This window comes from Ancylobacter sonchi (genome assembly GCF_018390695.1).
GTDB classification, from domain to species: Bacteria; Pseudomonadota; Alphaproteobacteria; order Rhizobiales; family Xanthobacteraceae; genus Ancylobacter; species Ancylobacter sonchi.
In genome coordinates this window covers 1-110125 of record NZ_JAHBGF010000036.1, presented here as the reverse complement: position 1 = coordinate 110125, position 110125 = coordinate 1, and the positions used below count along the sequence as shown (strand labels likewise).

The following is a 110125-nucleotide window of genomic DNA, read 5'->3' as shown; positions in this document are numbered from 1 at the left end:
ACCGGAATCTGCTCGAGCGCGCCGGGAGTGGCGACATAGCCGCGCTGCTGTTCGCTGACGAAGCTGGAGGGCGTGCGGGCGAGGCCCATATTGGAGGTCGCCATCGGCATATCGGCACAGGCGGCAAGGCCGGAGCAGATGACGGCGACGCCGCCGACCCCGGCGAGGCGCGCGGGCCATTGCCCGATGCGTCCGGCCCGATCGTTCGCCTGCCGTCTCTCAATCCGCACTGCCATTCGTCCTACTCCTGTGCACGACCCCCGCACATAGTCCCGCGCAAAAAGCACAGGCTGCCGCCGTGAGGCAACGGGAAATCCCCGTCCAGGCCGGGCCGCGGGCTTGCCAGCGGTCCACACCCGCGCTAACCCGCCCAGATGCGGCGCCATGCGCGGCGGCAACGAGGCAGAGGCAACGAGGCAGGGACCCGCCATGATCCTGCGATTCTTCCGCCGGGACGACGGACGCGAGACCATCCAGCGGCTCTATGGCGCGATCGTGGCACATTCGCGTGATCCGGCCTATTACACAGACTATGGCGTCGCCGACAGCATTCCCGGCCGCTTCGAGATGGTCCTGATCCACGCCTTCCTGCTGTTCCACCGCCTCAAGGACGAGGGCGAGGCCGGCCAGGCGCTCGGCCAGAAGGTGTTCGACGCCTTCTGCCGCGACATGGACGCCAATCTGCGCGAGATGGGCGTCGGCGACCTCACGGTGCCGAAGAAGATGAAGAAGGTCGCCTCGGCTTTCTATGGCCGCGCCGGCGTCTATGATGCGGCGTTGGCTGCACCGGATGGCGCGCTCGCCGAGGCGCTGCTGCGCAACGTCTACGCTTCAGTGCCGGAGCGCCAGGCCGAGGCCGTTGCGCTGGCGGCGCGGCTGCGCCAACTGACGGTGGCGCTCAAGGCGACGCCGTTCGAGACCTTCGCGCGCGGCGAGCTGCCCCTGCCGGCCGCCGGCGCGTCCCCCTTCGTGGAGAACACAACATCATGAGCGATGCGGCCCCCCTGACCCATCCTGTCCTCGTCGCGACCATCCCCGACGCCGGCACGACGGTGAAGCTCGCGCCGGACGAGGCGACGCGCGCGGCGCTGGCCAAGGATTTCGGCATTGTCGGCATTCCCCGGCTCACCGCCACGGTGACGCTGATCCCGCAGCGCGGCGGCGTGCGGGTCGAGGGCCATCTCGACGCGGTGGTGCGGCAGAACTGCGTTGTTACGCTCGAGGATTTCGACGCCCCGGTGAGCGAGGACATCGAGATGAGCTTCGTCCCGGCCGACAAGCTGCCGGAGGTCCGGCCCGGCCAGGAGGTCGAGGTGAGCGAGCAGGACATGCCCGATCCGATCGTCGACGGCGTCATCGATGTCGGCGCGGTAGTGGCGGAATTCCTGGCGCTGGGGCTCGATCCCTATCCGCGCAAGCCGGGGGTGGCGTTCGAGACGCCGGCCGAGCCGGGGCCGGAGGAAATCTCGCCCTTCGCCGCGCTCGCCCGGCTGAAGAAGACCGAGGGCAGCGGCGACATCTGAGCCGAAAGTTGCTCCACGGCGGCGAGCCGCTATTGTCACGCGCCCGCAACTGGGGCATGCCCTCATGTCCCGGCGGCGGGCCATGCCCGACCCGTACCGACCCTGAACGAACGAGACCAGTAGCCGCTTCATGTCATCGCCCGTAAGAATCGCGCTCGACGTCATGGGGGGAGACCACGGCGCCGACGTCGTGCTTCCCGGTGCCGCCGTCGCGCTGACGCGGCACCCGGACATCCGCTATCTGCTGTTCGGCGACGAGGCGAAGATCCGTGCGATCCTCGCCCAGCATCCCAAGCTCGCCGCCGCGAGCAGCATTGTCCACACCGACGTCGTCGTCACCATGGAGGACAAGCCGAGCCAGGCGCTCCGGCGCGGCCGCAAGGTCTCCTCCATGTGGAAGGCTATCGACGCGGTGCGGCTCGGCGAGGCCGATTGCGCGGTCTCGGCCGGCAATACCGGCGCGCTGATGGCGATGGCCAAGGTCAACCTCAAGACCATGGCCGGTATTTCCCGCCCCGCCATCGCCTGCCTGTGGCCGACGCTGCGCGGCGAGAGCGTGGTGCTCGACGTCGGCGCCTCGATCGGTGCCACCGCCCAGCACCTCGTCGACATGGCGGTGATGGGCGCGGCGATGGCGCGCATCGTCTTCGACATGGAGACGCCGAAGGTCGGGCTGCTCAATGTCGGCGTCGAGGAGATCAAGGGCGTCGAGGAGGTCAAGGAGGCCGGGGCGACGCTCAAGGCCGCCGAGCATCCCGGGCTCGACTATCGCGGCTTCGTCGAGGGCGACGACATCGGCCGTGGCGTGGTCGACGTGGTGGTGACCGAGGGCTTCTCCGGCAACATCGCGTTGAAGACCGCCGAGGGCACCGCCAAGCAGTTCGCCGAGCTGCTGCGCGGGGTGATGCGCTCCAGCCTGATGGCGAAGATCGGCTATCTGTTCGCTCGCGGCGCCTTCGCGCTGCTGCGGGAGAAGCTCGACCCGCGCAAGTCGAATGGCGGCGTGTTCCTCGGGCTCAACGGCGTGGTGATCAAGAGCCACGGCGGCACCGACGCCGAGGGCTTCGCCTCGGCCATCGACATCGGCTACGACATGGTGCGCTACCAGTTGCTGTCGCGCATCGAGGCGGGCCTCAAGAGCCGGCCGAGCGCGGCCGGGGCCTCGCCGGAAGCGGACGGGGCGAAGGCAGCGGAATTGCAGGTTTCATCGTGAGCAGCTTGACTTCAGTGGTGCGTGGCGTCGGCGCCTATCTGCCGGCGCGGACCCTCACCAATGCCGACCTCGCCCAGATGGTCGACACCTCCGACGAATGGATCGTCCAGCGCACCGGCATCCGCGAGCGGCATATCGCCGCCGAGGACGAGGTGACGAGCGACCTCGCCATCAAGGCGGCGCGGGCGGCGCTCGACGATGCCGGCCTGACGCCGGACGACATCGACCTCATCGTGCTCGCCACCTCGACGCCGGACAACACCTTCCCCGCCTCGGCGGTGACGGTGCAGGCCGGGCTCGGCATCACCCGCGGCGCCGCCTTCGACGTGCAGGCGGTGTGCTCGGGCTTCGTCTACGCGCTGGCGACCGCCGACAATTTCCTGAAGAGCGGCAGCTTCCGCCGCGCGCTGGTCATCGGCGCCGAGACCTTCTCGCGCATCCTCGACTGGTCGGACCGCACCACCTGCGTGCTGTTCGGCGACGGCGCCGGCGCGCTGGTGCTGGAGGCGGTGCCGGCGAGCGGCGCGCCCGACGAGCGCGGCGTGCTCACCACGCATCTGCGCTCGGACGGACGCCACAAGCACAAGCTCTATGTCGATGGCGGCGTCTCCTCGACCAAGACCACCGGCTTCCTGCGCATGGAGGGCCGCGAGGTGTTCCGCCACGCGGTCGGCATGATCACCGACGTCATCACCGACGCCTACAACGCCACCGGCATCGATTCGTCGACCATCGACTGGTTCGTGCCGCACCAGGCCAATCGCCGCATCATCGACGCCAGCGCGGTGAAGCTCGGCATCGCGCCGGAGAAGGTGGTGCTCACCGTCGACGTGCACGGCAACACCTCGGCCGCCTCGATCCCGCTGGCGCTTGCCACGGCGGTGCGGGACGGGCGGATCAAGGCCGGCGACGTGGTGCTGCTGGAGGCGATGGGCGGCGGCTTCACCTGGGCCTCGGCGCTGGTGCGCTGGTAGGTTCGCGCTTCGACCGGTGACTGCGTGCGCGCGCCCCGTTGACCAGTGCGGGCGACGGCGCCTAGGTTGACGCAGGGCAGCGCCACAACATGAAGAAGGCGGAGACGGGGCAATGGCAGGTCGGACGATCACGCGCGCGGATCTTTGCGAGGCGGTGTATCAGCGTGTGGGGCTGTCGCGGACCGAATCCGCCGCTCTGGTCGAGACGGTACTGTCCGAGATCGCCGATTGCGTGGCCAAGGGCGAGACGGTGAAGCTGTCCTCCTTCGGCTCCTTCGTGGTGCGCCAGAAGGGCGAGCGCGTCGGCCGCAACCCGAAGACCGGCGAGGAAGTGCCGATCGCGCCCCGCCGCGTCATGGTGTTCAAGCCGTCCAACATCCTCAAGCAGCAGATCAACGGCGAAGACGTCACCGAAGAGTGAGTCGCGCCGCGTCGTCCGTGTGAGCTGAAGGGAGGGAACCCTCGCCGTGGAGAAGAGCCCGGACGCCTTCCGCACCATCAGCGAGGTCGCCGACGAGCTCGATCTGCCTCAGCACGTGCTGCGTTTCTGGGAGACCAAGTTCCCCCAGATCCGCCCGCTGAAGCGCGGCGGCGGCCGGCGCTACTACCGGCCTGACGACGTCGAGCTTCTGCGCGGCATCCAGCACCTGCTGTATGGCGAGGGCTACACGATCCGTGGCGTGCAGCGCATCCTCAAGGAGGAAGGGCCGCGTTACGTGCAGGCGGTGCTGCGCGAGGCGATGGAAGGCGGGCAGGGCGCGCGCGCCGTTGCCGCGCCGGCCGGCGGGGACGACGAGAACGACGAGGGCGAGGCGCATGAGGGCAAGGCTGCTGCCGGCCGGTCCTCGCTGAGCGGGTTCTTCGGCCTGCTGCCGGGACGTCGCGGCGGCGCACCGCGTGATGATGAGCCGGAGCGGGCGGCGGCACGCAAGCCGGCGCGGCGCCGACCCTCCGACGACGAGCCGAATTTCCTAGACATGCCGCTGCTGCCGGATATCGAGCCGCATCAGGGCGGGCCGCGTCATGCGGAGCCGCGGCATAGCGAGCCAAGGCATGGCGAGCCGCGCCATATCGAGCCGCGCTTCGATGCGCCGCGCACGGAACCGTCCCCCCTGCATCCGCGCGAGGCGGAGCCGCGTTTCGACGACGAGGACGAGGATGACGGGCCGTCCTTTCCGTTCCGCGGCGTCGGCGGCGAGCCGGAGCCGCCCTTTGCCGGACCGCGTCATGCCGAGCGGTACCCTGCCGAGCCGCCGGAGCCGTTCCCGGTGCCGCCGCTGCCCGCCTACGTGCCGCCGGCCCCGGTGCGCGAGGAGGCGCCGTCGCGGCTGACCTCGTTCCGCCCGCTGGAGGGGCCGGAGGACGGTCTGTCCGACGAGCAGGTCCGCGAGCTCAAGGCGGCGCTCGCCGATCTGCAGGAATGCTATCGCCTGTTGATGGAAGCCCGCCGGGGCGAGGTCTGAGCGCGTTTCGCACGCGGCTCAGGAACCATCGCCCCGGCCAGGCGTTCTCATAAGAGCGTCACGCCACGGCCTTCAGTTGACCACGGCGAGATCGACACGGGCGACCCCGCGCGAGCGGAAGCCGAGGCTGTCCGCGGCGGCGGTCGAGACGTCGATGATGCGGCCACGGATGAAGGGGCCGCGATCGTTGATGCGCACGACGACCGACCGGCCATTGGCCGTGTTGGTCACTCGCACCTTGGTGCCGAAAGGCAGGGTGCGATGCGCGGCGGTGAGGGCCTGGGCGTTGTGGCGCTCACCGTTGGCGGTACGTCCGCCATAGCCGTAATAGGACGCCATCCCACTGGTGGCGGCCGGTCGTTTCATGCTTGCCGAGTTTGCTGAAGCAGCATTGCCGCTGGCGGCGAAGATGATCGCGGCGGTCAGTGTCGCGCCAGCGATCCGTCCCATTCCCCAAGCCGTCAATACCTCTGTCCTTCTCCTGTTGCATCCACGGGATTCGGATGCAAAAGGAGTGCGGCACGAGGACAGCTATTTCGTGTCTGGAATGTGATTTCGCGAATCTGTCCATGGATCATTTCATGGATAATTCGTCGGCGAACAGGGACATCCTGACAGTGTTCGTGACCTATTGTCGAGGCTGTTCGTGAGCTCGATATGGGTTATACGCAGGGAAGGTGCAAGACATCATCGTCGCGAATTCTTATCCTGCCGCAAAGTGAAAATGGCGGATTTTTCTTCGTCGCGCCGCACCCCCCGCGCCCCGCATCGCCGCTAACCTGCCGCTGGGGCAGGCTTTCCGGCTCATCCTCCCGCAGCATGGATTTGTGCCGCCGAGCGGTGCTATGCACGCGGCCAATCCAGGCGTGCCGGATCGCGGCCCGCCAGTGGCGCTTGCGAGGAGCATGATCATGACGGCGAAAATCAACGCAGCCCTCGGCCCGGTCGCCGGCGAGGTGGCGGACCTGCTCGGCTCGCTCGGCGTCGACCCGGCGCTGTGGCAGGACGGCGGCCGCGCGGTGCGCTCGCCGGTCACCGGCGAGGTGGTGGCGCATGTCGCCGAGGCGAGCCCGGCCGATGTCGGCGCGGCGGTGGAGCGTGCGGTGGCCGCCTTCCACGCCTGGCGTACCGTGCCGGCGCCGCGCCGCGGCGAACTGGTGCGGCTACTCGGCGAGGAACTGCGCGCCCACAAGGTGGCGCTCGGCCGCCTCGTCACGCTGGAGGCCGGCAAGATCGTCTCCGAGGGCCTCGGCGAGGTGCAGGAGATGATCGATATCTGCGACTTCGCCGTCGGCCTGTCGCGCCAGCTCTACGGCCTCACCATCGCCTCCGAGCGCCCCGGCCACCGGATGATGGAGACCTGGCACCCGGTCGGCCCGGTCGGCATCGTCACCGCCTTCAACTTCCCGGTCGCGGTGTGGTCGTGGAACGCGGCGCTGGCGCTGGTCTGCGGCGACAGCCTGCTGTGGAAGCCCTCCGAGAAGACCCCGCTCACCGCGCTCGCCGTGCAGGCGCTGTTCGAGCGCGCCGCTGCCGCCTTTGGCGACGCGCCGGAAGGCCTGTCGCAGGTGCTGGTCGGCGGCGGCGAGATCGGCTCGTCGCTGGTCGACGACGCCCGCGTGCCGGTGATCTCCGCCACCGGCTCCACCCGCATGGGCCGTATCGTCGGCGAGCGGGTGGCCAAGCGCTTCGGCCGTTCGATCCTGGAACTCGGCGGCAACAACGCCGCCATCGTCTGCCCCTCGGCCGATCTCGACCTCGCCCTGCGCGGCATCGCCTTCGCCGCCATGGGCACCGCTGGCCAGCGCTGCACCTCGCTGCGCCGCCTCATCGTCAATGAGGGCGTTTATGAGGAACTGGTGCCGCGCCTGGCGAAGGCGTACGGCTCCGTCACCATCGGCGATCCCCGCGCGAACGGCACGCTAATCGGCCCGCTGATCGACAAGGCGGCCTATGACGGCATGCAGGCGGCGCTCGACAAGGCCCGCGCCGCCGGCGCTACCGTGCATGGCGGCGAACGCGTGGCGGTGGCCGGCGCGGACGACGCCTATTACGTCCGGCCGGCGCTGGTGGAGATCGACGAACAGGTCGACGTGGTGAAGCACGAGACCTTCGCGCCGATCCTCTATGTGCTGCGGGTCGGCGGCCTCACCGAGGCGATCGCGCTGCAGAACGGCGTGCCGCAGGGCCTGTCCTCGTCGATCTTCACCAACGACATGCGCGAGGCCGAGACCTTCATGTCGGCGGAAGGCTCGGATTGCGGCATCGCCAATGTGAATATCGGCCCGTCCGGCGCCGAGATCGGCGGCGCCTTCGGCGGCGAGAAGGAGACCGGCGGCGGCCGCGAGGCGGGCTCCGACGCCTGGAAGGCCTATATGCGGCGGGCCACCAACACCATCAACTACTCGCGCACCCTGCCGCTGGCGCAGGGCGTCTCCTTCGACGTCGAGGGTTGATCGCGCGGGCTTAGGGGCCGGGCCTCATCGGCTCGGTCTCACGCCGGGCTTACGCCTCCTCCGGCTGCCAGCGGCTGACGACGCCGGCGGCGTCCGGGCGCGGCCGGTCCGGGCTGTCGACCGTCGGCCGGCCGATATGGATGAAGCCGGCGACTGTCTCACCGGCCTCGACGCCGGCGAGCGCCGCCGCCTCGCGGTCGCGACCCGGCCATTTCAAGAGCCATTGCGAGGCGAGGCCGAGCGCGCTCGCCGCCACGGTCAGCGCCATGCCGGCGGCGCCGGCGGAGAGCTGCTGGTTCCATTCCGGCACCTTGGCGGCCGGATCGGGCCGGCTCACCACCACCACGGTGAGCGGCGCACGCATCAGGTACAGCGTCCACATATCGGCCTTGGCGGCCGGCAGGTCCGGGTTCTGCCGCGCATAGAGCGCGTCGAGCCGGGCGCCGAGCGCGGCGCGCGCCTCGCCCTCGATGACGATGAAGCGCCAGGGCACCAGCCGGCCGTGATCGGGCACACGCAGCGCCAGCCGGAACAGCAGGTCCATCTCCTCCTCGCTCGGCGCCGGCCCGCCAAGGCTGCGCAGCGGCGCCGAGCGGCGCGCGGCGAGCCGCTCGATCATCGGCTCCAGCGCCGGCGGCGGCACGAAACCGGGATCGCGGACGAGCTCGGCGGTCGCGTGTTCATGGGCCATGGCGGGTCTCCGGTCGGTGGCGGCGGCGCGACTATACACGAGGCGCGGCGGGCAGGGTGGCGGGACGCGGTACTTGAAGACCCGGCGAGGCGCGCTAGTTGGCCAGGGGTCAACGGAGCCCCTCCCCATGAGCTTTCTCATCCGTGCCGTCTTCGCCGTCGCCGCCTGCGCCCTGATGGCGGTGGCGGCGGTGCTGCTGGTCTACGCCCCCTATACGGCGCTGCGCGAGGGGCTCGGCGGCGACACGCTGGTGCATGAGGCGCTGCTCAACATCGTCGGCTATCTCATCGTCGCCATCGCGCTGTTCGACGTCGCCAAATATTTCTTCGAGGAGGAAGTACCGGCCGGGCGGGAGAAGCGCACCGCCGCCGACGCGCGGCGCGGGCTGACCAAGTTTCTCTCCACCATCATCATCGCCATCTTCCTCGAGGCGCTGGTGCTGCTGTTCGAAACGGCGCGCGAGGAGGTCTCGCAGGTGATCTACCCGGCGCTGCTGGTGGGGATCGGCTGCGTGGCACTGGTGTCGCTCGGCCTGTTCCAGCGCTTCAGCGCCTCGGTGGAGCGGCAGGTCGGGCCGGAACGGGGTGCGTCGGCGCAGGAGGGCGCAGAGATATCCCATGCCGAGATCCCGGCGCCGCTTGCATCGCCGGGATCAAATCGCTAGAGAGACAACGCCTCACGGCGTCGGAGCGTAGCGCAGCCTGGTTAGCGCACTAGTCTGGGGGACTAGGGGTCGGAGGTTCAAATCCTCTCGCTCCGACCATTATTTCCTTGATCCCGTTGCCTGATTTGCCGCGTCTCGCTGCGAGGCGCAGGCTGGCGGCGCGGCGGGAAATCCAGAGATCGCCGCTCCGGCGGTCGGAAAGTCCCGAAACAAGCCCCGAAATGTTCCGCCGGATTCGGCGCCGCGCATTCATGTACGCCGCCGTTCGGACGTCTCGGTCTTTGCGGGCTGGCGAGCGCTGTTCGCCTGCTCCCCGATCGCCTGCCCCTGCAGTAACGGCAAGCGAGCATGGCGCTTCCCGCGCTTTCTCCGTGCCACGCGGCCGCATCGCTTCCGGGCCGAGGCAGGGATAGGATGGCGCGCCGATCCCGGAACGCCTGTGGAGCCGATCGCCATGCGCCGTTTCTCCCTGCTGCTGTTCGCCGCCGGCCTGCTGGCGGTGCAATCCCATTCCTCGGTTGCCGAATCTCCCTCCCGCGCGACGGTCGCGGTGGTGGAATTCCAGTACATCGACACCTCGGGAGAGGCGCGCGACCAGACGGCCGACCACCGGGCCCGCCTGAGCACCTTCATGAACGCCCTGCGGCAGGATATTGCCGGCAGCGAGACATTCCGCGTGGTCGCCCTGCCGTGCCAGAATTGCGCGCTCACGGACGCCAACGCGTCGGAGTTCCGGGCTGCGGCCCAGCGGGCCGGCGCCGACCTCCTGCTCGTCGGCGGTATCCAGAAGATGAGCACCCTCGTGCAATGGGCCAAGGTGGCGCTGGTCGATGTCCGGACGGACCAGAAGATCCTCGAGCGCCTCTATACGTTTCGCGGCGACACGGACGAGGCGTGGCGCAATGCGGAGAGCTTCATCGCCGCGCAGATCACGTCGCTATATCCGCGCGTCGGCGAGAAATGATCCGTCTCGGCGAGGGCGGTTCCCCCGCATGGCGGCTGAGCGATGTGCCGAGATGCCCGAAGGGAAGAGCGCCCGCTGGACTGTGAAACATACCCATGAGACGCTTCGGGCGTCGGGAGCGAGACGATGAAACCAGCGGGCTTTTCACGGCTATTGGTCGGTGTCGGGGTGATGCTGGGCAGCGGCGGCGCTTTCGCCGAGCCGACGCCGCAAACCACGCTCGATCCGCAGATCTCCGCGACGCTGGCCCGGATGATCCGCTCGTTTCAGTTCAACTGCCCGGCCGCGAAGACCGCATCGGAAGAAAAGAAAGGCCAATATGGCCGGGTGCTGCACGTCTTTTGCGGTCCGGCCGGGAAGAACGGCGTGTACAACAATGCCGGCTTCCGCGTGACGTTTCGCGACGACGACCGGTTTACCGTCGAGCCCTGGCGGTAGGGCTGCCGACGCACCTATCCGCGGGCGTTCGGCCTGAAGCGACGGGATCGGCGTCACGAGGCGCGGCCGCGGGGCATCGTCGTCGCGGGCGATCGAACGGACGAGCCCCTGCCTTTCCGACAACCTGGATTTGTGAGTTCCAAGCTTCAACAGCTCTATGTGGTAATCGGATCGCCAATCGCGGGGGGTGAACTTCGCGATATCGTCATGCCTCATCGAGCCATGCCGATCATGCGCCAGCCATCCCGTGCCGGCCCGCACGGCAGGAGGGATGGGCACTCGCTCGCGGTGCCGGAATGCCGTGGGGCGGGATGTCCCGAACGCCCGCCATGCCGATCGAGGGCATATCCCGGCGAACATCTTCCTCCATCCTGCCGGCATGGCGCGTAATAGCGTGGTTGAAAAGAAGTTCGGTTCAAAATTACGCCCACATCCGTTGCGGAATACCGCTTTGAAACGTGGTGTCCGGCTAATAATTGAACGATAGGCGGAAATAAAAATCGCCAATAAATTAGGAGGAAATTATGCCGAATCTCACTCTGGACAGTCCTGTCAAGGTGTTGACCGTTCGCGAGGGCGACCTCAACGCCACTCTGGCGGAGGCCCTGGAAATGATTGACGAAAATCCCGCGTGGCATGTGGAGATACCCGCCGATTTCGTGCCGCATGGGGGAGATGTACTTGGGCCCAATCAGGTGAAGCAGCTGGCCAGGGATTTGCGGCGGAACTAGTCTGGAGCGACCCGGCAGCCCGGAGGTGAAAGGCCGCTTCCGGGCGGTTCGCTGGCCGATGTCCTTATGTACGTCGAGGTGGAAGCCGTAGGCGCGCAGGCCGTCGAGGTGGACGCGTCTTGCTTTCCGCATCGTCAGGAACCGCATCCCGATCCTTGCGTTCAACCTGTGTCGAGCAGAGGAGAAATGCAGATGGATGAGGTCTTTCTGACGACGACCGAGACGCCGGGCGGCATGCAGGAGCGCGGCACGGTCCGCCCTGAGCGGCGCGCGGACCACGACATCTATGAGATCGTCGGTACGGAAAATGCCTGGCACGTGGTCTATGGCGGCGCGGCCGGAATGGCTTATGTCTCCAAGGAGGCGGCCTTCGAAGCGGCCGTCGTCGCGGCGACGAACGCGTTGAGGGATGGCAACGAGGTGACTCTCCATGTCCCCGCACGGGTGCCCGAGTCGGGGATACCCGGTGAGGTCGTGGCCGGCCGTCCCGCGAACTAGATCGCCCGCAGTGAACACGGATGCCCCGGCCGTCTCGGCCGGGGCATTTGCATGTCGTCCGTGCCGATGGCTTCGGACGGGGGCGGCACGATCCGTCGCCACATCGCCTATCCGACGCTTTATTGGCAGCTGGCCCGAGGTGCCGCGTGACCGCGCAGGGTCGGGGCGGGCGCCCGAGGCCCGACGCGTGCGGCCATGGTGAGCGAAAAGAGCGGGCACCCGAAAAATGGTATTTCCGCCGCGATTCCCCGTAGATGCGGTCCGCTACCAGGTCGTTTTCACAAAGTAATCGCTACGACGTCGCTGTCGTCGCGCGGCGGTGCAGCATGCAATTACCTTGCGTGCGTGGGAACCGGGGCGCAACCTGCCGCAGTCTGATCAATTCGGCTGGGGATTCTCAATGGAACAGCTTCTGATCAACCTCGTCGCCGGTGCCCTGGGCGGCAATGCCATCGGGAAGGCGGCACCCACCTTCGATCTCGGCACGCTCGGCAACACCATCGCCGGACTGGTCGGCGGCGGCGTGCTCGGCCAGCTGGTGCCGCTGGTGCTGCCGGCGATCCAGGCATCGATGGCGAGCGGCGAATTCAACATCGGCAGCGTGATCGCCAATGTGGTCTCCGGTGGTGCCGGCGGCGCGATCCTCACGGCGATCATCGGCGCGATCAAGAACAGGTCGGCCTGACGGCGCCGTCGCGACATGGGGGAGGGGTAGGACAACGTCGCCGTCGGTGGCGGTGCCGTGCCCTGCACCGGATGGAGCGCCGCCGCCGGATCGTGACCGGCGATGTCCGCCCGGCATGCCGCGCCGGTTGGCGGGCTCACATGAGGTTGAGCACGATGGCGGCCAGCACCAGATAGCGGCCGAGCTTGGCGAGCGTCACCAGCGCGAGGAATATCGGGAAGGGTTCGCGCATCACTCCGGCGACCAAAGTGAGCGGGTCGCCGACCACCGGCGCCCAGCTCAGCAGCAGCGACCATTTTCCGTAGCGACGATACCAGTCCTGCGCGCGGGCGAGCTTGTCGGGGCTGGCGGGAAACCACGGGCGATCGGCGAAGCGCTCGATGAAGCGGCCGAGCCACCAGTTCACTACCGAGCCGAGGATGTTGCCGACGCTGGCGACGGCGATCAGCAGAGCCACCGGCTGCGCGCCGGCGACGAGGAGGCCGGCGAGCACCGCTTCCGACTGCATCGGCAGGATGGTGGCGGCGACGAGGGCGGAGAGGAACAGTCCGGCATAGGCAGCGAGATCGATCATCGGCGCCTTATAGCCAATCCGCCGCGCCTGTCGCCAAATTCAGGCGGTCATTCCCGGACATCGCGGCCTGCCGTGGCGGAGCCGGGCGCCCCGTTCTGGCCCGTCGCGTGCACGGCGCTCGGAGGATGGCTGCCATGCTCATCCCGCTGATGCGGGTTCCATGGCATCCACTGGGGTAATTGCTCTGCGCCAAATGCATTGCTGGGGCGCGGGATTTTCGCTTCTGTCATGCTGCGTCGCACACTATGTTCCTCGCATCCCTGCTGCTGTGCAGCATAGGGCAAAGAGGAGAACAACATCATGCAGATCGAAAAGATCGGCATCGCCTTGCGGACGGCCTTTGCGCGTCGCCGCCAGTATCGCCAGACGCAGCGCGAGCTTGAGGCCTATAGCGACCGTGAGCTCGGCGAGCTCGGCTTCAGCCGCGCCGACATCCACGATATCGCCATGCAGTCCGCCGCGAACGTTCCGCAGGAAGCGCTGCAGCGTCGTCTGCGCCTTGTTACGGCTATCTGAGTACCGCTTTTTAGCGTTTCAGCTCCGCGCAATGCGCATGGCTAAGATCGAGGTTGCCGCGGCGTTGCCGGCGGCGACGCAAATTCGGTCTCGCGCTCGATCCTGAGTACGTCCGCTGGCCGGGCGAAGGGTTCGGGTGCCGGCTGGTCCGGTCGTCGCGGGCGGCCGACGCGCCGGAAGACGTCTTCCAGGCCGTTCGGCACGATCAGCCAGGTGAAGACGAGATTCTCGTCGCCCTCGTTGACGAACAGATGGCGACGGTGGCGGCCGAGGAAGAAGGCCGATCCCGGTCGCATCGGGTGCTCGACCCCGTCGATCACCGCGCGCCCACGCCCGTGCAGCACGAAGATGATTTCTTCGCTGCGGTCATGGGCGTAGTCGCGCACATGGCCGCCCGGCGGCACCGTCTGGGTGCCGAAGCCGAGCGGCTGCTCCATCGCCACCAGATCCGGGGCGAACATCACTTCGACATGGCCGTTGGCCGGCATGGGCTGCCAGTAGCTGGCGGCCTCGCCGGGCTGGCAGACCCTCACCGCGCCCGCCCGCATCTCGCCGGCTTCGGGCTCCGCGAGCCCCTCGCGCGCGTCGCGCCTGTGCTCCGACATGGTCCAGCTCCCGCCGTCGCGCCGAAGATGAACCCTGCCGTCCATGTAGGAACGGCCGGCGCGGAGCGGAAGGCGCCCCCACCGTCATCCGGCGATCAGTCGCGGAAATAGGCGGGCCAGCGGGCGCGCAGGTCGGGAGTGAAGGCGAGCGATTTCGACAGATGGGTGCGCAGCGCCGCCTGCGCCGCGCCGACATCGCCGGCGGCAATTCCGGCGACGATGGCGCGATGATCGGCGATCACCTGCTCGGCCTTGCCGGGAATCGGCAGGTGCAGCCGACGGATGCGGTCGATATGGCCGGCATGCCGGCGCGCCAGAACCCACAGGTCAGGCACCCCCACAGCCTCGAAGAACAGCCGATGGAAGTCGCGGTCGGCGACATGGAAGGCCTCGAGGTCGCCCCGACCGAGCAGCGTCGCCTGGATGTCGATGGCGGTTTCCAGCCGTTCGGCCACCGGCCGGCGCTCGGCGTCCGGCAGCGAGGCAAGCGTGCGCACCGCCTCCTGCTCGATGGAGCGGCGCAGGAACTGCGCCTGCCGGGCGAGCTTCAGGTCGATGGGGCTCACCACGGTGGCGTGCTGCGGGAAGATCTCGACCAGCGATTCCTCCTGCAGCCGCAGCAGCGCATCGCGTACCGGCGTCGAGGAGAAGCCGAACAGCTCCTGCAACTCGGCGCGCGAGATCACCGTGCCGGGAGGCAGCTGGAGACTGACGATCCGTTCGCGCAGATAGTCGAATACCTGCGGCGCGGCATGGCGATGGGGATCGCGGGAGGGGCGTGGAATCGCGGTCACGTTCATGGGCGCCAGCCTACACCAGCCTTGGCTTGACTTCACTGATGCATTAGCGCTTTAGTGCCTTCACGCTTAAGCAGCCCATCCCGCACAGACGGGAGTTCGAGGGGAGGCACGAGGCCGCGCCAACGGTCCGCCTCCACCCGGTCCAATCGGACGATCAGGAGGAAACATGTCCCACGCGCTTCTTTCCCGCTTGCTGTCCCGCCGCACCGCGCTCGCGGCGCTGTCGGCGCTCGCCGCCGGCCCGCTGATGCTGCCGGCGCAGGCCTATCCCGACCGCCCGATCACCGTCGTGGTGCCGTTCCCGCCTGGCGGCGCCTCGGATTCCACCGCCCGCCTCATCGCGGCGAAGATGCCGGAGACGCTCGGCCAATCGGTGGTGATCGACAACCGGCCGGGCGCCAACGGCGCCACCGGCGCGCAGCATGTGAAGAATTCGCCGGCCGACGGCTACACGCTGCTCGTTGGCTCGATCGGCGTGTTCGCCATCAACCCGGCGCTCAATCCGGCCCTTGGCTACGACCCGAAGACCGATTTCGACCTCATTACCGTGGCGGTGCGCACCCCCAATGTGCTGGTGGCGACGCCTTCCTTCCCGGCCAATTCGGTGAAGGAACTGGTCGACTACCTGAAGAAGAACCCGGACAAGGTGACCTTCGCCTCGTCGGGCGTCGGCTCCTCCGACCATCTGACGGCGGCGCTGTTCTGGCAGAAGACCGGCACCTCCGGCATCCACGTGCCCTACAAGGGCGGCGGGCCGGCCATCGGCGACCTCATCGCCGGCCATGCCGACGTGTCGTTCCAGAATCTCGGCTCTGTCGCCAACCACATCAAGGCTGGCAAGCTGAAGGTGCTGGGCGTCACCGCCGCCGCCCGCAACCCGGTGCTGCCGGACGTGCCGACCATGAAGGAGGCCGGCGTCGACGGGCTCGACGTCTATTCCTGGCAGGCCGCCGCCGCGCCGAAGGGGCTTCCCGCCGACGTGAAGGCGAAGGTGGTGAAGGCGTATGCCGCCGGCCTCGCCGCGCCCGACGTCAAGGCGAAGTTCAACGAGATGGGCTTCGAGGTGGTCGCCAATACGCCGGAGGAATTCGCCGCCTTCCAGAAGGCGGAGGAGGCCCGCTGGCGCGAGGTGGTGAAGGCAGGCAACATCGTCACCCAGTGAGCCCGCGCCCCGTGGTCCGTTCCCCGGAGGGCGCGCCGCGCCCTCCGGTTCCTCCGACAGGTGCCTCATGAACGCGCATCCGAAGAACCATTCTGCCAAGACACCTGCCGCCAAGACACCCGACCAGCTGCGCAGCGCCCGCTATTTCGCCCATGACGATCTGCGCAGCTTCGGCCATCGCTCGCGGCTGCGGCAGATGGGCTACGCGCCGGAGGACTGGGTCGGCAAGCCGGTGATCGGCATCCTCAACACCTGGTCGGACTTCAACCCTTGCCACGGCCATTTCAAGGACCGGGTGGAGGACGTGAAGCGCGGCGTGTTCCAGGCCGGCGGCTTCCCGCTGGAGCTGCCGGTGCATTCGGCCTCCGAGACCTTCCTCAAGCCGACCTCGATGCTCTACCGCAACATGGCGGCGATGGAGGTGGAGGAGGGCATCCGCGCCCATCCCATCGACGGCGTGGTGTTGATGGGCGGTTGCGACAAGTCGACCCCCGCTCTGCTTATGGGCGCCACCAGTGCCGGGGTGCCGGCGATCTACCTGCCGGCCGGGCCGATGCTGCGCGGCAACTGGAAGGGCAAGACCCTTGGTTCCGGCTCGGATGCCTGGAAGTTCTGGGACGAGCGCCGCGCCGGCAATATCGACGAGAAGGCTTGGGGCGAGATCGAGGGCGGCATCGCCCGCTCCTTCGGTCATTGCATGACCATGGGCACCGCCTCGACCATGACCGCCATCGCGGAATCGGTCGGCATGACGCTGTCCGGTGCCTCCTCCGTGCCGGCGGCGGATGTCGGGCACAATCGCATGTCGGCGGCCTGCGGCCGGCGCATCGTCGAGATGGTGTGGGAGGACCTCACCCCCGCCCGCATCCTCACCCGCCCGGCCTTTGAGAACGCCATCACCGTGGCGATGGCGATGGGCTGCTCGACCAACGCCATCATCCATCTGATTGCGCAGGCGCGCCGCGCCGGGGTGGACATCGGCCTCGACGATTTCGACAAGGCGAGCCGCAGCGTGCCGGTGATCGCCAATGTGCGCCCGAGCGGCGATGCGTATCTCATGGAAGATTTCTACTTCGCCGGCGGCCTGCGCGCGCTGATGACGCGGCTGACGGAGTTCCTGCATCTCGACGCGCTGACCGTCACCGGCCGGACGCTCGGCGAGAACATCGCCGGGGCGGAGGTCTATAATGACGACGTCATCCGCACGGTGGACAACCCGATCTATGCCGAGGGTGCGCTGGCGGTGCTGCGCGGCAATCTGGCGCCGGATGGCTGCGTCATCAAGCCGAGCGCCTGCGCGCCGCATCTGCGGGTGCATACCGGGCCGGCGCTGGTGTTCGACGACTATCCGAGCATGAAGGCCGCCATCGACGACGAGGATCTCGACGTCACGCCGGACCATGTGCTGGTGCTGCGCAATGCCGGGCCGCTCGGCGGGCCGGGCATGCCGGAATGGGGCATGCTGCCGATCCCGAAGAAGCTCATCAAGCAGGGCGTGCGCGACATGCTGCGCCTGTCGGATTCGCGCATGAGCGGTACCAGCTACGGCGCGTGCATCCTGCATGTGGCACCGGAGAGCTATGTCGGCGGCCCGCTCGCCCTGCTGCGCACCGGCGACCTCGTCAGCGTCGACGTGCCGAACCGGCGCATCGACATGCAGGTGGACGAGGCCGAGCTCGCCGCCCGCCGCGCCGCGCTGGTGCCGCCGCCACCGCATTACGAGCGCGGCTATGGCTGGATGTTCTCCCGCCACATCAAGCAGGCGCATGAAGGCTGCGATTTCGACTTCCTGGAAACCTCGTTCGGCGCGCCCGTCGGCGAACCCTCGATCTATTGAGAAGGATTTCTTCCGTGGAACTGCCCGCCAACCACTTCAAGCGCGGCCTCTATGCCGGTGAGCAGCAGATCGGCCTGTGGTGCAGCCTTGCCAGCCATGTGAGCGTCGAGATCCTCGCCGGCTCCGGCTATGACTGGCTGCTGATCGATACCGAGCACTCGGCCAACGAGCTGCCGATGGTGCTGTGCCAGCTGCAGGCGTGCATGGAGAACCGGGTGCAGCCGATCGTGCGCCCGCCGGTGAACGATCCGGTGTGGATCAAGCGCTTCCTCGATGCCGGCGTGCAGAGCTTCCTGCTGCCGATGGTGGAGACGGCCGAGGACGCGGCGGCGGCGGTGGCGGCCACCCGCTACCCGCCGGAGGGCATTCGCGGCTTCGCGGCGAGCGCCCGCTCATCCCGCTTCGGCCGGGTGAAGGACTATTACGCCCGCGCCCAGGAGGAGATCTGCGTGCTGGTGCAGATCGAATCCAAGCGCGGCATGGAGAATCTGGAGGCGATCGCCGCGGTGCCGGGCGTCGACGGCGTGTTCATCGGGCCGGGCGATCTGTCCGCCGCCATCGGCTATCTCGGCGACCAGGGCAATGCCTATGTCGTCGATCTCATCGTCCAGCTCATCGGCCGCATCGGTCAGGCCGGCAACCGCGCCGGTATCCTCACCGGCGACGAGACGCTGGCCAAGCGCTACATCGAGGCCGGGTGCCTGTTCACCGCCGTCGGCTCCGATGTCGGCCTGCTGGCGCGCGGCTCGGAAGCCTTGAAGAAGCGCTTCAAGCTGTGAGCGGCATCGGTTCGCCGCCGATCAGTTTACCGCATCGTCCATGATGTTGAGAATCAACACGTTCTTGGCGATGTCGTTGATCGAGGGCGAGGCCTTGGAATCGAGATTGATGCCGGGATATTTCGCCTGCAGCGCGCGGGCGAGCCGGTTCGCGGCGTCGCCGACGCCGGGGTGGTAGGACAGCGCGTTGCGCAGCGGCTGGAACACCTCCGCCGCCGAGACGTCGACATTGAACCCCGCCGCCTTGGCGACATTGGCGAAGCGCTCCAGCTTCGCCTTGTCGATGGAGGCGGTGGCGAAGATCCGCACCGTATAGGTGACGGCGGGTGGCGGTGCCGGTTCTGCCGCCGCGGGCTCGGGGGCCGGTGCTTCCGCCGTGGCCGGTGCCGGCGGCGCGGCGGCCGGTTCGGAATTCGGGGTCGTGTCAGTGGCTTGCGCAGCGGGTGCCGCGTCCGGCGCCGCCGCAGCCGGTGGTTCCGCCGCCGGAGCCTGGGCGATCTGCGGCGAGGCGGCGGACGCCGCCTCGGTCGTCGTGGTAGGCGCGGCCAGCTGTGCCGTCCGCAGCCGCGCCACCTCCTCGCGCAGCGGCACCAGCGTCATCACCACATAGATGAGCAGGCCGGCAATGGCGGCGATCAGCGCCAGCGTGACATAGGCGAGCAGGTGCGAGGCCGGCTCGGTCGCCGTCTGCAGATGCTGCTGCTCCAGTTCGAGCCGTTTCAGCTCCACCTTGAGCTTCTCGATCTCGATCCAGCGCTGGAACGCCGCCGGATCCTCCGGCGGGGTGCGGCCGGCCTTGGGCGGCGCCGGGCGTGGCGGGGAGGGCGGCGAAGCCGCTGCGGGGCGTGCCGCCTCCGCCGGTGCAGGGCGTGGCGCTTCGGTCGGCGCGGGGCCATTGCCGTTGCTGGTATCGAAGGAGGGCTCGCGTTTGTCTGTCATTCTCCAGTCTCCCGTGAGCGGAGCGGCCCGGTTGGGGCCGGCCGGTCTTGCACCAGCCTTTCCTGCATGTAGCCGAATTGACGGTGCGGGGTAAGCGCTACTGCCGCATGGGAGGGATCGACGAGTATGGCGCACGCGCCGGTGCGATTGCCGGGCCGGCCTCTGGCATATAGGACGAACCGGTTGCGTCCCGACGTCCGCGCGACGAACCGACATCCGCTTCGAGGAGCTTCCATGCCCGATCCGTGGCGGCCGAGCCTGTATCTTGCCGGTCCCGAGGTGTTCCGGCCCGACGCGCTGGCGGAGGGCGAGCGGCTGAAGACGGTCTGCGCCGGCCACGGCGCCACCGGGCTCTATCCGTTGCAGGAAGGCGAGGCGCCGGCAAGCGCCGACGACATCCGGGATCACTGCATCGCGCTGATCCGCCGCGCCGACGCGGTGGTGGCCAATATCAGCCCGTTTCGCGGCGCGCATATGGATCCCGGCACCGCCTTCGAGATCGGCTATGCCGAGGCGCTGAGCCTGCCGGTGTTCCTGTGGTCGGAGGATGGCCGCGACCTCGCCCGGCGGATCGTCGCCGATCCCAGCCAAGGCGCGGGGCGCGATGCCGCGGGCTATCTCATCGAGGACTTCGCCAAGCCGGAGAACCTGATGATCGTCCGCGACGGGCAGAAGGTGTTAGCCTCGCCGCAGGAGGCGATCGCGGCCGCCACAGTGGCGCTGGCGGCCTCAGTGGGCGCCCGGCGGGACGAGGCGCGCCACCGGGCGATTCACCGCGATACCCGTATCATGGTAATGGTGGCGCTGGCGGTGAGCTTCGCCGCGGCGCTGGCCGCCGGCTGGCTCGTCGACTGGCTGGCCGGCCGCTGAAGGGGGCGGATGCAGGCTTCGCGGACCAAAGAGTTGCGTCTGGCCTTGCGGCAGCGCGGCGGATGGTCTTGACGGAGGGCGCCGCAGGTTCCTTGATGCCGGCTGATAGGCGGCAGCTTCGCGCCAATCTGGAGACCATGATGACCAGGCATGCAGGCATTCCCCCCGAGACCCTTTCGCATGAGGAGCGGCTCGACCGGCTCGGGCGGGTGGCGGTCGAGGTCGGCCTCGGCCTGAAGCCGGGGCAGGAACTGGTGATCACCGCCTCGCTCGACGCGCTGCCGCTGGTGCGACGCATCACGGAGCACGCCTACAAGGCGGGTGCGACGCTGGTGACGACGCTGTTCTCCGACGAGGAGGCGACGCTGATGCGCTTCCGCAACGCGTCGGATTCCAGTTTCGACACCGCCTCCGGCTGGCTCTACGAGGGCATGGCCAATGCCTTCAAGGGTGGGGCCGCCCGCCTCGCCATCGCCGGCGAGAACCCGTCGCTGCTGGCGCATGAGGACGCCGAGAAGGTGTCCCGCGCCAACCGCGCCCGTTCCAAGGCCTATATGCCGGCGCTGTCACTGATCGCCGGCTTCGACATCAACTGGACCATCGTCTCCTATGCCTCTCCCGCCTGGGCCAAGGCGATGTTCCCGGACGACCCGGAGGACATCGCGGTCGCCAAGCTGTGGCACGCCATCTTCGCCGCCTCGCGGGTCGACACGCCCGACCCGGTCGCCGCCTGGGAGGCGCACAACGAAGAGCTGAACAAGCGGACCGCGCTGCTGAACGACAAGCGCTACGCGGCGCTGCGCTTTCGCGGGCCGGGCACCGATCTTACCGTCGGGCTCGCCGACGAGCATGAATGGGCCGGCGGGGCGTCGGTCGCCAAGAACGGCGTGGTCTGCAACGCCAACATCCCGACCGAGGAAGTCTTCACCACTCCCCACAAGCTGCGTGTCAGCGGCCATGTGGCGAGCACCAAGCCGCTCTCCTATCAGGGCACGCTGATCAAGGACATCCGGGTGCGCTTCGAGGAAGGGCGGATCGTCGAGGCGCAGGCCGCCAGCGGGCTCGATGTCCTCTCCAAGGTGCTCGACACCGACGAGGGCTCGCGCCGGCTCGGCGAGGTGGCGCTGGTGCCGCATTCCTCGCCGATCTCCAAGAGCGGTCTTCTGTTCTTCAACACGCTCTATGACGAGAACGCCGCCAGCCACATCGCGCTCGGCCAGTCCTATTCCAAGTGCTTCGTCAACGGCGCCGACCTGTCGCCCGAACAGCTGGCGGCGCGTGGCGCCAATTCGAGCCTCATCCACATTGACTGGATGATCGGTTCGGGCGAGGTCGACGTCGACGGCATCGCCGCCGACGGTTCCGCCGAGCCGGTGATGCGGCAGGGCGAATGGGCATGAGCGCCGTCCGTGTGCCGGTCGGCGTGCGCCGTCGCCGGAGTGCGGCTTCCTGATGTCGACGAACTGTGCTGAAGTCGTGCGGCGCGGGGGCTATAGGGGGAACTCGCGCGGATCGGGAGACGTATCGTGAGGTGTCGCTGGCTTGCCTGGTGGAAGGGCTTGCCCGCCCTGGCGCTGCTTATCGTGGCGGCGGTGGTGTTTGCGCGCGCTCCCGCCGAGCAGGACCTGACGCAACGGGCCGAGGCGCTGCTGGTCAATATCGGTGAATCCTGGGCGCATGCGAGCTTCGACGGCCGCGACGCCAAGCTGGAAGGCGAGGCGCTCTCCGAGGAGGCGCGGGTCAAGGTCCGTACCGAGCTGGCCGCGTTGTCCGGCGTGCGCAGCATCGAGGACCGTACCACGCTGCTGCCGGAGCGCCGGCCCTTCACCTTCTCGGTGGTGCGCGACGGCTCCAAGCTGCATCTCTCCGGCTATGTACCCTCGCGCTGGGCGCGCAAACGCATCGTCGAGGCGGCGGCGCAAATGGCGCCCGGCGTGGTGGTCACCGGCGACAAGGAGCTGACGCGGGCGCGCGGCGTGCCGGCAGGCGACTTCGCCGGGGTGGTGATCTTCGGCATCCAGCAGCTGGCGAAAATGCCGTCCGGCCGGGTGACGATCGCCGACAATTCCTTCTCCATCGAGGGGCGGGCACCGGATTTCGCCACCTATGACGCGCTGGAAGTGACGGTGCGCAGCGAGTTGCCGGCGGATTTCGACCTTGCCCGCTTCGCCGTGCTGCCGCCGGCGGTGGCGCCCTTCGTCTGGTCGGCCGAGCGCGAGCAGGATGGGGTGAAGCTCTCCGGCTACATCCCGCTTGGCGACGCGCGCCGCGCTTTGCTCGATCTCGTGCGCAGCGCCGTGCCGGGGGCGGCGATCTCCGACCAGCTGCGCCTCGCCGACGGCTCGCCGCCGACGCAAGGCTGGCTGAAGGCGGTGGCCTTCGCACTCGACCAGCTCGGGCGGTTGCCGGACGGCAAGGTCGCGCTGTCGGGAATGACGATCTCGATCGAGGGCACGGCGCCGGATTTCGCCTCCTATGACGCGCTCGCCGGGGCGCGGCGCAACCTGCCCGAGGGCTACACGCTCACCCGCTTCGCTGTGGAGCCGCCGACCGTCTCGCCCTTCATCTGGGGCGTGCTGAACGGCGCGAGCGGGCTGCGGCTGACCGGTTTCGCGCCGTCCGAGAATGCCAAGAAGCTCGCCCTCGACGCGGTGCGCGCCGGTTTCCCCGGCCTGCCGGTCAGCGATGAGATGCGCATCGCCGCCGGCGGCCCGCCGGCCGAGGCGTGGGCGAGCGCCACCGCCTTCGGCATCGCCCAATTGGCGCGGTTGCGCGCGGGCTCGGTGCGCGGCCTCGCCACCACGCTCACCATTTCCGGCGAGGCGGTGGATTCGGCCGCCTATCTGGCGGTCAGCGCCGCGCTGTCGCAATCGGTGCCCAAGGGCTTCTCCCTGCAGAGCGACGTCCGTCCGCCGGTGGTGGCGCCCTATGTGTTCGGCATGCGCAAGGACGGGGAGGGGCTCACCATTTCCGGCTTCTACCCGACGCCGCAGGCGCATGAGCAGATCACCGCCGCGGTCAAACGCTACTTTCCCGGATTGACGGTCAACGACGTCTCGGCGCTGGCGCAGGGCGCGCCGGACGGTTTCGAGGCCGCCGCGCGGCTGGCGCTGCGCGAGCTTTCCCGCCTCGATGCCGGCGAAGTGCGCTTCGACGACCGCAAGCTGCGGCTCACCGGCACGGCCTTCCACAGCGCAGCGGCGACCGCGATCGGCGAGAGCCTGCAGAAGGAGGCGCCGGCGGGCTTCTCGGTCGAGGCCAGTCTCGACGTGCTGCCGCCCCGCGAGACGCTCGACCGCGACGCCTGCCGCCAGGCCGTCACCGCGCTGCTGGAGCGGGGCAGCATCGTGTTCGCCGAGGGCGGTGTTCGCCTCGATCCGGTGAGCTATGGGCTGCTCGACCGGGTGGCGGCGACGGCGACCGGCTGTCCCGACGTCGCCATCGAGATCAGCGTCGCCCATGCCGACATCAATTCCGATCAGGCGGCCGCGCGGGCGCGGGCGGTGATCGACTATCTCGCCGCCGCCGGCATCGCGCCGGAGCGCCTGTGGGTCGGGCCGCTCGGCACGCTGGCGGCGCAGTCGGCCAGCCGCGCCGGGGCGGACGGCGGCATCCTGCTGATCGTGAGGTGACGGCCATGACGTTTCTGGCGCTGGAACTCTGGCCCTATGTGCTCGGCGCGGCGGCCATCGGCCTGCTGACCGGCTGGTTCTGCGGCTGCGCGCCGCGCCGCAGCCGCGCGGCGGCGGATAATGGCGTGGACGCCGAGCTGGGAGCCAAGCCGTGACGGGGTTCGCCGCCGATACCGCGCTGCTGCTGTTCGTCGCCTATGTGGTCGGCTGTGCTGCCGGCTGCTGGCTGCGGCGTACGTTGCGCCGGGGCTGAGAGCCGCCGCCGGTTGTTCCGGCGGCGCTCCAGACGTGCTCAGTCCACCCGCGAGCCGCGCAGATCCGCCTCGATCTGCAGGCTGCCGCGCGAGCCGAAGCGGGACTTGTAGACCTGGGCGTTCTCCATCACCCGCTGCACATAGTTGCGGGTCTCGGAGAAGGGGATGCGCTCGACCCAGTCGATGGGATCGACGCTCGGGTCGCGCGGGTCGCCATACTGGGCGATCCATTTGGCGACGTTGCCGCGCCCGGCATTGTAGCCGGCGAAGGTGAGCACGTAGTTGTTCTGGTAGTTGTCGAGCAGCGCCCGCAATTCGGCGGCGCCGAACTGCACGTTCACCGTGGGATTGCTGCGCAGCTGTGCGGGATCGAGCCGGGCGCCGGTGCGGTTGGCGATGGTGCGGCCGGTGGCCGGCATCACCTGCATCAGCCCGGCCGCGCCGGCGCTCGACACCGCCGAGGAATTGAACATGCTCTCCTGGCGGGTGATGGCGAAGACCAGCGCGCGGTCGACATCCTGCGCGATCGGCTGGTAGCGCGGCACGCCGATGGTCGGGAACGCTTCGGCTTCCAGCGGCATGCCGCGCGAAAGCGCGACCTTGCCGATCACCGTCATGGTGCGGGCATCGCCATCGGCCCGCGCGACCTCGGCGAGCATGCCGACGGAGGCGGGGTCGGGCAGGCGCTCGGCGAGGTCGTGGGCGAGCGCCACCGTGAGCGCCGTCTTGTCGAGCTTCTGCAGCAGCTTGAAGATCTGCACGCCCTCGTCGCGGGCGAAGGCGGCGCGCTGGGCGGCGCTGGCCGCCGGGGCGCCGCGCACGGAGAAGTCCGGCCGGCCGAGACGGGCGCGCGCCAGCTGGCCGTAATAGGCCGAATTATAGCCGGCGGCGGTCTCGTACTGGGCGCGGGCGCTGCCGGTGTTGCCGGCCGCCTCCAAAGCGCGGCCCTGCCAATAGAAGCCGCGCGCGAGAGTGGCGGGATGGGTCTGTCCCTGCGGGATGCGGGCGAAATATTGCTGGGCGGTGCGGGCATCGCCAAGAAAGCGCAGCGCGATCCAGCCGGCGGTGAATTGGGCGTCGGCGATGTAGTGCTCGTTGTCCGGCGTCACCGTCTCGGCGGCGATCTTGTAGGCGGTGCGGGCGTCGCCGGCATCGAGCAGCTCGCGCGAGACCAGGCGCCGCTCGACCCACCATTCGTCGGGGTCGATGAGCAGGTTCGGGTCCCTCGGCGCCGCCGACAGGGTACGGGCGGCGGCGGCATCGTCGCCGGCGCGGCGCTGGATCTTGGCCAGCGCGTAGAGATAGGCCGGATCCGACCGAAGCGAGCCCGGCACGGCCGCAAGCAGCTTGGCAGGGTCGCCGGCCGACTTGTTGAACAAAGCGACGCGCGCCTTGGCGAGCGCGGTGACGTCGGCGCCGGCGCGGGCGGCGGCCCGCAGGCCGCGCTCGGCGTCCTCGTTGTAGAGCATCTTGTCGGCGCGGTACTTGTGGTCGGCGCGCGACAGCACCCCGCCGAATTCCGCGATGACGGTGGCCTCGGTATCCGACGACAGCGGATCGTTGCGCCAGGCATCGCGCAGCCAGGCGGCGCCGTTGCCCTGGTCGCCGCCGGCGAACAGGGCGCGGGCGAGGGCGATCTTGCCTTCGCCGGAATAGGGGCGCTGTTCGGCGAAGAAGGCGGTGATGGTCGCCGGATCCTTGTTCTCGGCATAGAGCAGAAATTCAAGTCGCCGGCGCAGCACGATCGGTGTCGGCAGGGTCGGATGGGCGCGCAGGATCGCCACCGCCTGATCGTAGCCGACGCCGCGGGCGGTCACGCGCAGGGCGAGCCAGCGCACCAGCGCCTGCGAGCCGGGGTCGCGCATGCGGTCTGCCATGGCGAGAGCGTCGGTGGCGTTGCCCTGCTCGACCAGTGCGATCGCCTGCTTCAGATCGGGCGAGAAGCCCGGCGTTCCGGCAAAGGCCGGCGACAGGAAGGAGGCGGCGCCGGCGGTGGCGGAGGCCGCGACAAAGGAATTTGCCGATGCCGGCACGGCGATTTCCGGCTTCTTCGCCGCGGTGGCGGCCGGCTTCGCCGCGGGCTTGGGGGCAGGGGCGGGCTTGGCCGCCGCCGTCGCCTTGCCCTTGGCGGCCGGCTTGGCCGGGGGCTTGGGTGCGGTCGCGGTCTTGGCCGTGGTCTTGGCGGCAGCCTTGGGCTTCTGCGGCGGGGTCGGCGTGGCGCCGTGAGCCGAGACGAAGGGAGCGGTCGCCGCGAGCAGGAGGCTGGCCACAACCGGCAGGATGAAGCCGCAACGGCGACGCGGTTCGAGGCTCATCGGTTCACGCACTCCCCAAAAACAGACGTCGCCCACGCGACGCACACGAAGCCGTCTTCCGGCCCGCGTCCGTTTTAGTTGTCTCGCGATCTCGTTGACGAAGTGCTAACCAACAGCCGTTCACGCGCATTGTGATCGGCGGCACGTGATCTGCGTCAACGGCCGACCTTGTTGCCTGCTTACCCGGCGAAACCAAGGCAACGTGCCGCAAAGCCGCAACTTTGCCAAGGAAGATCGGCGCTTCCCGGCACGACACCCCTTTCGCGCGACCCGCCGACGCGATATCTGAAAGCCCCTTTGCCGGTGCAGACGTTGCGCCGGGCGCCAATGATTCAGAAAATTCCAGGAGCGCGCCATGCCTCATACGCCGCCCTTTCGTGGTTCCTTTACGGCTCTCGTGACGCCGTTCCGCGATGGTGCGCTCGACGAGAAAGCGCTGCGCGGCCTGGTCGACTGGCAGATCGACGAAGGCACGCACGGCCTCGTCCCGGTGGGGACGACCGGCGAGAGCCCGACCGTGACCCATGACGAGCACAAGCGCGTGGTGGAATGGACCGTCGCGCAGGCGGCCGGCCGGGTGCCGGTGATCGCCGGCGCCGGCTCCAACAACACCGTCGAGGCGATCGACCTCGCCCGCCACGCCGAGAAGGCGGGGGCGGATGCGGCGCTCGTGGTCACGCCCTACTACAACAAGCCGAGCCAGGAAGGCCTGTACCAGCACTACAAGGCGATCAACGACGCCGTCGGCCTGCCGATCATCATCTACAACATTCCCGGCCGGTCCGTGGTCGACATGTCGGTGGAGACCATGGCCCGGTTGTTCGAACTGCCGAACATCGTCGGCGTGAAGGACGCCACCGCCAATCTCGCCCGGGTCAGCCAGCAGCGCCAGGCCATGGGTCCGTCCTTCAACCAGCTGTCCGGCGAGGACGCCACCGCCCTCGCTTTCATGGCGCATGGCGGAGACGGCTGCATCTCGGTCGCCTCCAACGTGGCGCCGAAGCTGTGCTCGCAGTTGCAGAACGCCTGCCTCGCCGGCGATTTCCGCGCGGCGCTGACCTTGCAGGACCGGCTGTTCCCGCTGTTCCAGGCGCTGTTCGTTGAAACCAACCCGAGCCCCACCAAATATGCGCTGAGCGTGCTCGGCAAGATCGCCGACGAAGCGCGCCTGCCGATGGTGCCGGTGAGCGACAAGACGAAGGAGATCGTCCGCGCTGCCATGACCCATGCGGGACTGATCAACTGACGCCGGCCGGAGCACTGAGCCCGCGCCATGCGCCGTCACGGCGCGTGGCAGGTCTCGGCTCGGGTCTCGGCTGGAGCCTTTCCTGATCCGCCGGGCGGCGACGTCCGACCTGGAAGGGCTCCGGCCCCGGCACGGAGCTGAGCGAGATGACAGAAAAGAAAAAGACCGTTCCCCGCAAAGTCGTGGCCGAGAACCGCCGCGCCCGCTTCGACTACGACATCGGCGAGGTGTTCGAGGCCGGCATCGCCCTGACCGGCACCGAGGTGAAGAGCCTGCGCAGCGGCAAGGCCACCGTGGCGGAGAGCTATGTCTCGGCGAAGTCCGGCGAGGCGATCATCTACAACACCTTCATTCCGGAATATCTGCAGGCTAACCGTTTCAACCACGAGCCGCGCCGGCCCCGGAAGCTCCTGCTGCACATGCGCGAGATCTCCAAGCTGTGGCAGGCGGTGGAGCGCGAGGGCATGACGGTGGTGCCGCTGCGCATCTACTTCAATGAGCAGGGCCGCGCCAAGGTCGAGATCGCCATCGCCCGGGGCCGCAAGGCGCATGACAAGCGCGAGGCGGCGAAGGAAAAGGATTGGGCGCGCGACAAGCAGCGCCTGATGCGCGACCGGAGCTGAGCCAGCAAGAGCTTCGCGGCCGGCAAAGGCGCCGCTGAAAAGCAAAAGGCCCGGGGAATGCCCGGGCCTTTTTCATTCGCGTGGGACGAGCGAAGGCTCAGTCCTTGGCGCGCTCGACATAGGAGCCGTCGGCGGTCATGACGACGATGCGGGTGCCGACGCCGACATGCGGCGGGACAGCCGAGCGCACGCCGTTGGACAGCATTGCCGGCTTGTAGGAGGAGGAGGCCGTCTGGCCCTTCACCACCGGCTCGGTCTCGACCACTTCCAGCGTCACGCGCTGCGGCAGTTCGATGGCGATGCCGTTGCCCTCATGCAACTTCAGCATGACCTGCATGCCTTCCTGCAGATAGGGGGCCTGGTCGCCGACCACGTCCGGAGGCACGGCCACCTGGTCGTAATTCTCCGGGTTCATGAAGTGGAAGCCCTCGCCATCCGAATAGAGGAAGGTGTGGGGGCGATCCTCGACATGGGCGCGCTCCACCTGCTCGGTGGTGCGGTAGCGCTCGGAGATCTTCACGCCGTCGGAGATGCGGCGCATGTCCAGCTGGGTGACCGGCGTGCCCTTGCCGGGATGGATATTGTCGGCGGTGAGCACGACATAGAGCTTGCCGTCGATGTCGACCACGGCGCCCTTGCGCAGCGTGCTGGCGATGACCTTGACCATTGCGGTCCTCTGGCTGTTGGGTGCGCCGCACGGGATGAACAGGCGCTGACCGGGATTCCTTCGGGCGGTTCCTATACAAGCGCGACCGCCCGCCGCCAACCCCACGGCGGCGAAGTCCTTTCTTCGCGTGAATGACGGAGCCGTCCGATGCCGAAAACCGAGCCCTCGTCCGGGATGCCGCCCGCGCTCTCGCCCTGGTGGTCGCCGGACGTCCATGCCGACCGCCGGCCCTTCCTGATCGGACGCCAGCGCATCCTCGCCGCCGTGCGGGCGTTCTTCGACGAACGCGACTTCATCGAGGTGGAGACGCCGATCCTCCAGGTCTCGCCCGGCAACGAGACGCACCTGCACGCCTTCGCGACGCAACTGGTGGCGCCGGACGGGACCGCCTCCACCCGCTATCTCCACACTTCGCCGGAGTTCACGGCCAAGAAGCTGCTGGCGGCCGGCGAGGAGCGGCTGTTCACCGTCGCCCGGGTGTTCCGCAATGGCGAGCGGACGGCGCTGCATCACCCCGAGTTCACCATGCTCGAATGGTACCGGGCACGACAGGACTATGCGGCGCTGATGGACGACTGCGCGGCGCTGCTGGGCGCGGTGGCGGTTGCGGTGGGAGCGGATGTATTCCGCCACGGAGCGCATCTCGCCGATGTCCGGCTGGAGCCCGAGCGCCTGACGGTGGCGGAGGCGTTCGCGCGCTTCGCCGGCATCGACCTGCTCGCCACCCTCGACGCGGCTGGGACGACGGATCGCGACGCGCTGTGGCAGGCGGCGCGGCGGGCGGGCATCCGCGTTGCGCCGGACGATGTCTGGGCCGATGTCTTCACCCGGGTGATGGTGGAGAAGATCGAGCCGTTCCTCGGCATCGGCCGCCCGACCATCCTGTGCGAGTACCCGATCAGCGAAGCGGCGCTCGCCCGGCCCAAGCCCGGCGATCCGCGCGTAGCGGAGCGGTTCGAGCTCTATGTCTGCGGCGTCGAGCTCGCCAATGCCTTTGGCGAGCTCACAGACGCCGAGGAGCAGCGGCGGCGCTTCGTCGGCTGGATGGACGAGAAGCAGCGGCTCTATGGCGAGCGCTACCCGATCGACGAGGATTTCCTCGCCGCGCTGGCGCGGATGCCGGAAGCGTCCGGCATCGCGCTCGGGCTCGACCGGCTGGTGCTGCTGGCGACCGGCGCGCGGCGCATCGAGGACGTGCTGTGGGCGCCCGTCGCGCCCTGATCAGGCGAGGGCGTCGACATGCGCCCGCACGGCGGCGAAGACGGTGCGGAACATTTCCGGGGTCAGCACGCCGGTATTCGTGTTGTAGCGGGAGCAGTGATAGCTGTCGAACAGCACCACATTGCCGAGCCTGTGCACCGCGCCATGCGCGAATTTGTGGTGCGACAGCTTCTCGCCATGCGCGGCCAGCACCTGGTCATGCGCGATCTTGCCAAGCGCGACGATGGCGCCAAGATTCGGCAGCTGGGCGATGGTGGCGGCGAGGAAGGGGCGGCACCGGCGCATTTCCTCGGTGGTCGGCTTGTTCTCCGGCGGCACGCAGCGCACGGCATTGGTGAGGCGCGCGTCTTTCAGCCGCAGCGTGTCGTCGGGACGCGCCTCGAACCTGCCGGTGGCGAAGCCGAAGCGGATCAGCGTGTCGTAGAGCAGTTCGCCGGCATAGTCGCCGGTGAAGGGGCGGCCGGTGCGGTTGGCGCCACGCACCCCGGGGGCCAGCCCGACGATCAAAAGCCGGCCGTCTTCCGGCCCGAAGGACGGCACCGGGGCATTGTGCCAGCCGGGCTCGGCCGCACGCCACTGCTCGCGGAACGCCACGAGTCGAGGGCATAGCGGGCAGTCCCGCGCCGGCTCCGCCACCGGCGCGGTCGCTACTGCGCGCACCATCACCGGTTGGCGAGCTCTTCGTCGCCGCCGACGCTCGGTGCCGGACCACGCCGCTCCATGAAGCGGGGAGGCTCGCTCATGCGGCCGGCCCGCTCGTTCGGATCGCGGCCGATGCGCGCCTGGAGGTCGACGAGGTCGATGAAGGTATCGGCCTGGCGACGCAGTTCGTCGGCGATCATCGGAGGCTGCGTGTTGACGCTGGAGACCACGCTCACCCGCACGCCTTTGCGCTGCACCGCTTCGACCAGCGAACGGAAATCGCCGTCGCCGGAGAACAGCACGATGTGATCGACATGGGCCGCGAGCTCCATCGCATTGACGGCGAGCTCGATGTCCATATTGCCACGCACCCGCCGACGTCCCTGGTTGTCGGTGAATTCCCGTGCCGGCTTGGTTACCACCGAATACCCATTGTAATCCAGCCAGTCTAGCAGCGGGCGGATTGAAGAGTACTCATTATCTTCGACGAGGGTTGTGTAATAAAATGCCCTCAATACGTATCCATGGCTCTGAAATTCCTTGAGAAGCCGCTTGTAATCAATATCGAAACCAAGGGACTTCGTTGCTGAATAGAGATTGGCGCCATCAATAAATAAGGCAATCTTTTCCATGGGTTGAACCATTACGGCGTTTACCTGAAAATACGTCCAAATGAAGCTCCGCCGACCGCTTGCGAAACTGACTTTCCGCCCCGTAACGATTCATAGCGCAATTTTGCGCGCATGCGCGGTGAAATCGTTCCGGATGCCGATCTAAAGTCACGATTGTGATGGAACCATCCGGCGGATCGCTTGCCCTGCCGCCGGGCATGCGATATGGCAGCGCTTTCCGAATTAACCCACAGGAGTGCCGGAGCATGGCTCGCGTCACCGTCGAGGATTGCATCGACAAGGTCGACAATCGCTTCGAACTCGTCCTTCTGGCCGGCCACCGCGCGCGCATGATCGCGTCGGGTTCGCCGATCACCGTCGATCGCGACAACGACAAGAATCCGGTCGTCGCCCTTCGCGAGATCGCCGACGAGACCATCTCGCCGGAGGATCTGAAGGAAGACCTCATCCACTCGTTGCAGAAATTCACCGAGGTCGACGAGCCGGAGGCCGAGACGGTTCCGATGATCGCCTCGGGCGGCAGCGAGGGCGGCGCGGACGATCCCGACGTCATGCTCGACCGCATGACCGAGGAAGAGCTGCTGGCCGGCCTCCAGGGCTTGGTGCCGCCGGAGCCGAGCGACGACGAGGAAGGCTGAGGCCTTCTCTTCCGAAAGAGCTTCGATCTTTCCTTTGCAGCCCGGCCTCGTGCCGGGCTGCTGCTTTTACGGCGGAATTTCCGCTGCGGCGCTTGCGCTGACCTTGCCCGCGGACATATCTAGCCGTCAGGAACGGACGGGTCGTTCCCCTCGCGAGATCCTGTCATGATGCGGCAGTACGAGCTCGTCGAGCGCGTGCGCCGGTATAATCCCAATACCGACGAGGCGCTGCTCGATCGCGCCTATGTCTATGCCATGCGTGCGCACGGCACGCAGAAGCGCGCCTCCGGCGACCCCTATTTCTCGCACCCGCTCGAAGTCGCGGCCATCCTCACCGACCTCAAGCTCGACGACGCCACCATCGTGGCGGCGCTGCTGCACGACACCATCGAGGATACCGACGCCACCCGCGACGAGATCGACAAGTGGTTCGGTCCGCAGATCGGCGCGCTGGTCGAGGGCCTGACCAAGATCAAGAAGCTCGACCTCGTCTCCAAGCAGGCCAAGCAGGCGGAAAACCTGCGCAAGCTGCTGCTCGCCATCGCCGACGACGTGCGCGTGCTGCTGGTCAAGCTGGCCGACCGGCTGCACAACATGCGCACCCTGAAATGGGTGCCGGAGGAAAAGCGGAACCGCGTCGCGCAGGAGACGCTGGACATCTATGCGCCGCTCGCCGGGCGCATGGGCATGCAGGACATGCGCGAGGAGCTGGAGGATTTGTCGTTCCGCCAGCTGTCGCCCGAGGCCTACGAATCCATCCTCGGCCGGCTGAACGCGCTGAAGGACCACAATGGCGAGCTGGTCGCGGCGATCGAGCGGGAACTGACCGACGCGCTGAGCCAGAAGGGCGTCAACGCCACGGTGAAGGGACGCGAGAAGCGGCCCTATTCCATCTGGCGCAAGATGGAGCAGAAGTCCGTCGCCTTCGAGCAGCTCTCCGACATCTATGGCTTCCGCCTGCTGGTGGGCTCGGTGGCGGAATGCTACGCGGCGCTCGGCGTGGTGCACACCAAGTGGCGCGTGGTGCCAGGCCGCTTCAAGGACTACATCTCGACCCCGAAGCAGAACGATTACCGTTCGATACACACCACGGTGGTTGGCCCCGGCCGCCAGCGCGTCGAGCTGCAGATCCGCACAAGGCAGATGCACGAGATCGCCGAATACGGCATCGCCGCGCATGCCATCTACAAGGACAAGGATGGCGAACCGGTGCCGGCGGGAGAGGACCTGCTCACACGCGATTCCAACGCCTATGCATGGCTGCGCCGCACCATCGAGCTGCTCGCGGAGGGGTCGAGCCCGGAGGAGTTCCTCGAGCACACCAAGCTCGAGCTGTTCCACGACCAGGTGTTCTGTTTCACCCCCAAGGGCCGGCTGATCGCGCTGCCGCGCGGGGCGACGCCGATCGACTTCGCCTATGCCGTGCATACCGGGGTCGGCAACATGGCGATCGGCGCCAAGATCAACGGCAAGGTCTCGCCGCTGGTGTCGCGCCTGCACAATGGCGACGAGGTGGAGATCATCACCTCGCCGAGCGCGACGCCGCCGGCCGCCTGGGAATCCATCGTCGTCACCGGCAAGGCGCGCGCGGCGATCCGCCGGGCCACCCGCGTCGCGGTGCGCGCGCAATATGCCGGGCTCGGCCGCCGCATGGTGGAGCGGGCGATGGCGCGGGCCGGCAAGGCGTTCTCGGACGAGAAGCTGGCCGGCTCGGTCGGGCGGCTCGCCCGCACGACGACCGAGGAAGTCTATGCGGCGGTCGGTCTCGGCGAGATGCGGGCCGACGACGTCGTCAAGGCGCTCTATCCGGAATGGACCGGGCCGCGGCCGGAGGAAAAGCAGGCGCCGAAGGGCGAGGGCTGGTTCGAGCTGGAGCGCGGCCAGAGCCTGAAGTTCAAGATCCCCGGCGTGGAGATCGCGCCCGACCCCAAGACCGCCATCCCAATCCGCGGCATAAACGGCGAGCTGCCGGTGCGCTTCGCGCCCAATGGCGGCGCGGTGCCGGGAGACCGCATCGTCGGCATCATGACGCCGGGCGAGGGGATCACCATCTACCCGATCCAGTCGCCGGCGCTGCAGGATTTCGAGGAGGAGCCGGAGCGCTGGCTCGACGTGCGCTGGGACGTCGACGAGGGCGATCCGCAGCGCTTCCCGGTGCAGATCGTGGTGGTCGCAACCAACGAGCCGGGCTCGCTCGGCCAGATCGCCCAGGTGATCGGCGAGCGCGACGGCAACATCGAGAACCTCAACATGTCCTCGCGGTCGCCGGATTTCACCCGCATGGTGATCGACATCGGCGTCTACGACCTGCGCCATCTCAACGGCATCCTCTCCGACCTGCGCTCGCGGCCGGTCGTGTCCAGCGTCGAGCGCGTTAACGGCTGACGCGCCCGCCAACCTGCCGTCGCGCCGGAACCCCGGCGCCCCCATCGCGTTGTCGCCTCGAACAGGCCGAACCGGCCGGGCGATGGAGGAGGCGTTGATGGTGGATGTCGTTCACAGCGCGTTGCGTATCGTCGCCGGTTTCATCAAGCAGCTGGGCGGCCGTACCTTGGGCAACGGCGCTCTGGAGGCCATCGGCCGCGTCGACGCGCTTGTCGGCCGCGCCGAGCTGGTTTCCGTGCGGGTTCGCTCCCGCCATGGCCGTGCCTCCCGCTGAGGCGGCCGCGCCCCTCGAGACAGGATTGAACAAGTATGCGGATCCGATATGGATTTCGGATGGCGCTGGATTGCGCCAATCCGACACCGGCGACGTTCGCCGTCGACATTCACAGCTCCCGCCACCGGGACATCATCGTGCAGTCGCCGATGTTCCTGCGTGGCGGCGCGCATAGCACGCTGTCCAACGCGATGTCGCTCGACATGTTCGGCAATGTGCGCCGGCGTGCCGTGCTGCCGGCCGGACGCACCGAGATCGAGCATCACGGCGTCATCCACGACCCCGGTACCATCGATGTGGTCAACGTCGCCGCCCGGCAGTCGCCGCTCGACGAGTTGCCCGAGGAGGTGATGGTGTTCCTGCTCGGCAGCCGCTACTGCGAGACCGACCTGCTCGCCGGCGAGGCGTGGACGCGCTTTGGCCATGTGCCGGAGGGCTGGGCGCGGGTGCAGGCCATTTGCGACTTCGTGCACGACCATATCGAGTTCGGCTATCCGCATGCCGATTGCACCCGCTCGGCCGCCGGCGTGATGGCGCAGAAGCATGGCGTCTGCCGCGACTTCGCGCATCTGGCGATCACCCTGTGCCGGGCGATGAACATTCCGGCGCGCTACTGCACGGGCTATCTCGGCGATATCGGCGTGCCGCGCGACCCGGCGCCGATGGATTTCAGCGCCTGGTTCGAGGCCTATCTCGACGGCCGCTGGTACAGTTTCGATGCCCGCCACAACGTGCCGCGCACCGGAAGGGTGGTGATGGCGCGCGGGCGCGACGCTACCGACGTGCCGATCATCTGCACCTTCGGGCCGCACCAGCTCTCCAGCTTCGAGGTGTGGACCGACGAGATGGCGGTGGCCGAACCGGTCGCTGCCTGAGGCGCACAGCGATGCGAGCGACGTGACGTGGACCGGCGGATGGGCTATCACCCGCCGGTTCAATCATTCGATCGGTTTGCCGCCATGACCCAAGACGAGGTCCTCGCCGAGTTCCGCGCCGCTGGCGCCCTGCTCGAGGGACATTTCATCCTCTCCTCCGGGCTGCGCAGCTCGGTGTTCCTGCAGAAGATGTTCATCTTCATGGATCCCGCCCGCACCGAGCGTCTGTGCCGGGCGCTGGCCGAGAAGGCGCAGGCGGCCTTCGGCCCGATCGACTATGTCGTCTCGCCCGCCATGGGCGGCATCATCCCCGGCTACGAGACCGCCCGCCATCTCGGCGCCAAGGCGGTGTTTGTCGAGCGCGAGGACGGCCAGTTCGTGCTGCGGCGCGGCTTCGCCATTCCCGAGGGCGCGCGGGTGCTGATGGTGGAGGACATCGTCACCACCGGCCTGTCGTCGCGCGAATGCCTCGCCTCCATCGCCCATCACCCGGGCACGATCGTCGGTGCCGCCTGCCTGATCGATCGCTCCGGCGGCAAGGCCGATCTCGGTGTGCCGCTGGTGACGCTGGTCAGCCTCGACATTCCCAATTACGAGCCGGACAAGCTGCCGCCCGAACTCGCCGCCCTGCCGGCGGTGAAGCCGGGCAGCCGCGGCATCCAGGGAGCGAAGGCATGAGCAGCGCCGCCGCTCTCGTCACGGTGCCGCCGATCCGGCTGGGCGTGAACATCGACCACGTCGCGACGGTGCGCAATGCGCGCGGCGGTGCGTTGCCCGATCCGCTGCGGGCCGCGGCGCTCGCCGCTGCCGCGGGCGCCGACGGCATCACCGCGCATCTGCGCGAGGACCGTCGCCACATTCGCGACGACGACATGCGCCGCCTGCGCGAGACGCTGACCATTCCGCTCAATTTCGAGATGGCGGCGACGCACGAGATGGTCGCCATCGCCACGGAACTGCGGCCGCATGCCTGCTGCCTGGTGCCGGAGCGGCGCGAGGAACGCACCACCGAGGGCGGACTCGACGTCGTAGGTGGCGGCATCGACCTCGCGCACCGCGTGGAGCGGCTGGCGGCCGCCGGGATTCGGGTGTCGCTGTTCATCGCCCCGGATGCCGACCAGATCGTGCGCGCCGCCGATATCGGCGCCGCCGTGATCGAGCTGCATACCGGCGCCTGGTGCGACCATCGCGTCGCCGGCCACCGCGAGGAGGCCACCGCCGAGCTGGAGCGGCTCACCCGCGCGGCGGAGCAGGCGACGATGCTCGGGCTCGAAGTCCATGCCGGTCACGGCCTCGACTACGAGACCGCCGAGATCATCGCCGCCAATGGCCATGTGCGCGAGCTCAATATTGGCCATTTCCTGATCGGCGAAGCGATCTTCGAAGGGCTGGAGACGGCAATCCGCCGCATGCGCGCCGCGATGGCGCGCGGCCGGGCGCAGTTGCGCGCCGGCAAGGCGGCCTGAGGTGGAACGGGCGAGGGCGGCATGATCCTGGGTATCGGCTCCGACATCACCGACGCCCGCCGCGTCGCCGAGGTGCTGGAGCGCCACGGCGAGCGTTTCGTCGAGCGCGTGTTCACCCCGGTCGAGCGGGCGAAGTCGGACCGGCGGGTGCGCCGGGCCGAGAGCTACGCCAAGCGCTTCGCCGCTAAGGAGGCATGCTCCAAGGCGCTCGGCACCGGGCTGTCGCAGGGCGTGTTCTGGCGCGACATGGGGGTGGTGAACCTGCCGTCCGGCCGTCCCACCCTGCTGTTGACCGGCGGTGCCAAGGCGCGGCTCGAGGCGATGACGCCGCCGGGCTACGAGGCGCGCATCGATCTGACCATCACCGATGACGGGCCGATCGCCCAGGCCTTCGTGATCATCAGCGCGGTGCCGAGCGGGTCGCCAAGTCCCGGAGCGTAAGCTCCGGCGATCGTGAAGAGCGCGCGTTGCCGCAGGCGTGGCGAGCGGCTATAGGAGCCCGATGGCCTCGATACAGGGGTGCCGTGCCGGCGGCAGCCGAAGCGCGGCCTAGCGGAAAGCACATGAGCGCAACGACCGAACCGAAGAAGAAGGAAGGCGGCCTGGGCGAAACGGCCAAGGTCATTCTACAGGCCTTTCTGATCGCCCTCATCATCCGCACCTTCCTGTTCCAGCCATTCAACATTCCATCCGGCTCGATGAAGGAGACGCTGCTGGTCGGCGACTATCTCTTCGTGTCGAAGTTCAGCTACGGCTATAGCCGCTTCTCGCTGCCGCTCTCGCCGCCGCTGTTCGACGGGCGCATCCTCGGCTCGACGCCGAACCGTGGCGACGTGGTGGTGTTCAAGCTGCCGCGCGACGAGAGCACCGATTACATCAAGCGCGTCATCGGCCTGCCGGGCGACCAGATCCAGATGATCGGCGGCGTGCTGCACATCAACGGCGAGCCGGTGAAGCGCGAGGATGCCGGCTACTGGATGGACGACGAGGGCGGTGGCCGCGTGCAGCGCGTGAAGGTGTGGCGCGAGACGCTGCCCAACGGCGTCAGCTACAACACGCTCGATCTCGTCGATAACGGCTTCTACGACAACACGCCCGTCTACCAGGTGCCGCCCGGCCATTATTTCATGATGGGCGACAACCGCGACAATTCCACCGATTCGCGGGTGCTCAGCCAGGTCGGCTACGTGCCCTATGAGAACCTGATCGGCCGCGCGCAGATGATCTTCTTCTCGGTGAAGGAAGGCGAGGCGGCCTGGCAGGTGTGGAAGTGGCCCTGGACGGTACGCTGGGACCGCATCTTCTCCTTCGTGCGATGAGCCGCGCTTCCAAAGAGGGCGGCGCCCGCGACGGGCTCGGCGCTCTGGAGCAGTCGCTCGGCCACGTCTTCGCCGATATCGGACACCTCGCGCTGGCGCTGACCCATATCAGCGCGGTGACCGGGGTGCAGGGCAGCCGGGCGCGGGTGAAATCCTATCAGCGGCTGGAATTCCTCGGAGACCACGTGCTCGGGCTTGTGGTCTCCGACATGCTTTACCGCGCCTATCCCGATGCCGAGGAAGGCGAGCTGTCGCGGCGGCTTTCCGACCTCGTCTGCGAGGAGGCCTGTGCCGAGGTGGCGCAGGAGATGGGGATCGCTCCCTTCGTCCGGCTCGGCGCCGGCGAGGAACGCACCGGCGGGCGCCACCGGCAGGCCATCCTCGCCGACATCACCGAGGCGGTGCTGGCGGCGGTCTATCTCGATGCCGGTTTCCCGGCGGCGGAAAAGCTGGTGGAGCGTTTCTGGCGGCCCCGGCTGCAGCGACACGGCAGCGCCGGGCGCGACCCCAAGACGGCCTTGCAGGAATGGGCGCAGGCGCGCGGATTGCCGCCGCCGCATTATCGTCTGGTCGAGCGCGAGGGACCGGATCATAATCCACAGTTCCGCATTGCGGTCGAAGTGCCGGGATGGGAGCCGATGGAGGGCGTCGGTTCCTCCAAGCAGGGCGCCCAGAAGGCTGCGGCCGCCGCGTTTCTCGAACGGGTAAATTGATGAACGATACAGACGCCGGTCCCGGCGCCACGCCTGAAGCCGCCACACGCTGCGGCTTCGTCGCCCTGATCGGCGCGCCGAATGCCGGCAAGTCGACGCTGACCAATGCGCTGGTCGGCACCAAGGTGTCGATCGTCTCGCACAAGGTGCAGACGACGCGCGCGCTGGTGCGCGGCATCGCGCTGGAAGGCACCACGCAGATCGTGCTGGTCGACACGCCCGGCATCTTCGCGCCCAAGCGCCGGCTGGAGAAGGCGATGGTGCGCTCCGCCTGGGGCGGGGCCGGCGATGCCGATGCGGTGGCGCTGCTCATCGACGCCCGCGTGGGCATCACCGAGGAGGTCGAGGCGATCCTGCGCGGCCTCGCCGAGGTGCGGCGTCCGCGCGCGGTCGTCCTCAACAAGATCGACCTGGTCAAGCGCGAGAGCCTGCTGGAACTCGCCGCCAAGGTGGCCGAACAGCTGGCCTTCGACCGGCTGTTCATGGTGTCGGCGCTGGCCGGCGACGGGCTCGCCGAGCTGCGCAAATGGCTGGTCGAGGTGCTGCCGGAGGGGCCGTGGCTCTATCCGGAGGACCAGATCTCCGACGCGCCGATGCGCATGCTGGCTGCCGAGATCACCCGCGAGAAGCTGTTCCATCGCCTGCACGAGGAGTTGCCCTACCGCTCGACGGTGGAGACCGACAGCTGGCAGGAGCGCAAGGACGGCTCGGTGCGCATCGAGCAGACCATCTTCGTGGAGCGCGAGAGCCAGCGGAAGATCGTGCTCGGCAAGGGCGGCGAGACCATCAAGGCGATCTCCATGGCGGCGCGCAAGGAGCTGACCGAGATCGTGGAGCAGCCCGTGCATCTCTTCCTGTTCGTGAAGGTGCGCGAAAACTGGGCCGATGATCCCGAGCGCTATCGCGAGATGGGGCTCGAATTCCCCGGCTCCGACTAGCCCGGCGCGGAAGCGGGGCAGGGCGCCGCGATGGAATGGACCGACGACGGCATCATCCTGGGGCTTCGCCGGCATGGCGAGGCGAATGCCATCGTCGAGCTGCTCACCGCCTCGCATGGGCGCCATCTTGGCTTGGTGCGCGGCGGCGGATCGCGCCGGCAGGCGCCCTCGCTGCAGCCGGGCAACAGTGTGCAGGTCGCCTGGCGGGCGCGGCTCGACGAGCAGCTTGGTGCTTTCACCCTGGAGGTCACGCAGGCGCGCGCCGAGCGGCTGATGCAGCGGGCGCATTCGGCCTTCGCGATCAGCCATCTCGGCAGCCTGGTCCGGCAACTGCCCGAGCGCGACCCGCATCCCGAGCTCTATGCGACGCTGGAGGCGGTGATCGAGCATCTCGACGAGCCGTCGTTGGCCGGCATGCTGCTGGCGCGCTTCGAGCTCGCCATGCTGGCCGAACTCGGCTTCGGGCTCGAGCTCGACAGCTGCGCGGCGACCGGCGGGCGCAACGACCTACTCTATGTCTCGCCGAAATCCGGCCGGGCGGTGAGCCGCGATGCCGGCGAGCCATGGCGGGCGCAACTCTTCCCGCTGCCCTTCTTCCTCATCGGCGAGGTGGCGGAGGCGCCGATCGGGGACGATCTGCGCGCCGCCTTCGAGTTGACCGGCTATTTCCTCGCCCGCCGGGTGTTCGAGCCGCGGGGGGCGCCGATGCCTGACGCGCGGGCGGCCTTCCTCCAGGCGGTGCTGCGCGAGGTGCCGGCCCGGCGGCGGGAGCTGTAGGCGGGGCACTGTTTCTTTGACGCCACAAGCCTTTGGATAGCGTCACGCCCAGCGTGTTCGCGTCTTGTTCTTGTCGCCTATTCGCGCTAGCGAGGGACCATGGGAGAGGGACCGATTCCGACTGACGACGGCATCATCGAGCCTGTCGGCCTGAAGGCCGCGCTCGAGGAGCGCTATCTCGCCTATGCGCTGTCGACCATCATGCACCGGGCGCTGCCGGATGCGCGTGACGGGCTGAAGCCGGTGCATCGCCGCATCCTCTACGGCATGCGGCTGCTGCGCCTCGATCCCGGCGGCGGCTTCCGCAAGAGCGCCAAGATCGTCGGCGACGTGATGGGTTCCTTCCATCCGCACGGCAACATGGCGATCTACGATGCCATGGTGCGCCTGGCGCAGGATTTCGCCCAGCGCTATCCGCTGGTCGACGGCCAAGGCAATTTCGGCAATATCGACGGCGACAATGCCGCGGCCGAGCGCTACACCGAGGCGCGGCTGACCGAGGTGGCGCGGCTGATCCTCGACGGCATCGATGAGGACGCGGTCACCTTCCGTCCCAATTATGACGGCACGGCGGAAGAGCCGGTGGTACTGCCGGGCGGCTTCCCCAACCTGCTAGCCAACGGCTCGACCGGTATCGCGGTGGGCATGGCGACCTCGATCCCGCCGCACAACGCCGCCGAGCTGTTCGACGCCTGCCTGCACCTGATCGAGCACCCGCAGGCGACCACCGACGACCTGCTCGCCTATGTGAAGGGGCCGGACTTCCCGACCGGCGGCGTGGTGATCGAATCCCCCGCCTCTATGGCGGATGCCTATGCCACCGGCCGCGGCGGCTTCCGCCTGCGCGCGCGCTGGCACAAGGAGGAGACCGGGCGCGGCACCTATGTCGTCGTCGTCACCGAGATCCCGTACGGCGTCGCCAAGTCGCGGCTGGTCGAGAAGATTGCCGACCTTCTCAACGAGAAGAAGCTGCCGCTGCTCGCCGATGTGCGCGACGAATCCGCCGAGGATGTACGCCTCGTGCTGGAGCCGCGGGCGCGCAATGTCGACGCCGAGCTGATGATGGAGAGCCTGTTCAAGCTCACCGAGCTCGAGACGCGCTTCCCGCTCAACATGAACGTGCTGGTCGGCGGGCTGGTGCCGAAGGTGGTCAGCCTCGCCGAGGCGCTGCGCGAATGGCTGGACCATCGCCGTGACGTGCTGCTGCGCCGCTCGCGCCACCGGCTGGCCGAGATCGAGCACCGGCTGGAAGTGCTTGGCGGCTATCTGATCGCCTATCTCAACCTCGACGAGGTGATCCGCATCATCCGCGAGGAGGACGAGCCGAAGCCCGCTTTGATGGCGCGCTTCGAACTCACCGAGGTACAGGCCGAGGCTATCCTCAACATGCGCCTGCGGTCCTTGCGCCGGCTCGAGGAATTCGAGATCCGCAAGGAGCACGACGCGCTGTCCAAAGAGAAGGACGGCATCGAGAAACTGCTCGGCTCCGAGGCGCGCCAGTGGAAGACGGTGGCCTGGCAGATCAGCGAGACCCGCAAGGCGTTCGGGCCGGACACCGAGCTCGGCCGGCGCCGCACCGATTTCGGCGAGGCGGCCGCCCATGGCGCCGACGCGGTGAGCGAGGCGCTGGTGGAGCGCGAGCCGATCACCGTCGTCGTCTCGCAGAAGGGCTGGATCCGTGCGCTGAAGGGGCATGTCGCGGACCTCTCCTCGCTGGCCTTCAAGGGCGACGACCAGCTCAAGCTGAGCTTCTTCGCCGAGACCACCTCCAAGCTCTTGGTCTTCGCCACCAATGGCCGCTTCTATACGCTCGACGCTTCCAAGCTGCCGGGCGGGCGTGGCCATGGCGAACCGCTGCGCCTGTCGATTGACCTCGAGCAGGAAGCCGACGTGGTCGACGTTCAGCCCTATCAGGGCGGGCGCAAGCTCTTGGTGGTGGCGAAGGAGGGCAGGGGCTTCGTCGTCGCCGAGGACGAATGCGTCGCCAATACCCGCAAGGGCAAGCAGGTGCTGACCGTCGACGCACAGGACGCTGCCCGGCTGGTGGTCGCTGCCGGCGACAGCGTCGCGGTGATCGGCGAGAACCGCAAGCTGCTGGTGTTCCCGCTGTCGCAGATCCCGGAGATGACGCGCGGGCGCGGCGTTCGGCTGCAGCGCTACAAGGACGGGCAGATGTCCGACCTCAAGGTATTCACGCTCGCCGATGGCCTGACCTGGGTGGATACGTCGGGACGTACCTGGACGGTGGCGGACCTGACGGAATGGCGTGGCGAACGGGCCAGTGCCGGTCGTTTGCCGCCTAAGGGTTTCCCGCGCAACAATCGGTTTTGACGAAGCAGGAAGCCTTGTCTCGCAAAGTGTTGGCCTGCTGTTTTAGAGCTTCGTTGGCTAATGGAAAGGCTGGGGTTGTCGCCTATTCGGCGGCAGCGACCCGCTCCCAGCCATGCGCGGTCAGGCGCTCCTGCGGCAGGAACTGGCTCTTGTAGCCCATCTTCGTGGAGCCATCGACCCAGTAGCCGAGATAGACATAGGGCAGGCCCATCGCCTTGGCCTTGGCGACGTGATCGAGGATGACGTAGGTGCCGATCGAGCGCGCGGCTTCGTCCGGCTCATAGAACGAGTAGACCATGGACAGGCCGTCGGCGAGGACGTCGGTCAGTGCCACCGCATAGAGCGCACCCTGTCCGCGCCCATGGATGGCGGTATCCGGGCCGCGCCGGCGGTATTCCACCAGCCGGGTCCGAACATGGCTGTCCTCGACCATCATGGCGTAGTCGAGCACGGTCATGTCGGCCATGCCGCCATCGCCATGGCGGCTGTCGAGATAGGCGCGGAACAGCGAATATTGCTCGGCGGTGGGCACCGCCGCCCGCATGTCGCCGACGAGGTCGTCATTGTGCTTGGCCACCCGGCGGAAACGGCGTGACGGCTGGAAGTCGTTGACGACGATGCGCACCGACACGCAGGCCCGGCAATGCTCGCAGGCCGGGCGATAGGCGATGGACTGGCTGCGCCGGAAGCCGCCATGCGTCAGCACGTCGTTGAGCTGGGTCGCCCGCTCGCCGACCAAATGGGTAAACACCTTGCGCTCCTCGCGACCCGGCAGATAGGGGCAAGGAGAGGGAGCCGTCAGGTAGAATTGCGGCGTATCGCGAGAGTGTTCCGTCACGGCCGTTTCGATGTTCGACTACTGAGAGGATCGCGCGAGCCGGTCCCGGCGTCAAAGGCAGAAATGCGTATCGCGTGAATGTGTCAGCGTCGGCGCAGCGCGCCCGCCCGGGCCTCGGTGTTGGTGACCACGGTGCCGAGCAGCAGATCGTGCAGCAAACGCTTGCGGCTGTTGAACAGGGCGATGATCACCACCAAAGGCGTCAGCACGCTGAACGAGACCCAGAACAGCACCACGCTCAGCACGGCGAGCAGCGAATACATCGGCGCGCCGTACCAGAGGCGCATCTCGATCTCCATCACCCGCATGCCGATGGTGGCCGATTCGCGTCCGCCCAGCGTCAGTCCGCTATAGACCAGCGCCCAGATGGCGAAGGCCGGGCTCAAGAGGCCGAACAGCATCCAGCCGAGGCCGAAGGTCACGAAGCCGGAAACGAAGATGACCAGCGCCGCCACGCCCATCGGCACGCAGATGATCAGTGCGTCGATCACAAAGGCAAAGAAGCGCCGCCACAATACGCCACGGAAATATTCCGGCTCGGCGACGGGATCGTAGGCGTAGGGCCTGGACTCGGCGGGGCCGCCAAATGCGAAGGGATCGGACATGGAGGTCTCCAGGGACGGTCCCTTCACAAATGGCCTTCGGGCGCCGCGCAGGCAAGAGCCTGCACAGGCGGTCAGGCCTAGTTGCCCGACTGCCAGTCGATGCGCACCACGTCCATGCCGTCGGCGAGCAGCGCCCGGTGCACATTGTCTGCATGGGCGCGGTCGCGGGTCTCGACCGTCACGTCGAGCCGCGCGCCCTTGGCGTGTACATCGAGGAAATGGCGCTTGTGCTCCACTTCCAGAATGTTGGCGCCGAGCTTGCCGAGCAGCGTCGAGATGATGCCGAGCTCGCCCGGCCGGTCGAGCATGGAGAAGCGGAAGGAGACGATGCGCTCCTCGCGCTCAAGCTCCCGCAGCATGATCGAGGCGACGGTGCGCGGATCGATGTTGCCGCCGGAGACCACGAGACCGACATTGCGGCCGCGATAGCGTTCCGGCTCGGCCAGCAGCGCCGCGAGGCCGCCGGCGCCGGCGCCCTCGGCCAGGGTCTTCTGCTGGGTGAGGAACAGGTTCACCGCCCGCTCGAAGGTCGGCTCGTCCACCAGCACCACGTCCGACACCAGGGCCGAGACGATCTCGCGGGTGAGCGCGCCGACATTCTTCACCGCAATGCCCTCGGCGAGCGTGGTGCCCTCGCAGGGCAGGCTCTGCTGGTGCAGCGCGTTCCACATCGACGGGTAGAGCGTGGTCTCGACGCCGATCAACTCGATGTCGGGGCGGACATGGCGGGCGGCCACCGCCATGCCGGAGATCAGCCCGCCGCCGCCGATCGGCACCAGCAGGACATCGAGATCCGGCGCGTCCTCCAGCATCTCGGCGGCGATGGAGCCCTGGCCGGCGATGACGTGGCGATCGTCATAGGGATGCACCCAGACGAGGTTCTCGGCGCGGGCGAGGCGATCGGCCTCCTCGCTGGCATCGGCCACCGTCTCGCCATGCAGCACCACGCGGGCGCCATGCGCCTCGGTGGCGGCGACCTTCACGATCGGCGTGAACTTCGGCATGACGATGGTGGCGCGGATGCCGAGACGGGCGGCGTGATAGGCGACCGCCTGCGCATGGTTGCCGGCCGACATGGCGACCACGCCATGCGCGCGCTCCTCGGCGCTGAGGCTGGCGAGCTTCACCAGCGCACCCCGTTCCTTGAAGCTCGCGGTGACCTGCAGGTTCTCGTACTTGACGAAGACGTGCGCCCCCGTAATCGCCGACAGGCGCGGCGCCGGCAGCGTGGGCGTGCGCAGCACCGCGCCGGTCAGCACATGGCGAGCTGCGGCGATATCGGCGGGAGATACGGGTAAGGTCATGAAACCACTCAGATTTCGCGCGGCCGTGGGGCCGCATTGTTGAGAAGCCCGCCCGGCCTCAAGACAAGAAAGGCGACCAGAAGGGCATAGATGACGAGATCGCGATACACGATATCGAAGCTCGCCGACCACACGATTTCGACGCCGGCGACGATGACGGCGCCGAGAAAGGCGCCCGGCACAGAGCCAATGCCCCCGATAATGGCCGAAATCAAGGCTTTGAGCGTGATGGCCAAGCCTTCACCCGGTTGAACCGTACCATAGGCGATCACGCTGACCGCGCCGGCAAGCCCTGCGGCGGCCCCGGCAATGAGGAAGGTGCCGTCGCGCAGGGCGGGAACCCGAACACCGAGAAGCGCCGCCATCAGCGGATCGTCGGCATGGGCGCGCCAGGCGCGGCCGAAACGGGTGAATTCCATCAGGCCCAGCACAGTGGAGGCGCCGGTCAGGCTCATGCCGGCGGCGAGCATCTGCGCGGCCGTCACCGTTGCGACGAAGCCGGTTTCGCCGGCGAGCGGGACGGGAATGTTGAGCAGCGGCGGCAGCCAGTTCAGCCGGTCCGGCGCGGTGATGCGCGCCGCCTCAGCCAGCACGATGGCGACGGCGACGGTGCCGATCAGCACCGTTTGTGGCGAGGTCGTCGAGGTGGCGAGCGGCACGACGACCTGGCGACCTACCAGCCAACTGATTGACATTGCAAACAGAATCCCGATGGCCACCGCAAGCCCCAGCGTGCCGGGGCCGAGCCGTCCGGCCAGGCTTTCGAGACCAACCGCGATGAGCAGATAGACGCCGCCGGCGACGGCGATTTCCCCGAAGGCGAGATTGATGCGGCCCAGCAGCCCGTGCACCAGGGCGAAACCGGTGGCGACCAGGCCGTAAATGCCGGCCAGGGTGGTGCCGTTTATCGCCTGCTGCAGCCAGTAGGCCTGCCGCTTCGATAGGCTCAGCCAGGCGGCCGGTGGTGCGCGGGACGGCGCTGCGGTCAGCCACCAGCGCTTGATTATGTAGAGTTTCACGTCACTTAGCGGGCCGCGATCCGTGTCGAGCGCGGTCAGCGTCGCGCGGGCGGCACCGGTCTGCCCGGCGAAGGAACAGATGACCCAGTGCGGCACCGCGCGCGAGCCGAGGCGCGCCCTATAGGTCAATCTGAGCGCGTCCGCGCCGGGAACCGGGGCGAGCGACACCTCGTCGATGACCACGTCATCGTCATACAGGGCGGGGACGATATCGCGGCAGATGCGTGCCTGATCGGCGTCGATCACCGAGCCGCAGCCCGCCAGCAGCAGGCCGAGGCAGAGGACGGTGAGGTGGACGATGAGGCGCATGGACCGGCGATTTCAACCAAGGCGCTGGTCCGGCGCCGGTCCGGCGTGGATCAGGCCTCGCGGGCGAGCTTCTCGGCGACGCGAGGGGCGAAATAGGTGAGCACGCCGTCGGCGCCGGCGCGCTTGAAGGCCATCAGGCTCTCCATCATCGCCTTCTCGCCGTCGAGCCAGCCATTGCGCGCCGCCGCCTCGATCATCGCGTATTCGCCGGACACCTGATAGGCGAAGGTCGGCAAGCCGAACGTGTCCTTCAGCCGCCAGACGATGTCGAGATAGGGCAGGCCCGGCTTCACCATCAGCATGTCCGCGCCTTCCTCGATGTCGAGGGCGGCCTCGCGCAGCGCTTCGGTGCCGTTGGCGGGATCCATCTGGTAGGTGCGCTTGTCGCCCTTGAGGCAGCCGGTCGAGCCGACCGCGTCGCGGAAGGGACCGTAGAAGGCCGAGGCATATTTGGCGCTGTAGGCGAGGATCTGCGCGTCGAGATGGCCCTCGGCGTCCAGCGCCCGGCGGATGGCGCCGACCCGGCCGTCCATCATGTCCGACGGCGCGATGACGTCGGCGCCGGCATCGGCCTGCACCAGCGACTGCTCGATCAGCACCGCAATGGTCTCGTCGTTGAGGATGCGGCCATCCGGCGACAGCAGGCCGTCATGGCCGTGGCTGGTATAGGGGTCGAGCGCCACGTCGGTGATGAGGCCGATCTCCGGCACCGCGTCCTTGATGGCGCGCAGCGCGCGGCACACCAGATTGTCGCGGTTCAGCGCCTCGCGCCCGTCGACGGTGCGCAGCGCGGGATCGGTGTAGGGAAACAGCGCCAGCGCGGGAATGCCGAGCTTCGCCGCGTGCTCGGCTTCGCGCACCGCCTGGTCGACCGACAGCCGCTCGACGCCGGGCATGGAGGAGACCGGGGTGCGGGCCTCCGAACCGTCCATGACGAAGATCGGCCAGATGAGGTCGGCGACGGTCAGCGTGTTCTCGCGCGTCAGCCGACGGGTCCAGTCCGCCTTGCGGTTGCGGCGTGGGCGATGGGTGAGGTCGAGGCGGGTGGCAGCGTCGGTGCGGCCCATCGGGTCGAGATTTACCGGGCGCGGGCGGGCGAAAGGAATGGGCATGGCGCACTCTTCGAAGCCAGTTTCGAACACTTATAACGTCATAAAAGCTTTGAGGCGACATATTCACCCGGACGATTGCGTAATCGCGCGAAATATGTCGCAGGTCACGTTGACGCGCCCCCCGGCGGCGCGCGGCTGGGAGAGCAGGCATGATCAATGAGCCCATCGGTATCCGCTTCGAGGTCGCGGGTACCGCCGGAATCATCACGCTGGACCGTCCGAAGGCGCTGAACGCCCTCGATCACAAGATGGTGTGCGCGATGCGGGCGACGCTCGACACCTGGGCCGATGATTCGGCGGTGTCGGTGGTGGTGCTGCGCTCGGCGCATGAGCGGGCCTTCTGCGTCGGCGGCGACGTGCGGGCGATGTACGATCTCGGGCGCGCGGGGCGGGTAGAGGAGGCGCGCCGGTTCTGGCGCGACGAATACCCGCTCAACCATCTGATCTCGCGCTATCCCAAACCGTTCGTCGCGCTGGTCGGCGGGCTGTGCTTCGGTGGCGGCTTCGGCATTTCCGGCCATGCCCGCTACCGCGTCGCCGGGGAAGGTCTGGGCTTCGCCATGCCGGAAGTGGCGATCGGGCTGTTTCCCGATGTCGGCGGCACCTATGTGCTGCCGCGCCTGCCGGGCTGGAGCGGCACCTGGCTCGCCATGACCGGCGCGCGCATCGGCATGGCCGACGCCATGGCGCTCGGCCTCTACACCCATCACGTGCCGGCGGAGCGCTGGCCGGACCTCGTCGCCGCGCTCGCCGCCGGCGATGCGGTGGAGCCGCTGCTGGCGCGGTTTTCCGTGGTGCCGCCACCGCCGCCGCTCGGCCCGCTGTTTCCCACCATCGACCGTGTGTTCGCCGGCGGCAGCGTGGCGGCGGTGATGGCGGCGCTCGACCATGCCGCTACGCTGGAGGGCGTGGAGGGCGAATTCGCCGCCAAGCAGGCGGAGACGATCCGCCGGGCCTCGCCGACCAGCGTGCACATCGCCTTCGCGCAGATGCAGCGCGGCCTCGCCCACGATCTCGCCGGCTGCCTGACGCTGGAGTTCCGCATGGTGACGCGGCTGCTCTCCCAGCACGACTTTTATGAAGGGGTGCGGGCGGTGCTGGTGGACAAGGACCAGGCACCGCGCTGGCAGCCCGCGACCCTCGACGAGGTCGACCCCGCCGCCGTCGCGGCGATGTTCGACGAGCCTCTCCCCGACGATTTGCTGCTGACGTGACGCGAATTTCCGCTATTGAGGCAGAATGAGCACACTCTACGACCCGATCGACGCCACCCTCGGCCCCGCCGGCGCCGCCATGCCGCCCTGGCAGCGGCGGGTGCTGCTCTATCTGCGCGGGCTGGCCGGGCTCCTGCTGATCAAGACCGTGTACAGCTGGACGCTGATCTGCGGGGTCTGGGACGGCGAGACCAGCCGCTTCGAGATGCTGTCGCTGGCCGCCCAATCGGCGGTGATCTGGGCGGCGATCATGAATCCGGTGGCGGCGGTGGGGCTGTGGCTGGGCGCCGCCTGGGGCGTGGTGCTGTGGCTGGTCACCGCCATGGTGCAGATCCTGATCAACGTCTCGGCACCGGAGGGCGTCGGCCGGCTGGTCATCGTCGCCGCCGTCGAGACCGTGCTGGTGGCGGTCTATGCCTGGCTCACCTACAAGGCCGGCCGCGAGGCGGAACGCTGAGGCTTAACCCTTTGTAAGCCATAGACGTTTGGATTCGATTCAGCCTTCCGCTTAAACGGGCTTTCAGACGCACCCCGGAATATGGAACGACAGAGGGAGAAGTCCCCAAGGGGAAGAATCCCCATGACGTCGAGCCGGGGTGTCGAGATGAGAAGCGCTGCGCGGGCCCTGACGCCCGTACCCGACGAAGTGCCGCAGGACCCGATCACGCCGCTCTATCATGAGGCGATGACGCTGGTTGAGCGGCTGCATCGCCGTCTGCTCGACGTGGTGAAGGACGAGTTCGACCGGCGCGGTCGCGACGACGTCAACCCGGTGCAGGCGCTGCTCTTGTTCAACATCGGCGATTCCGAGCTGACCGCCGGCGAGTTGCGCACGCGCGGCTATTATCTCGGCGCCAACGTCTCCTACAATCTGAAGAAGCTCGTCGAGACCGGCTATCTCGACCACCAGCGCTCCCGCGTCGATCGCCGGGCGGTGCGCATCAGCCTGACCCGCAAGGGCGAGGAGGTGCGCGACATCGTGGCCTCGCTCTACGCCAAGCACATCGCCACCATCGAGCAGATCGGCGGCATCGGATCGCAGGACTTCCAGGTGATCAACAAGGCGCTGCAGCGGCTGGAGCGCTTCTGGACCGACCAGATCCTCTATCGCCTCTGAATCGCCTCTGACTGGCGGCGGTTTCCGGGGCGATCAGCCCGGGCGGCCGGCATTGAGGCCGGCTGCGGGGCGAACCGCGACGGGCGGCCGGCTTTACGCGACGGCCGGGGAGGCGGGCGCCCCGGCGTCGGCGCTCACGAATCCTCCAGCTCGGCCGGCGCCGCCTCGGCGTCCACCCCCGCCGGGCCCTTCTCCAGCATCGCCTCGAAGATCCCGAACAGCGCGTCGCTGATGCGGTCGCTGTTCACGTACTGCGCCCGGCGCATGTAGGAGCCGATCAGCTGGCGATAGCCTTCGGCGTCCAGCTTGAAGCTGAGCCGGATCGCCGTCTTCAGGCTCATATGGTTCGACTGATAGAAGTACCGGTGCCCCGATGGCGGCAGCACCTCTCGGTAATAGGCGGTGTCCGGCGCGACGATGATCGCCCCGCCCTGAAGCGCCAGATGCGCGATGCCGGAATTCAGCGTGTCGTCATCGGTCAGCACGATGCAGCGCGCCTTGTCGAACAGCTCGGCCAGCGCCTCGTCGGGAATGCGGTCGGACAGGATGGACAGCTTCTTGTCCGCCGCCGCGGCCTTGCGCAGATAGGCGATGTAGTCGGCATCGTCCGACTGGCCGGCGATGGTCATCGGTATCTTCGGCGCGTGCAGCTCGTGAAAGCGGATGAACCATTCGAGGTTCTTGTACGGCAGCAGGCGCCCGAAGATGAGGATGGACTTGCGCTCCGCTTCCAGCGCCGGCCGCAGCGCGTAGGCCGAGAGATAAGAGGGGTGCGGCAGGTAGTAGTTCTTGGCCGGATCGAGGCCGGGGCAGGCGTGCTCCAGATAGCGCAGCGACTCGACGTTCTGGTGCAGGATGACGTCGGCGAGCCCCGCCAGCTTCTGCCGCATCAGGGTGAGATGATGGGTGAACAGGTCGCTGTGGGGATGGGCGTTGTGGATCAGCCAGGCGATGCGGCCGCCGGCCTCCTTGTATTTGCGCAGATCGCGCAGATAGCGCGTGGCCTGCGCGCGCACCGAGAAGGCGGAGGTCGCGCCGTTGAACAGCTGCTCTTCCCAATTGACGAAGACGATCCCGGGGGTGGGATCTTCGTTGATGGAAGAAATCTTCTTGTTGCTGATCCGCGACATGGAGACATGCGCCGGACAGCGGGAGAGAAGCAGGTCCATGTAAGGATTGGCCTGGCTCGATCCTGTGACCGTGACGTGAGTCATGCGCGAATTATCTGTCCGTTTGGCGGTAGATCTCCGACGCTGACGCAGCGTCGTGCGAAAGGGCAGGGCGCCGGTCCGTCCGGAATCCTTACGCAGAAGCCGATGGCGTGCAAGCGGCAAGGCTTGCGAGGGTGCAGCTTGCGAGGGTGCAGCTTGCGGAGATCGGGGTTTTCGAAGGGGAGGTGAGCGGGGCTCCAGATACGAGAGGACCCGCTCCGGTGGCCGGAGCGGGTCCCATTCGTGGGGGAGCGGAGGATCAGGCCGCGGCGGCGGCCTGCTCGGCAGGAGCCACGGCTTCGCGGGCCGCGGCTTCCTCGGCCTTGGCTTCGTGAGCCTTGATCTCGCGAGCCCTGGCCTCCTGGGCCGCCAGCTTGCTGGCGCGGGCGGCGATCTTCTCGCGGATCGGGCGAATACGCTTCTCGTCGCGCAGCGCCTCGAAGCCGGGGCGATCCGCCTTGCGGCGCTGGCAGTCCTCGGGACGCAGCGTGGTTACGTCGACATTCTGGAAGAAGTCGCGATTGCCACCGTCGGCCCAGGATTCCGAATACACGCCATGGGCGCGCACCACGTCGAACTGGTCGAGTTCGACGTGCCAGTAGGAGACCGAACGGGTGTTCAGTTCCTGCACGATGGTGCTGCCGTTGACGAGGTCATTGGCGCGCACCAGCTTGCCGCCGACGAACAGATGGTGCCAGGGGGACACCACGAGGTCGCTGGACGGCACGTTGTCGGCGAGCGCTCCCGCACGAATGCGGACCGGGCAGATGCGCAGCTTCTGGTCGGGGGTGCGCAGCCAGGCGGGGCTGTAGTCGCGCCAGCCGACCCACTTCACCTCGCGCAGGCCGGAACGGCCGATCACCTTGTCGCCCGCCTTCAGCGTCTCGACCGCCACCGGGCCTTCCGGCGTGTCGATCAGCGTGCCGCGGGTGAAGCAGACCGGCATGACGAAGTCGCCGGAGCCGTTGATGAAGGCGGTCACGCCGCCATTCGCCAGGATGTAGTCGTAGTCCGACTGGCTCATCGCGATGTTGTAGCGGACGAGATCGGCATCCCCGAAGTCGGCGTCAGAGAAGACGAGGGAGAGGGTGCCGGAGCTGTAGGCGAAGCCGGTCAGGGGCTGCTCGGTCGCGCCGACCACGTCGCCGGTGCTGAAGCCGCTGACGTTGAAGGTTATCGAGCTGCCGAGCAGCGTGTTGTCGTTGTAGATGAACGAGCCGCCACCGTCGGAGAAGACGAGGCTGGGGTTCCCACCCAGCGAAAGCGCCACCGTGCCGGACGCCAGGGTCATGGCGGAGTCGCCGCTCACGCCATAGGTGAAGGTCGACAGAGCGTTCACGCCGATAGTCGGGTTGTTGATCGTAACAACGGCACCGTTGACGGCATCGATGGTCACGTTCGCAGCGGCCTGTGCGCCGATCAGTCCGTAATTGACCGTAGTAGAGACGCCATCGATCGTCAGCGTGTGATTGCCGAGAGCGACGATGCTGATCGTATCACCTGTATTAAAGTTGCTGGAATCAATCGTTTCGTCCGAACTTCCGAGATCGACGTTGATAACCGCCATTGCGTAGCCCCCATAATGATGTGCGGAAGTGGTTGTTTTGATAATAAATGGCGCAGAAATATCCATTGCGCATCAAGTAATGCGCCATAAATACTTGGCCATATTATCTTTTACTAATGATGCACAAAAAAATAAGGCGGACAACAGTATTATAATACACAATAATTCAATGAAAATTGGGCAAGTGGGTGCATTCCTCCGAGATTAGGAGGTGTTGGCTGGTGCGGATCTTAGCTTTCGAAATTTATACGAAGATAGACTCTGGAACCGAAACTCTTGCGGATTCCGTAAGGGGAGTCAATCGCCCCATTCGCAAGTGAGCTTGGGCGTGTCTGGACAATTCGAGTCAAGGCACTGAACTAACGTTATAAAATATGCCAGGCGCTCATATCGAACTTTCGCTTTATCTTCGCTTGAAACTTTTTGTATCCGTAGGAGTTTCGGATTTGTCGAAAATGCTCATTGCGAGTTGGCATTTGAGAGGAAAATTTTCGGCATCCATCGGAAGAGTCTGACTCTTTTCGCGTTCATGTCAGGTGAGTTGACCTATCAGATCGATTTTTATGCTTGGTGTTGTCTTGTGAGTTGTTGTTATCGGTTGATAAATTAACGGCGGACGGCACGCAGGTGAAGGTCCTGTGGTGCTGGGGTATGTGATTGGCGCGGCCAGTTGTCGTCGACGCGACATTTTTCGAGCCGCAACCTGCCGAAGGATCGTCCGGGCGGGTCAGCGCGGTGCCGCTGCCGACGAAATGTCGCGGATCGGCGACCGCTCGTGCCGGCGCCGCCGCGCGCGCATGTCAGGCTTTCGGGTGAGGGGGCGGGGCGCGTGTTCGCACGCGGCGGGGCCTCGCCGCCATGTCGAGGAAAGGGGAGCCCAGGAGTGGAGCGCGCGGGGAAGGCGGCTCAGACGGCGGCGGGCTTCGGTCGCCGCGGGCCGTGCCAGGCGGCGAGGCGGGCGCGGGCTTCGCCGCGGGTCCGACCCTCGCCGCTGTCGGCATCGCGCCCCTCGCCGGGGGCCGCGTGCGGCAGGGCGATCACCGCCCGCAGGCCGGTGCCGGTATTGGCCAGCGTCACGTCGCCGCCGTGGTGGCGCACGATGTTGCGGGCGATGGACAGGCCGAGGCCGATGCCGCCGGTTTCGCGGTTGCGCGAATTTTCCAGCCGGAAGAACGGGGCGAACACCCGCTCCATCGTATCGGCGGGAATACCGGGGCCGTCATCCTCCACCACGATCTCGATGCCCGCCGGCCGCGCATGCACGGCGACGCGCGCCGGCTCGCCGTAGCGCACTGCGTTCTCGACGAGATTGCGGACGGCGCGGCGCAGCGCGTCGGCCCGGCAGCGATAGCCGATGCGCGGCGCCTCGGCGAAATTCACCTCATGGCCGATCTCGACGAGATCGTCGCACAGGCTTTCCACCAGCGCGGTGAGATCGACATTGCGGGTCGGCTCTTCGGCCGCCTGCTCGCGCGAGAAGGCGAGCGTCGCCTCGGTCATGGCGCGCAGTTCGTCCAGCGTCGCCAGCATCCGCTCGCGGGTCTCGTCGTCGGCGACGAACTCGGTGCGCAGCCGCAGCGAGGTGATCGGCGTGCGCAGATCGTGGCCGATCGCCGCCAGCATGCGGGTGCGGTCCTCGACGAAGCGCTGGAGGCGCGCCTGCATCAGGTTGAAGGCGATCGCCGCCTGACGGATGTCGTCCGGGCCGTTCTCCGGCAGCGGCTCGACGCTCTCGCCGCGTCCCAGCGCTTCCGCCGCCACCGCCAGCCGGCGCATCGGGCGCGTCATCCAGCGGGCGATGAAGGCGGCGCTGATCGACAGCACCAGCGCGGTGACGCCCAGCGACAGCAGCGATTGCGAGGTCCAGATGCTGTTGACGATCTTCTTGCCGAAGGCGCTGCACAGCCAGGAACCGTCCTGCAGCCGCACGGTCAGGCCCATGCCGTTGGCGTCGTCGAGAGCGAGGAACTTGGCCGGCCGCGACAGAGGCCAGGCATAGGCGGGCATGTCCACCCAGGCCGGGCTGTCGAGCGCCTGCGCCTCGGCGGCGCCCGCCTGGGTGGAGATGCCCGCGACCGATATTTCGTCATCCGCCGCCGCCCGCGCATGGCCGGGGGCGGCGAGGGTGGCCACCGTCGGCAGCGGCTCGGCCAGCCGGTGCCGCGCGTCCTCCCGCCAGGCGGCAGCATCGGCCGGAAAGCCGGGCGTCACCCAGAAGCGCGAATAGCCGGTGCCGCTGGCGCGCAAAATATCCGCCCGGAGCTCCGGCGGTGTCGATTCCAGCAGCTGGGCGACCGAGGCGGAGCGGCTGAGGAACTCGGCCTTGGCGGCCTTGCCGAGCGCCTGGCCGCGCTCGTCCATGGACAGCAAGAAGCTCACGCCCTGCGAGAAGGCGAGCGCCAGCAGCATGATGGCGACGAAGCGCGCGGTGAGGCTGCGGCTCCATATGCCGATCATCGCGCCACCACCTCGGCGGAAAAGCTGTAGCCGCCGCCCCAATGGGTCTTGATCAGCGCCGGCGATTTCGGATCGCTCTCGATCTTCTTGCGCAGCCGGCTGACGCGGTTGTCGATGGCCCGGTCGAACGGCTCGGCATTGCGCCCGACCACGAGGTCGAGCAGCTGGTCGCGGCTGAGCACCAGGCCGGCATGGTCGAGGAAGACGCTGAGCAACCGGAACTCGGCGGTGGAGAGCGGCACGCTGAGGCCGTCCTGGTCGACGAGCTCGCGGCGCCCGACATTGAGCAGCCAGCGGTCGAAGCGCACTTCCCGGGCCTGGATCTGCGCCCGCTGCGGCGGCAGGCTCTGCACCCGGCGCAGCACCGCCTTGATGCGGGCCAGCAATTCGCGTGGGTTGAACGGCTTGGTGAGATAGTCGTCGGCGCCGAGCTCCAGTCCGACGATGCGGTCGGTCTCCTCCGCCATCGCGGTCAGCATGATCACCGGCAGCTGGGTGGTCTCGCGCAGGAAGCGGCAGAGCGACAGGCCGTCCTCGCCGGGCATCATGATGTCGAGCACCACGAGGTCGATGGCGTTGCGCTCGACGAGACGCCGCAGCGCCACCGCGTTCTCGGCGAGGCTCACGCGGTAGTCGTGCTTCTGCAGATATTTGCCGACCAGATCGCGGATATCGCGATTGTCGTCGACGACGGCAATGTGCGGTGTCGCTTCCATAAGCTGGCCCTTTGCCGTTCCCAATATAGGGAGAATCCACGGGCCGGCCGAAAAAATTGTCGCAGAATGTCGCCGATGCCGAGCACGTGATGGCTTGCGACAATTCCCTCCAGCGGGCGGCGCTCCCGGCCGCCGGCGCCGCGAACGCCACCCGGAAGGCGGGTCCGCGGCGCCTCGGTCAGCGGTCGCCGCGGGCGTTCCGCTCGATGGTGCGGGCGATGTAGGGCTCGACGCCGACGGTGGAGGGGATCTTGCTGTAGCGGTAAGGCTGGGCGCCGGCCGGATGGGCGGGAGGGGCCTGTTCGCCGCGCCGGGCCTGGGGGGCGCTGCGCGGCGCCTCGGCGTCGCTGGGGTGGCTCGGCTCGGCGCTTGCCGGCGCGAGCGCGGCGGCGGTGAGCAGAAGAGCCAGGAGGGTGCGGGAAGTATAAAGTCGCATGTGCCATTCCTTCGGGTTGCTTGGATGAAGCAACCGGCTTCAGGGAAACAATTGTTCGGCGACGAACCGTATCGTGATCGTCTGATGGCCAAGATGAATGCGCCCTGTCGCACGGATTTGGCAACATGTGCCGGCGATGTATCGGTGAGCGCCGAAAGTGTAGGCTTGTGGGCTCCGGATACATTTGCCGTTGCTGGTCGATATGTGCGGAATTCCGCAGGCCGTTCGACATGACGAAACGCGCCGGCGGTGGGGGCCGCCGGCGCGTTTCGTGCGTCGCTCGTCGCTGGGGTGGGGGCGGATGGCGGGCTAGGAGTGCGCGTATTCCTCCAGCAGCACGTCGAGGAAGGCGGCGGGCAGTTCGCCGCGGCAGTACAGCCGGGCGCGCGAGGAGGCCTCCGGCGTCGTCACCTGATAGGTCGGCGGCTCGTCGGGCCGCCAGTCGTCATACAGCCCCCACGCTTCGTCCTCCTGCCAGTCGTCGGCGGCCTGCCGGCTGACGATCGGCGGGTCGGCGGCACGCAGGGCGAGCGGGTCGATGTCGGTCCCGGCATCGCCGAATACGACCATGCCGAGCAGGACGGCGGCGGTGAGCAGGAAGCCGGCGCCGATGTCGCGCCAGCGCGGGGAGGGGCGTTCGGGATGGTCGATCATGTGAACCTCCGTTCCATGGGAATAGTCGTGCGGGGCCGCGCGCGGCGGCCTCAGACGTGTTCGTTCGCCGGCATCAGGACGCCGGATCGCCGGGGCAGGGCGCGGCAGATGGCGTAGAACGCCGGGGTGAAGAGCAGGCCGAACAGCGTCACCCCGAGCATGCCGGCGAAGACGGTCACCCCGAGCGACTGGCGCAGCTCGGCGCCGGCGCCCTCGGCCAGCACCAGCGGCACCACGCCGAGGATGAAGGCGAGCGAGGTCATCAGGATCGGCCGCAGCCGCACCCGCGCCGCGTCCACCGCCGCCTCGGCCGGGCTCCGGCCCTCCTCCTCGCGCTGGCGCGCGAACTCCACCACCAGGATGGCGTTCTTGGCGGCGAGGCCGATCAGCACCACGAAGCCGATCTGCGCGAGGATGTTGATGTCCATGGCGGCGATCAGCAGCCCGCTCACCGCCGCGAGCAGGCATAATGGCACGATGAGCATGACAGAAAGTGGCAGCATCCAGCTCTCGTACTGCGCCGCCAGCAGCAGGAACACGAAGACGATGGAGGCGGCGAAGACGATCAGCCCGGAGCTGCCGGCGAGCCGCTCCTGCAGGGCGAGCTCGGTCCATTCGAAGCTGTAGCCCTCGGGGAGGACCTGCCGGGCGATCTCTTCCATGCGGTCGAGCGCGGCGCCGGTCGAGGTGCCCGGCGCGGCCGCCCCCTGCACCTCACCGGCCATGGCGAGGTTGTAGCGCGGCATGCGGTAGGGGCCGGTGCGCTCTTCGAAATTCGCCACCGAACTCAGTGGCACCATGGCGCCGCTCTCGCTGCGGGTCTTGAAATTGGCCATGGTGGCGGGATCCTGCCGGAAGGCGCCGTCGGCCTGCGCGCGCACCTGGAAGGTGCGGCCGAGGAAATTGAAGTCGTTGACATAGGCGGAGCCGAGATAGACCTCCAGCGCCTCGAACACCCGGCTCGAGGGCACGCCGAGCATTTCCGCCTTCACCCGGTCGATATCGGCATAGAGCTTCGGGGTGGCGGTGTTGAACGGGGTGAAGACACGCACCAGCCCGGGATGGCGGGCGGCTTCCGTCACCACGGCGCGCAGCGCGGCTTCGAGATCGGCCGGCGTGCCGCCGGTACGGTCCTGCACCATCATCTTGAAGCCGCCGGCATTGCCCATGCCGCGGACCGAGGGCGGCTTGATCGGAATGAGCCGGGCGGCGTCGAGATCGGCGGTCCGGCGCGGCATCGCCGCCATCACGGTGTCGACGTCGAGGTCGCGCGCCGCCCGCTCGGCGAAGGTATCGAGGATGACGAAGGCGACGCCGCCGGCGGAATTGCTGGTGAAGGTGGCGCCGTCGATGCCGGCGATGGCGACGACATGGGCGACGCCGTCCATCTCCATCAGCCTCTCGGCGAGCTGCCGCATGGCGGTCTCGGTGCGCGGCAGCGCCGAACCAGGTGGTAGCTGCACCGAGGTGATGAAATAGCCCTGGTCCATCTCCGGGATGAAGCCGCGCGGCGCCCGTTCGAGCTGCCAGCCGGTGAGGGCGATGAGCCCGGCATAGGGGATGAGCGCGAGCGCGCCGAGCCGCAGCACCCGCCGAGTCAGCCCGCCATAGCCGGAAGAAAGCCGGTCGAAGCCGGCATTGAAGGCCGAGAAGGCGCGCGCCAGCCAGCCGAGCGGCCCCCGGCGGGGCGCATGCGTGTGGTGCGGCTTCAGCAGCAGCGCGCCGAGGGCGGGGCTCAGCGTGAGCGAGACGAAGGCGGAGATGATCGTCGAGGCGGCGATGGTCACGGCGAACTGGCGGAAGAACTGGCCGGAAATGCCGGGGATCAGCGCGGCGGGAATGAACACCGCCGACAGCACCAGCGCGATGGCGACCAGCGCGCCGGAAATCTCGTCCATCGAGCGATGCGCGGCGTCGCGCGGCGACAGGCCGGCGCGCAGATGCCGCTCGATATTCTCCACCACCACGATGGCGTCGTCGACCACGATGCCGATGGCCAGCACCAGCCCGAGCAGCGACAGATTGTTGAGCGAGTAGCCGAGCGCCGCCATCACCGCGAAGGTGCCGATCAGCGAGATCGGGATGGCGAGGATGGGGATGATCGCGGCGCGCCAGCTCTGCAGGAACAGGATGACCACCGCGACGACGAGGATGATCGCCTCGCCGAGGGTCTTGTAGACCTCGTTCACCGACTCCGCGATGAACAGCGTCGGGTTGAACGGGATGTCGTAGGCGACGCCGGCCGGCAGCCGCTCGCCGAGCCGCCGCATCTCCGCCGCGACCCGCTCGGAGGTCTCCAGCGCGTTGGAGCCCGGCTGCTGGAAGATCTGGATCGGCTGCGAGGGGCGGCCGTCGAAATTGGCCCCGGCGCGGTAGCTCTGCGCGGTCAGCTCGACGCGGGCGATGTCGCGCACGCGGGTGACGCGGCCATCGGCGTCGGTGCGCACGATGATGTCCTCGAACTGCGCGGGATCGGAGAGCCGGCCGAGCGTCTCGACATTGAGCTGAAAGGCGCCGTCGGTCGGCACCGGCGGCTGGTTGAGGACGCCGGCGGCGACCTGGACGTTCTGCGCCGCCAGCGCCGCCACCACCTCGCCGGCGGTGAGGCCCCGCGCCGCGACGCGGTCGGGATCGAGCCAGACCACCATGGAATAGTCGCGCGAGGCGGGCAGGCGCACGTCGCCGACGCCCGGTACCCGCAGCAGCACGTCGCGCAGCTGGAGGGTGGCGTAATTGGCGAGATAGAGCGGATCGCGCGAATTGTCCGGCGAATAGAGCTGCACCACTTGCAGGATGTCCGGCGAGGATTTGCGCACGGTGACGCCGAGGCGGCGGACCTCCTCCGGCAGGCGCGGCTCGGCGACGGCGACACGGTTCTGCACCAGCACCTGCGCCTCGTCGACATCGGTGCCGAGCGCGAAGGTGACGGTGATGGAGAGCTGGCCGTCGCCGGTCGCCTGCGAGGACATGTAGAGCATGTTCTCGACGCCGTTGACCTCCTGCTCGATCGGGGTGGCCACCGTGTTGCTGACCACCTCGGCGGACGCGCCGGGATATTGCGCGTTCACCACCACAGTGGGCGGGGCGATCTCCGGGTACTGCGCCAGCGGCAGGGTGACGTAGCCGGCGAGGCCGACCAGCACGACGAGGATCGACAGCACGGTGGCGAAGATCGGCCGGTCGATGCAGAAATGGGCGAGGCGCATCGGCCGTTTCCTCAATTGGCGGGAGAGGCGGCGGTGGGGGCGAGCGCGGCGGCGCGCGGCGCCGCATCCGCCACCTGCGCCGTCACCTTCTGGCCGGGGCGCACCCGCATCAGCCCGCCGACCACGACGCGGTCCTCGGGATCGAGGCCGCCGCGCACGATGCGCAGCCCGTCGGACTGGCGCGGGCCGAGCTGTATCCGGGTGGAGGCGACGGTGCCGTCTTCCGCCACGGTGAACACCGCGCGGTCGGCCTGGTCGGTGATCAGCGCGGTCTCCGGCACCAGCATGGCGGGATAGGCGCCGGAGAACGGCAGGCGCACCCGGCCGAACTGGCCGGGGATGACGGCGTCGCCGGCATTGGCGATCACCGCCCGCGCCCGCAGCGTGCCGGCGCCGGCTTCCAGCCGGTTGTCGACGAAGTCGATGGTGCCCTTGTGCGGCCAGTCGCGGTCGGCCTGCCCGCGCGCCTCGACCGCGATGCGCCGGCCGTAGAGCAGCGGCAGCGTGCCGCTCTCGGCGGCCTGCCGGTAGGCCAGGAGGTCCTGCTCGCTGATGTCGAACACGAAATACAGCGGGTCGAGCGCCACCAGCGTGGTGAGGATGGCGCCGTCCGACACCAGCGCGCCGATGTCCAGCCGGCGATTGGAGATCCGGCCGGCGAAGGGCGCGCGCACCTGCGTGAAGCCGAGATCGATACCGGCGCGGGAGAGCGTGGCTTCCGCCAGCGCCCGGGCGGCGTCGGCGGCCTTCTTCTGCTGGCGTCGCTGGTCGAGCGTCGACTGCGAGACGGCGTTGGAGCTGACCAGCTGCTCGGCGCGGTTGAGTTCGAGATCGGCGAGCTCGACCTGCGCCGTGGCGCTGGCGAGCTGGGCACGCGCCTCGTCGAGCGCGGCGCGGTAGGGGCGGGGATCGATGGTAAAGAGCAGCTGGCCCGCCTCGACCAGCGCGCCGTCCTCGACATCGATGGAGGCGAGGTGGCCGGCGACGCGGCCGCGGATCTCCACCGCGGCGCTGGGTTCGAAGCGGCCGGCGAATTCGCGCCACTCGACGATTTCGCGCCGCACCGGGCGCGCGACCGTCACCGTGGGAGGCGGAGGCGTCTGGGACCGGGACGGCTGGGACGTCTGCGCCTGCGCCTCGGAGGGCAAGCCGGCCGGGATCTCGAAGACGAGATGAAAGGCGGCGAGCGCGGCGGCGACCGACAGGCCGGCGGCGAGTGTCACGGCAAGAGTGACGGGTTTGCGCATAGCTGTCCCTTGTTTGAACCGGGAGGGACGCTAGCGGGCAATTGTCGCGGAGCTTCCGCGATGCAGCATCGATTTTGTCGCCGGCTGTCGCGCGGCGTCGATGTGCCAAGAATTGTTACATTTGCAGCGGCGGCGGCCGTGGGGCCGCCGCCGGCGCGTTCATTCCGCCATCAGCGACGGCAGGCCAGTGGAGAGCCACGGCACGGCGGTAAGCAGGATGAGGAACGCGATCATGCCCCAGAAGAACGGCATGTTGGCGCGGAACACGTGCACGACGTCCTCACGGGCGATCTTGGCGGACACCAATATCGCGATGGCGACCGGCGGGGTGATCTGGCCGATCACCACCGTCACCACGATCAGCACGCCGAAATGCACGAGATCGACCTGCATGGCGATCAGCGAGGGCAGCAGCACCGGCATGATCATCGGGATCAGCGGATCGAGCACCATGCCGGCGATCAGCGCCAGCAGCAGCAGGACCAGCAGCTTCAGCGTCTGTCCCTCGAAGGGGAACAGCAGCTGCAGGCCATCGGCCAGCGCGATCGGCACCTTGGCCTGCGACAGCGCCCAGCCGAGGGCGGTGGAGAAGCCCACCACGATCAGCACCTCGCCGGTCATGATCACCCCGTCCACCGTCACCTGGCGCAGTTCCGACCAGGTGATGGAGCGGTAGACGAATTTCGACAGGACGAACGCATAGGCGAGGGCGAAGGCGCCGGCCTCGCTCGGCGTGCAGACGCCGGAGATCAGGCTGATCAGGATGAAGGCTGGCAGGCCGAGCGGCAGGATCGCCCGCTTGCCGGTGCGCCACACCTCGGCCGGCATGAACGGCCCGGCGGTGCCCCAGCCCCGGCGCGGCGCGAGGAAGGAGATCACCCCCATCATCATGCCGCCCATCAGCAGGCCCGGCACCACGCCGGCGAGGAACAGCGCGCCGAGCGAGGTTCCCGTCACCGCCGAATAGAGGATCATCGGCGAGGAGGGCGGGATCAGCACGCCGATTCCCGAGGAGGTGGCGGTGACCGCCGCGGCGAAGGGGCCGGGATAGCCGTGCTTCTTCAGGTGCGGGATGGTGACCGAGCCGGTGCCGGCGAGATCGGCCACCGAGGTGCCGATCATGCCGCCGAACAGCACCGAGGTGACCACGTCGACATGGGCGAGGCCGCCGCGCATCCAGCCGACCAGCGCCACCGCGAAGTCGAACAGCCGCTTGGCGATGCCGCCATTGTTCATGATGCCGCCGGCAAGGATGAACAGCGGCAGGGTGACGAGGATGTAGTCGGCGACGCCGGTCAGCGTCTGCTGCGGCAAAGCGAGCGACCAGCCGCCGCTGATCGACAGGAAGATGAACACCGAGGCGACCAGCGCCACGATGATCGGAAAGCCGGTCACGACCAATATGCAGAGGGCGACGAGCGAGCCGCCGGCGAGGGCGAGCATCATAGTTTCACCTCATGGGCGGGGTGGTCGGCGATCTCCTGCGCGAGGTCCTCGATATGCACCGGGGTGTGCGGCACCGCGGTGCGGTAGAGGAAGGCGATGGCCATGCCGAGCGCGGCGGCGAGAAGGCCGCCGGAGATCCAGGATTTCGGGATGTCGAGCATCGGCGTGACGTCGCGGCCGAACACCCGCATGTAGCGCCAGGAGAACCAGGCGACGCCGAGCATCAGGAGCGCGCTGGTGAGGCTGATCACCCGTCCGAGCGTGCGGGCATTGCGCTCGTTCAGCCGGCTGGTGACGATCTCGCAGCCGACCAGCGCGCCGCGCCCCGCCGCCAGCACCACGCCGACGGCGGCGATCCACACCAGCAGGATCGAGACGGCTTCCTCGGTCCAGGGCAGCGGGTTGTTGAGGAAATAGCGACCGGTGGCGTTGGCGAGCACCAGCAGGCTCAGCGCCGTCATCAGCACCACGCCGGCGGTCTCCAAGAGCCAGGAGGCCGCACCGATGAGGCTGGCGCGGCCGACAAGATCGGAGGGCGTGCGCCGCGCCTCCAGAAGCTTGAACGTCATGACGGGGTTCCTCCTTCCGTGGCGAGGCGGCGGGCGAAGAGCTGGCCATAGCCGGGCCGGGCGCCGTCGATGCCGGCGACTTCCAGGCAGTGCCAGAACGAGGCCTGCACGGCGGAGATCACCGGCTTGCCGAGCGCGGTCTCCAGCGCCTCGATGACGCCGGCGGAGCGGAAATTGGTGCAGGAGATGAAGATCGCCGTGGCGTCCGGGTGGTCGCAGGCGACCACGTGGTCGAAGACCTTCTCCAGCGGCACCTCGGCCAGCGCCCAATCCTCGTCGATGCCGAGATTGCCGCTGTTCAGCACCTTGTGGCCGTTGGATTCGAGGAAGTTGATCGCCCGCTGGTGGATGGCGTCGACATAGGGCGTGGCGAGCGCCACCGGGCCGGCCTTCACCTCGGCCAGTGCCGCGAGCGAGGCGGTGGAGGCGGTGGTGGCCTTCACCCCCGGCGCCCAGCCCTCCATGCGGCCGATCAGCGCCTTGTCATAGGCGGTGCCGTAGACGAAGGAGGCGCTGGTGCCGCCGAAGCACAGCACGTCGATCGGCGCCGAGCCGACCAGCCGGGCGGACTGCTCCAGCTCCGGCGCGTTCATCATCTGGTCGATGCCTTCCAGCGTGACCTTGGGCAGGCGCACGCGGGTGGTGTGGATCGACAGGCCCGGCGCGGCCATGGCCGCCCACTCGGCATCCATGACGATGCTGGAGGCGATGTAGATGAGGCCGAGGCGGCCGAGGGTGGCGTAGCCGTCGTAGCGGAAGCCCTCGCGGGCTTCCTCGCCAGTGATCGAAGTCATTTTGCAAAGCTCGCTCGCATTTACTTCAGGCTGGCTTCGAGCTTGGCCATGAGGTCGGGGCCGACCACCTTGGCGATCTCGCCCTTCACCGGCTCGGCGGCGGCGCGGAAGGCGGCGAGGTCCGGCGTCGTCACCGTCACGCCCTTGGACTTGAACTCGTCGACCAGGCGGGCGTCGCTGTCGTCGGAGACCTTGCGGGTGGCGGCGGCGCCGGCCTTGGCGGCCTCCTTCAGCTTGGCCTTCATCTCCGCCGTGAGCGCGTCATAGGCGGCGCCGTTCATGGCGAGGGTGATCGGCGTGTAGACGTGGTTGGTCAGCGCGATGAACTTCTGCACCTCGAAGAAGGAGAAGTCCTTGATCACCGAGAGGGGGTTCTCCTGGCCGTCCAGCGCACCCTGCTTCAGCGCCATGTAGACCTCGCCGAGCGGCATCGGGGTGGGCGCGGCGCCCAGCGTCTTGAAGGCGAGGATGCGGGTCGGGCTGCCCGGGGTGCGGATCTTCAGGCCCTTGAGGTCGGCCGGGACGTTGATCTGCTTGTTGGTGGTGGAGATGGTGCGGAAGCCGAGCTCGCCGAAGGCGAGGACCTCGAGGCCGGCCTTCTCGCGCAGCGAGGCGCCGAGCAGTTCGCCGAACTTGCCGTCGAAGGCGGCGCGGGCGGACGCCTTGTCGGCGAACAGGAACGGCGTGTCGAGCACCGAGAAGCCCTTGTCGAGGGTGACGACATCGGAGCCGAGCGGCACCACCTGCACTTCGCCGGCGCGGATAAGCTCCATCAGCGCGGTCTCGTCGCCGAGCGCGCCACCCTCGAAGAACTCGATGGCGACGCCCGAGCCGGCCGACTTGGCGAGCGCGTCGCGGAAATTGGCCAGCATGATGTTGAGCGGGTCGCCGGCATTGGTTTCCACCGCCAGGCGCAGCTTCGTCTGGGAGAACGCCGGGGAGGCCAGCCCGGCAGCGCCGAGCACAGAAGCGACGACGCCGACGGTCGCGAGCCGCTTCAGGGACGAGAGAGTGAACATGATGCGCGTTCCTTGCCCTAGAGAAAGACCGCGGATCTGTTTGCATCGGGCGTGCCAGCAGCAGAAACGTTACGGAATCCGTGCCCGTAACTCTACGTATGCCCATGGGGGAAGCAGCGATGCAGGGTGAAGGCGTTTATTTAATCAGATAAAATTATGTAGTTCTATTTCTAAGATAGGAAATATCTATTCAACTAATGCGCATTTCATCATGCAGTGGTGCGGTGAGGGGCGGATAACTTTACGGCATCGGAATAAACATGTTCAATGCTGATGATCGTATTTTCCGATGCGCAGGGATGTTTTCCCGCTGCGCGCCGACTGATCGTTGAGTTCGGTTCAACGCCGCGATGAGAAAAGCCGGGTTCGGGGTGGCGGGCGGCGGCGTTATAGGAAGGGCATGCCGTTCCGGGAATTGGCCGGGCCGTTCCGGCGGGCAGGGCAGGCGAAACCGAGGGAAGCACCATGACACATCCGGCCATCGCACCCGACCGCGTCGCGGTCGTCACCGGCGGCGCCAGCGGCATCGGGCTTGCCGCCGCCCGACGTTTCGGCGCGGCGGGCATGGCGGTGCTCGTCGTCGACCTGCCGGGCGCCACGCTTACCGAGGCGGTGGACGCACTCAAGGCCGAGGGCATCGCGGCGGTGGCGGCGCCGGCCGATGTGAGCGACCGCGCGCAGATGGCCGCCGCCAAGGCGCAGGCCGACCGCATGGGGCCGGTGACGGTGCTGATGTGCAATGCCGGCCGCGAGGGCGGTGGCGGCATCGCCGCCGACGAGGCGGTGTGGCGCCGCACGCTGGACGTCAATTTCTGGGGCGTGTTCCATGGGCTGCAACTGTTCCTGCCGGACATGGTGGGCGCCGCGCTGCCCGGCGCGGTGGTGGTGACGGGCTCCAAGCAGGGCATCACCCTGCCGCCCGGCGACACCGCCTACAATGTCTCGAAGGCGGCGCTGCGGGCGCTGGCGGAATCTCTCGCGCACGACCTCGTCAAGCAGACCGCCGGGCGGGTGAGCGCGCATCTGCTGATCCCCGGCTTCACCTATACCGGCTTCACCCGCGCCAAGGGCGTGAGCGAGAAGCCGGCCGGCGCCTGGACCTCCGAGCAGGTGGCCGACTTCATGCTGGACGGCCTAGGCAAGGCCGACTTCTACCTGCTCTGCCCCGACAATGAGGTGACGCGCGAGACCGACCTCAAGCGCATGCGCTGGGGCATGGGCGACATCGTCGAGAACCGGCCGGCATTGTCGCGCTGGCACCCCGACTACGCCGAGGCCTTCGCGGCCTATATGAAGGGCGGCGACTGACGCTGTCGGCGCGGCGCCGGAGGCAGGCGTCCGCGCGCTGTCCTGAGGCCGGGCTGGTGGGCCGTCTGGCGCGCGGGAATGTCTTTGGACGGCGGCTCGCGACGAAGGCGGCCCGGCGGGCGGTATGCAAGGTGGCGCCGCGATTCTGGGGTCGGGCGCCGGCGGCATCTTTGCCGTAGTCGCCGAGGCAGTCGATCCGGGTAGAGGGTTGCCGGCTGTCGCTCCGGCCGGTGAGCGACCTCATCGCCCCATGCCCCGGTGGCAGCCGGATCCCGCAGATGGCCCCGGGAATAGGCCGGCCGCTTGAGCCCGAGCGGATCGGCCGGTCGCCAATGATCGGCCGTGCATCGTAGGTCCGTCGACCGGCATTCGCTCGTATTGTCCATCAGATGGCTAGACGCCACGCCGCGCCGGGGCAGGGGGCCGCGCGCCGCGTGACACGGTCGGACCGGCGTTCACGAGGCGGTGCGGCGTCGCGAATTTTGTTTGCAAAAATATAATTAGTATCCTATTAATTAGCCATGGACGAGATCAGCACCCTTCGGCGGACGCTTACCGCCCAGCTTCTCCAGGCCGGCCGCCAGTGGCGCCGCATTGCCGAGCGAGAGCTGGAAGCGCTCGGCATTTCCGAGGCTTGCGCGGCGCCGCTGCTGTGGGCGGGCCGGCTGGGAGGCGGCGTGCGCCAGGTGACGCTCGCCGCCTATGTCGGCATCGAAGGACCCTCGCTGGTGCGCCTGCTCGACCAACTGGCGGCGTCCGATCTCATCGAGCGGCGCGACGACCCGACGGACCGGCGGGCCAAGACCATCTGGCTGACGCCGGCCGGCGAAAAGCTCGCCTCCCGCATCGAGGACGTGCTGGTGGATGTGCGCGGGCAGGTGCTGACCGGCATCGACCCGGCCGACCTCGAAGCGGCGCTGCGCGTGCTCAAGGCCTTTGACGACGTGTCCACCCGTTCGGTGGAGGAGGTTTCGTCGTGACCCTGCCGTCCTGGCGGGACTGGCTGTTCTCGGGAAAGGCCTTTCTCGCATCCATGCTGGCGCTCTACATCGCGCTGGCCTTCGATCTGCAACGCCCCTACTGGGCGATGGCGGCGGTGTACATCGTCGCCAATCCGCTTGCCGGCGCCACCAGCTCCAAGGGACTGTACCGCGCGCTCGGCACGCTGATCGGCGCGTCGGCGGCGGTGTTCTTCGTGCCGATCTTCGTCAACGCCCCGGAGCTGCTCAGCCTCGTCGTGGCGCTGTGGACCGGCACGCTGCTCTACATCTCCATGCTCGACCGCACGCCGCGCAGCTATGTGTTCATGCTCGCCGGCTACAGCCTGCCGCTGATCGCGCTGCCGGTCATCAGCACGCCCGACCAGATCTTCGACGTCGCGCTGGCGCGCAGCGAGGAGATCATCATCGGCATCACCTGCGCCAGCATCGTCGGTGCCGTGGTGTTTCCCACCAGCGTCGGCACCGCGCTGTCGGCGCGCATCTCCGGCTGGCTCGACGACGCGGCCTCGTGGACCGGCGAAATCCTGCGCGGCGAAGGCGCCCTGCCGAAGACGCCGCTGCGCCGGCAGAAGCTCGCCGCCGACATTACCGGCCTCGACCTGATCATCAGCCAGCTGTCCTACGACGCCGCCACACGCGACGTGCTGCCCCATGCGCGCGAGCTGCGCGGCCGGCTGCTCATGCTGCTGCCGCTGCTGTCCTCGCTGGCCGACCGGCTGCACGCGCTGAAGGCGCAGGACGGCGGCCTGCCGCCGGAATTCGCCGCGCTGCTGCAACGTGTCGCCGACTGGCTGTCAAAGGGCCGCGCCGCCGATCCCGCGATCGCCGACGAACTGATCGCCGCGATGACGGCGATGCGCCCGGAGGGCTCGGCCGAATGGTCCGAGCTGATACGGGCGAGCGCGCTCGACCGGCTTGCCGAGATCGTCGCGCTGTGGAGCGACTGCCTCAGCCTGCGCGCCGACATCGAGCGCGGCCAGCATGCCGGGCCGTGGCGTCCGCGCTTCCGCCATCGCCGGGTGGTCGGCCGGGCCCGGCATTACGATTTCGGGCTCATGCTGTTCTCCGCCGGCTCCTGCGTGGCGGCGATCCTGGTTCTCACCGCCTTCTGGATCATCAGCGGCTGGTCGAGCGGCTCGGGCGCGGTGATGATGGCGGCGGTCGCCTGCTCGTTCTTCGCCGCCATGGACCGTCCGGCGCCGTTCATCCGCACCATGGCGGTGCTGACCGCCGTCAGCGTGGTCATCGCGGCGGTGTACCAGTTCGCCATCCTGCCGATGGTGCACGATTTCGAGATGCTGGTGCTGGTGTTCGCGCCGCCCTTCCTGCTGCTCGGGCTGATCATTCCCAAACCGCAGTTCAACATGCTGGGCGTGCTGATGGCGGTGAACACCGCCTCCTTCGTGGCGATGCAGAACCGCTACAGCGTCGATTTCGCGAGCTTCGCCAATGAAGGTCTCGCGGCCATCGTCGGCATCTCCTTCGCCTTCGTCTGGACCATCGCGACCCGGCCCTTCGGGGCGGAGATCGCCGCCCGGCGGCTGGTGCAGGCCGGCTGGGCGGATCTCGCCGAGACCGCCTCCGGCCGCCACCGCGACGACCATGAGCGGCTGGCCGGCCGCATGCTCGACCGGCTGGGCCAATTGGTGCCGCGGCTCGCCATGGTCGACGACGTCGAGCTGGCGAAGGTGGACGGCTTTGCCGAGGTGCGCGTCGGCTTCAACATCGTCGAGCTGCAGAAGACGCGGCGCGAACTGAAGGATGAGGCGCGCACCGCCGTCGACGGCGTGCTCGCCAGCCTCACGGGGCTGTATCGCGCGCGCGCCGCCCGGCGCCGGTTCATCGCCCCGTCCGAACAGCTGTGCGCGGCGCTCGACGACGCGCTGCGCCTGATCGTGCCCGAGGAGGGCGGGGTGGCGCGGCGGACGCTCGACGCGCTGGTCGGCCTGCGCCGGGCGCTATTCCCCGACGTGCCGGGTCCCACGGGCGGCTTCGCCCCCAAGCATCCCGACCAGCCGACGCTGCTGGCGGCGGAGTAGGTCCATGGCCGGTGAAGTCGATATTTACGGGGTCTACATCCCAAACCTGCTGGCGCTGATGGTGGCGACGCTGCTGGTCAGCCTCGTCGTGCGGCGGGTGCTGGCCTTTCTCGGCGTCTACGCCCTCGTCTGGCACCGCGGGCTGTTCGACGTCGCCCTCTATGTCATCCTGTTACAGGGCATGTCCCTGCTGTCCCAATGGTGGCTGTCATGAAGTTCTCGTTTCGCGGCGCCATCCGCGTCATCGTCACTCTTGCCCTGGTCTTCGCCGCGATCGGCGCCGGGCGCGAGCTCTGGACCCATTACATGGACGACCCGTGGACCCGCGACGCCAAGGTGCGCGCGGACGTGGTCGGCGTCGCGCCGGACGTGTCCGGCTTCGTCAGCGAGGTGCTGGTGGAAGACAACCAGGCCGTGAAGAAGGGCGACGTGCTGTTCCGCATCGACCGCGCCCGCTTTGCCATCGCGCTGGCGCAGGCCGAGGCGGTGGTCGACGGCCGCAAGGCGACGCTCGACCAGGCGGTGCGTGACCGCGAGCGCTATGAGGAGCTGAAGGACGTCGTCTCCGAGCAGAAGACCGAGCAGATGCGGATGTCCGAGGCCGAGGCCGGCGCGTCCCTCCGCCAGGCACAGGCGGATCGCGACCTCGCCAAGCTCAATCTCGATCGCACCGAGGTGAAGGCGCCGGTCAACGGCACCATCTCCAATCTCAGCCTGCGGCCGGGCGACTATGTCACCGCCGGTACCGCCAAGGTGGCGCTGGTCGATACCGATTCACTGCGGATCGAGGGCTATTTCGAGGAGACCAAGCTCGCCCGCATCCAGGTCGGCGCGCCGGTGACGATCCGGCTGATGGGGCAGGCGGCGCCGCTGCGCGGCCATGTCGAGAGCATCGCCACCGGCATCGAGGACCGCGAGCGCACGGTGGGCACCGGGCTCTTGGCCAACATCAACCCGACCTTCAGCTGGGTGCGTCTCGCCCAACGCGTGCCGGTGCGCATCGCGCTCGACGAGACCCCGGCCAATGTGCAGCTTGTCGCCGGCCTCACCGCTACCGTGTCAGTGGGGGAAAAGTGAGGCGGGGAGACGTGAAGGGCTCCCGCCGCGATTGAAGCGGCGGGGGATGGCCGTGACGCCTGTCCGCGCACGTCCGCACGGCTGGCGGGTCACATATAGGCGCCGCCGTTGACGTGCAGGGTCTGGCCGGTGACGTAGCGCGCCGCCGGGCCGCACAGGAAGCGCACCAGCGCCGCCACCTCGTCCGGGGTGCCGCGCCGCCCGACGAGATTGGCGGTCGAGCCGTGGTGATGCGGGCGGGGCCCGCCGTCGCGCACCGTGTCGATCAGGCCGGGCGAGACGAGGTTCACCGTGATTCCATTCCCGGCCAGCTCATGGGCGAGCGCCCGGGTCAGGCCGTCCAGGCCGGCCTTGGCGGCGACGACATGGGCGCGGTTGCGCGCGCCGATATAGGCGGTGAGGCCGCCAATATTGACGATGGCCGCGGCGCCGGAACGCGACAGAGGCTCCAGCGCCGCCTTCGCCATCAGGAACGGTGCGTCGAGCGACAGCGCCATCACGCTGCGCCATTGCTCGTAGGTGAGCTCGGCGAGAGGCGCCTCGTCGCGCACGGCGGCGTTGTTGACGAGGATATCCAGCCGGCCGAACGCCTCGGTCGCCGCCTCGACCATGGCGGCGACATCGTCGGGACGGGTGACGTCGCCGAGCACGCCGACCGCCCGGCCGCCGGCCGCCGCGATGGTGTCGACGACGGCGTCGACCGAGGTCCGGTCGCGCCGCCCGGCGATCACCACCGCAGCCCCGCCTTCGGCAAGAGCGAGGGCAATGGCGCGGCCGATATTGCGCGACGCGCCGGTGACGAGCGCGACCCGCCCGGCCAGCTCCCGGCCGGAGAAGGCGAAGGCGTCGGGAACCAGGGTCATCGTGCGCCGTACCGTGCGGGCGCGAGGTCGACGCCGCCGCCCGAGGCGAGGGCGGCCAGCGCGGCCCGCAGGGCGGTGATGCCGACGCCGTCCATGCCGCCAAAGGCCAGATTGGCCTCGAACTTCGCTGCCAGCTCGGCCGCATCCAGCGGCTCGTGCGCGCCGCCGCGCATATGCGGCTGGCGGAAGCTCACCACCCTGCCGTCCCGGAGCGTGGCGTCGAGCTGGCCGGAGAAATTGCGCGGATACTCGTCGGCCGGGTCGATCTCGTAGGCGATCTTCGCCGCGAGCGCCTGCACGGCGTGATCCTGCGAGCGGGCATCGGTGAACTGGCCAAGGCCTGCCGCGCCGTCGATGAAGGCCACCGCCATGCAATAGGGGGTGGAGAACTTGCCGGCATAGCCGTTCGGCGGGCGATGCTTGCCGGCGAGCGGCTCCCACAGCCGGTGCACCGTGCCTTCGCCGACCTTGCAGCGGATCGCGACGATGTCGTCGGCGCTCACGCCGCTCGCCGCCAGCTTCAGCGCGCAGTCGACGAAGGGCTGGGTCATGGTTCCGCAGGCATAGGGCTTGAAGGCGAGGCCCTCGATGACCCAGCGCGTGCCGAGTCCTTCGGTCAGCCGGGCGAAGTCCGGTATCTTCGACGGCGCGAACGCCTTGAACATGCCGTGCGTGCCCTCGAACACCGTCGGCGGGCCGGCAAAGCCGGCGCGGGCCAGATGCACGGCGCGCAGCCCGGCCTGCGCCGCCGCGCCGGCATGCAGCCGCTTGGTGGAGGAGCCGTCGGCGAGATATTCGATGATGCCCGAGGCGAGGCTGCCGGCGATGCCCAGCGCGCGGGCGGTGGTCTCGGCATCCAGCCCGAGCACGGCGGCAACGGTGGCGGTGGCCGCCGGGGCGCCGAAGATCGCGGTGGGGTGGAAGCCGGCCTTGTGAGTCGCCTGCGGGGCGACGAGGCTGAGGCGGCACATCAGCTCCGCCCCGATGGCGATGCCGCGCATCACCGCCTCGCCGCCGATGCCGTGCTGCTCGGCCGCCGCCAGCGCCGCCGGCACCACCACGGCGCCGGGATGCACCGGGCCGCCCTCGAAGGTGTCGTCGAAATCCTCGCCATGCGCGGCGGTGCCATTGACCAGCGCCGCATCGTACATGCCGAGCCGCCGGGCATGGCCGAGCGCGGTGCAACGGCCGTCGTCGACGACGCTGGCGAGCACGGCCCGCACATAGTCGGTGTCGCGCGCGGCGACGATCAGCCCGGCGATGTCGAAAAGCAGGGCGCGGCATACCGCGCTCGCGGCGGGGGAGGGCGCGGCCGAGGCGGCGAAGGCGCCGATCGTGGCCGCGAGCGGGGCGGCGGGGAGGGGGCTGTGCTGGTTCATCCGTGCGCTTCCTGCCCGTGGGCCTTGTGGGTGTCGGCTTGCTCGGCCTTGGCCCGGCGCGCGTCGCGCAGCTCGCGGGTGAGCGAGTAGACGACGAAGCCGGTGGCGGCGAGCAGCAGCCCGACGCAGATCGGATCCTGCAGGAACACCATCATGTCGCCGCCCGACAGCACCAGCGAGCGCCGGTAGCTCGATTCCACCATGTGGCCGAGCACCACGCCGAGGATCATCGGCAGGAAGGGGAAGCCGGTGCGCCGCATGAGATAGCCGACGACGCCGAGCGCCAGCGCGAGGCCGAGGTCGAAGGTCGAGGTGTTGAGCGTGTAGATGCCCGAGAGGATGAGCGCGAAGATGAAGCCGGCGCGGTAGGGGCGCGGGCGGTTCACCAGCCACACCGCCGCCGGCAGCAGCAGCATGCCGACGCCGATCTGCGCGATGATGGCGACGAAGGAGCCGACATAGAGGCTGTCGATCACCTGCGGGTTCTGCTCGAACAGGCGCGGGCCGGGCAGCAGGCCGTGCATCAGGAGGCCGCCGAGCAGCACGGCGGTCGAGTTGGAGCTCGGTATGCCGAAGCTGAGCAGCGGGATGAGCGCGGTGCTCGCTACGGTGTTATTGGCCGTCTCCGGCGCCGCGACGCCTTCCTCGGAGCCCTTGCCGAACAGTTCCGGCGTCTTCGACCAGCGCCGCGCCTCGTTATAGGACATGAAGGCCGCGATCGAGCCGCCGCCGCCGGGGGTGAGACCCTCGAACAGGCCGAGGATGCAGCCGATGGTCTGCGAACGCTTCAGCCTGTTCATCATGGCCAGGCTGGGCAAGCGGATGCGCACCGATTCCTTCAGCTGGGTCAGCGAGGTGGAGCCGGACTGGCTCATCAGCTCGGTCAGCGCGAACAGGCCGACCATCACCAGCACCGGCTCGACGCCGTTCAGGAGGTCCGGCACGTCGAAGGTGAAGCGGCTGACGCCGGAGATCGGGTCGGTGCCGACCGTGGAGATCATCAGCCCGATCACCGCCGCCGCGAGGCCCTTCACCAGCGAGCCGCCGGTCATCGAGGCGATGACGCTGAGGCCGAGAATGCCCAGCCCGAAATAGGAGGGTGGGGTGAAGGCGAGCGCCAGCCAGGACAAGGGCTCGGTGAGCAGCACCAGCATGGCGAGGCCGAACAGGCTGCCGACCACGCCGGACATCAGCGAGATGCCGAGCGCCTCGCCGGCGCGGCCCTGCCGGTTGAGCTCATAGCCGTCGATCACGGTGGCGGCGGAGGAATTGGTGCCAGGCGTGCGGATGAGGATGGCCGGGATCGAGCCGCCATATTCGGCGCCGATATAGACGCAGGCGAGCAGCGCGATCGCCATCGCCGGGTCCATCGTGTAGGTGAAGGGCAGCACCAGCGCCATGGTGATCGAGGCGGAGATGCCCGGCAGCGCGCCGCCGAGAATGCCCCAGGTGAGGCCCATGATCGCCACCAGGATCAGCGGCGTGCCGGTGAGCAGGTGGACGATGTCCCAGAACGTCGTCATGAGAACAGTCCCTGAAACAGAGTGCCGACGGGCTGGCTGACCCCGAGAAGCTTGACGAAGACCGCCCAGTAGAACGCCGCGCCGCCCAGCGCCGCGACCGGCACCGTCCAGCGGCGCGGCGCGCCCTCATAGAGCGCGACGCCGCCGATCAGCAGCGCCACCGCGACGAGGTAGCCGACATAGGGCAGCAGCAGCACATAGGCGGCGCCGAGGGCGAGGAAGCCGAGGGCGCGCGGCAGCGTGGCGTCGCGCTCCTCGTCCTCCGGGCCGGCGGCCGCCTCGGTGCGGGCCGCGAGCACGCCCCGCACGAGAAGGATGAGCCCCAGCAAGACCAGCGCGGCGGTGAGCGCGTGCGGCAGGCCGACGGCGCCGACCTCGTCCTCCAGCGTGCTGTCGGGGATCGCTCCGGTGGCCCAGAAGTAGGTACCGGCAAGCGCGAGCAGCACCAGGCCGCTCCAGGCGTCTTTGTTCATGACGGGCCCTTTCCCGAAGCCGCGACGGGGCCGCTTCGCGGTCCGGCGTCGCGCAGGGTGATCCGCCCGGCGCCGATCGCGCCGGGCGTCGCGGAAGGCCGGCGCTACTTGATCGCGCCGGTCTCCTTCAGGAAGGTTTCGGTGGTGGTGGCGAAGCCGTTCACGAAGTCCGGGTAGTCCTTGTGGTCGATGAACTTCGCCACCAGCACTTCCTCGGTGTATTCCTTCTTGTATTCGGGATCCTGAAGCACCTTCTGGATCGCGGCGTCCCACGCCTTGGTGACGGCATCCGGCAGGCCCTTGGGGCCGGCGAGGCCGCGGAACTTCACCAGCTGGACGTCGAAGCCGGCTTCCTTCACCGTCGGCACATCCGGCTTCTCCGGCAGGCGCTCCGGGTTGAAGGTGGCGAGCACGCGGATCTTGCCGGCCTCGATCTGCGAGCGCAGCTCCTGGAACTCGCCGACGCCGATGTCGAGCGTGCCGTTGAGCACGTTCAGCATCATGTCGCCGCCGCCCTCATGGGTGACGATGGCGGCGTTGACGCCGGCGGCGCGCTTGAGCTGCTCGGCCGCCTGGCGCTCCAGCGAGGCCGGGTTGGCCGCGCCCCACTTGCCGCGTTCCTTTTTCGCCTTGTCGACTGCGTCCTGCAGCGTCTTGAAGGGGCCGTCGGCGCGGGTGAACACCACTTCGCTGTCGGCGAAGATGTTCACCAGCGGCTCGAGATCCTTGTAGGTCTTGGGCGGCTTCGAGAGCAGCGAGGTGTAGATGTAGGTCGGCGTGGTGGCGTAGAACACGCTGCCATCGGCCGGCGAGCCGGCGACGCGGGCCACCGCCTTGGCGCCGCTGCCGCCCTGCACGTTCTCGACGACGAAGGTGGCGTCGATGTACTTGCCGAGATATTTCGACAGCTCGCGCAGGAAGACGTCGGAGCCGCCGCCGGGGCTGGAATGGGTGACCAGGGTCACCACCTTGACCGGATAGGGCGCCGGATCGGCCGCGGCCTTGCCGGCGAAGAGGCTCCCGCCCGCCAGCCCGCCGGCCAGCAGCAGGGCCAGACCCGTTCGGCGGGTCAGTTCGACCTTGAAGTTCATGTTCGTTCCTCCCAGTGAAAGGCGGCACCTCTTCGGGTTGCTCGCCGGTCGTCCCGCGTATCGCTATTCGGCGACCGCCCTTATCTCGCCGGCATCGGTGGCGGACAGCAGGGCCATCAGCCGCGCGAGGTCCGCGCCGGTATCGAGGCCGCGCGCCAGTGCCAGCACGTCCTCCTGCGCCGAGGCCTCCAGCACGCCCTCGGCGCACATGCGGAACTTGGCGTCGAGATCGGCGTCGCCAATCGGGTTGAGCGGGCCGCCGCGGTAGCGCTCGTCCGCCCATTCCACCAGCGTGCGGCCGTCCCTGGTCTCCACCTCGATGCGCGAGCGGATCAGGTCGTAGCCGCGCGCGTCGATCTCGGGATCGTTGATGACGTCGGTGCGCGCCTGCAAATCCTGCATCGCCGGGCCGGCGACGAAGGCGTCCTCGAATTCGTGATGGCTGGCGCGCCGGCGCAGCACGATCATCGCCAGCAGCGCCGGCATGGAGAACTTGGCCTGCAGATGGTTGCGGGCGATGGGGTAGCGGATCGGCTCGATGATGTTCTTGCCGGCGAAGAAGCGGATGCGCTCCACCTGTTCCGGCTTCAGGTCGTGGTCGAGCACCAGCTTGAGCATCGCGTCCATCGACTGATGGGTGAGGATGCCGGACGGGTAGGGCTTGATCGACACGCCGGGGCTGACGATGGTCAACGGGTTGCCGAAGCCCTGCGCGGCCTTGCCGGCGTCGAAGCCCTCGCCCATCACCGAGAAGAAGCCCCAGGGGCCGTCGAGCGCGGTGGGGTCGGCGTCGAAGCCGCGCGCGGCGAGCAGGGCGGCGGTGATGCCGTTCTCGCAGGCGCGCCCGACATGCAGCGGCTTGGTCATGGTGCCGAAATTCACCCTGATGCCGGCGGCGAGGCTGGCAGCGATGCCGAAGGCATGGGCGAGGCGCGGGCCGGTGAGGCCGAGCAGCTTGGCGGCGGCGACGCAGGCACCGTAGGTGCCGACCGTGCCGCTGGAATGATGGCCGCGCCGGTAGTGGCGGGGCAGCATCCATTCGGAGATCTTGCACTCCACCTCGAAACCGAGCTGGAAGGCGAGCATCACCTCGTGGCCGTCGCGCTGGCCGATCATGTCGGCGACGATGAGCGCAGCGGTGAGCGGCGGGATGGTCGGGTGGGTGAGCAGGCCGTAGACATGCGCCGGATCGTGCGAGACCTGGGTGTCGTCCCAGTCATGGGCGTGGCCGGCCGTGCCCCAGACGCGCCCGGCGAGCGGCGCGGGAACGCGGCGCGCCCCCGCCGCCGGCAGCGGCGCATCGGCGCGGCCGCCCTGGTCGAGCGCATCGGCGACCAGAATGCGCACGGACGGTTCCTGGCTGCCGGCGAGGTAAAGGCCGACGGCGTCGACGATGCAGCGCCGTCCGATGCGCAACGCCTCTTCGGGAAGATCCGCATAGGTCGTCGTCTCGACAAACCGCAGCGCCTGGCTCGTGATGTCGGCAGCGCTCATGAATTCACTCCTGCGATGAAACGTTAGGAAAGGCCGGCGTTCGCCATCAGCCGATGCTTGGCCGACATGACGTGCGCCATGTGGGCGGCCTGGGCGCGGTCGGGGTCGCGGGCGGCGATCGCCTCGACCATCTCGTGGTGCTCGCGGTTCGACACCTGCATGGAATCGACCAGCATCAGATTGCGGGCGCGGTAGAGCTGGAGCTGCTTGATCAGCGACAAATACTGGCTGGCCAGCACCGGATTGGCGGCGTGCGCGACGATGAACTCGTGCAGCGCGAAGTTCTCGCGCAGATAGCGCTCGGTATCGTCGGCGGCGATCGCCTCGTCCATGGTGGCGACGAAGCCGCGCAGCGTCGCGATCTCCGCCTCGCTGGCGCGCAGGGCCAGCAGCCGACCGGCGAGGGCGAACAGGAAGGCCCGCACGTCATAGATCTGCGCCGCCTGCTCGGGGGTGAGGCGGCGGACGAACACGCCCCGGTTGGGGATCTGCTCGATCAGTCCGCTCGATTCGAGCGAGCGCAGCGCCTCGCGGATCGGGCCCCGGCTGGTGCCGAAGCGCAGCGTCAGCTCCTTCTCGTTGATGCGGTCGCCCGGCGCGTATTGGCCGCTGAGGATGACCCGCTGGATCTCCTCCTCGATCAGCATCGGCAGCGAGCGCGACTTCAGCAGTTCGATCTCGGGCGTCGGCATGCGTTCCCTCACTCTTGGTCCGATCTAGCGACGGAATTGCCCTCATGTCAATTGAAGATTGTAGGACGATTTACTTGAGGCGGACTCATTTGCAGGCCGCGTCGTCCCGCGCCCCGCCATGTCGGAGCGGTCGAGGGGCGGGAGGCTCAGGCGGAAGGGCATGGGTGCCGGACGCCCGGCGCGGCGCTTTCGCCGCCTCACCGCGAGGGGAGGCGCGAAGGGATCGTCGGATCATCGCCCGAATGGAAGGCGCGGCGCGCCGGTCGGTGAGCCGGCGCGGGACCGGGGCTACACCGCCAGGACGAACTGCGTTCCGAGCACCTGGTTCCGGCCGGCGGATTTCGCGAGATAGAGCTGCTCGTCGGCGGCCCGCACCCAGGCCTCGGGGGAAGCGCCGAGCGCGCAGGCGGCGGTGGCCACGCCGACGCTCACCGTGACGAAGGAAGCGGTGTCCGAGGTCTTGTGCGGGATGTCGAGCAACTGGACGCGCCGATGGATCTGGTGCGCGACCTCCATCGCCTCCTCATGCGAGCATTCCGGCAGCACGCAGGCGAATTCCTCGCCGCCATAGCGGACGGCGACATCCGCCGCGCGGTTCATCGTCCGCTTGAGCGCGGCCGCCACCATAGAGAGACAGCGGTCGCCGGCGGTATGGCCGTAGGAATCGTTGTAGCGCTTGAAGAAGTCGATATCGACGAAGACCAGCGACAGCAGCGCGCCGCTGGCGGCGAGCCGCAGCGTATCCTGGTCGAGCGCCCGTTCCAGCCGGCGCCGGTTGCCGAGGCCGGTGAGCGCGTCGGTGACCGCCATCTCGGCCAGCTGGTCGCGCATGCGCTTCATGTCGAGATGATTGCGCACGCGCGCCCGCACCGCGACCGGGCTGATCGGCTTGGTGATGTAGTCGATGGCGCCGAGCATCAGGCCGCGCACTTCCGCGTCCCGGTCGCCGAGCGCCGTGGTGAAGATGATCGGCACGTCGCCGATGATCGGGTCGGCCTTGAGGAGGCTGCACACCTCGTAGCCGTCGAGCCCCGGCATCAGCACGTCGAGCAGGATGAGATCGGGGAGGTTGGTGCGCGCGACATCGATCGCCTCGGCGCCGGACGTCGAGAAGTAGATTTCATAGTCGTCTTCCAGCGCGGCCGACAGGATCTCGATGTTCGAGACCTCATCGTCAACGATCAGCACCGATTGGCGCTCGTTCAAGATTGGCTCTCCTCATTCGCCATCCGCTCGGCAATCTGCTGTGAAAAAGCGAGCGCGGCATTGAAGTCAAGGCTGGTCACGGCGGCTCTCAGCGGCTCCAGCAATGCCGTGCCGGGGCCGACCGCCTGGTCCAGCCGCTCGAAGGTCTTGCGCGCGCCCATGCTGCGCCGCTCGAGCTGGGTGGTCAGCGCGGCGAGCAGTTCGCGGGCGTTGTCGTCGAAACGTACCTGCGGCGGGAGGGCCGTCGCCATGGCCGGCGCCTCCTCGGCGGGGCTGAGCGAGCGGGCCGCGGCCAGCGCGGGCTGCATGGCCTCGTCGAGGCGGTCCATCAGCGGACCCAGCCGGTCGGTCTCGCGATGCGCCAGCGCGTCCTCGGCCTGACGCGCCGCCTCGCTGACATGGCGCAGCTCCAGCGAGCCGGCCACGCCCTTCAGCGTGTGCGCCAGCCGCCGGGCCTCGTCGAACTCGCCCTTGGCGATCTGCTGGCGCAGGGTGGCGACGGTCGCGGCGTTCTTCTCGCCGAAGCCGATAATCAGCCGCATGAGCAGCGGGCGCTTGCCGTTCACGCGGTTGAGGGCGGTGGCGATGTCGAAGGGCGGCAGCATGTCCGGCAGCCCGGCCGGCGCCCGGAGCGTTTCCACCGCTGCGACAGCGGGGGCTTGCGGTGCCGCCGGCGCGTCCACCGTCGTGCGCCGCACGCCGTCGCGATGCCGGAGGATCCAGCGGTCGAGGGTGCCAATGAGCAGTTGCGGGTCGACCGGCTTGGCGATGTGATCGTCCATGCCGGCCGTCAGGCAGGCCTGGCGCTCACGCTCATAGGCGTGGGCGGTCATGGCGATGATCGGCAGCTGGCTCGACGGGATGGTCCGGCGGATGCGCCGAGTGGCTTCGAAGCCGTCCATCTCCGGCATCTGCACGTCCATCAGCACTGCGTCGTAGTGTCGGTCGGCGTCCAGCACCATCTCGCAGGCGATGCGTCCGTTGCCGGCCAGCTCCACCAGCAATCCGCCATCGGTCAGGATCTCGAAGGCGACCTCGCTGTTGATCTCGTTGTCCTCGACCAGCAGCACACGCGCGCCGCGCACGCTGGCCGACACCATTGGAATGCCGCCGGCGGTGTCGAGGCCGGAAGGGGTGTTCTGCTCCGCCTCGCTCTTCGGCCGGAACAGGTCGACGATGGTGTCGAGCAGCATGCGCGGATCGATCGGCTTGACCAGGAAGGCAGCGACGCCGGCATTGCGCGCCGCCGCCATGGCATCCTCGCGCGCATAGGCGCTGACCATCAGCGCCACCGGCAGCCGGGTGAGGGTGGGCGTGCGCTCCAGTTCGCGCACCAGATCGACGCCGCTCATCGTCGGCATCTTCCAGTCGACCAGCAGGAGGTCGTAGGGCGTGCCCTGCGCCGCGGCAGCCTCCAGAGCGGCCAGCGCCTCCGGCGCGGAGGCGGCGAGGTCGGTCTGCAGCGACCAGCCGGTGAAGATGGCGTGGAGGATCTCCCGCGCACCGGGATTGTCGTCGACGATCAGCACCCGCAGGCTTAGCAGCTCGGGCGGGAACTCCTCCACCTTGGCAGGCTGGGCGAACCCTTCCTCCAAGCGGACCGTGACGGTGAACACGCTGCCCTTGCCTTGTGTGCTTACGACACCGATCGTGCCGCCCATCAGCTCCACCAGCTGCTTGGTGATGGCGAGGCCGAGTCCGGTGCCGCCGAACTTGCGGGTCGTCGAGCTGTCGGCCTGGGCGAAGGAGCGGAACAGGTTGGCCTGCTGCTCGGCGTCCATGCCGATGCCGGTATCGCGCACCGCGATTTCCAGCACCACGTCGGACGGGGTGGTGTCGGGCAACCGGCGGACGGCAACCTGCACCTCGCCGCGATCGGTGAACTTCACCGCGTTGCCGACCAGATTGAGAATGACCTGGTTGAGGCGCAAGGCATCGCCGACCACCATGTCCGGTACGTTGGGCTCGAAGGCGACATTCACTGCTACGCGCTTCTCGGCCGCCTTCAGCCCGGCGATGTCGACGGTGGCTTCGACCTCCTCGCGGATGTCGAAGCAGGACTTCTCCAGCACCAGCTTGCCGGCCTCGATCTTCGAGAAGTCGAGGATGTCGTTGATCAGGCCGAGCAGCGCGGTGCTCGCCTGCTTGATCTTGGTGAGGTACTCGTGCTGCTTGGGCGGCACCTCGCCGCGCAGCGCCAGATGGGTGAAGCCGAGAATGGCGTTCATCGGCGTGCGGATCTCGTGGCTCATATTGGCCAGGAACAGGCCCTTGGCGGCATTGGCCGCCTGCGCCTCGCGGGTGCGTTCCTCCACCCGCTGCTCGAGCGTCTCGTTGCTGAGCATGATCTCGTCGCTCATCGCCTGGATGCGGGTGAAGCCGCCGACCAGCATCTCGCAGATCCCGACCAGGATCGCGGTCTGGAAGGCGACGATGCCGGCATGCAGCCAGACGCGCGAGAGGTCCTGTCCGGCGGGGAACACGGCGGCTGGAAACAGGAAGTTGAGCGTGAGGTGATGCACGGCCACCGCGGCCGCCGCCATGAGGATGGCGCGCCAGTCGCACCAGCCGATCATCAGCGCCAGCGAGGCGAAGAAATACATGTGCAGGTCCATCTGCCAGCCGTGCCCTGTGAGCAGGAACACGAACAGCGAGGGCATGCCCATGAGCGCGACCGCCGATATGTAGCGGGTGACGGGCTCCACCCCATAGAGCAGCCAAGAGACCGTGTAGGCGCCGGCCAGCCCGGCGGCGATCAGCGCCGGCGTGGTAATCGCCGCTCCGACGGCATAGGCGATGGCCATGGCGACAGGCACATGCAGCCAGAGCAGCGCGAGCAGCAGATAGCCGAAGCGAACCCGCAGGCGGTCAATCTCGATCATAGGGCGATCTCACAAGGAACTCACGGTCCAGGATGGGTTCTGCCGTGTCCTGCCGTACGGTGCAGAAAATTCACTACTAAAAAGCGCAGAAGTTGCTACCAAAAACTACTGAGTGGCGCACCCGCGCAGCGCGCCAGCGTCCAGCGTGAGCCAGGCACCCTCGCTTCGCAAGGCGTCGAGAAACCGCTGCTGCGTGTCGCCCTCGCCATGGGTCGCGACCACCATGCTGTCGAACCTGCCCATTTCGATGACTCGCCCGCCGGCACGGCCAACGAGTTCCATCGCTTGCCGGGCGTCGTACCAGGGCGGCACCACGACCGCGACATGCTCGGTGGAGGCCTTCGCGGCCAGCATCGTCAGGCTGACGACCGAAGTGCTGACCACGAGTAGCGCGACCGCCGGCCAGAGCTGGCGCCATCCGCCGCCAGCGCGGCGCGGGGCGGGCCGTGCGGGGGAGGCGCGGAAATGGCGCGTCCCGGCAAGTGGCGAGGGAAAACTCGCCATGCGCCCTGGTCCGCCTGCTACGTCCATGCCCATTCCTCGTAAGTCCGTTCACCCAACCTACCGAGAAACCGCTCGTCCCACCATCCTGTCGGCGATCGGAATTGGTAGTGGACGGCATCGATGTCATAAGGCGCGTGGTGGCCCGCCGACGCGCGCCCCCGGCCGCCGTGGCGTCATCGAGAACGGGCGGCGCCACGTGTCAAAGGGAGACGACGGCTTGCATCCAGAGGGCTTGCATCGAGACGGTTTACATCGAAGTGCTGATATTCGCCCGCAGGCGATCATCTTCGATTTCGATGGCGTCATCCTCGATTCCGCGCGGCTGAAAACGCAGGCCTTCGCCGATTGCTACGCGGGCGAGGCGGAGGAGACGATTGCCGAGGTCGTGGCCTATCAGGATCGGCATGGCGGCGTAGGTCGGCGGGAGAAATTCGCCCATTACGAGCGCGAGCTGTTTGGCCGGCCGGGCGATCCGGCCGCGCTCGATGCGCTGTGCCGGCGTTTCGCCGAGCTCATCGACACGGCGATGATGGAGGCGCCGTTCATCCCCGGCGCGGTGCAGGTGCTTGCAGCGCTTCACGGATGCCTGCCGCTGCATCTCGTCTCCGGCATGCCCGAGACCGAGCTGCGGGTGTTGCTGGCGCGGCGCGGGCTGGACGGGTTCTTCGCGTCGGTCGCCGGCACGCCCCGGCTCAAGCTGCCGGAGTTCCGCCGTATTCTGGCCGATGAGAACCTCGCGCCGGGCGAGGTGCTGGCGGTGGGCGATGCGCGCACCGAGTTCGACGCGGCGATGGAACTCGGCATTCCGTTCCTCGCCATCGTCGCGGAAGGCGCGCCGGACTTCTTCCCCGCCGACGTGCCGCGCCATCGCGACCTGTCGGGCTTTCTCGACTTCGTCGCGCGATAGAAGGCGAAGTGAGGCTCAGTTCATCCACAAGCCGCCGGTGACGTTGATCGCCTGGCCGGTCATGTAGGCGGATTCGTCGGAGGCGAGGAAGGCGACTACCCGGGCGATGTCGTCGGGCACGCCGACGCGGCCGATCGGGATCATGTGCTCGCGTTCCTTGGCGGTCGGCAGGCCCTGCTCGCGCGACATCCGGTCGGCGTCGTCGCGCATCCGCGTGCCGACGATGGAGCCGGGGCAGACCGCATTCACATTGACGCCGAGCGGCGCCACCTCGGCCGCCAGCGACTGGGTGAAGGCGATCACCGCCGCCTTGGAGGCGGAATAGGCGCCGTAGCTCGGCTTGCCGATCTTGCCGAACCACGAGGCGATGTTGACGATGCGCCCGGCACGCCGCTCGATCATGTCCGGCAGCACGGCCTTGGCGACATGGAACACGCTGTCGGTGTTGATGGCGAACACCCGCTTCCAGGCGGCGGCGTCGATGTCGACGACCTTGCCGACCGCGGTGATCGCCGCATTGTTCACCGCGATATCGACGGGTCCGAACGTCGCGCGGACCTGCGCGACGGCGGCATCCACCGCCGCGTGGTCGGCGACGTCGACCGACAGCGCCAGCGCCCGGCGCCCGAGCGCGCGCACCAATCCAGCGGTTTCCTCCGCGCCGGCAAGGTCGAGGTCGAGCACCGCGACGTCGCAGCCTTCCTCGGCGAGGCGGGTGGCGATGCCGCGCCCGATGCCGACCGCCCCGCCGGTGACGAGGGCGACCCGCCCGTCGAGATGATACATCACGCTCTCCGTCTCAATGCGCGCCGCCCCGGGCGGGCTAGTGGGAGTCCTGGCCGTCGAGGCCCGGCAGATAGATGTCCTTGATGCGCGGATCGGCGGCCATCTTCGCGGCCGGGCCCGAGCATTGCAGCGAGCCGTGCTCCAGCGCGTAGACGAAGTCGGCGACCTCGAAGGACAGGTCGATGTTCTGCTCGACGAGGATGATCGACACGCCGCTTTCGGCGAGCTTCAGCACGATCTCGAAGATCTGGTGGATGATGATCGGCGCCAGCCCGAGCGAGGGCTCGTCGAGCAGCAGGAGCTCCGGGCTGCCCATCAGCGCGCGGCCGATCGCCACCATCTGCTGCTGGCCGCCGGAGAGACGGCCGGCCGACTGGTGGCGTCGCTCGCCGAGGATGGGGAACAGCGTGTAAACCTGATCGCGCAGCTCGGCGAAGCTCTTGCCACGGCCGGGGATGTAGCCGGTGATCAGGTTCTCCTCGATGGAGAGCTGGAAGACGCGTCGACCCTCCGGGCAGTGGCCGAGGCCGCGCCGCACCATCTGGTAGGGCTTGAGGCCGGCGACCTCCTCGCCCTTGAAGCGGATGGAGCCGCGCGTCGGCTTGTTCAGCCCGCTGATGGTACGCAGCAGCGTGGTCTTGCCGGCGCCGTTCGGGCCGATGATGCAGACGACCTCTCCGGGAAGTACCTCAAGGCTGATGCCATGTAAGACCTTCACCCTCCCGTAGCCGGACTCGATTGCGTCGACCGCGAGCAGCGGCTTCGATGTCCTTGATGGCTCCTGGCTGGCCAAGATACGCCTCCTGCACTTCGGTGTTGGACCGGATCTCGCCAGCGGTGCCTTGCGCCAGCAGCTGGCCGCGATTCATCACGACGATGGTGTCCGAGATCGACATGATCAGTTTCATGTCGTGTTCGATGAGGACCATGGCGAGGTCCGGGGAGCGCAGCGCGAGGATGTGCTGCTTGAGCTGCTCGGTCTCGCCGTGGTTGAGGCCGGCGGCCGGCTCGTCGAGCAGCAGCACGCGCGGTTCGGCGACGATGGCGCGGGCGAGCTCGACCAGTTTCTGCTGGCCATAGGCAAGGCTGCCGGCCTGCCGCTCGGCATGGGCGGCGAGCCCCAGGCGATCCAGCACCGCGTGGCAGCGCGCGCGGCGCTCCTCGGCTGCGGCGCGGCCGCTCAGCCCGAAGGTGTTGGCGATGAGGCTGCCGACGCGCGGCGGCACCAGCGCCACTTCGAGGTTCTTCACCACGCTCATGCCGTCGAACAGGCGGATGTTCTGGTAGGTGCGCGACAGCCCGGCATGGGCGATGCGGTGTTTCGGCAGCTTCTGCAGCTCGACGCCGTCGACGAGGATGCGCCCCGAGGTGACGCCGTAGGAGCCGGCCGCCATGTTGACCAGCGTCGACTTGCCGGCGCCGTTCGGGCCGATCACCGCGGTGATGACGCCCGGCTTCACCTCGAAGGACACGTCGTCGATGGCCGCCAGTTCGCCGAACCGCTTGGTGACGTGGTCGAATGTCAGCATTTGCCGCCTCCCAGCCGGCGCATCAGCCAGCTCGGCCCGTATTGCCGGCTGATCAGGCCGCGCGGACGGGCGAGGATGATCACCACCAGCGCCATGCCGTAGAACAGCAGCCGGTAGTCGGCATAGGCGCGCAGCAATTCGGGCAGAAGGATCAGCAGCGTCGCGCCGAGCAGCGCGCCGAACGGATTGCCGAGGCCACCCACCACGATCACCAGCACGATCACCAGCGATTCCCAGAAGGTGAAGCTCTCCGGCGAGACGAAGCGCTGCATGGCGGCGAAGACCACGCCGCAGGCACCGCCGATGAAGGCGCTGAAGGCGAAGGCGACCAGCTTCACGCGGGTGGTGTTGATGCCGCAGCCGCGCGCGGCGTCCTGGTCCTCTCGCACGGCGGACAGCGCGGTGCCGAGCGCGCTCTCCTGGATACGCCAGACGAACAGGAACACCACCACCAGCATGGCTACGAGGAGATAGAGGAAGTCGTCGGGCGTGCTCAGCGTCCAGCCGAACAGATGCGCCTCGTCGATGCGGGCAATGCCCTGCGGACCGTTGGTGACGACGTCGAGATTGTTCATCAGCACGCGGATGATCTCGCCGAAGCCCAGCGTGACGATGGCGAGATAGTCGCCGCGCAGGCGCAGCACGGGGATGCCGAGCAGGATGCCCGCGAGGCCTGCGAGGCTGGCCCCGATCAGCAGTACCAGCGCGAAGGGCAGGTGGATGTCGAACTGGCCGGAGGCCAGCAGCGCCCAGGAATAGGCGCCGATGGCGTAGAAGGCGACATAGCCGAGGTCGAGCAGGCCGGCATAGCCGACGATGATGTTCAGCCCCAGGCCGAGCACGGCATAGAGCAGGATCATGTCGAGGATGCGCAGCGGGTAGGACGGGAGATGCGGTCCGACGATGAGGAGCAGGACCGGCACGGCCAGCATCGCCAGCGCGCCGGGCCAGAGCTTGCGGGGGGCGGCGGCTCCCGAGGCGGGCGCCGCCGCGCGGGCGCGGCTTTCCATGTGCGATGCCTCAGAAGTCACTCTTGTACACCATGGTTTCTTCGCTGACGTGCTCGCCGAGCAGGCCGGCGGGACGGAACAGCAGGATCAGGACCAGCACGGAGAAGGCGAAGATGTCGCGATACTCGGTGCCGATCAGGCCGCCGGAGAGCACCGGCATCCACGCGGTGGCGAAGGTCTCGATGAAGCCCAGCAGGAAGCCGCCGAGCACCGCGCCGGGGATCGAGCCGATGCCGCCGAGGATCGCCGCGGTGAAGGCCTTCATGCCGATGACGAACCCCATGGTGAAGGTCGCCACGCCGTAGAAGGACGAATAGAGGATGCCGGCGACGGCGCCGAGGCCGGGGCCGATGAAGAAGATCAGCGAGATCGCCATGTTCGGGTTGATGCCGACCAGCGAGGCGGTCTCGGCATTCTCCGCCACGGCGCGGATGCGCACGCCGAGATTGGTGCGGTTCACGAACAGCTCCAGCCCGACCATGAGGATCACGGCGACGAGGAAGATGGTGATCTGCTTGTAGGTGATGATGGCGCCGAACACGTCGATCACGCCGCTGGGCAGGAAGGACGGGTAGATCAGCGGTCGGCGGCCACCGATCAGCATCACCGCGTTCTGGATCACCACCGCCATGCCGAGCGCCGAGAGCATCGGCGCGAGGCGGGAGGTGCCGCGCAGCGGCCGGTAGGCGACGATCTCGACGCTGACGCCGGCGAGGCCGATCAGCACGAAGGTGATGAAGCCGACGAGCAGCCCGCCCGTCGGATGGCCGGCCACGCCGAGCGCGCCGGCAAGCGCGAGGCCGATGAAGGCGCCGGCGGTGAACAGCTCGCTATGGGCGAAGTTGATGAGACGCAGCACGCCGTAGACCATCGTGTAGCCGAGCGCGATGAGCGCGTAGATCGACCCGACGGTGAGGGCGTTGATCGTCTGCTGGAGAATGAGGGCGCCCATGGCAGCCTTCCGTTGCTTCCGGTGGTGGGCGAAAAGGGGTCCGGCGCGGATGTGCGGGGGCGCATCGCGCCGGACCCAGTAGCTTCACGGCGGAGGGGGCCGGATCGTGAAGCAGGAGCGGCAGAACCGGGAACCGGCCTTACTTGACGAGCTCGAACTTGCCGTCCTTAACCCCGTAGAGGAACAGGAACGGCTTCTGCAGCTCGCCTTCCGGCGTGAAGGCGACGTGGCCGACGATGCCGTCGAAGTCGCTCTTGGCGATCTCGGAGACGATGCCGGCGCGGGTCAGCGGGGCAGGGGCCTTCTTCATCGCCTCGATGATGATGGTGGCTTCCACATAGCCATAGGCCGAGTAGGGGCCGGGCTCTTCGCCGAAGGCGGCCTTGTAGTCGGCGGCGAACTTCTTCAGCGCCGGCGAGGAATCATAGGGCGGGGCCTGGAAGGACACCACCGCGCCTTCCGAGGCGGGGCCGGCGCCGGCGATGAAGTCCGGGGAGAAGGCGCTGTCGGCGGCGAAGAAGGTCGCCTTGATGCCGAGCTCGCGCGCCTGCTTCACGAACAGGCCGACCGCCGGCATGACGCCGCCGAAATAGACCACGTCCGGGTTCTCGGCGCGGATGGAGGAGAGCAGCGCGGAGAAGTCGACGTCGGTCTGGGCGATGCCGGAGAAGGAGGTGACGGTGCCGCCGCCCTTGGTGAAGTTGGTGCGGAACACCTCGGCGACGCCCTGGCCGAAGGCCTGCTTATCGTGGACGATGGCGGCCTTCTTGGCGCCGAGCTTGGTCAGCGCGTATTCGGCCGGCGCCGAGCCCTGCGACAGGTCGTTGGCGATCGGACGGAACAGGTTCTTGTAGCCGGCCTTGGTGACCTTCGGGTTGGAGGCGTTGGTCACCTGCGGCATGCCGCAGCGGTTGTAGATGTCCGACGAGGGAATGGTCACGCCCGAGTTGAAGTTGGCGACCACGCCGAGCATGCCGGCCGTGTCGCAGTGCTTCTGGGCGATCAGCGTGCCCTGCTTCGGGTCGCCGCCGTCATCGTCGCGCACGAGGACGAGCTTCTGCCCCTGGACGCCGCCGGCCGCATTCGCCTCGCGGATTGCGAGGTCCATGCCGTTCTGCCAGGTGGTGCCGAACAGCGCCTCGGCATTGGTGGTCGGCCCCGCCGTGCCGATCAGGATATCGGCCTGGGCCGCTCCGGTCAGCGCGGCCATGGCAACGGCAGCGCAGAGCATGTTCTTCAAACGCATGTCAGTTCCCTTCTCTCCGGGGTCCGTTTCGGACCGTTTGTGCGCAGGGTGCCAACACGCGCCGGCAACCTGGTCGTCAAGCGATGTTGCGCGCGACGTTGCGCGACTTGCCCCGCCGCCCTTCGGCGAGCGATGCAATGAGGTTGCGCGAGACGCGCTGGATGTGCGCCCGCAGCGTGTCGCCACCCCGGCGGATGTCGCCGAGCCGGGCGAAGGCGATCAGCGCGCGGTGGTCCTGAAGCTCGCGCTCCACGTCTTCGGCCACCGCGATCTGCAGGTTCACGTAGCGGTTGGCGTTGTCATGCACGGTCCGCAGCAGCCGCAGCGCGATCAGGTGACCGCTCGGGCGATACAGCGCCTCGTGGAAGCGCCAGTTGAGCTCGCCCCAATTCTCCACGCTGCCGCTCGCCATGGCCTCGTCGGTGACGGTTTCGGCCAGGACGAAATCCTCTTCCGTCATGTGCGGGATGGCGGCCTCGAACAGCCAGGTCTCCATGCGCACGCGGATCTCGAACAGCTCCTCGATCTCCTCCAGCGACAGGGAGGTCACCACCGTCCCCTTGTGCAGTTCCGACACCACGAGGCCCTCGGCCTCCAGCTGGCGGATCGCCTCGCGCAACGGGACGCGGGAAACCCCCAGCTCGGTGGCCAGCTTTTCCTGGCGCAGGGGGGCGCCCTCGGCCAGCTGGCCCGTGATGATCTGATGCCGCAGTTCGGTGACGATCTGGTCCGTCAACGACTGGCGGCCGACTTTCGCGATCATTCCATTCGCTCCATATTGAATACGATATTCAATTGATGAAGATCAACAAGCCTATTTTAAAGGCATATTTATCTCGTAAGTGCTTATTTTTTGGTCTTTCATTCCAATTTTTCGGGGTCTAGCCTGAATATTGTATTCAATCCTCTCCGCGGAGAGAGTGGAGCAGATTCATGTCTGAACAAGCGGACGCAACCTCCCAGGCGGGCACGACGAGCTATATCGGCGACGTGCTGATCAAGCAGCCGGGCGAGGCGACCAGCTACTGGCAGCCGGTGCCGGCCAACGGCCATATCGACGTGATTTTCGCCCCGCATGTCGTGCCGATGGAGTTTCCCATCGGCTTCGGGACGCAGACGGTGCCGCCGGGCGGCTATGTGCGCGAACATGCCCATGATCGGAACGAGGAGGTCATCTTCGTCGTCAGTGGCAAGGGGCGTGCCGTGATCGACGGCGTCGACCACCCGATGCTGCCGGGCTCGGCCTTCTTCATCGGGCGCAACCGCCGGCACATGTTCATCAACGAGGGCGAGGGCGATATCCTCTGGACCTGGCTCATCGTACCGAACGGGCTGGAGGACTTCTTCCGCCTGATCGGCCGGGACCGCCAGCCCGGCGAGCCGGCGCCCGAGCCGTTCCCGCGTCCGGAGAACGTGCTGCAGATCGAGCGCGACACCGTCTTCGCCGCCCCGCCGACCGACCAGCGCCGGCCGTGAGCCCTTCGGCCGCCTGCCGGCCGGAGGCGACCCCTTCCTGACTGTCGAGGATTCCATGCGTCTCAAAGACAAAGCCGCCATCATCACCGGCTCCGCCGCCGGGATCGGTGAGGCGGCAGCCGAACTGTTCGTGCGGGAAGGTGCCCGCGTCCTGCTGGCCGACCGCAACGGCGAGGGTGCCGCCCGGGTCGCCGAGCGTCTGGGGCCGAACGCCATCGCCATGGCGGTCGACGTCAGCCGCAACGACGATGTGAAGCGGATGATCGATACCGCCGTGGAGCGTTTCGGTCGCCTCGACATCCTCGCCAACAATGCGGGCTACGGTATTCCGGGCACGGTTGTAAATACCGAGGAAGCCGACTGGGACGCGCTGATGGCGGTCAACCTCAAGGGCGTCTTCCTCTGCTGCAAGCATGCCATCCCGGCGATGGCGGCGCAGGGCGGCGGTACCATCGTCAATACCGCCTCCAACGTCGCCACCGTCGGCATCTTCGACCGCGCCGCCTATGTCGCCTCCAAGGGCGGCGTCGCGGCGCTGACCAAGGCGATGGCGCTCGACCATGCCGAACAGAACATCCGGGTGAACTGTGTCGCGCCGGGCGTCACCTGGTCGAGCTATTTCGAGAAGATGGTCGCCAACCATCCCGATCCCGAGACCTTCAAGGCCAAGCTGAAGGCGCGCTCGCCGATCAACCGCTGGGCCCAGCCGGTCGAGATCGCCAGCGCCATCCTCTGGCTCGCCTCCGACGAAGCCTCCTTCGCCACCGGTGCGATGTTCACCGTCGATGGCGGCATGTCGGCCTGGTGAGGCCATGAGTGCGCCGCGCGATCCGGCTTGCCCGCGCCATGTCGGCCTGCACCATGTCGGCCTGATCGGCTTCGGCGCCATCGGCCGTGCGCTGGTGGCGACGCTCGGCGCCGACCCGGCCTATCGCCTCACGGTGCTGCGACGTGGGGACGGAGTGCTGCCGGCGGGCGTCGGTGCGGTGGATACGCTGGGGGCGCTGATCGCCACCCGTCCGGCACTGGTGGTCGAGGCGGCGGGGCAGGGCGCCGTCGCGCAATACGGACCGACGCTGCTCGAGGCCGGCATCAGCCTCGTCGTCGCCTCCACCGGCGCGCTGGCCGATGACGGGCTGCTGCGCCGGCTGACGCTTGCCGCCGCGGCGAGCGGCGCGCGCCTCGTCGTGCCGGCCGGCGCCATTGGCGGGCTTGATTACCTCGCCGCCATCGCCGGCGTCGCGGATGCGCGGGTGCGCTACGTCTCGCGCAAGCCGCCGGCGGCCTGGAGCAAGGAACTGAGCGCGCTCGGCCACGATCCGGCGGCGCTCGCCTCGGAAGTGGTGCTGTTCGAGGGCAGCGCCGCCGAGGCGGCGGCGCGCTACCCGCGCAATCTCAATGCCGGGCTCACCGTGGCACTCGCCGTCGGCCCGGCGCTTTCGGGCGTGAGCGTCGTCGCCGATCCGTCGGTGACAAGCAACACGCACGAGATCGCGGTGGAGAGCCCGGCCGGCAGTGCCGCGATGCGCTTTACCAACCGGCCGTCGCCGGACAATCCCAAGACGTCCGCCCTCACCGCGCTCAGCCTCGCCGCGGCGGTGCGGCGCCATTTCGATCCACTGGTCATTTGAAGGACGCAGCCGGGCATGTCGCGCATTCTTGTCATCGGCGCCGGTATCGTCGGTCTCTCCTGTGCGCATGCGCTGCGCGTGGAAGGCCATGAGGTCTCGGTGCTCGACCGCGACCCGCCAGGAGACAAGTGCTCCTTTGGCAACGCCGCCGGCATAGGCGTCACCGAGATCATCCCGGCCTCGGTGCCCGGCCTCGCCTGGAAGGTGCCAGGCTGGCTGTTCGACCCGCTCGGGCCGCTGTCGCTGCGCTTCCGCCATTTCCCGAAGCTGGTGCCCTGGCTGCGGCGCTTCCTGAAGGAAGGGCGCTGGGACCGGGTAGAGGCGATCGCCGCCTCGCTCGCCACGCTGTCGGCCCGCACCTATGACGACCTGCTGCCGCTGCTCGCCGAGCTCGACCTGACGGGCGACCTGCACCGTGTCGGCGCGCTCTGGGTCTATGAGACACGCGAGGGCTTCGAGGCGGATATGCGCTTCCACAGGCTGCGCCGCCGGCATGGGCTCGTCTGCGAGGAAATGAGCGGCGAGGAAGCGCGGCGGATGGAGCCGGCGCTCGCGAGCAGCATCCGTCATGCGATCATGACCCCGCAATGGTCGAACGTTTCCGACCCGAAGCGCATCGTCGACCGGCTGCGCGTTCATCTTGAGGCGCGTGGCGTGACGATCGTCACGGGTGAGGCTGCCGGCATCGCCGGTCGCGAGGTGCTGACGAAGGATGGCCGCCGTATCGGCTTCGACCGGCTGGTGGTTGCGGGCGGCGCCTGGTCCGGTCGGCTCGCCCGGACGATCGGCGACCGCGCGCTGATCGAGAGCGAGCGCGGCTACAACACCACGCTGCCGTCTCCCGGCCTCTCGCTGTCGCGCGAGGTGATCTTCGCCGAGCGTTCCTTCGTCGCCACTCCCATCGCGTCGGGGCTGCGCATCGGCGGCGCGGCGGAGTTCGCCGGGCTGGACGCGGCCCCGAACTATGCGCGCTCCGACGCGCTGGCCGAACTTGGCCGGCGCTTCCTGCCGGGGCTCAACACGCAAGGCGGCACGCGCTGGATGGGCCACCGCCCGACCACGGCGGATTCGCTGCCCGTGATCGGCCGCTCGCCGAAGCGCGACGATGTCTTCTACGCCTTCGGGCACGGCCATACCGGCCTCACCTTCGGCCCCACCACCGGCCGCCTGATCGCCGAACTGGTCGCCGGCCGGCCCACTTCGGTCGACGTCGCGCCGTTCGCCATCCAACGCTTCAACTAGAGAGCGCCGAGTCCGTCATGAACCCGCACACTTTCCTCTGCGTCGACGCCCATACCTGCGGCAACCCGGTGCGTGTGGTCGCCGGCGGCGCGCCGCTGCTGCCCAACGTGCCGATGGCCGAGAAGCGGCAGATCTTCCTGCGCGACCATGACTGGGTACGCAAGGCGCTGATGTTCGAGCCGCGCGGCCATGACGTGATGTCCGGCTCGATTCTCTATCCGCCCTTGCGGGAGGATTGCGAGCTGGGCGTGCTGTTCATCGAGGTGTCCGGCTGCCTGCCCATGTGCGGCCATGGCACCATCGGCACCGTGACCGTGGCGCTGGAGCAGGGCTTCGTGGTGCCGCGCATCGAAGGCAAGCTGGCGCTGGAAGTGCCGGCCGGCAGGGTCGAGGTCGAGTATACCCGCAATGGCCGCTTCGTCGACCAGGTGCGGCTGTTCAACATCCCGAGCTACCTGCATGCCGAGGGTGTCACCGTCGACATTCCCGGCTTCGGCGAACTGGTCGTCGACGTCTCCTATGGCGGCAACTATTACGCCATCGTCGAGCCGCAGAAGAACTGGGCTGGCCTCGACGGCATGAGCGCCGAGGACATCCTGAAATGGAGCCCGATCGTGCGGGCGGCGGTGCAGAAGGCGGTGGCCCCTGTGCACCCCGAGGATCCACGCATCAACGGCGTCAGCCATGTGATGTGGGCGGACGGGCCGAAGCACCCTGAGGCGCATGCCCGCAACGCTGTGTTCTACGGCGACAAGGGCATCGACCGCTCGCCCTGCGGCACCGGCACTTCCTCGCGCATGGCGCAGCGCGTCGCCAAGGGGCTTTTGAAGGTCGGCGACGAGTTCGTGCATGAGAGCATCATCGGCACGCTGTTCCACGGCCGGGTGGAAACCGCGGCGGAAGTCGCCGGGCGCCCGGCCATCCGCCCCAGCATCGGCGGCTGGGCGCGGGTCTATGGCCACAACACCATTACCGTCGACGAGCGCGACCCGCTCGCCTTCGGCTTCCAGCTGGCGTGAGGCAGGGAGGGGCGAGCCATGATCCTCGAGGAACGCGACTACCACATCGTACCCGGCCGCATGGGCGACTTCATCAAGACCTACGAGACGCTCGGTCTTGATATCCAGAAGCAGTTTCTCGGCACGTTCGTTGGCCATTTCGTCACCGAGATCGGCGAGCTGAACCATGTCGTCGCGCTCTGGCGCTATGACAGCATGGCCGACCGCGAGGCACGCCGGGCGAAGATGCTCGTGCATGAGCCGTGGCAGGACTACCTCGCCGCGATCAAGGGCATGATCCAGAGCCAGCAGACGCGCATATTGGCGCCGACGCCGCTCTCGCCGATGCGCTGACGGAGACCACCCGTGACCGCGCCGCTCCCCTCCCGCGACCAGTTGATCCCGCCGACTCTACGGCCGGGACGCGATCTCGTCGCCGAGGGGCGGGCGCTGGCGCGGGAATGGACGGTAGGCCGCAATGCCTTCCTCGACGCGCACGGCGTCGCCAGCGAAGCGGAGTACAAGCGTCGCGAGGCGGCGGCCGGGCGCATCATGCAGCACGCCCATATCGGCTTTCGCAGCGTCGAGCGCACCGTGACGGCCATCGCCGAGGTGCATGCGGCCGCTGCCCGTCATGGCGCGCGGGTCGACCGTTTCGGCATCACCCTCGACATGTCGATGGGCTATCCGCCCGAACTGAGGCAGGGCAGCCGGCGCGGCACCGGCATCGTGCTGGAGGGGGCGGAAAGCTTCGCCCGCATCACCAATGCCGCGCCCGCCGCTGCGCATTTCGGCGACTTCATGCTCGGCCTGCCCGGCGCGCTCGACAACACCAAAGGTGCGCTGGCGGCCGGCGCCACCGCCATCGGCAATCTCGGCCAGTATTTCACCTTCCGCCTGCCGGACTGGGACGACGACGTCGCCACCACCCATGCCACCGTCACCGCGCTCGGCCTTATCGCCGCGCAGCCGGTGGAGGTGCTGGTGCATTCCAATCTCGACGACGGCTTTGCCGGGCTGTTCTCCGACATGAGCTCGGCGCTCGGCATGGTGCTGGTCGAGAAGCACATCGTCGAGACGCTGATCGGCGCGCGGCTCTCGCACTGCTTCGGCCACCATTTCACCGCACCGCTGGTGCGCCTGGCCTTCCATGCCGCACTGGCGAAGGTGACCGATACGCCGGGCACCATGATCTTCGGCAACACGGTGAGCTACAAATCCACCGCCGCCGGCAATTATGCGAGCCTTGCGAGCTATCTGCAGGCCGATATCTGGGCGCTCACACGCGCCCATTCGGGCCACGCGATCAATCCGGTGCCGGTGACCGAGAACGAGCGCATCCCCGACATCGACGAGATCATCGACGCGCAGCTGTTCGCCCATCGCCTTGCCCAGCATGCCGGTGCTTCCGCCGGGCTGATCGACCTCGCCCCCGTCGACACGCTCGCCGACCGGCTGGTGGAGGGCGGACGGCTCTTCGCATCCCGCACGCTGGCCGGACTGGCCGAGGCCGGCATCGATACCGCCGACCCGGCCGAACTGATGTTCGCCCTGCGCGCCATCGGACCGAAGCGGCTGGAGGCGGCCTTTGGCGCCGGCGAGCCGGATGCCGCCGCCTGGAGCGGCCGCCGCTCGGTGGCGCTCGCCGAATGGGTGGAGGAGCTGGAGCACGATGCCCGCGGCTGGGCCGCGCGCGTGCCGCCTGAAGCCGTCGCCCGCATTGCCGGCTGGCGCCCGGTGGCCTGCGTGGCGTCGAGCGACGTGCATGAGCACGGCAAGAACCTCATCGCCCGCACGCTGGATCAACTCGGCGTCGCGGTGGTCGACGGCGGCACCTCCGTCGATGCCGACGATCTCGTCGCCTCCGCGCTGGCGGCGAAGGCCGACCTGATCGCGATCAGCACCTATAACGGCGTCGCGCTGCGCTATGCGCGCGAGGTCAAGGAGGCGCTCGCCCGTGCCGGCGCCGACCTGCCGGTGTGCATCGGCGGCCGGCTCAACCAGGTGCCGGACGACAGCAATTCCGGCCTTCCGGTCGATGTCCGTGACGATATCCGCCGCATCGGCGTCGTGCCCTGCGACACGCCGGACGACCTCACCGGCCTTCTCGCCGAACTCGCCAACACCTTCCCAACGCCATAGGAAACGCCATGACCCGCTGGACCGGAGTCTTTCCCGCCGTCACCACCAAGCTGAAGCAGGACGAGAGCGTCGACCTCGCCGCCACCCAGTCCAGCATCGACCGGCTGATCAAGAGCGGCGTCTCGGGCGTCATCGTGCTGCCGATGCTGGGCGAGAACGCCTCGCTCACCGCCGCCGAGCGCGAATCCGTCATCCTCGCCGCCAAGGAAGTCGTCGCCGGCCGCGTGCCGCTGCTCTCCGGCCTCGCCCATGTCGGCATGGCCGACGCGCTCGCCTCGGCCCGGCACTATGAGAAGCTCGGCGCCGAGGGGCTGATGGCGTTCCCCTCCATCGCCTACAAGAGCGACCCGCGCGAAACGGCGGCGTGGTACCGCACGCTCGGCACCGGCTGCGGCCTGCCGATCATGATCTACAACAACCCGATCGCCTATGGCGTCGATGTCACCCCGGCGATCCTCAACGACCTCGTCGACGTGAAGAACATCGTCTGCATCAAGGAAGAGACCGGCGACATCCGCCGCGTCACCGACCTCTATAATGAGTGCGGCGACCGCTTCTCGGTGTTCTGCGGCGTCGACGACCTGCTCCTGGAAAGCGCGGCGCTCGGCGTCACCGGCTGGGTATCGGGCATGACCAATGCCTGGCCGGTGGAATGCGTCCGGCTGTTCAACCTGTGCAAGGCCGGCAAGTTCGACGAGGCGCGCGCTCTCTACCGCATCCTCACCCCCGCCTTCCACCTCGATACGGATGTGAAGCTGGTGCAGTACATCAAGATCGCCGAGCAGGTGGTCTATGGCGCGCCGGAATGGGTGCGCGCGCCGCGCCTGCCGCTGGTCGGTGCCGAGCGCGAGCGGGTGCTCGGCGTGATCGAGGCGACCGTGAAGGCGCTTGCCGCCTCGCAGCGCAGCGCGGCCTGAGGAGAGAGCGATGCGCTTCAGCCGCATGATCACCGTGGTCGGCGCCCATGCGGCCGGCGAGCTCAACGAGGTCATCACCGGGGGCGTCCGCGACGTCCCCGGCAAGACCATGTTCGAGAAGATGCAATATGTGCAGGCGCATCGCGACGAGCTGCGCAAGTTCCTGCTGAACGAGCCGCGCGGCCGCGTCTCGCAATGCGTGAACCTCGTGCTGCCGCCGACCCGGCCGGAAGCCGATGCCGGCTTCGTCATCATCGAGTCGAACTATTATGTGCCGATGTCGGGCACCAACACGATCTGCACCGTCACCGTGCTGCTCGAGACCGGCATGATCCCGATGCAGGAGCCGGTCACCGAGCTGATCATGGAGGCGCCGGCCGGGCTGGTGAAGGTCTCGGCCGAATGCCGCGACGGCAAATGCGTCAACGTCACCTTCGACAACGTACCCGGCTTCGTCTTCGCGCTCGATGCCAAGGTGGACGTGCCCGGCCTCGGCACGATCAACGTCGACGTCGCTTATGGCGGCATGATCTACGCCATCGTCGACGCGGCGAGCCTCGGCTATTCGCTTGACCTGAAGGAGGCCGGCGAGCTGGTCGAGGTCGGCGAGCGGATCAAGAAGGCGGCGGCCGAGCAGGTGCCGGCGGTTCACCCGGAGAATCCGGAGATCCACACCATCAACCAGACGCTGTTCGCCGGCCCTCTGGAACGCACCGCCGATGGGCTGACCTCGAAGAACACCGTCATCGTCTCGCCGGGCCGGCACGATCGCTCGCCCTGCGGCACCGGCACCTGCGCCCGCATGGCGGTGCTGCACGCGCGCGGCCAGCTCGCGGTCGGTGAGCGCTTCGTGCATCGCTCGCTGATCGGCACCGAGTTCATCGGCCAGCTGCGCGGCGCCACCGAACTCGCCGGCGTGCCGGCCGTGCTGCCGACCATCACCGGGCCGGCCTGGATCACCGCCTTCCATCAATATGTGCTCGACCCGACCGATCCGTTCCCGGACGGCTACCGGCTGGGCGACACCTGGCCGGGCTACACCGGCGAACAGCCGATCTGAGCGATCCGGGGAGGTCTTGCCATGCCGTTGATCACCACCTCCGATGGCTGCCGCGTGCACTACGATGTGCGCGGCAGCGGCCCCACCGTGGTGCTGATCCCCGGCCTCGGCGGCGACGGGCGCTTCTGGGAGCCGGTGGCGGCGCAGCTGGAAGCGCGTTTCCGACTCATCCTCGTCGACCATCGCGGCGCCGGGCGCAGCGACAGGCCGGACGGCCCCTACACGATCGAGCGCATTGGCCGCGACGTCCTGGAGATCATGGACGGGGAGGGGTGCGCGCGGGCGCATCTCCTCGGCCATTCCACCGGCGGCACGGTGGTGCAGACGCTCGCCCTCGATGCGGCAGAGCGGACCGGGCGGATCGTGATCTCCGGCAGCTGGCCGGGGCCGGATGCGCGGTTCCGCACCCTCTTCGAGGCGCGGCTGGCCTTGCTGGAGGCGGGGCGGCCGGAGATCTACCAGGCCTTCACCCATGTGCTCGGCTATGACGCCGACTGGATCGCCGCCCATGAGGCGGAGCTCGACGCTGCCATCGGCCGGGCGGCGGAGGCGCTGGCGCCGCTGGCGGTGACGGCGGCCCGCATTCGCATGCTGCTCGCCTATGATCGCGCCGCCGATCTCGGCCGCATCACGGCGCCGACGCTGGTGGTGGGCGCGCGGGACGACGAGATGATCCTGTTCGGACAGTCGGAGCGTATCGCCGGCGCCATTCCGGGCGCCGAGCTCGTCGCGCTTGACGGCGGGCATTTCTACCCGCGCACGCGTGCCGAGGCGTTCGCCCGACGGGTCGAGGATTTCCTGTCGGTCTAGCACGGGCGTGTCCGACGATGCCGGGTGCGGCGGCGAGCGCCGTCGGTATGGCGGCCCGGTCCATCGGCGGCGGCATGACGTCTCCAACCGGGACGATGGTGCTCGGCGGAGTCGGCAGCGGCGACGGTGGCAAGGTGACGGTAAATGCCAATGCCAGCATCAGCGCTTCAGGCATCGGCGCGACCACCGTGTATGCCCAGGGCAGTGGTGACCCCATCATCGACGTCGCGGCCGGCGTCGGCATCGTCGGCGGGCCGGGTGGCACGGCGATCACCCGCGACGGACCCGAGAACTCCATTACCAATTACTGTTCGCTGTTCACCGCCGCCGGCGCGACGGACCGCGCCATTGCCACCACAACCGGCTTCGCCGTCGTGACGAATGGCGGTGCCATCCGGGGCGATCTCAGCCTTGCCGCCGGGCAAGACAATCTCCTGCACAACCTGTCTACCGGCATCCTGTCGGCAGGCCATTCGCCACCTCCGGCGTGTTGTCGACCTCCGACGATACTCAGACTGGCGGCCGCCACGTCTGGGGCGCGCCGATAGGCACGGTAGCCACGAGGGCGGTCTTTCCGGCCAGATCTATGGCGGCACCGCCGGCTGGGACAGGGAGCTGGCCGACAGCCCGCCCCTGATGGGTCTCGCCGTCAACCTCTCGCGGACCGACCTCACGGCCTCGCAATATGGCGCCAGCGTCACCAACGCCTATGGCGGCGTTGCCCTCTATGCCATGGAGCGCTTCGGGCCGGCCTATGTCGCCGTGTCGGGATCGTTCGGCTACAGCCATGCCGACTTCGACCGGGATTTCTTCGATCTGGGCCTCGGCCTCAGCACCTCAACGGGCTTCGACAGCACTGTCCTCGCGGGCCGGATCGAGGCCGGCTACAGCTTCGATCTGCCGGGCATGGCGGCAAAGATCACCCCGTTCGCCGCGTTCCAGTCCATGCATCTCTGGCAAGGCGGAGCCGACGAGTGTTTCCCGGGATATGGCGCCGGCCTGTCCCATGATGAGGTGCCGATCACGGCGCTGCCCGTCTTCCTCGGGGTGCAACTCGAGAGCTTCTGGAAATTGCAGGGCGGTGCGGTTTTGACGCCGTTTCTGAAGCTCGCCTGGATGCGCGACTTCAGTCCGGATCAGGACGTGCCGTGCAGCTTCGCGGAGTTGCCCGACATCTCATTCTCGGACAGCGCCCTTCCCACCGTCTCCGATGCGGCGGACATCCATGCGGGCGTGCACATCTGTGCGGGTTCGAACACGACCTTTTCCCTGGGCTTCGACGGCCAGCTTGGCTCCGGCTACAGCGTCCTCGGCGGCAGCGGGACACTCAGGGTGCGTTGGTAAGGGGATCATCGCCGCGTCAACGCCCGTTTCCCGCGGCTAGTGAAAGCCGGCTCTTGGCGCTATCGAGACGTTCTATCTTCCTTCCCAGCTCCCGCCTTCGACATGTTCCGACTGAGGAGGGCCGCGCCAGCAAGGAACAGCACGGCCGTTCCCAGGTTCCATCCCAGAATCATCGCGGTCGCATCGAGCGGGTGGAACATCGACAGGGCCGTCGAGGTGATGGCCGAGACCGCGAGACTCCCCATCAGGATGATCGATGTGGGACGTAGCGCTGCCGCGTAACGCAGCATCGCCAACATCAGCAACGAAAGTGGCAGGCTGGTCAGGATGAGCGTAGCGAGGCAACCGGACGCGGCTTCGACCGTGATAGCGCCCGGCGGCACCGGCACCCAGCCGGCGAAGCACTGGTAGCCGATGGTCGACAGCCAGACGACGAGCGGTGGAACCGGCAGAAGAAGCCACCCGCGCGACCGATCGGGCAGGCTCGCGAAGAAGGTGGCGATCGTCGCAAGGACGCCGGTCAGGAGCGACGCGATCATGTTGATGGCGAACACGGTGTCCTGCATGCGCTCGGCAAATTGCGGCCGCACGCCATGGCTGACCGTCATGAGTCCCATGATCACAGCCGCGAGAAGGAGCCAGCCAAGAGCACGAACCAGCGGCGGGCGAAGGCGTTTCACCGCCGGAGCATTGGTGGCGAGCGAGCGGATCAGATCGGACGTGTCCATCACCAATCCCTCCGGTCCGAGAGCAGGGACCGCAAGTTCCGCAACGCCCGATGGGTCGCCATCTTCAGCGACGCGATCGACAGCCCGGTCGCCTCGGAGGCTTCCTTCAGGGACATTTCCTTGAGCTTGAGCAGATCGACGGCGGTTCGCTGGATCGGGGGCAGGCCGCCGAGAGCCTCGGTCAGTCGATGCTTGTCGAGTTCGTCGTCGTGGCTGTCGGGCGCAGCAGCGGTTGCCTCATGTTCGACGGTGAGCGGTGCCTCGCGCAGCACCTGCCGGCCTCGCCGACGCAGGCGGTCGATGGCACGGCGATTGGCGATGCCGACCAGCCAGGGACCGAACGGACGTGCGGGATCGTAGGTGTGCCGGATCGTATGAAGGGTCAGCAAGATGTCCTGCACGGTATCTTCGATATCCCAAGCGTCCTTGTGCCAGCGCCTAACCAGCGACCTGAGATAGGGGGCGATCTCCTGGAGAAGGCGAAGATAGGCGACATTATCGCCGTCCTGCGCATGCGCCATGAGAATCGACCAATCGAGATCGCGGGAAGCCGAGGCCTCCGGTGACCGCGACGCGCTCTTGGCGTCCTCTGCGGTCGCTTCGCCATCCGTGGCCACCAGCGTCAGACGCCGCCGCCGCTCATCTGGCATCTCGACGCCTCCGCGAGATGGCATATGCACGTGAGCCATCGCTCCGGGGCTCGATATGAAGGCCATGGCGCATCATTGCCGCGCCTCCGGCGGGTCCAATTGGATGTCACCCTTGGCGATCCAGTGGTCGAGGGAGATGACGCCGGGACCAATCGCGATGATGCTTATGGCCATAGCGGCCCAATACAGGTGGAAATTGACCCAGCCATCGGGGAACACCAGCTGGATCACGCCGGTCATGGCCAATAGGCCGAGCGCGGCAAGGCGCGTTCCGAGGCCGACGATCAGCAGGATGGGCAGCGCGATCTCGGCGATCGCCGTCGCCAGCGCCAGCTGATCGGGCGCGGGAAACGCATACTCCCCGCCGAAGACATGCAACCTGAACTGCTCCTCGAACAGGAATTGCGTTCCCGCCGAGAGGGACAGGAAACCGTCCCATCGCGTCAGGCCGGAACGGAGGAAGGGAAGCGCCAGGGCAACCCGCAACACCGGAGGTGCGAGGTGCCACGCAAAAGCTTCCATCCCGAGATGCACGCGACGGATCGCTGAAAACGTTCGGCTCCACACGGTCGGCGACGTGCTCATGCCGCCCCCATCGAGCGTACCGGCGGCAGGTCATAGCCCACGATCACGTTTGCCTCGATCATGCCCCGCAGCGCGGTCGCGAGATCGAAGCGCGGGCTGGCAAACAATCCTTTCTTCATCGCATCGACGATCGGCGACCCCGCTCGCAATGCTTCCATGAAGGCGGCAGCGCCCGCCGGCAGACACCGGATCTCGACCTCTGCCTCGGGACGGGCGACGAGCGCGTCTTCTCCCCCCGCATCGATATCGACGGTCCCGGCATCGTTGCCCCCCACATTTGCCTGCCAGATGCTCACAATCGGAAAGGCCGACCGGACGATGCGAACGGATGGGTGGAGCGTCAGTCGCATCGTCGGGACATCGCCCGGCGGCACGTGGCCAAGAGCGGCTGGTGACAGCGGCGAGGCTTCGGCCGCGTGGTAGGCTTCCACCCATGCCCGCTCAAGACGCCCGACATCGGGGAGATAGGCAAGCACGGCGGCAGGCTCGAAGCGGGTGATGAAGGCGGGAAAGCCGGCCCCATAGTCGAGCATGATCGGGGATGCCGGAGGCTCCGCAACCACGTAGAGGCGCGCCATGGCGGAGAAGAACTCCTCACCGACCAGGCGCCGGACCACCGGATAGGCCGCCTTCAGCGTCTCGATCAGCCCGACGACGACATTGTTTCGATAGACGGCGAAGCGCTTCTCGCTGGGGTGCCCATCGGGACCGATCAGGCCGGCCGGCGGCGGCTTGACCGGATCGAGGATCGCACGAGCGAAGTCGGCCTGTCGGGTGGCGAGCCCGCACGTGCCGTCCGCCTGCCTCGGCCCTCCAAGAGTCGACGCCGTGATGCCGGTCGATCCGATCATCGGTGGCCCTCTCGACTGGGACGCCCGACCACGTTGGTCCAGAAGCTTCGGAGGCTGTCGACGCCGCCAGCCGTCGAACTCCACAGGGTCGCGTCGCCGACCAGCAATGTGCCAGCGAACGTAGTCGGCTTCGATTGCAATAGGGCATCGAACGTCGCGCGGCCGCCGGCCGTGAAGGGATGGGGCGGAGCCGCGAGATCGATCTTCTGGCGCGCCAGCACGTCGAGCGTCGCGACGGCCCCGGCCATGCGCTCGAAATGCGGAAGATGCGCATGAAGATTGAAGGTGGGAACGCCCGAAAGCAGGTGGAGACGATCGAGAGATGCGTCCACGTCAATCGGCGACGGGGTGCCGTCCGGCTCGGCGGCAGGACGCAGACCGAACCGGTTCTCCACGGGAACGCCGAGGTCGGTGAGCAACGACCGTCCGAACCCGCCGAACCCCTGTCGCGGCGGGATGGTCTTGTCGCCATGATGCAGGAAATCCGCGACCTGCCGGGCGACGAGTTCCTCATGCGAACCCGGCTCTTCCTCGCCGATGTCGTGGTGCGGGCCGACGAACAGCAGGTGATCCGGCACGGAAAGGAACGAGCGGACGAAATCGACCTCGGCCGGACTTGCCTGCTGCCGGGTTCGCAGGGAATCGAAGCTGATGACGATGAGGGTATCGATGTCTTCGAGGGTGGCCCGCACCAGCGGCACGAGCCGGCCATCGCCGCCGACACGCTCGATCTCCACGACCGGATGCCCGGTGATCGCCTCTCCGAGCTTCACGAACGCGGCGAAATTCTGCCTCATGATGTGATCGAGAAAACCGGCGATACCCTGGTCGAAGCGCGACGGATCGCTCAGTTCCTCGAAGCGCGGATACAGCATGCGGCGGCTCTCGAAGAGCGCTGGAAAGCGGTTCTCGATGACATCGAGCGGAACTCCGGTCTCTTCCGGCCGGCTCCAGGCATAGTAGACGGCAATTCTGCGCGCCGGCATGCGATCCTCCTCCGGGTTCAGTGGGCGTGGTTCAAGGCCGGTGCGCGTCGCCGCACGCCGTCAATGTCGGCCATGAGGAGTTCCGCGCGCTCCGCTTCGGTCTTCAGCACCGGCCAGTCAGGCACGTTGGCGTCCCACTCGATCAGGGTCGGGACCGGGCCGATCCGCTCGATGGCGTGGGCGAACAGCCCCCAGACGGTTTCATCGACCGGGCGGTCATGGGCATCGATCAGCAGGGGGCGGCCTGCTTCATCGGCATCGGGCGCGAAGCCCGCCAGATGGATCTCCTGCACGTGGGAGAGCGGGTAGGCATCGAGATAGGCGATCGGATCCCAGTCCTGATTGGTGCAGGCGACGTGAACATTGTTGACGTCGAGCAAGAGGCCGCACCCGCTCCGGCGCACGATCTCGGCGATGAAGTCGGTCTCGCTCCATGTGCTCTCGGCGAACGCCAGATAGGTGGACGGGTTCTCCAGCAGCATCCGGCGCCCGAGTGCCTCCTGCACCTGATCGACATGCTCGACGACGCGCGCGAGGGTCTCATCCGTGTAGGGCAGAGGAAGCAGGTCGTTCAGGAAGCCGGCCTCGTGGCTGGACCAGGCAAGATGCTCCGAGAACAGTGCCGGCGAGTAGCGATCGATCAACTGTCTCAGGCGACCCAGATGATCCCTGTCCAGAGGCCGGTCCGCGCCGATCGACAGCCCGACGCCGTGCAGCGACAGCGGATAGCGTTCGCGGATGGCGGAAAGGTAGCGATGCGGCGGCCCGCCGGTACCCATGTAGTTCTCGGCGTGGACCTCGAAGAAACCGATGTCGGGCGACGTCTCCAGGATCGTCCTGTAGTGCTCGGCCTTCAGACCGACGCCGGCTCGCTTCGGCATCGTGGTCAGATGCGGCTCTGAAATCGCTTCCGGCATGATGTTCACCTCGGCCGACGCTGGAGGGAAATGGCCGGACCCTTGCGGACCCGGCCGAGCGGTCGATCAGGCCTTGGGCTTGAGGCTGCCCATCCCGTTCGGCGTGGAGATCGCCGTGCAGGTGCCGGTCGGAACCAGCTTGAAGGCGTTGCCCTGGTAGTCGGCGGTGCTGGTGCCCGCGCAGGTGCTGCCGGCACCGGCGTAGCAGTCGTTCTGACCCTTGAGCGCGACGCCGAAACACGGCTGAACGGCGCCGGACTTCACCTTCACGGTGTTGTCGGCCTGGATCTTCTTCTGCTGCGCCGTGAATTCCTGCGCATTCGCCGGAACGACGGCGAGGGTACCGAAGGCCGCGGCGAAGGCGCCAGCAACCAGAGTGGACATCAGACGATCGGACATGTTGGTTCTCCTGAAAATTAGGCCAGCAAGCCGCTTGCTGCTGGCGAATGGCGGCGGTTCGGCGCGCCTGTAAGGTGGTTCGTCGCGAGGCTCTCGGAGGTCACTCTGCTCCGGAGAAAATTTGGGCGGCCGCTCGGGCTGCCGATTCCGCCTTGCTCAAGCGGCGGGCTTCGAGGCGACGATCGCACTCGGGTGCAGTTCCGGCTCGGCCACCAACAATTCGGGCACGGTGGCGAAGATCTGGTTCGCCGCTCTGCCGGACATGTGGGCGTCGAGGCTCGCCTCGCTGTCGAACAGGTCGACGAGGAAGATATTGTCGGTGTCCGTATTCGATCGCAGCACAAGCCAGAGCCTCGTGCCCGCCTCTGCCTCCACGGCCGGCAGTGCGGCCGCAATCCGCTTCGCTACCTCTTCGCCCAGGTCCGGCTTGGCCTTGAACACGACGACACCCGCTATTCTTGTCATGGTTGCCTTCCTCTCTGTCGCTTGGACCGCGTGGCCGTTGGGCCTCGCCAATGGAGGTTCGCCGTGAGGCCCACGGAGGTAACGCCGCGCCGGTTTCAGGCCCGGATCACTGTCGCGTTCGCGCAGCCGCATCGGCCGGTCAGTTCCAGCGGCATGATGACTGGAGAGATCGTCTTTGACGGCATGGGTTTCTCCGCGTTGATCGGATGAAGCTCGATCAACCGTAGCGCGGCCTACGCCCTGTCGGAGGGTGGCGGATTAGACTATGAAGGGGCAAAAGCCGCCACGGTCGCCATGCCATGAACATTGTCGTCATCGGCATCGATGGATGCCTTGCTTCCGGGTTTCTCGGCTTCGTCGATGTGCTTTCTCTCGCGCGGGACGTCATAGCCAGCCATACGGACAAGGTGCCCTTCGACATTCTGACGGCGAGCGTGGATGGTGGTCCCGTGATGGACGGTCATGGCCGGCGGCTGGAGGTCGATGCCCGCCTCGACGACATCCCATCCGCTTCTGCCGTTCTCGTGCCAGGACATGTCCCGCAGAGGCTCAAGCTGCCGGACATGTCGGGGTTCAAGCCGGTTGCCGAATGGATCCGCTACCAGCATGCGCGTGGTTCTCTTGCCTGCGGTTCATGCGGCGGGGTGTATTTGCTCGGCGAGGCGGGTCTGTTGAACGACCGTCGCTGCACCACGACGTGGTGGCTGCACGACGAGTTGAGGCGCCGTTATCCTCGGGCCGACGCCGCTTGGGGCGGTGCGCTCACCGACGATGGCGGCGTCATCACCGCCGGCGGTGCCCTGTCATGGACGGACATATCCCTGCACGTCGTGAGAATCCTGTGCGGATCCGAGGCCGCGCGTCTCGCCGCCGACTTCGCCGTGGTGGACACGACCCCATCGAGCCAGGCGGTCTACATCCCGGCCGGGCATCTCGCCGAATCCAACCCGTTTCTGCTGGAGGCCGAGCGTACCGTCCGGCATGTCCGTGGCCGGAGGATAACGACGAGCGAACTAGCGGAACGGCTGGCGCTCTCCGAACGTACGTTGCATAGGCGCCTACAGGCTCTCACCGGCGAGGCACCGAAACGATTCATCGACAGGATTCGTTTCGAGATGGCGCGGACCATGCTCGATGCGGGCTCGATGAGCATCAAGCAGATCGCTCTCGCCACAGGTTTCGAGGACGATAGCAGTTTCAGGAAGAGCTTTAAGCGATTTTCCCAAATGACACCGACGATCTATCGGGCAAGAACCAAATTATAAGAAAAGTTACGGGTCGAGAATGGCGTGGCCCACGAAGACAAAAACATAGCCCGCCAAAGGAGCCAGCTCGTCGGCAAGCAATTTGAGCAGTGTCGTCTTGCCCAAACCGTTCGGCCCCGTCACCGCGACCCGTTCAGGGCCGACCATTGCGAAGGACACGACTTTGACGACCGGGGTGGCGGCACCATAGCCAGCCGTGACGCCATCTAACCGGAGCGCCTAACGTCCCGCAGGCAGATCGGCCGGCGGAAGCTTCACAGCCATTCCTTGAGCGACTTCCACCCGAAATTTGGCCTTGGCAGGGGCTTCCGGGGATTGCGCCTGCTGTCGGTCGAGCGGTCTTACGCTGCTGCCGCGGTTCGTTTCGGCATTGCTCTTGCGGCCACCGATCACGATGCGGGGAAGGTCACCGCGTGCGCCTTCCGGATTCCGGCGGCGATGTGCGCCGTGCAGCCGCGCTGACGCTGCTACGGAGGGGGCGCCTGCCCTAGGAGCTCTTCTTCTTTGCGCTTCGCGACTTGAGCACCACCGGGGGCTCCGCGGCTTCCTGCGCCAAGCGAGCGGCCCGGAGACGCGCCGTCTTGGCATCCCGCTTGGCCATATCCTGCTCGATCATCGATTTGGCGATGCGTGAGACCGATTCCGCCTTGCTTTCAGTCTTGGTGAGGTTGGGCTTGAAGAGGGTGTCTCGAGTCGGGTTGGCCATCGCGGGCTCCTGTCAAATGCAAAAGGCCGGGAGCATCCCGGCCTTCCACTGCACCAAACGACCTGCCGGTACATCCGCGGTCAGGTATCGTTAGGCGCGTCACGTGGCCTGCAGGCTTCCAGCAGTCTGCTTGCCAGTCCGGCGATCGGACTCGATTTCAAAAGAAACCTTCTGCCCATCGCGCAGGTCATTCATTCCGGCACGCTCGACGGCCGAAATGTGGACGAACACGTCCTTACCACCGTCGTCAGGCTGGATGAAACCATAGCCCTTCTGACTGTTGAACCATTTCACAACGCCTGTCGTCATTACGAATTCCCTCTGTACGACATAGAAAATTGTCCGCTCACCAATCGGTGAACGTCACAACGCCATCGATTTGAGAGGAAGTTCGTCACGGCGCGAGAGCGCTAAAACAAAGTTCAGCATACAATATCGATATGGATAACTTATATGGAAAATGGCATTCTTGCAATAGTTGAGAAATTTTATTTCGTCGGCCCGCGGAAGCGGCGCTTTCCAGCTTGGGGGCGAGCGTCCTTGCACAACGACAATGTCGGCGTCGAGTTCGTCATCGAGATGGCCACGCACACGATTTCCAAGGCCGGCTACACGGTCAAGGTCGAGGCAAGGCTGAAGCCGTGAGGGAGCGGTGACAGACTGCGGGTAAATCGCGAGATCTCGCCTCCACCGATTGGCAGGAACCAATGGCCTGCCCCTATTGAGTGGTCCGGTTGGACTCTAATGCATAGTGGGCCTTTCGGCCTGGCTTGATTGGCAGGGCTTCAGGGACAGGATGGCCGCTGGAGCCGGTGGTTTAT

General features: G+C 67.9%; 116 protein-coding genes, 1 tRNA gene and 1 pseudogene (1 of these 118 cut by a window edge). 62 read left to right on the top strand and 56 right to left on the bottom strand.

Annotated features, from left to right (window positions below):
- Window positions 1-236 carry the beginning of an outer membrane protein assembly factor BamE gene (locus tag KHC28_RS21365; protein ID WP_376772777.1) on the bottom strand. Its footprint begins 316 nt before the window's first position, so only the first 236 of its 552 coding nucleotides appear in the window; its start codon is at window positions 234-236; its stop codon lies beyond the left edge, outside the window.
- Window positions 237-429: 193 nt separating this feature from the next.
- Between KHC28_RS21365 and KHC28_RS21360 the strand changes: the two genes are divergently transcribed.
- The 6 genes and pseudogenes from KHC28_RS21360 to KHC28_RS27530 form a co-directional block, all read left to right on the top strand.
- Window positions 430-990: a ubiquinol-cytochrome C chaperone family protein gene (locus tag KHC28_RS21360; RefSeq protein WP_214010397.1), complete on the top strand. Its 561-nt coding sequence runs from the start codon at window positions 430-432 to the stop codon at window positions 988-990.
- Window positions 987-1523 carry a YceD family protein gene (locus KHC28_RS21355; RefSeq protein ID WP_214010396.1) on the top strand — a complete coding sequence of 179 codons (537 nt, stop codon included), beginning with the start codon at window positions 987-989 and terminating at the stop codon, window positions 1521-1523. The genes KHC28_RS21360 and KHC28_RS21355 overlap by 4 nt, the downstream gene beginning before the upstream one ends.
- Before the next feature lie 130 nt (window positions 1524-1653).
- Window positions 1654-2736 (top strand): phosphate acyltransferase PlsX, encoded by a 1083-nt coding sequence (gene plsX / locus KHC28_RS21350; RefSeq protein ID WP_214010395.1) that lies wholly within the window; start codon window positions 1654-1656, stop codon window positions 2734-2736.
- Window positions 2733-3710 carry a beta-ketoacyl-ACP synthase III gene (locus KHC28_RS21345; protein ID WP_214010394.1) on the top strand — a complete coding sequence of 326 codons (978 nt, stop codon included), beginning with the start codon at window positions 2733-2735 and terminating at the stop codon, window positions 3708-3710. Before plsX ends, KHC28_RS21345 begins: the two co-directional genes overlap by 4 nt.
- Before the next feature lie 112 nt (window positions 3711-3822).
- Window positions 3823-4131 (top strand): integration host factor subunit alpha, encoded by a 309-nt coding sequence (locus tag KHC28_RS21340; protein ID WP_214010393.1) that lies wholly within the window; start codon window positions 3823-3825, stop codon window positions 4129-4131.
- Between the two features lie 46 nt (window positions 4132-4177).
- Window positions 4178-4433: pseudogene (locus KHC28_RS27530) on the top strand (MerR family transcriptional regulator); the annotation flags it as partial.
- Window positions 4434-5245: 812 nt separating this feature from the next.
- On the opposite strand, the gene KHC28_RS21330 reads toward KHC28_RS27530, so the two are convergent.
- Window positions 5246-5623 (bottom strand): septal ring lytic transglycosylase RlpA family protein, encoded by a 378-nt coding sequence (locus tag KHC28_RS21330; RefSeq protein ID WP_214010391.1) that lies wholly within the window; start codon window positions 5621-5623, stop codon window positions 5246-5248.
- Here KHC28_RS21330 and KHC28_RS21325 point away from each other — a divergent pair.
- Together KHC28_RS21325 and amaB are read left to right on the top strand one after the other, a co-directional pair.
- Entirely contained in the window at window positions 5538-5726 is a 189-nt protein-coding gene (locus KHC28_RS21325; RefSeq protein ID WP_214010915.1) for a hypothetical protein, read from the top strand. The genes KHC28_RS21330 and KHC28_RS21325 overlap by 86 nt on opposite strands.
- A 358-nt stretch (window positions 5727-6084) precedes the next feature.
- Complete coding sequence (gene amaB, locus KHC28_RS21320; RefSeq protein ID WP_246565084.1) at window positions 6085-7629, top strand: L-piperidine-6-carboxylate dehydrogenase; 1545 nt, start codon at window positions 6085-6087, stop codon at window positions 7627-7629.
- A 49-nt stretch (window positions 7630-7678) separates the two neighbouring features.
- Here the strand turns inward: amaB and KHC28_RS21315 are convergent, their stop codons facing one another.
- On the bottom strand, window positions 7679-8320 hold the full coding sequence (locus KHC28_RS21315; RefSeq protein WP_214010390.1) for a nitroreductase family protein: 642 nt from the start codon (window positions 8318-8320) through the stop codon (window positions 7679-7681).
- A gap of 127 nt (window positions 8321-8447) precedes the next feature.
- On the opposite strand from KHC28_RS21315, the gene KHC28_RS21310 reads away from it, so the two are divergent.
- From KHC28_RS21310 to KHC28_RS21280, 7 genes are all read left to right on the top strand, one after another.
- Entirely contained in the window at window positions 8448-8984 is a 537-nt protein-coding gene (locus KHC28_RS21310; RefSeq protein WP_214010389.1) for a GNAT family acetyltransferase, read from the top strand.
- Between the two features lie 21 nt (window positions 8985-9005).
- Window positions 9006-9083, top strand: a tRNA-Pro gene (locus KHC28_RS21305).
- Between the two features lie 355 nt (window positions 9084-9438).
- Window positions 9439-9948, top strand: a complete 510-nt coding sequence (locus KHC28_RS21300; protein ID WP_214010388.1) for a DUF2380 domain-containing protein — start codon at window positions 9439-9441, stop codon at window positions 9946-9948.
- 126 nt (window positions 9949-10074) lie between these two features.
- Window positions 10075-10386: a hypothetical protein gene (locus tag KHC28_RS21295; protein WP_214010387.1), complete on the top strand. Its 312-nt coding sequence runs from the start codon at window positions 10075-10077 to the stop codon at window positions 10384-10386.
- Window positions 10387-10910: 524 nt separating this feature from the next.
- Entirely contained in the window at window positions 10911-11117 is a 207-nt protein-coding gene (locus KHC28_RS21290) for a hypothetical protein (protein WP_214010386.1), read from the top strand.
- 66 nt (window positions 11118-11183) lie between these two features.
- Entirely contained in the window at window positions 11184-11615 is a 432-nt protein-coding gene (locus tag KHC28_RS27900) for a hypothetical protein (RefSeq protein ID WP_312893298.1), read from the top strand.
- Between the two features lie 400 nt (window positions 11616-12015).
- Complete coding sequence (locus KHC28_RS21280; protein WP_214010385.1) at window positions 12016-12300, top strand: hypothetical protein; 285 nt, start codon at window positions 12016-12018, stop codon at window positions 12298-12300.
- 136 nt (window positions 12301-12436) lie between these two features.
- On the opposite strand, the gene KHC28_RS21275 is transcribed toward KHC28_RS21280, so the two are convergent.
- Complete coding sequence (locus KHC28_RS21275; RefSeq protein ID WP_214010384.1) at window positions 12437-12874, bottom strand: YqaA family protein; 438 nt, start codon at window positions 12872-12874, stop codon at window positions 12437-12439.
- A 300-nt stretch (window positions 12875-13174) separates the two neighbouring features.
- Between KHC28_RS21275 and KHC28_RS28040 the strand changes: the two genes are divergently transcribed.
- A complete protein-coding gene (locus tag KHC28_RS28040; protein WP_214010383.1) occupies window positions 13175-13390 on the top strand; it encodes a YjiS-like domain-containing protein in 216 nt (71 codons plus the stop codon).
- A gap of 41 nt (window positions 13391-13431) precedes the next feature.
- On the opposite strand, the gene KHC28_RS21265 is transcribed toward KHC28_RS28040, so the two are convergent.
- Both KHC28_RS21265 and KHC28_RS21260 read right to left on the bottom strand, forming a co-directional pair.
- Window positions 13432-13995 carry a cupin domain-containing protein gene (locus tag KHC28_RS21265; protein ID WP_246565083.1) on the bottom strand — a complete coding sequence of 188 codons (564 nt, stop codon included), beginning with the start codon at window positions 13993-13995 and terminating at the stop codon, window positions 13432-13434.
- A gap of 95 nt (window positions 13996-14090) precedes the next feature.
- Window positions 14091-14795 carry a GntR family transcriptional regulator gene (locus tag KHC28_RS21260; protein WP_214010382.1) on the bottom strand — a complete coding sequence of 235 codons (705 nt, stop codon included), beginning with the start codon at window positions 14793-14795 and terminating at the stop codon, window positions 14091-14093.
- Window positions 14796-14961: 166 nt separating this feature from the next.
- Between KHC28_RS21260 and KHC28_RS21255 the strand changes: the two genes are divergently transcribed.
- From KHC28_RS21255 to KHC28_RS21245, 3 genes are all read left to right on the top strand, one after another.
- On the top strand, window positions 14962-15957 hold the full coding sequence (locus tag KHC28_RS21255; RefSeq protein WP_246565082.1) for a Bug family tripartite tricarboxylate transporter substrate binding protein: 996 nt from the start codon (window positions 14962-14964) through the stop codon (window positions 15955-15957).
- A gap of 67 nt (window positions 15958-16024) precedes the next feature.
- Entirely contained in the window at window positions 16025-17794 is a 1770-nt protein-coding gene (gene araD / locus KHC28_RS21250) for an L-arabinonate dehydratase (RefSeq protein WP_214010381.1), read from the top strand.
- A 14-nt stretch (window positions 17795-17808) separates the two neighbouring features.
- Window positions 17809-18573, top strand: coding sequence for an aldolase/citrate lyase family protein (locus KHC28_RS21245; RefSeq protein WP_214010380.1), 765 nt, complete (start codon window positions 17809-17811; stop codon window positions 18571-18573).
- 21 nt (window positions 18574-18594) lie between these two features.
- On the opposite strand, the gene KHC28_RS21240 is transcribed toward KHC28_RS21245, so the two are convergent.
- Window positions 18595-19512 carry a hypothetical protein gene (locus KHC28_RS21240; protein ID WP_214010379.1) on the bottom strand — a complete coding sequence of 306 codons (918 nt, stop codon included), beginning with the start codon at window positions 19510-19512 and terminating at the stop codon, window positions 18595-18597.
- A gap of 234 nt (window positions 19513-19746) precedes the next feature.
- On the opposite strand from KHC28_RS21240, the gene KHC28_RS21235 reads away from it, so the two are divergent.
- The 4 genes from KHC28_RS21235 to KHC28_RS21220 all read left to right on the top strand — a co-directional run bounded on the left by KHC28_RS21235 (window position 19747) and on the right by KHC28_RS21220 (window position 24169).
- A complete protein-coding gene (locus KHC28_RS21235) occupies window positions 19747-20382 on the top strand; it encodes a nucleoside 2-deoxyribosyltransferase (protein WP_214010378.1) in 636 nt (211 codons plus the stop codon).
- Between the two features lie 140 nt (window positions 20383-20522).
- A complete protein-coding gene (locus KHC28_RS21230) occupies window positions 20523-21782 on the top strand; it encodes an aminopeptidase (RefSeq protein ID WP_214010377.1) in 1260 nt (419 codons plus the stop codon).
- Between the two features lie 126 nt (window positions 21783-21908).
- On the top strand, window positions 21909-24014 hold the full coding sequence (locus KHC28_RS21225) for an OmpA family protein (RefSeq protein WP_312893297.1): 2106 nt from the start codon (window positions 21909-21911) through the stop codon (window positions 24012-24014).
- 5 nt (window positions 24015-24019) lie between these two features.
- Window positions 24020-24169 carry a hypothetical protein gene (locus KHC28_RS21220; protein WP_214010376.1) on the top strand — a complete coding sequence of 50 codons (150 nt, stop codon included), beginning with the start codon at window positions 24020-24022 and terminating at the stop codon, window positions 24167-24169.
- Between the two features lie 137 nt (window positions 24170-24306).
- On the opposite strand, the gene KHC28_RS21215 is transcribed toward KHC28_RS21220, so the two are convergent.
- Window positions 24307-26583, bottom strand: coding sequence for a lytic transglycosylase domain-containing protein (locus tag KHC28_RS21215; RefSeq protein WP_214010375.1), 2277 nt, complete (start codon window positions 26581-26583; stop codon window positions 24307-24309).
- Window positions 26584-26938: 355 nt separating this feature from the next.
- Here KHC28_RS21215 and dapA point away from each other — a divergent pair, with 355 nt between their 5' ends.
- Together dapA and smpB are read left to right on the top strand one after the other, a co-directional pair.
- On the top strand, window positions 26939-27829 hold the full coding sequence (gene dapA / locus KHC28_RS21210) for a 4-hydroxy-tetrahydrodipicolinate synthase (RefSeq protein WP_214010374.1): 891 nt from the start codon (window positions 26939-26941) through the stop codon (window positions 27827-27829).
- Between the two features lie 146 nt (window positions 27830-27975).
- Window positions 27976-28452, top strand: coding sequence for an SsrA-binding protein SmpB (gene smpB / locus KHC28_RS21205; RefSeq protein WP_214010373.1), 477 nt, complete (start codon window positions 27976-27978; stop codon window positions 28450-28452).
- A 97-nt stretch (window positions 28453-28549) separates the two neighbouring features.
- Here smpB and efp read toward each other — a convergent pair whose 3' ends face one another.
- Window positions 28550-29119 (bottom strand): elongation factor P, encoded by a 570-nt coding sequence (gene efp / locus KHC28_RS21200; protein WP_214010372.1) that lies wholly within the window; start codon window positions 29117-29119, stop codon window positions 28550-28552.
- Between the two features lie 174 nt (window positions 29120-29293).
- On the opposite strand from efp, the gene epmA reads away from it, so the two are divergent.
- On the top strand, window positions 29294-30340 hold the full coding sequence (gene epmA, locus KHC28_RS21195) for an EF-P lysine aminoacylase EpmA (protein ID WP_214010859.1): 1047 nt from the start codon (window positions 29294-29296) through the stop codon (window positions 30338-30340).
- Here epmA and KHC28_RS21190 read toward each other — a convergent pair whose 3' ends face one another.
- Window positions 30341-31003 carry a uracil-DNA glycosylase gene (locus KHC28_RS21190; protein ID WP_214010371.1) on the bottom strand — a complete coding sequence of 221 codons (663 nt, stop codon included), beginning with the start codon at window positions 31001-31003 and terminating at the stop codon, window positions 30341-30343.
- Window positions 31003-31626, bottom strand: a complete 624-nt coding sequence (locus tag KHC28_RS21185) for a LabA-like NYN domain-containing protein (protein ID WP_214010370.1) — start codon at window positions 31624-31626, stop codon at window positions 31003-31005. The genes KHC28_RS21190 and KHC28_RS21185 overlap by 1 nt, the downstream gene beginning before the upstream one ends.
- A 233-nt stretch (window positions 31627-31859) precedes the next feature.
- On the opposite strand from KHC28_RS21185, the gene rpoZ reads away from it, so the two are divergent.
- The 12 genes from rpoZ (at window position 31860) to parC (ending at window position 43330) form a co-directional block, all read left to right on the top strand.
- A complete protein-coding gene (gene rpoZ / locus KHC28_RS21180) occupies window positions 31860-32252 on the top strand; it encodes a DNA-directed RNA polymerase subunit omega (protein WP_214010369.1) in 393 nt (130 codons plus the stop codon).
- Window positions 32253-32417: 165 nt separating this feature from the next.
- Window positions 32418-34637: a RelA/SpoT family protein gene (locus tag KHC28_RS21175; protein WP_214010368.1), complete on the top strand. Its 2220-nt coding sequence runs from the start codon at window positions 32418-32420 to the stop codon at window positions 34635-34637.
- 97 nt (window positions 34638-34734) lie between these two features.
- Entirely contained in the window at window positions 34735-34911 is a 177-nt protein-coding gene (locus KHC28_RS21170; RefSeq protein ID WP_214010367.1) for a hypothetical protein, read from the top strand.
- Between the two features lie 59 nt (window positions 34912-34970).
- The gene (locus KHC28_RS21165) at window positions 34971-35786 is read left to right on the top strand and encodes a transglutaminase-like domain-containing protein (RefSeq protein ID WP_246565081.1); all 816 of its coding nucleotides are present in this window, start codon (window positions 34971-34973) and stop codon (window positions 35784-35786) included.
- Between the two features lie 84 nt (window positions 35787-35870).
- Complete coding sequence (gene pyrE, locus KHC28_RS21160; RefSeq protein WP_214010365.1) at window positions 35871-36464, top strand: orotate phosphoribosyltransferase; 594 nt, start codon at window positions 35871-35873, stop codon at window positions 36462-36464.
- Window positions 36461-37252, top strand: a complete 792-nt coding sequence (locus KHC28_RS21155; RefSeq protein ID WP_214010364.1) for a pyridoxine 5'-phosphate synthase — start codon at window positions 36461-36463, stop codon at window positions 37250-37252. The genes pyrE and KHC28_RS21155 overlap by 4 nt, the downstream gene beginning before the upstream one ends.
- A 21-nt stretch (window positions 37253-37273) precedes the next feature.
- Window positions 37274-37693 (top strand): holo-ACP synthase, encoded by a 420-nt coding sequence (acpS, locus tag KHC28_RS21150; RefSeq protein WP_214010363.1) that lies wholly within the window; start codon window positions 37274-37276, stop codon window positions 37691-37693.
- A 122-nt stretch (window positions 37694-37815) separates the two neighbouring features.
- On the top strand, window positions 37816-38571 hold the full coding sequence (gene lepB, locus KHC28_RS21145) for a signal peptidase I (RefSeq protein WP_214010362.1): 756 nt from the start codon (window positions 37816-37818) through the stop codon (window positions 38569-38571).
- Window positions 38568-39284, top strand: coding sequence for a ribonuclease III (rnc, locus tag KHC28_RS21140; RefSeq protein WP_214010361.1), 717 nt, complete (start codon window positions 38568-38570; stop codon window positions 39282-39284). Before lepB ends, rnc begins: the two co-directional genes overlap by 4 nt.
- A complete protein-coding gene (gene era / locus KHC28_RS21135; protein ID WP_214010360.1) occupies window positions 39284-40222 on the top strand; it encodes a GTPase Era in 939 nt (312 codons plus the stop codon). The genes rnc and era overlap by 1 nt, the downstream gene beginning before the upstream one ends.
- A gap of 30 nt (window positions 40223-40252) precedes the next feature.
- On the top strand, window positions 40253-40999 hold the full coding sequence (recO, locus tag KHC28_RS21130; protein WP_214010359.1) for a DNA repair protein RecO: 747 nt from the start codon (window positions 40253-40255) through the stop codon (window positions 40997-40999).
- A gap of 99 nt (window positions 41000-41098) precedes the next feature.
- Window positions 41099-43330: a DNA topoisomerase IV subunit A gene (gene parC / locus KHC28_RS21125; protein WP_214010358.1), complete on the top strand. Its 2232-nt coding sequence runs from the start codon at window positions 41099-41101 to the stop codon at window positions 43328-43330.
- Window positions 43331-43412: 82 nt separating this feature from the next.
- Here the strand turns inward: parC and KHC28_RS21120 are convergent, their stop codons facing one another.
- The 5 genes from KHC28_RS21120 to hemB all read right to left on the bottom strand — a co-directional run bounded on the left by KHC28_RS21120 (window position 43413) and on the right by hemB (window position 48517).
- The gene (locus tag KHC28_RS21120; protein WP_214010357.1) at window positions 43413-44168 is read right to left on the bottom strand and encodes an arginyltransferase; all 756 of its coding nucleotides are present in this window, start codon (window positions 44166-44168) and stop codon (window positions 43413-43415) included.
- Window positions 44169-44251: 83 nt separating this feature from the next.
- Complete coding sequence (locus tag KHC28_RS21115) at window positions 44252-44773, bottom strand: RDD family protein (RefSeq protein ID WP_214010356.1); 522 nt, start codon at window positions 44771-44773, stop codon at window positions 44252-44254.
- Window positions 44774-44850: 77 nt separating this feature from the next.
- A complete protein-coding gene (locus KHC28_RS21110; protein WP_214010355.1) occupies window positions 44851-46077 on the bottom strand; it encodes a threonine ammonia-lyase in 1227 nt (408 codons plus the stop codon).
- A gap of 8 nt (window positions 46078-46085) precedes the next feature.
- Window positions 46086-47405: a branched-chain amino acid ABC transporter permease gene (locus KHC28_RS21105; protein WP_214010354.1), complete on the bottom strand. Its 1320-nt coding sequence runs from the start codon at window positions 47403-47405 to the stop codon at window positions 46086-46088.
- Window positions 47406-47455: 50 nt separating this feature from the next.
- Entirely contained in the window at window positions 47456-48517 is a 1062-nt protein-coding gene (gene hemB, locus KHC28_RS21100) for a porphobilinogen synthase (RefSeq protein WP_214010353.1), read from the bottom strand.
- 149 nt (window positions 48518-48666) lie between these two features.
- Here hemB and KHC28_RS21095 point away from each other — a divergent pair, with 149 nt between their 5' ends.
- From KHC28_RS21095 to ldtR, 3 genes are all read left to right on the top strand, one after another.
- Window positions 48667-49731 (top strand): enoyl-CoA hydratase/isomerase family protein, encoded by a 1065-nt coding sequence (locus KHC28_RS21095; protein WP_214010352.1) that lies wholly within the window; start codon window positions 48667-48669, stop codon window positions 49729-49731.
- A 25-nt stretch (window positions 49732-49756) separates the two neighbouring features.
- On the top strand, window positions 49757-50188 hold the full coding sequence (locus KHC28_RS21090) for a DUF6163 family protein (RefSeq protein WP_214010351.1): 432 nt from the start codon (window positions 49757-49759) through the stop codon (window positions 50186-50188).
- A gap of 147 nt (window positions 50189-50335) precedes the next feature.
- Window positions 50336-50848 carry a transcriptional regulator LdtR gene (gene ldtR / locus KHC28_RS21085; RefSeq protein ID WP_214010858.1) on the top strand — a complete coding sequence of 171 codons (513 nt, stop codon included), beginning with the start codon at window positions 50336-50338 and terminating at the stop codon, window positions 50846-50848.
- A gap of 134 nt (window positions 50849-50982) precedes the next feature.
- Here the strand turns inward: ldtR and KHC28_RS21080 are convergent, their stop codons facing one another.
- The 12 genes from KHC28_RS21080 to KHC28_RS21025 form a co-directional block, all read right to left on the bottom strand.
- Entirely contained in the window at window positions 50983-52017 is a 1035-nt protein-coding gene (locus KHC28_RS21080; RefSeq protein ID WP_214010350.1) for a glycosyltransferase family protein, read from the bottom strand.
- Between the two features lie 301 nt (window positions 52018-52318).
- Entirely contained in the window at window positions 52319-53626 is a 1308-nt protein-coding gene (locus tag KHC28_RS21075; protein WP_214010349.1) for a Hint domain-containing protein, read from the bottom strand.
- Between the two features lie 906 nt (window positions 53627-54532).
- Window positions 54533-56083, bottom strand: coding sequence for an ATP-binding protein (locus tag KHC28_RS21070; protein ID WP_214010348.1), 1551 nt, complete (start codon window positions 56081-56083; stop codon window positions 54533-54535).
- Window positions 56080-56799 (bottom strand): response regulator, encoded by a 720-nt coding sequence (locus KHC28_RS21065; RefSeq protein ID WP_214010347.1) that lies wholly within the window; start codon window positions 56797-56799, stop codon window positions 56080-56082. The genes KHC28_RS21070 and KHC28_RS21065 overlap by 4 nt, the downstream gene beginning before the upstream one ends.
- A gap of 178 nt (window positions 56800-56977) precedes the next feature.
- Window positions 56978-57235 (bottom strand): hypothetical protein, encoded by a 258-nt coding sequence (locus KHC28_RS21060; protein WP_214010346.1) that lies wholly within the window; start codon window positions 57233-57235, stop codon window positions 56978-56980.
- Between the two features lie 309 nt (window positions 57236-57544).
- Window positions 57545-57889, bottom strand: a complete 345-nt coding sequence (locus KHC28_RS21055; RefSeq protein ID WP_214010345.1) for a hypothetical protein — start codon at window positions 57887-57889, stop codon at window positions 57545-57547.
- A gap of 50 nt (window positions 57890-57939) precedes the next feature.
- Window positions 57940-61095 carry an efflux RND transporter permease subunit gene (locus tag KHC28_RS21050; protein ID WP_214010344.1) on the bottom strand — a complete coding sequence of 1052 codons (3156 nt, stop codon included), beginning with the start codon at window positions 61093-61095 and terminating at the stop codon, window positions 57940-57942.
- An 11-nt stretch (window positions 61096-61106) separates the two neighbouring features.
- On the bottom strand, window positions 61107-62342 hold the full coding sequence (locus KHC28_RS21045; protein ID WP_214010343.1) for an efflux RND transporter periplasmic adaptor subunit: 1236 nt from the start codon (window positions 62340-62342) through the stop codon (window positions 61107-61109).
- A 159-nt stretch (window positions 62343-62501) separates the two neighbouring features.
- Entirely contained in the window at window positions 62502-63788 is a 1287-nt protein-coding gene (locus KHC28_RS21040) for a TRAP transporter large permease (protein WP_246565080.1), read from the bottom strand.
- A complete protein-coding gene (locus tag KHC28_RS21035) occupies window positions 63785-64357 on the bottom strand; it encodes a TRAP transporter small permease (RefSeq protein WP_214010342.1) in 573 nt (190 codons plus the stop codon). Before KHC28_RS21035 ends, KHC28_RS21040 begins: the two co-directional genes overlap by 4 nt.
- Window positions 64354-65151: a maleate cis-trans isomerase family protein gene (locus KHC28_RS21030; RefSeq protein ID WP_214010341.1), complete on the bottom strand. Its 798-nt coding sequence runs from the start codon at window positions 65149-65151 to the stop codon at window positions 64354-64356. Before KHC28_RS21030 ends, KHC28_RS21035 begins: the two co-directional genes overlap by 4 nt.
- Window positions 65152-65171: 20 nt before the next feature.
- Complete coding sequence (locus KHC28_RS21025; protein ID WP_214010340.1) at window positions 65172-66170, bottom strand: TRAP transporter substrate-binding protein; 999 nt, start codon at window positions 66168-66170, stop codon at window positions 65172-65174.
- Window positions 66171-66635: 465 nt separating this feature from the next.
- On the opposite strand from KHC28_RS21025, the gene KHC28_RS21020 reads away from it, so the two are divergent.
- From KHC28_RS21020 to KHC28_RS21000, 5 genes are all read left to right on the top strand, one after another.
- Window positions 66636-67478 carry an SDR family NAD(P)-dependent oxidoreductase gene (locus KHC28_RS21020; RefSeq protein WP_214010339.1) on the top strand — a complete coding sequence of 281 codons (843 nt, stop codon included), beginning with the start codon at window positions 66636-66638 and terminating at the stop codon, window positions 67476-67478.
- Window positions 67479-67999: 521 nt separating this feature from the next.
- The gene (locus KHC28_RS21015) at window positions 68000-68458 is read left to right on the top strand and encodes a MarR family winged helix-turn-helix transcriptional regulator (protein ID WP_214010338.1); all 459 of its coding nucleotides are present in this window, start codon (window positions 68000-68002) and stop codon (window positions 68456-68458) included.
- Complete coding sequence (locus KHC28_RS21010; RefSeq protein ID WP_214010337.1) at window positions 68455-70518, top strand: FUSC family protein; 2064 nt, start codon at window positions 68455-68457, stop codon at window positions 70516-70518. Before KHC28_RS21015 ends, KHC28_RS21010 begins: the two co-directional genes overlap by 4 nt.
- Before the next feature lie 4 nt (window positions 70519-70522).
- Window positions 70523-70732 carry a DUF1656 domain-containing protein gene (locus KHC28_RS21005; RefSeq protein WP_214010336.1) on the top strand — a complete coding sequence of 70 codons (210 nt, stop codon included), beginning with the start codon at window positions 70523-70525 and terminating at the stop codon, window positions 70730-70732.
- The gene (locus KHC28_RS21000; protein ID WP_214010335.1) at window positions 70729-71595 is read left to right on the top strand and encodes an efflux RND transporter periplasmic adaptor subunit; all 867 of its coding nucleotides are present in this window, start codon (window positions 70729-70731) and stop codon (window positions 71593-71595) included. The genes KHC28_RS21005 and KHC28_RS21000 overlap by 4 nt, the downstream gene beginning before the upstream one ends.
- An 89-nt stretch (window positions 71596-71684) precedes the next feature.
- On the opposite strand, the gene KHC28_RS20995 is transcribed toward KHC28_RS21000, so the two are convergent.
- From KHC28_RS20995 to KHC28_RS20950, 10 genes are all read right to left on the bottom strand, one after another.
- Window positions 71685-72458: an SDR family NAD(P)-dependent oxidoreductase gene (locus KHC28_RS20995; protein ID WP_214010334.1), complete on the bottom strand. Its 774-nt coding sequence runs from the start codon at window positions 72456-72458 to the stop codon at window positions 71685-71687.
- Window positions 72455-73837: an MmgE/PrpD family protein gene (locus KHC28_RS20990; RefSeq protein WP_214010333.1), complete on the bottom strand. Its 1383-nt coding sequence runs from the start codon at window positions 73835-73837 to the stop codon at window positions 72455-72457. Before KHC28_RS20990 ends, KHC28_RS20995 begins: the two co-directional genes overlap by 4 nt.
- The gene (locus KHC28_RS20985) at window positions 73834-75360 is read right to left on the bottom strand and encodes a tripartite tricarboxylate transporter permease (protein ID WP_214010332.1); all 1527 of its coding nucleotides are present in this window, start codon (window positions 75358-75360) and stop codon (window positions 73834-73836) included. Before KHC28_RS20985 ends, KHC28_RS20990 begins: the two co-directional genes overlap by 4 nt.
- Complete coding sequence (locus KHC28_RS20980) at window positions 75357-75833, bottom strand: tripartite tricarboxylate transporter TctB family protein (RefSeq protein ID WP_214010331.1); 477 nt, start codon at window positions 75831-75833, stop codon at window positions 75357-75359. The genes KHC28_RS20985 and KHC28_RS20980 overlap by 4 nt, the downstream gene beginning before the upstream one ends.
- Before the next feature lie 104 nt (window positions 75834-75937).
- Entirely contained in the window at window positions 75938-76924 is a 987-nt protein-coding gene (locus tag KHC28_RS20975) for a tripartite tricarboxylate transporter substrate binding protein (protein ID WP_214010330.1), read from the bottom strand.
- Window positions 76925-76987: 63 nt separating this feature from the next.
- The gene (locus KHC28_RS20970) at window positions 76988-78418 is read right to left on the bottom strand and encodes an MmgE/PrpD family protein (RefSeq protein WP_214010329.1); all 1431 of its coding nucleotides are present in this window, start codon (window positions 78416-78418) and stop codon (window positions 76988-76990) included.
- 23 nt (window positions 78419-78441) lie between these two features.
- Complete coding sequence (locus KHC28_RS20965; protein ID WP_214010328.1) at window positions 78442-79110, bottom strand: FCD domain-containing protein; 669 nt, start codon at window positions 79108-79110, stop codon at window positions 78442-78444.
- Between the two features lie 288 nt (window positions 79111-79398).
- The gene (locus KHC28_RS20960; protein WP_214010327.1) at window positions 79399-80316 is read right to left on the bottom strand and encodes a diguanylate cyclase; all 918 of its coding nucleotides are present in this window, start codon (window positions 80314-80316) and stop codon (window positions 79399-79401) included.
- Window positions 80313-83198: a hybrid sensor histidine kinase/response regulator gene (locus KHC28_RS20955; protein ID WP_214010326.1), complete on the bottom strand. Its 2886-nt coding sequence runs from the start codon at window positions 83196-83198 to the stop codon at window positions 80313-80315. Before KHC28_RS20955 ends, KHC28_RS20960 begins: the two co-directional genes overlap by 4 nt.
- 105 nt (window positions 83199-83303) lie before the next feature.
- Window positions 83304-83702: a hypothetical protein gene (locus KHC28_RS20950; RefSeq protein WP_214010325.1), complete on the bottom strand. Its 399-nt coding sequence runs from the start codon at window positions 83700-83702 to the stop codon at window positions 83304-83306.
- Here KHC28_RS20950 and KHC28_RS20945 point away from each other — a divergent pair.
- Complete coding sequence (locus tag KHC28_RS20945) at window positions 83701-84609, top strand: HAD family hydrolase (protein WP_246565079.1); 909 nt, start codon at window positions 83701-83703, stop codon at window positions 84607-84609. The genes KHC28_RS20950 and KHC28_RS20945 overlap by 2 nt on opposite strands.
- 15 nt (window positions 84610-84624) lie before the next feature.
- Here KHC28_RS20945 and KHC28_RS20940 read toward each other — a convergent pair whose 3' ends face one another.
- The 7 genes from KHC28_RS20940 to KHC28_RS20910 all read right to left on the bottom strand — a co-directional run bounded on the left by KHC28_RS20940 (window position 84625) and on the right by KHC28_RS20910 (window position 90895).
- Window positions 84625-85395: an SDR family NAD(P)-dependent oxidoreductase gene (locus tag KHC28_RS20940; protein ID WP_214010324.1), complete on the bottom strand. Its 771-nt coding sequence runs from the start codon at window positions 85393-85395 to the stop codon at window positions 84625-84627.
- A gap of 37 nt (window positions 85396-85432) precedes the next feature.
- Window positions 85433-86113 carry an ABC transporter ATP-binding protein gene (locus KHC28_RS20935; RefSeq protein WP_312893296.1) on the bottom strand — a complete coding sequence of 227 codons (681 nt, stop codon included), beginning with the start codon at window positions 86111-86113 and terminating at the stop codon, window positions 85433-85435.
- Window positions 86085-86924: an ABC transporter ATP-binding protein gene (locus tag KHC28_RS20930; RefSeq protein ID WP_214010323.1), complete on the bottom strand. Its 840-nt coding sequence runs from the start codon at window positions 86922-86924 to the stop codon at window positions 86085-86087. The genes KHC28_RS20935 and KHC28_RS20930 overlap by 29 nt, the downstream gene beginning before the upstream one ends.
- Window positions 86918-87934 carry a branched-chain amino acid ABC transporter permease gene (locus KHC28_RS20925; RefSeq protein WP_246565078.1) on the bottom strand — a complete coding sequence of 339 codons (1017 nt, stop codon included), beginning with the start codon at window positions 87932-87934 and terminating at the stop codon, window positions 86918-86920. Before KHC28_RS20925 ends, KHC28_RS20930 begins: the two co-directional genes overlap by 7 nt.
- A 10-nt stretch (window positions 87935-87944) precedes the next feature.
- Window positions 87945-88886: a branched-chain amino acid ABC transporter permease gene (locus KHC28_RS20920; protein ID WP_214010322.1), complete on the bottom strand. Its 942-nt coding sequence runs from the start codon at window positions 88884-88886 to the stop codon at window positions 87945-87947.
- 139 nt (window positions 88887-89025) lie between these two features.
- Window positions 89026-90132 carry a branched-chain amino acid ABC transporter substrate-binding protein gene (locus KHC28_RS20915; RefSeq protein ID WP_214010321.1) on the bottom strand — a complete coding sequence of 369 codons (1107 nt, stop codon included), beginning with the start codon at window positions 90130-90132 and terminating at the stop codon, window positions 89026-89028.
- 76 nt (window positions 90133-90208) lie between these two features.
- Window positions 90209-90895 (bottom strand): GntR family transcriptional regulator, encoded by a 687-nt coding sequence (locus tag KHC28_RS20910; protein ID WP_214010320.1) that lies wholly within the window; start codon window positions 90893-90895, stop codon window positions 90209-90211.
- Window positions 90896-91065: 170 nt separating this feature from the next.
- Here KHC28_RS20910 and KHC28_RS20905 point away from each other — a divergent pair, with 170 nt between their 5' ends.
- The 12 genes from KHC28_RS20905 to KHC28_RS20855 are packed head-to-tail and all read left to right on the top strand — an operon-like array spanning window position 91066 to window position 101752.
- Window positions 91066-91608, top strand: a complete 543-nt coding sequence (locus KHC28_RS20905; RefSeq protein WP_214010319.1) for a cupin domain-containing protein — start codon at window positions 91066-91068, stop codon at window positions 91606-91608.
- A gap of 55 nt (window positions 91609-91663) precedes the next feature.
- Window positions 91664-92416, top strand: coding sequence for an SDR family oxidoreductase (locus KHC28_RS20900; protein ID WP_214010318.1), 753 nt, complete (start codon window positions 91664-91666; stop codon window positions 92414-92416).
- A gap of 4 nt (window positions 92417-92420) precedes the next feature.
- Complete coding sequence (locus tag KHC28_RS20895) at window positions 92421-93239, top strand: aspartate dehydrogenase (RefSeq protein ID WP_214010317.1); 819 nt, start codon at window positions 92421-92423, stop codon at window positions 93237-93239.
- A 15-nt stretch (window positions 93240-93254) separates the two neighbouring features.
- The gene (locus KHC28_RS20890; RefSeq protein WP_214010316.1) at window positions 93255-94481 is read left to right on the top strand and encodes an NAD(P)/FAD-dependent oxidoreductase; all 1227 of its coding nucleotides are present in this window, start codon (window positions 93255-93257) and stop codon (window positions 94479-94481) included.
- Window positions 94482-94498: 17 nt separating this feature from the next.
- The gene (locus KHC28_RS20885) at window positions 94499-95500 is read left to right on the top strand and encodes a 4-hydroxyproline epimerase (RefSeq protein ID WP_214010315.1); all 1002 of its coding nucleotides are present in this window, start codon (window positions 94499-94501) and stop codon (window positions 95498-95500) included.
- A gap of 18 nt (window positions 95501-95518) precedes the next feature.
- On the top strand, window positions 95519-95833 hold the full coding sequence (locus KHC28_RS20880) for an NIPSNAP family protein (protein ID WP_214010314.1): 315 nt from the start codon (window positions 95519-95521) through the stop codon (window positions 95831-95833).
- Window positions 95834-95845: 12 nt separating this feature from the next.
- Complete coding sequence (locus KHC28_RS20875; RefSeq protein WP_214010313.1) at window positions 95846-97621, top strand: cobalamin-dependent protein; 1776 nt, start codon at window positions 95846-95848, stop codon at window positions 97619-97621.
- Between the two features lie 8 nt (window positions 97622-97629).
- Window positions 97630-98538: a dihydrodipicolinate synthase family protein gene (locus KHC28_RS20870; protein WP_214010312.1), complete on the top strand. Its 909-nt coding sequence runs from the start codon at window positions 97630-97632 to the stop codon at window positions 98536-98538.
- A 10-nt stretch (window positions 98539-98548) separates the two neighbouring features.
- Window positions 98549-99598 carry a proline racemase family protein gene (locus tag KHC28_RS20865; protein ID WP_214010311.1) on the top strand — a complete coding sequence of 350 codons (1050 nt, stop codon included), beginning with the start codon at window positions 98549-98551 and terminating at the stop codon, window positions 99596-99598.
- Between the two features lie 21 nt (window positions 99599-99619).
- On the top strand, window positions 99620-100408 hold the full coding sequence (locus KHC28_RS20860; protein WP_214010310.1) for an alpha/beta fold hydrolase: 789 nt from the start codon (window positions 99620-99622) through the stop codon (window positions 100406-100408).
- A gap of 17 nt (window positions 100409-100425) precedes the next feature.
- Window positions 100426-100956 carry a hypothetical protein gene (locus KHC28_RS27525; RefSeq protein ID WP_246565077.1) on the top strand — a complete coding sequence of 177 codons (531 nt, stop codon included), beginning with the start codon at window positions 100426-100428 and terminating at the stop codon, window positions 100954-100956.
- Window positions 100838-101752, top strand: a complete 915-nt coding sequence (locus KHC28_RS20855; RefSeq protein ID WP_312893321.1) for an autotransporter outer membrane beta-barrel domain-containing protein — start codon at window positions 100838-100840, stop codon at window positions 101750-101752. Before KHC28_RS27525 ends, KHC28_RS20855 begins: the two co-directional genes overlap by 119 nt.
- Before the next feature lie 59 nt (window positions 101753-101811).
- On the opposite strand, the gene KHC28_RS20850 is transcribed toward KHC28_RS20855, so the two are convergent.
- The 8 genes from KHC28_RS20850 to KHC28_RS20815 form a co-directional block, all read right to left on the bottom strand.
- Entirely contained in the window at window positions 101812-102480 is a 669-nt protein-coding gene (locus KHC28_RS20850; RefSeq protein WP_214010308.1) for an NrsF family protein, read from the bottom strand.
- Window positions 102480-103130: a sigma-70 family RNA polymerase sigma factor gene (locus tag KHC28_RS20845; protein ID WP_214010307.1), complete on the bottom strand. Its 651-nt coding sequence runs from the start codon at window positions 103128-103130 to the stop codon at window positions 102480-102482. Before KHC28_RS20845 ends, KHC28_RS20850 begins: the two co-directional genes overlap by 1 nt.
- A gap of 72 nt (window positions 103131-103202) precedes the next feature.
- Window positions 103203-103715: a DoxX family protein gene (locus KHC28_RS20840; RefSeq protein ID WP_214010306.1), complete on the bottom strand. Its 513-nt coding sequence runs from the start codon at window positions 103713-103715 to the stop codon at window positions 103203-103205.
- Complete coding sequence (locus KHC28_RS20835) at window positions 103712-104566, bottom strand: HvfC/BufC N-terminal domain-containing protein (RefSeq protein WP_214010305.1); 855 nt, start codon at window positions 104564-104566, stop codon at window positions 103712-103714. The genes KHC28_RS20840 and KHC28_RS20835 overlap by 4 nt, the downstream gene beginning before the upstream one ends.
- Entirely contained in the window at window positions 104563-105552 is a 990-nt protein-coding gene (locus KHC28_RS20830) for a hypothetical protein (protein ID WP_214010304.1), read from the bottom strand. Before KHC28_RS20830 ends, KHC28_RS20835 begins: the two co-directional genes overlap by 4 nt.
- A gap of 17 nt (window positions 105553-105569) precedes the next feature.
- Window positions 105570-106469, bottom strand: coding sequence for an MNIO family bufferin maturase (bufB, locus tag KHC28_RS20825; protein ID WP_214010303.1), 900 nt, complete (start codon window positions 106467-106469; stop codon window positions 105570-105572).
- Window positions 106470-106535: 66 nt separating this feature from the next.
- Window positions 106536-106868, bottom strand: a complete 333-nt coding sequence (locus KHC28_RS20820; protein WP_214010302.1) for a BufA1 family periplasmic bufferin-type metallophore — start codon at window positions 106866-106868, stop codon at window positions 106536-106538.
- A 156-nt stretch (window positions 106869-107024) separates the two neighbouring features.
- Window positions 107025-107333: a putative quinol monooxygenase gene (locus KHC28_RS20815; protein WP_214010301.1), complete on the bottom strand. Its 309-nt coding sequence runs from the start codon at window positions 107331-107333 to the stop codon at window positions 107025-107027.
- 299 nt (window positions 107334-107632) lie between these two features.
- Between KHC28_RS20815 and KHC28_RS20810 the strand changes: the two genes are divergently transcribed.
- The gene (locus KHC28_RS20810; protein ID WP_214010300.1) at window positions 107633-108598 is read left to right on the top strand and encodes a GlxA family transcriptional regulator; all 966 of its coding nucleotides are present in this window, start codon (window positions 107633-107635) and stop codon (window positions 108596-108598) included.
- A gap of 6 nt (window positions 108599-108604) precedes the next feature.
- Here the strand turns inward: KHC28_RS20810 and KHC28_RS20805 are convergent, their stop codons facing one another.
- A complete protein-coding gene (locus KHC28_RS20805) occupies window positions 108605-108757 on the bottom strand; it encodes an ATP-binding cassette domain-containing protein (RefSeq protein ID WP_214010299.1) in 153 nt (50 codons plus the stop codon).
- A 108-nt stretch (window positions 108758-108865) separates the two neighbouring features.
- Here KHC28_RS20805 and KHC28_RS20800 point away from each other — a divergent pair, with 108 nt between their 5' ends.
- The gene (locus tag KHC28_RS20800; protein ID WP_214010298.1) at window positions 108866-109060 is read left to right on the top strand and encodes a hypothetical protein; all 195 of its coding nucleotides are present in this window, start codon (window positions 108866-108868) and stop codon (window positions 109058-109060) included.
- Between the two features lie 25 nt (window positions 109061-109085).
- Here KHC28_RS20800 and KHC28_RS20795 read toward each other — a convergent pair whose 3' ends face one another.
- Window positions 109086-109304 (bottom strand): hypothetical protein, encoded by a 219-nt coding sequence (locus KHC28_RS20795; protein ID WP_214010297.1) that lies wholly within the window; start codon window positions 109302-109304, stop codon window positions 109086-109088.
- A 99-nt stretch (window positions 109305-109403) separates the two neighbouring features.
- Window positions 109404-109613 carry a cold-shock protein gene (locus tag KHC28_RS20790; RefSeq protein ID WP_214010296.1) on the bottom strand — a complete coding sequence of 70 codons (210 nt, stop codon included), beginning with the start codon at window positions 109611-109613 and terminating at the stop codon, window positions 109404-109406.
- A 144-nt stretch (window positions 109614-109757) separates the two neighbouring features.
- On the opposite strand from KHC28_RS20790, the gene KHC28_RS20785 reads away from it, so the two are divergent.
- A complete protein-coding gene (locus KHC28_RS20785; protein ID WP_214010295.1) occupies window positions 109758-109949 on the top strand; it encodes a hypothetical protein in 192 nt (63 codons plus the stop codon).
- Window positions 109950-110125 lie beyond the last annotated feature (176 nt).

Bases quoted from the DNA above. Each gene is read 5' to 3' on its own strand.
- pyrE (WP_214010365.1), top strand. From the start codon at position 35,871: ATGACCCAAGACGAGGTCCTCGCCGAGTTCCGCGCCGCTGGCGCCCTG.
- KHC28_RS28040 (WP_214010383.1), top strand. From the start codon at position 13,175: ATGCAGATCGAAAAGATCGGCATCGCCTTGCGGACGGCCTTTGCGCGT.
- KHC28_RS21000 (WP_214010335.1), top strand. From the start codon at position 70,729: ATGAAGTTCTCGTTTCGCGGCGCCATCCGCGTCATCGTCACTCTTGCC.
- KHC28_RS21075 (WP_214010349.1), bottom strand. From the start codon at position 53,626: ATGGCGGTTATCAACGTCGATCTCGGAAGTTCGGACGAAACGATTGAT.
- KHC28_RS20810 (WP_214010300.1), top strand. From the start codon at position 107,633: ATGAACATTGTCGTCATCGGCATCGATGGATGCCTTGCTTCCGGGTTT.
- KHC28_RS20870 (WP_214010312.1), top strand. From the start codon at position 97,630: ATGACCCGCTGGACCGGAGTCTTTCCCGCCGTCACCACCAAGCTGAAG.
- dapA (WP_214010374.1), top strand. From the start codon at position 26,939: ATGCCTCATACGCCGCCCTTTCGTGGTTCCTTTACGGCTCTCGTGACG.
- KHC28_RS20820 (WP_214010302.1), bottom strand. From the start codon at position 106,868: ATGTCCGATCGTCTGATGTCCACTCTGGTTGCTGGCGCCTTCGCCGCG.
- KHC28_RS21035 (WP_214010342.1), bottom strand. From the start codon at position 64,357: ATGACGTTCAAGCTTCTGGAGGCGCGGCGCACGCCCTCCGATCTTGTC.
- lepB (WP_214010362.1), top strand. From the start codon at position 37,816: ATGAGCGCAACGACCGAACCGAAGAAGAAGGAAGGCGGCCTGGGCGAA.
- KHC28_RS20895 (WP_214010317.1), top strand. From the start codon at position 92,421: ATGAGTGCGCCGCGCGATCCGGCTTGCCCGCGCCATGTCGGCCTGCAC.
- KHC28_RS21295 (WP_214010387.1), top strand. From the start codon at position 10,075: ATGAAACCAGCGGGCTTTTCACGGCTATTGGTCGGTGTCGGGGTGATG.
- KHC28_RS20840 (WP_214010306.1), bottom strand. From the start codon at position 103,715: ATGAGCACGTCGCCGACCGTGTGGAGCCGAACGTTTTCAGCGATCCGT.
- KHC28_RS20860 (WP_214010310.1), top strand. From the start codon at position 99,620: ATGCCGTTGATCACCACCTCCGATGGCTGCCGCGTGCACTACGATGTG.
- KHC28_RS21330 (WP_214010391.1), bottom strand. From the start codon at position 5,623: ATGGGACGGATCGCTGGCGCGACACTGACCGCCGCGATCATCTTCGCC.
- KHC28_RS20995 (WP_214010334.1), bottom strand. From the start codon at position 72,458: ATGACCCTGGTTCCCGACGCCTTCGCCTTCTCCGGCCGGGAGCTGGCC.
- KHC28_RS21025 (WP_214010340.1), bottom strand. From the start codon at position 66,170: ATGTTCACTCTCTCGTCCCTGAAGCGGCTCGCGACCGTCGGCGTCGTC.
- acpS (WP_214010363.1), top strand. From the start codon at position 37,274: ATGATCCTGGGTATCGGCTCCGACATCACCGACGCCCGCCGCGTCGCC.
- KHC28_RS21275 (WP_214010384.1), bottom strand. From the start codon at position 12,874: ATGATCGATCTCGCTGCCTATGCCGGACTGTTCCTCTCCGCCCTCGTC.
- KHC28_RS21355 (WP_214010396.1), top strand. From the start codon at position 987: ATGAGCGATGCGGCCCCCCTGACCCATCCTGTCCTCGTCGCGACCATC.
- KHC28_RS27525 (WP_246565077.1), top strand. From the start codon at position 100,426: ATGCCGGGTGCGGCGGCGAGCGCCGTCGGTATGGCGGCCCGGTCCATC.
- KHC28_RS21015 (WP_214010338.1), top strand. From the start codon at position 68,000: ATGGACGAGATCAGCACCCTTCGGCGGACGCTTACCGCCCAGCTTCTC.
- KHC28_RS21240 (WP_214010379.1), bottom strand. From the start codon at position 19,512: ATGACAGACAAACGCGAGCCCTCCTTCGATACCAGCAACGGCAATGGC.
- KHC28_RS21215 (WP_214010375.1), bottom strand. From the start codon at position 26,583: ATGAGCCTCGAACCGCGTCGCCGTTGCGGCTTCATCCTGCCGGTTGTG.
- efp (WP_214010372.1), bottom strand. From the start codon at position 29,119: ATGGTCAAGGTCATCGCCAGCACGCTGCGCAAGGGCGCCGTGGTCGAC.
- KHC28_RS20885 (WP_214010315.1), top strand. From the start codon at position 94,499: ATGAACCCGCACACTTTCCTCTGCGTCGACGCCCATACCTGCGGCAAC.
- KHC28_RS20945 (WP_246565079.1), top strand. From the start codon at position 83,701: ATGCGCCCTGGTCCGCCTGCTACGTCCATGCCCATTCCTCGTAAGTCC.
- KHC28_RS21265 (WP_246565083.1), bottom strand. From the start codon at position 13,995: ATGTCGGAGCACAGGCGCGACGCGCGCGAGGGGCTCGCGGAGCCCGAA.
- KHC28_RS20790 (WP_214010296.1), bottom strand. From the start codon at position 109,613: ATGACGACAGGCGTTGTGAAATGGTTCAACAGTCAGAAGGGCTATGGT.
- KHC28_RS20905 (WP_214010319.1), top strand. From the start codon at position 91,066: ATGTCTGAACAAGCGGACGCAACCTCCCAGGCGGGCACGACGAGCTAT.
- KHC28_RS20880 (WP_214010314.1), top strand. From the start codon at position 95,519: ATGATCCTCGAGGAACGCGACTACCACATCGTACCCGGCCGCATGGGC.
- KHC28_RS20910 (WP_214010320.1), bottom strand. From the start codon at position 90,895: ATGATCGCGAAAGTCGGCCGCCAGTCGTTGACGGACCAGATCGTCACC.
- KHC28_RS21050 (WP_214010344.1), bottom strand. From the start codon at position 61,095: ATGCGCCTCGCCCATTTCTGCATCGACCGGCCGATCTTCGCCACCGTG.
- KHC28_RS20930 (WP_214010323.1), bottom strand. From the start codon at position 86,924: ATGCTGACATTCGACCACGTCACCAAGCGGTTCGGCGAACTGGCGGCC.
- KHC28_RS20965 (WP_214010328.1), bottom strand. From the start codon at position 79,110: ATGCCGACGCCCGAGATCGAACTGCTGAAGTCGCGCTCGCTGCCGATG.
- araD (WP_214010381.1), top strand. From the start codon at position 16,025: ATGAACGCGCATCCGAAGAACCATTCTGCCAAGACACCTGCCGCCAAG.
- KHC28_RS21220 (WP_214010376.1), top strand. From the start codon at position 24,020: ATGACGTTTCTGGCGCTGGAACTCTGGCCCTATGTGCTCGGCGCGGCG.
- KHC28_RS21165 (WP_246565081.1), top strand. From the start codon at position 34,971: ATGGCGCTGGATTGCGCCAATCCGACACCGGCGACGTTCGCCGTCGAC.
- hemB (WP_214010353.1), bottom strand. From the start codon at position 48,517: ATGCCCATTCCTTTCGCCCGCCCGCGCCCGGTAAATCTCGACCCGATG.
- KHC28_RS20990 (WP_214010333.1), bottom strand. From the start codon at position 73,837: ATGAACCAGCACAGCCCCCTCCCCGCCGCCCCGCTCGCGGCCACGATC.
- era (WP_214010360.1), top strand. From the start codon at position 39,284: ATGAACGATACAGACGCCGGTCCCGGCGCCACGCCTGAAGCCGCCACA.
- KHC28_RS20980 (WP_214010331.1), bottom strand. From the start codon at position 75,833: ATGAACAAAGACGCCTGGAGCGGCCTGGTGCTGCTCGCGCTTGCCGGT.
- rpoZ (WP_214010369.1), top strand. From the start codon at position 31,860: ATGGCTCGCGTCACCGTCGAGGATTGCATCGACAAGGTCGACAATCGC.
- KHC28_RS21190 (WP_214010371.1), bottom strand. From the start codon at position 31,003: ATGGTGCGCGCAGTAGCGACCGCGCCGGTGGCGGAGCCGGCGCGGGAC.
- KHC28_RS21045 (WP_214010343.1), bottom strand. From the start codon at position 62,342: ATGCGCAAACCCGTCACTCTTGCCGTGACACTCGCCGCCGGCCTGTCG.
- KHC28_RS20795 (WP_214010297.1), bottom strand. From the start codon at position 109,304: ATGGCCAACCCGACTCGAGACACCCTCTTCAAGCCCAACCTCACCAAG.
- KHC28_RS20830 (WP_214010304.1), bottom strand. From the start codon at position 105,552: ATGCCGGCGCGCAGAATTGCCGTCTACTATGCCTGGAGCCGGCCGGAA.
- KHC28_RS21235 (WP_214010378.1), top strand. From the start codon at position 19,747: ATGCCCGATCCGTGGCGGCCGAGCCTGTATCTTGCCGGTCCCGAGGTG.
- KHC28_RS27900 (WP_312893298.1), top strand. From the start codon at position 11,184: ATGTACGTCGAGGTGGAAGCCGTAGGCGCGCAGGCCGTCGAGGTGGAC.
- KHC28_RS21360 (WP_214010397.1), top strand. From the start codon at position 430: ATGATCCTGCGATTCTTCCGCCGGGACGACGGACGCGAGACCATCCAG.
- smpB (WP_214010373.1), top strand. From the start codon at position 27,976: ATGACAGAAAAGAAAAAGACCGTTCCCCGCAAAGTCGTGGCCGAGAAC.
- KHC28_RS20940 (WP_214010324.1), bottom strand. From the start codon at position 85,395: ATGTATCATCTCGACGGGCGGGTCGCCCTCGTCACCGGCGGGGCGGTC.
- KHC28_RS21070 (WP_214010348.1), bottom strand. From the start codon at position 56,083: ATGATCGGCATATGGAGCCGCAGCCTCACCGCGCGCTTCGTCGCCATC.
- KHC28_RS20985 (WP_214010332.1), bottom strand. From the start codon at position 75,360: ATGACGACGTTCTGGGACATCGTCCACCTGCTCACCGGCACGCCGCTG.
- KHC28_RS21175 (WP_214010368.1), top strand. From the start codon at position 32,418: ATGATGCGGCAGTACGAGCTCGTCGAGCGCGTGCGCCGGTATAATCCC.
- parC (WP_214010358.1), top strand. From the start codon at position 41,099: ATGGGAGAGGGACCGATTCCGACTGACGACGGCATCATCGAGCCTGTC.
- KHC28_RS21065 (WP_214010347.1), bottom strand. From the start codon at position 56,799: ATGGAAGCGACACCGCACATTGCCGTCGTCGACGACAATCGCGATATC.
- KHC28_RS21090 (WP_214010351.1), top strand. From the start codon at position 49,757: ATGAGCACACTCTACGACCCGATCGACGCCACCCTCGGCCCCGCCGGC.
- KHC28_RS21020 (WP_214010339.1), top strand. From the start codon at position 66,636: ATGACACATCCGGCCATCGCACCCGACCGCGTCGCGGTCGTCACCGGC.
- KHC28_RS20950 (WP_214010325.1), bottom strand. From the start codon at position 83,702: ATGGCGAGTTTTCCCTCGCCACTTGCCGGGACGCGCCATTTCCGCGCC.
- KHC28_RS20970 (WP_214010329.1), bottom strand. From the start codon at position 78,418: ATGAGCGCTGCCGACATCACGAGCCAGGCGCTGCGGTTTGTCGAGACG.
- KHC28_RS20955 (WP_214010326.1), bottom strand. From the start codon at position 83,198: ATGATCGAGATTGACCGCCTGCGGGTTCGCTTCGGCTATCTGCTGCTC.
- KHC28_RS21055 (WP_214010345.1), bottom strand. From the start codon at position 57,889: ATGATCGACCATCCCGAACGCCCCTCCCCGCGCTGGCGCGACATCGGC.
- KHC28_RS21290 (WP_214010386.1), top strand. From the start codon at position 10,911: ATGCCGAATCTCACTCTGGACAGTCCTGTCAAGGTGTTGACCGTTCGC.
- KHC28_RS21185 (WP_214010370.1), bottom strand. From the start codon at position 31,626: ATGGTTCAACCCATGGAAAAGATTGCCTTATTTATTGATGGCGCCAAT.
- KHC28_RS20835 (WP_214010305.1), bottom strand. From the start codon at position 104,566: ATGATCGGATCGACCGGCATCACGGCGTCGACTCTTGGAGGGCCGAGG.
- KHC28_RS21170 (WP_214010367.1), top strand. From the start codon at position 34,735: ATGGTGGATGTCGTTCACAGCGCGTTGCGTATCGTCGCCGGTTTCATC.
- KHC28_RS20865 (WP_214010311.1), top strand. From the start codon at position 98,549: ATGCGCTTCAGCCGCATGATCACCGTGGTCGGCGCCCATGCGGCCGGC.
- KHC28_RS21155 (WP_214010364.1), top strand. From the start codon at position 36,461: ATGAGCAGCGCCGCCGCTCTCGTCACGGTGCCGCCGATCCGGCTGGGC.
- KHC28_RS21080 (WP_214010350.1), bottom strand. From the start codon at position 52,017: ATGGACCTGCTTCTCTCCCGCTGTCCGGCGCATGTCTCCATGTCGCGG.
- plsX (WP_214010395.1), top strand. From the start codon at position 1,654: ATGTCATCGCCCGTAAGAATCGCGCTCGACGTCATGGGGGGAGACCAC.
- KHC28_RS21300 (WP_214010388.1), top strand. From the start codon at position 9,439: ATGCGCCGTTTCTCCCTGCTGCTGTTCGCCGCCGGCCTGCTGGCGGTG.
- KHC28_RS20900 (WP_214010318.1), top strand. From the start codon at position 91,664: ATGCGTCTCAAAGACAAAGCCGCCATCATCACCGGCTCCGCCGCCGGG.
- KHC28_RS20925 (WP_246565078.1), bottom strand. From the start codon at position 87,934: ATGGAAAGCCGCGCCCGCGCGGCGGCGCCCGCCTCGGGAGCCGCCGCC.
- amaB (WP_246565084.1), top strand. From the start codon at position 6,085: ATGACGGCGAAAATCAACGCAGCCCTCGGCCCGGTCGCCGGCGAGGTG.
- KHC28_RS20975 (WP_214010330.1), bottom strand. From the start codon at position 76,924: ATGAACTTCAAGGTCGAACTGACCCGCCGAACGGGTCTGGCCCTGCTG.
- KHC28_RS21030 (WP_214010341.1), bottom strand. From the start codon at position 65,151: ATGACTTCGATCACTGGCGAGGAAGCCCGCGAGGGCTTCCGCTACGAC.
- epmA (WP_214010859.1), top strand. From the start codon at position 29,294: ATGCCGCCCGCGCTCTCGCCCTGGTGGTCGCCGGACGTCCATGCCGAC.
- KHC28_RS21060 (WP_214010346.1), bottom strand. From the start codon at position 57,235: ATGCGACTTTATACTTCCCGCACCCTCCTGGCTCTTCTGCTCACCGCC.
- KHC28_RS21260 (WP_214010382.1), bottom strand. From the start codon at position 14,795: ATGAACGTGACCGCGATTCCACGCCCCTCCCGCGATCCCCATCGCCAT.
- KHC28_RS21230 (WP_214010377.1), top strand. From the start codon at position 20,523: ATGACCAGGCATGCAGGCATTCCCCCCGAGACCCTTTCGCATGAGGAG.
- KHC28_RS21315 (WP_214010390.1), bottom strand. From the start codon at position 8,320: ATGGCCCATGAACACGCGACCGCCGAGCTCGTCCGCGATCCCGGTTTC.
- KHC28_RS21095 (WP_214010352.1), top strand. From the start codon at position 48,667: ATGATCAATGAGCCCATCGGTATCCGCTTCGAGGTCGCGGGTACCGCC.
- KHC28_RS20815 (WP_214010301.1), bottom strand. From the start codon at position 107,333: ATGACAAGAATAGCGGGTGTCGTCGTGTTCAAGGCCAAGCCGGACCTG.
- KHC28_RS20845 (WP_214010307.1), bottom strand. From the start codon at position 103,130: ATGCCAGATGAGCGGCGGCGGCGTCTGACGCTGGTGGCCACGGATGGC.
- KHC28_RS20785 (WP_214010295.1), top strand. From the start codon at position 109,758: ATGGAAAATGGCATTCTTGCAATAGTTGAGAAATTTTATTTCGTCGGC.
- KHC28_RS21110 (WP_214010355.1), bottom strand. From the start codon at position 46,077: ATGACCTTACCCGTATCTCCCGCCGATATCGCCGCAGCTCGCCATGTG.
- KHC28_RS21340 (WP_214010393.1), top strand. From the start codon at position 3,823: ATGGCAGGTCGGACGATCACGCGCGCGGATCTTTGCGAGGCGGTGTAT.
- KHC28_RS21040 (WP_246565080.1), bottom strand. From the start codon at position 63,788: ATGATGCTCGCCCTCGCCGGCGGCTCGCTCGTCGCCCTCTGCATATTG.
- KHC28_RS20890 (WP_214010316.1), top strand. From the start codon at position 93,255: ATGTCGCGCATTCTTGTCATCGGCGCCGGTATCGTCGGTCTCTCCTGT.
- KHC28_RS21280 (WP_214010385.1), top strand. From the start codon at position 12,016: ATGGAACAGCTTCTGATCAACCTCGTCGCCGGTGCCCTGGGCGGCAAT.
- KHC28_RS20920 (WP_214010322.1), bottom strand. From the start codon at position 88,886: ATGGGCGCCCTCATTCTCCAGCAGACGATCAACGCCCTCACCGTCGGG.
- KHC28_RS21325 (WP_214010915.1), top strand. From the start codon at position 5,538: ATGCTTGCCGAGTTTGCTGAAGCAGCATTGCCGCTGGCGGCGAAGATG.
- KHC28_RS21105 (WP_214010354.1), bottom strand. From the start codon at position 47,405: ATGCGCCTCATCGTCCACCTCACCGTCCTCTGCCTCGGCCTGCTGCTG.
- bufB (WP_214010303.1), bottom strand. From the start codon at position 106,469: ATGCCGGAAGCGATTTCAGAGCCGCATCTGACCACGATGCCGAAGCGA.
- KHC28_RS21005 (WP_214010336.1), top strand. From the start codon at position 70,523: ATGGCCGGTGAAGTCGATATTTACGGGGTCTACATCCCAAACCTGCTG.
- KHC28_RS20850 (WP_214010308.1), bottom strand. From the start codon at position 102,480: ATGGACACGTCCGATCTGATCCGCTCGCTCGCCACCAATGCTCCGGCG.
- rnc (WP_214010361.1), top strand. From the start codon at position 38,568: ATGAGCCGCGCTTCCAAAGAGGGCGGCGCCCGCGACGGGCTCGGCGCT.
- ldtR (WP_214010858.1), top strand. From the start codon at position 50,336: ATGAGAAGCGCTGCGCGGGCCCTGACGCCCGTACCCGACGAAGTGCCG.
- KHC28_RS21310 (WP_214010389.1), top strand. From the start codon at position 8,448: ATGAGCTTTCTCATCCGTGCCGTCTTCGCCGTCGCCGCCTGCGCCCTG.
- KHC28_RS21255 (WP_246565082.1), top strand. From the start codon at position 14,962: ATGTCCCACGCGCTTCTTTCCCGCTTGCTGTCCCGCCGCACCGCGCTC.
- KHC28_RS21115 (WP_214010356.1), bottom strand. From the start codon at position 44,773: ATGTCCGATCCCTTCGCATTTGGCGGCCCCGCCGAGTCCAGGCCCTAC.
- KHC28_RS20915 (WP_214010321.1), bottom strand. From the start codon at position 90,132: ATGCGTTTGAAGAACATGCTCTGCGCTGCCGTTGCCATGGCCGCGCTG.
- recO (WP_214010359.1), top strand. From the start codon at position 40,253: ATGGAATGGACCGACGACGGCATCATCCTGGGGCTTCGCCGGCATGGC.